This is a genomic window from Sphaerisporangium dianthi, from assembly GCF_042654065.1.
Classification (GTDB): Bacteria; Actinomycetota; Actinomycetes; order Streptosporangiales; family Streptosporangiaceae; genus Sphaerisporangium; species Sphaerisporangium dianthi.
In genome coordinates this window covers 57,672-150,927 of record NZ_JBHSFP010000023.1, presented here as the reverse complement: position 1 = coordinate 150,927, position 93,256 = coordinate 57,672, and the positions used below count along the sequence as shown (strand labels likewise).

Here is a 93,256-nt window from a genome sequence, read left to right as displayed (position 1 = left end):
GTGAGTCGCCGGGTGTGGGTGTGGGGGCGGGGTGCAGGGCTGGGGAGAGAGGTGGTTGGTGGCGGGTGGGGGTGGTGGGGGGTGTCGCGGTGCTGGTGCCGGTGCTGGTGTTGCCTTCGCTGGGATGGGGAGCCTCGGGACGGCTGGGCGCGGTCGAGTACCCGCGGGACTGGCGGCGGGTGCAGGCCATCGTCAACGGCGACCCGCGACCCGGGGCGCTGCTCACGTTGCCGTGGAGCGCGCAGCGGGCGTTCGCGTGGAACGGGGGCCGGGTGATCCTGGATCCGGCGACCAAGAGCTTCGCGCGCCGGGTCGTGTGGAACGACGCGCTCGTCGTGGGTCTCGGAGGCGGGCGGGTTCTGCGGGTCGGCGGGGAGGACCGGCTGGGGCGGCGGATCGGTACGCTGCTCGGGACGCGGACCGGCCCGCTGACGGCCGTGCTGCGGGCCGAGGGGATACGCTACGTGCTCATCGTGAGACAGAGTGAGAACAGGTTCTCGTCTCGGCTGCCGGGAGCCGTCCCCGCGTACGTGGGGCCGGAGATGGTCCTGCTGCGCTTGTGATCGCCCACGTGGGGAGGGGGGTGACCCTGCTGCCTGTGGGACGCGGGCGACCATCGCGGCGTCGGCCATACTGGACGGTAAGTCTGATTATTACGTTTTGACCAATGGCCTGGCCTGTAACCTGTATCACGTTCTACTCTCGGTGGGTCCCCACGCGTCCGCACTTTGGAGGGAGAAGCCCAATGGTGCGAGTACTCGCTGCTCTCGTCGTTGGGGTGGTTCTGGCGATCGGCGCGTCCGTCGGCGTCGTCAACGTTGTCGCCCCAAGCCCTCAGCCGCCCAACAAGCCGCTGTACAACTACGGCAACAGGTGATCCGCCACGGGCGGGGCCCGCGCCGCGATCGGTGAGCCCGCCCGTCCCGTTTCCCCGTACGAACAGCACCGAGGTGCGGCTTCGCCGTGCCTGAAAGCCGTGCCCGAGAGCCATCCCGCCATCTCGCCACCCGTCTCGACACCTCGACACCTCGACGACATCGATGACATCGAGGCCCGCACACCGGCGGCGTGTGCGCGGACGGACGGCACGCGACCCGGCAGACGCACGGCCGAGCGCATGACCGGCGGCGAGCGCACAGCCAGGGAGGCTCGACGCACACGAAGGAGTGTCCCGTGGTCGCACAACAGGTGGGCCGGGCTCCGAACGAACCCGAACGTCACTGTCGTGACATCGCCGGGTCTCGCGGCGCCGCCGAGCCGCCCCGACGCGCCGCCGAGGCACTCCCCGATGTGGCGGACTTCCTCAAGGCGTCTCCGGCCACGGCCGGCGCGTTCGCGTCCGGGACGGAGGCCGTCCACGGTGCGGCCGGGGCCTCCGGCGAGGCGGGCGCGCTCGAGGGGGTGCGCGTCGCGGTGTGCAACTTCCGGGAGCCCGCGCAGTCGGTCGCCGGCGGGGCGGAGGAGTACGCCTGGCAGGTCGGCCGCCACCTTCTCGCCCAGGGCGCCTCGGTGCACTTCCTGACCAGCCGGGAGCCGGGGCAGGCGGGCGGCGAGCGGCGTGACGGCGTCGAGCTGCGGCGCATGGGCAACCGTTACCTGGTCTACCTGCTGGTCCCGCTGTGGATGCTGCTGCGCCGCCGCCGTTTCGACGTGGTCATCGACTGCATGAACGGCATCCCGTTCTTCGCGCCGCTGGTGGTCTCGCGGCGCACGACGGTCGTGTGCCTGGTGCACCACGTGCACGACCGCCAGTTCTACGCCTTCTTTCCGCGCTGGCTCGCCCGCGTCGGCTGCTTCATCGAAGGGCCGGTCGCCCGCCTGCTGTACCGTCGCCGCACGACCGTCACGGTGTCGGAGTCGTCGCGGGCCGAGCTGCGCGACCGGCTCGGCTGGCTCGCGCCCATCGAGGTCATCCCGAACGGCAGCCCCGCCGTGCGTCCCGTCGCGACGACGGTGGACGGACGGGAGGTCGAGGGAGACCCGCTTGTGGCCTACCTCGGGCGGCTGGTCGGCCACAAGCGCGTGGAGCGCGTGGTGGGGCTGGTGACCGAACTGGGCGAGACCTGGCCGGGCCTGCGCGTCCACGTGGTGGGCCGCGGCCCCGAGTACGAGCCGCTGGTCCGCCTGGCCGGCGAGCTCGGAGTCACCGGCCGGGTGAGCCTGCACGGCTTCCTGCCCGAATCGGAGAAGAACGCGGTGCTCGGCGCGGCCCGGCTGAACGTCACGGCGTCGGAGTTCGAGGGATGGGGCCTGACGGTGATCGAGGCGGCGGCGCTCGGCGTGCCGACCGTCGCCTACGACGTCGCGGGCCTGCGCGACTCGGTGCGGGACGGGGAGACGGGGTGGCTGGTCCGCGAGGGCGAGTCGCTGGCCGACGTGGTCGATCGCGCGCTGGTGGAGCTGGCGGACCCGGTGCGCCGCGCGGAGGTCCAGCGGGCCTGCCGGGGGTGGGCGGCGGAGTTCTCGTGGGGGAGGACGGGCGCTAGGATGACCGGACTCATCTCCGCCGAACTGGAGCAAAAGGGGCATGCCAGGCCGCTCGGCTTCCGTCTCGCCGCAGGTGAGAGCCATACTCCCTGACCACCTGCCAAGGTCGGCGTCTTGACGGTCGAAGCCGGGTCCCGAAGTCCGGCGGCCGGCGCGCCTGCCGCTCCCGGTGCCCTTGGGGCGCGGCTGCGCCGGCGGCTCCGCCTGCTGGCGGGCTGCCTGCTGCTCGGAGCCATCGCCTTCAACACCGCGCCCGGCGAGGTGATCGCCGAGACCAAGCTGGACATGGCCGTCAACCCGGTCGGGTTCCTCGAACGGGCGAGCCACCTGTGGGACGGGGCGTTCTTCGGTCACCTGCAGAACCAGGCCTACGGCTACCTGTTCCCGATGGGACCGTTCTACGCGGTGCTCCGCTGGCTGGACATGCCCGCGTGGAACATCCAGCGGCTGTGGATGACCCTCGTGCTGTGCGCGGCGTTCCTCGGCGTCGAACGGCTCGCGGGCGCCCTTCGCGTCGGCTCGCCGGACACCCGCCTGCTGGCGGGCCTCGCGTACGCGCTCGCGCCGCACGCGCTGGCCCTCGTCGGCGTCAACTCCTCGGAGTTCCAGCCGAGCGCGGTGCTGCCGTGGATCCTGCTGCCCCTCGTGCGCGGCGCGGAAGGGAGCATCGGCCCGCGCCGGGCCGCGGCCATGTCGGCCGTCGCGTTCCTGTTCGCCGGCGGCATCAACGCCGTCGCCGAGCTGGCCGTCCTGGTGGCGCCCCTGCTGTACCTGATCACCCGGGAGCGCGGCCCGCGCAAGCGGCGGCTGCTGGCCTGGTGGGCGGTCTGCGTGGCCGCCGTCTCGATGTGGTGGCTGGTCCCGCTGCTCGTCCTCGGCCGCTACATCTTCTCCTTCCTGCCCTTCATCGAGACGGCGAGCGCGACCACCGGCGTGACGTCCCTGCTCAACACGCTGCGCGGCACCTCCAGCTGGATCTCGTTCCTGCCGGTGGACGGCCGGCCGTGGCTGCCCGCCGCCTACGAGCAGGCCACCAGGCCCTGGCTGATCGCGGTCACGGCCGCGGTGGCCGCCGCGGGCCTGGCCGGGCTGGTCCGCCGCTCCACGCCCGAGCGAACGTTCTTGACCCTGTCGGTGCTCGCAGGGCTGGTGATCGTCACGGCGGGGCACGCCGACGCGCTGGCGTTCCCGTGGACCGAGCAGGTCAGAGGCCTGCTGGACGGCCCGCTCGCGCCGTTCCGCAATCTGCACAAGTTCGACGCGCTGCTGCGCCTGCCGCTCGCCCTTGGCCTGGCCGCGCTGCCGGCCTGGCGCGCGCGCCCGGCGCGGCCGCGGCCGTCCGCCGCGGGCGGCGGGCTGGCACGGCTCGCCATCGTGCCGGTGGCCACGGCGGGGCTGGCCGGCCTCGCCGTGCTGCCCGTCGCCACGGCCGGGATCACCCCGGCCGGATCGTTCGCCGACCTGCCGGCCTACTGGCGCGACGCCGCCACCTGGCTGAACCGCAACACCGGCCACGGAATGGTGCTCGCCGTCCCCGGCTCCAAACGCGGCGAGTACGTGTGGGGCCGCCCGCTGGACGAGCCCATGCAGTCGCTGCTGACCGTGCGCTGGGCGACGCACTCCAACGTCCCCTGGGGTTCGGCCGGGCTCGCCCGCCTGCTGCAGGCCGTGGACGAGCGATTCTCCAACGGCGAGGGCTCGGCCGGGCTGACCACCACGCTGCGCCGCATCGGCGTCAAGTACCTGCTCGTGCGCAACGACCTGGCCCGTGACACCATCGGCTCGGCGTGGCCGGCCCGCGTCCACCAGACCATCGAGGACTCCACCGGCCTGGTGCGCGTCGCCCAGTTCGGCCCTCCGGTCGGCGTGATCGCGAACCCCAAGGCCTCCGACTGGTTCGACCAGGCGTACCCGGCTCTTGAGGTCTACGCGGTACCCGACCCCGCGCCGATCGCCGGCATCGTTCCCGCCGACGCCACGGTCAGGATGTCCGGCGCTCCGGAGGGGGTGCTCTCCATGGCGGAGCAGGGCGTGCTGACGGACGACGCGCCGATCCTCGTGGGCGACGAGCCCGGCGCGTCGTCGATCCCCGCGAGGAAGACCGTGGTCACCGACACGCTGCGGCGGCGGCGGACGATCTTCGGTGACGTACGCCGCAGCGCGGGCCCCACCCTTCCGGAGGACGGCCGCTCCGGCACCACCACGGACCTGCTCGACCCGGCCTGGGCGTCGGCCGTCTCCTCGGCCCGCTACCTCGGCATCGAGGACGTCCGCGCGTCGTCCTCGGACGCCGACGTCACCGCGGCGTCGGGGGAACGCGACCCCGGGCGCCTGCCCTACGCCGCGTTCGACGGCGACGCGCGCACCGGCTGGCGGTCGGACGGGTGGAACGGCGCGCTCGGTGAATGGCTGGAGGCGCGGTTCGTCCAACCGGTGCCGATGAAACAGATCACCATCGCGTTCGAGCAGGGACCGATCGGCCCGCCGGTCGCGGAGGTCGAGATCTCCACAGCGGCGGGGACGCGACGGGTGCCCGTGCGGCAGACGGGCGATCCGCAGCAGTTCACCCCGGCGCAGGGTGAGACGACGTGGCTGCGCGTCAAGGTCACGAAGCTGGCCTACCAGCCGAAGAGCGCGTTCGGCGGCCGGGTGGGCATCACCGAGGTCGCCGTCCCCGGCGTGCGGGCGGCCCGCGCCGTCGTCGCCCCCGGACCGCCCGGCGGGACCACCGACGCGGGCACCGTGCTGCTCACCTCGCAGGGGCAGGCGCCGGCGTGCATGCGCGGCCCGTCCGCCTGGACCTGCTCGAAACGGCTGGAGATCCTCGGCGAGGACGGTTACGGCTTCTCCCGGCTGTTCGCCGTGCGCACGGCGGAGACGCGCACGGTGAGCGGCAGGGCCGTCCTCACCGCTCCAGCGGTCGCCGACCAGCTCACCGCCCTGCCCGGCGTCTACCCCCACGTGACGGCGTCCTCGACCGTCACCGACTCTCCGGTCGTGCTCGGGCGGGCCGCGATGGACGGCGACACGCGGACGCTGTGGTACGCCCAGCCGTTCGACCGGCACCCGGCCCTGTCGGTCGATCTCGGCAAGGCGCGCACGTTCTCCGAGATCAGGGTGCTGTTCCCCGACTCCTACGTCGGCAACCCGCCGGTGAAGGTCACGATCCGCGCCGGTACGCGCACCGTCCAGGATTGGGTCGGCGGCAATGGGCGGGTGGCCTTCCCCGAGATGACGGCGCGGCGGCTCAGCATCGAGTTCACCGCGCCCGTCTCGCGGCCCATCGAGGTCGCCGAGGTGTCCATCCCGGGCGTGCGGCCGCTGAGCCGGCTCGACGGGTTCCCGATCCGGCTGCCGTGCGGGTACGGCCCGAACCTGGAGGTGGACGGCACCCGCGTGCCGACCCGCATCGTCGGCGGCACGCTCGACGACGTGCTGAACGGCCGCCCGCTGTTCTACGCCGGATGCGCGCCGGTGCGGCTCATCCCCGGCATGACCTCGGTCGGCGCCGTGCCCGGCGACGCGTTCCGCGTCAGGTCGGCCATGCTGCGCGGAGAGGGCGCCGCGGACGACGGCGCCACCAGGGTCCAGCCGGTGAAGATCGAGAGCTGGGGCGCCGAGGAGCGGCGGCTCGCCGTCTCGACGGCCGGCCGCTCCTACCTGATCGTGAACGAGAACTTCAACGCGGGCTGGCACGCCTACCTCCACGGCGCGCCGCTCACCTCCGCGCGGCTGGACGGCTGGCGGCAGGCGTGGATCCTGTCGCCGGGCGCGGGCACCGTGGTGCTCCGCTACGAGCCGGACGCGGGCTACCGGCTGGCGCTGCTGGCCGGTCTGTGCCTGATCGTGGCCGTGCTCGCCCTGGCCGCCGTGCGGGCCAGGCCGGGACGCCGTCCGCCGGGCGTGGGCGCCGCACGTGTCCGGGCCCGCTGGGTGTGGCCCGCCGCGCCGCTGGTCGGTCTGTGGACCGGCGGTCTCACCGGCGCCGTGCTCGTCTCGGCGCTGGCGGTGCTCGGCCTGTGGCTGCCCCGCGTGCTCGCGGCCGAACACGCCGGCGACAGCCGGGCCAGGCAGGCCGCTCAGACCGCGCTGTCCCCCTGGCTGCCAGCCTGGGCGCTCGCCGTGGCCGGGCTGAGCGCGGCGGCCGGCACCGCCTTCGGTGTGGAGTTCCTGCGCGGGGCGGTGCCCCAGATCTGCTGCCTCATGGTGGTGGCGCGGCTGCTGGCCGCCGTTCCCGCGCGGGACCCCGCGCCGCCCCCGTCCTCCGCCACCCCGTCCTCCCGCGCGGCTTCGACCTCCCTCGCCGAGGTGCCGGGGTGACGCGCGGCCGGGCGCTCACGATGATCGTGTACGTCGTGGCCGCGTTCCTGGCGACGATGGCGGTGCTCCTGCGGTACTACGTCTACGGTGCCGGTCTGCTGCTCCCCCTGGAGCAGCACAGGGTCAGCCACCTGGTCGACACCGCCGCCACCTACCTGGACACCACGACGTTCCAGGTGCGTACCCGGGTGCCGATCATCAAGACGGTCTCGTGGTACGGCGACCCGGCGGCGGACGGCGCGTCCACGGCGGTGTGGGTGGAGTTCTCCTCCTTGGAGACCGGCTACGGGCAGCGGATCGACTACCACGAACGCCGCACCGCGTTCGACCGGCGCAGCGGGCTGGCCGTCGCGTGCTGCGACGCCTACGTCGACGACGACAGCACGGCGCGGCAGACCGGGCTGGCGTTCCGCCTGCCCTACGGCGCCGAGCCGCGCGAGTACCCGATGTTCGACCCGGTGCTCAAGCGCGAGGTGCCTCTGAAGTACGAACGTGTGGAGAACGTCGAAGGGCTGCGCACCTATCGCTACTCCTCCACGGTGGGGCCCGCCAAGGTGGAGGACCTGCCCGGCCAGGTCCCCGGCAAGGTGCTCGGGCTGCCCGGCCGGGAGTTCGTCAGCGTGACGAAGTACGTGCGGATCACCCGCACCCTGTGGGTGGAACCGGAGAGCGGCCTGCCGGTCCGCGTCGAGGAGCGGCGGACGGACACGCTGCGCACCGCCGACCAGGTGGATCGCCTCGTCAGCCTCCAGGCCGACCTGATCACCGATCCGGGCGACGTGGCCGCCCAGGTGGCCGAGGCGGGCGCTTTCCGGTGGCGGGCCATCGTGATCCGCGACGTGGCGCCGATCGTCTTCCTGGCCGTCGCCCTCCTGGTGCTGCCGGTCACCATGCTGGTCGCCGCACGGGTGCGTCGCCGGGCACGGGCCGGCCGGTCAGCGGCGGCGCAGGACCAGCAGCAGGTTCCAGGTCACGATCTCGCGGACACCGGGTAGCCGGACCACGCCGGTGGCCCACTCGGGATGGTAGCGGGGCCGGGCGTCCAGCACCTCGGCGTCCCGGCGCGATCGCGCCCAGCGCAGGGCGCCGGCCACCGAGACGGGATACAGGCTCTCGCCGTACACGTTCTTGGGGCGATGGCCCCGGCGGCGGGTGTAGCGACCGGCGGCACGGTGCCCGCCGAGATAGTGCCACGGGGAGGTCTCGTGGCCGCCCCACGGGGACAGCCAGTTGGTGAACGACAGGTACACCACGCCGCCCGGCCGGGTCACCCGCAGCATCTCGCCGGCCATGCGCCAGGGGTCGGGGACGTGCTCCAGCACGTTGGAGGAGAAGCAGACGTCCACCGAGCCGTCGCGCAGCGGGATGTCCAGGGCGCTGCCGAGGACCGCCCCCTCAGGGACGGCGCCGTCCCGGGCCATCATCTCGCCGGCGTCGCAGTCCACGCACAGCGTCCGCGCGCCGTGCGCCCGCAGCACCTCGGTGAAGTAGCCGGGACCGCCGCCCACGTCGGCCACCAGCGCGCCCGCCAGGGCGGTGTAGGTGGCGAGCTGGGCCGCGGTGTCGCGGGCGAGCATGCCGTAGAAGAAGTCGGGGTCGGTCTGCTCCTTGCGGAAGGCCGCGAGCAGGCGGATCGACCGATCCAGCGTGGCGCGGAACGGCACGTTCGAGGTCTCCACGTCTGTTCCATTCACGGGAGTTGAGGGTGCCCGGGAGCATAACACCGCATCGCGCCCGATTTGTGCGGGTAGCGGGTCACGATCGACGACCCCGGATCAGGCCGCGCGCGGGCTCCTCGACGAAGCGGTGGGTGAGCGTCGCGAGCACGATGGTCAGCGTGCCGATCGCGGCCAGGTTGACGACGAAGTTCCCGGTGAACGGCCGCTGCCCGGTGAGGTCGTACCACAGGTACATCGCGATGAACTGCCAGAGGAACACCCCGTACGACACCCGCCCGAAGAAGCGCATCACCGGGTTGCCGAGCAACCGTCCCACCGGGGCGTCCCCGCGCGCCGGCAGCGCGCACGGCGCGACCAGGCACGCGGCGATCACGCTGTACAGCGCCAGCTCGAAGATGCCGCTCCACACGCTGTCGATGCCGTAGAACCGGGTGCCGGTGACCGGTGAGGCGGCGATCGCGTAGGCGAGCGCGGCGACCAGCCACAGCGAGCCGGGCGAGGCGTTGACGGCGCGGACGAAGCGCGCGGCCGGGCCGTCCTTCTCGTGCCGCGCCCACGCCGAGACCACGGCCAGCGCCATGCCGGGCGTGAAGTACGTCAGGGAGCCCGGCAGCCAGGTGTGCAGGTAGGGCCGGTACTCGGGGTAGTAGCTGAACACCGTCCACAGGTAGGAGACCGAGGTCAGCGCGGCGAGCCCCAGCAGCAGCCGCCTGGCCCGGCGGCCGGGGTCGCCGCCGCCGCGGCGCGCGTACATCGCGAGCAGCGCGGCGAGAAGGGGAAGCACCAGGTAGAACGCGACCTCCACACACAGACTCCACATTTGGGCGAGCCCTTTGGGGCCGAGGCCGAACCACCGCGGGTACACCTCGTAGTTCTGGACGAGGAACAGCATCTGCAGCCACGTCTTGACGTCGTCGAGGTGGTCGCGCGACCAGAGCAGCATCGCGACCACCACGACCAGCCAGTACGCGGGCAGGATGCGCAACGCGCGCTTCGCCAGATACCGCAGGGTGGCCGGCGGCCGGGTCGCGTCGAGCACGGCCCTGGCGTACGGCCGGTACAGCAGCAGGCCGGACAGCGTGAAGAAGATCGGCACGGCGACGTCGCCGCGGGACAGCAGCGCGGAGAGGAAGTTGTCGTGCAGGGCGGCGGCGGACTCGATGGCGACGTGGAAGGTCAGCACCGCGAATGCCGCGATGGCCCGCATTCCGTCGAGCGCGTCGAGGTGCCCCGACGCGGGCGGAACCTGGCCGGCCTGGCCAGGGGAGTGCGGAACCTGGCCGGCCTGGCCAGGGGAGTGCGGAACCTGGCCGGTCCGGCCAAAGGACTCCTGAACGGCGCCGGCCTCGGTCCCGCGCGATCTGGAACCTGTCTCTGTCACTCTCGATGTCCCTCGCGACGTGCGGTCACTCGCCGCACCAACCTATCCCCCATAAAACTTTGTTTCAGAACATACCGCCGCAAATCGCTAGTACCGAGGGAGAGACGCCGCCCCGGCGCGATCCTCCGCCCCGCCCTCTCTCGGAGGCTCAACCTTCGAGATCCGGTTCGCGATGCGACCGTGCTCAAGCGCTTCGGGGCGGGCGCGCCGGGCACGCCGTCGTTCCCGCTGCCCGGCTGGACGCTCGGCCGCCGCAGGGAGGCCCAGGCGGCGGCCGTCCGGATATGGTCCTCGCGGCCACGTGCGGGGATGCTCCGGCTGGGCCCGTGCTCTCTTCGGGCGCTCGCGGCGGACAACTGTCTCGATATCGGCTCAGACTCGCTCATCCTCGCCCCCCGCTCATAGCCGTCACCTTCGGACCGGACCGGTCCGAAGATCCGCCGCGAAGCCTTCACCAGCGAAAACGCCCTGAGCGACACTCAATCAACTTGCATCGTCACAGCACCCATGCGTCAATCGACGCGACGTCAACATCAACCGATCATCACCCGGCGTAGTAGGTGAGACCTTCGCCGACGAGACGCCGGAATGGGTTCACGCGAGTAACTGACCGTACCCAGAACCACAACGACCACGGGCTCCTCGGCGACATGTCCACCTTCCGTCGAAATATATTTCGGGGCTCGCTCAAGGTGTTCGTATTCACTCGATAGAAAGTGGGGGCATCCATTGAACGGGGCTGCTGCACATCCTCATAGGAAACTGGACGCCGTGATTCATCCACCTGTTCGATTCTCGATCGTCGCCTTCCTGTCCAGGAACCAGAAGTCCGAGTTCGGCAAGATCCGCGATGCGGTAGGCATCAGCGCGGCTGTGCTCTCGAAGCACATGACATCCCTGGAGGCCGCCGGATATATCGAGATCCAGAAGGGTTATGTGGGTAAACGGCCGCGCACCTGGCTTTCCATGACAGCGCAAGGACTGGACGCGTTCGAACGGCATACGGCTGCGCTGCTGGCGATCTCGCGAGGCCGATCCTGAGAAACCAGGGCGGCCAAGGCCGTCAACGCTCGCCGGCTGCGCCAAGACTCATTCATGTTCGCTGGGAGTCTCCCGTCCACCCGCCCGCGGTTCCCCAAGGACTGATCGCCGGATCGGACATGGGGAAACCGCAGGCGAACGCCAGGAGGGGGCTTCGGGCGCCGCCCGGCCGGAAATCCGATAACGGCGTGCCCCATGGCACCAAGCCGCCGAATATGGATCCGGCGAGCCCGCGCTCACCCGCGGCCAGCCACATGCTGTGCGCGGCCACCCCCGCCTGATGCATGACCAGTCGATGGGCATGGGCGCCCGCCGTCGCGATGGCAGGAAGATCGCACGTGACCACGGTCACCAGGGCCGCGTCGGCGAACTCGTCCTGCAGCAGCCACTCGCGGGCGGGCGGGAGAGCTGCAAGGAAGGCGATCCGCGTGCCGGCGGGATCCACGTCGTAGAGTCCAGGTCGCGTTCCCTCCACCCTGTAGGCGGCGGCCATGATCCGTACGTACGGAACCGTCGCCGCCGTGTTGAGAGCCGCCCGTGCCGAAGGGGGTGCCTGGAGGATGCCCGCCATCGTCGACTGGTCGATGCCGGCCGGACGGTAGAAGCGAGTGGCTTGGCGCAGGGTCAGCACGGTCATCGGGTCGACGGTGGGCATGCTCGCCGACGGAAGGAGATGTCCTGTGTCCTGTCCGGCAGGTGCGTCCCACATGCGGGCTGAACCGGCCCGGCGTGCGGAATGCGATCGCGTGATGAGATCCTGCACGATCTCCTTCGGCCGGTAACCGGGAGTCCAGCTAGTCATGGGCGACCCCTCCTTGTTCAGGACCGTCACATGTACGGCGGAGCGTGAGCACAGCGGTGACGGGCGTTTGAAGAACATCGATGTCAAGGAGGTCGATCAACCGGCTGTCGTCCCATTCGGCGAGTGTGGCGACCGCCCATCCGAGATGCGCGGCCTTGAATCCCAGCTGCCAGGTGGCGACGCCGGAGTCCAGGTTGATGATTCGATATCCGAAGCTCTGGTACTTGTCCACGAGCTTCAGGCAGTCACCGACCAGAACCAGCACGGCGTCCGCCTGGATCCCGGCTCCCGGAACGGCCTCGGCCAGTTGCTGACCGAGAACCACGTGCCCGCTTCGCAACAGGTGGTCGGCCACCGGGTCGTATACGTGCACCACTGGTTCGAGCCGCATTCGGTTGGCTTCCAGCGGGATCAGATAGGCGGTCTGGGAGCCCATGTTGCCGCCCGTGGGAGCCCAGCGGCGACGGGTGGCCGCTCGCGACGTCGTCGCGGGGATGGTCTCGCGGATGCCGAAGGAGAACTTCAGCAAGGCCTTGAGTTCCGATCCGGCCTCGCCCGCGACAGCGATCGGCTCCCAGTCACGTGGGCGGTCGAAGAACTGGAGCTCGATGTTGGAGGTGCTGTAGTGGCCCTGGTGCGCACTCGCCGGGATGTAGCGGCGAGGTGGCTGCGTGACCTCCTGTTCGAAGGCGACCACGATCAGGTCGTCCTTGTCGATCGGGTCGGTGCCCGGCAGGCAGAAGGCACAGCCGGGAAGCTGGACGAAGGTTTCGACCTCGCATGTCCAGGCGTCGACGTCGACGACGGTGACGGCCGACTCGTCATAGAGCGACTGAACTCCTGTCGCCAGGCGGCACACCTCGTTGCCCAGCAAACCCGCCAGAATGTCTTCCTGCCAGACGGGGATCCTCACAGCCTCGTCTGATCGCGCCAGCGGACGCTGGGCGAGATAACACGACAGGCAACCGGACCAGCCGTCCTCGAAAAGCGGGCTGATCACGACGCCCGAGCCGGTCAGCGAGGCGAGGAACCAGCGTCCGCCGCCTGCTCTGACGGAGGCGTCGAAGACGTGCAACCGGTCCAGTTCCAGCGTGCCGTCGTCGATCACGACGGCGATGGAAGCGGGCGGCAGAGGGGCGGGTCCAAGGGGCACCTCCTCCTCCCGCGTCGTTGTCACGCCGCACTCGCGGAGCGCCCGTACCAGCGTCGAACGCAGGCTGGAGTGGTGACCCGCGACCACGACGGCCTGTCGTGCCAACTTCAGGGCCGCATGTACGCCGGAGGGATTGTCGCGGGTGGAATCCACATTTCGGCTCAGATAGCTGACCACGGCCGGCGACACGGTGGTGTGCTGCAGCGCGCGCAGTTCCTCGGGTGCCGGGCCGGACTCCAGCATGCCGCAGGAGTAGAGCAGCGAGAGAGCCGTCGTGACCACGTCGGCGGAGGGAAGGCCGAGCAGATCGGCCAGTTCCTCAGCGGAGCGCCGGCCGTCCAGGAGGGGAAGCAGGCGCTGTACGAATTGGACGTGCCGGCCGGAGAAGAGCTGAGGCTTGGCGATGCCCTCGACGAGGAGTTCACCCTTGCGAACCTCCGCGATCACGAGCCCGTCCACGATCTTGAGACGATCCGGAAGCGACAATTGCGGGTCGCGCGCGATGGCGGCGGCGATGTGCCGCGAGTCCATGGTGCTTTCGGTGTTCACGTGTCCCTCTTCGATCCGGTGCCCGCGACGGTGAGGTGATCAGCGAGACCGCGCCACGAGCGGTCCTGATGTGAGGTCGATCTCGAACGGGGATGACAACGGGGACATCCATGCACCCCCAGCGTCCGCCCCTGCAGGAACTGCGGCTTTGTCAGGTTCGTGGCACGGTAGGCGCCGTGTGTCCTGGAATCACCGCTGCGAAGCATGGCCAATCCCCACTGCGCGAGCCCGGCGGCCGTCAGCACATGGGTGGGAAGGTGGCCACCGGGTCCAGCGGAATCCCGGGTGTAGAAGGCGTGCAGGTCGGACAGGGCGCTGCCGATCGTCGAATGCTGTATGGATCGGCGTTCGAAGCACTCGGGACACGCCCCGGTCCCAGCGGGCAGGGACAGGGGACCGACCCTGAGCCAGCGTGTCTCGTGCACCACGGGAACGAAGGATGCACCCCACTTCCCGACCAGATCGCCGACTTCCACCACCAGCTTCGAGTCGTGCCGCGAGGTCACGAGGACGTAGGTGTCCGCTCGGGGCAGAAGGCCGGTCACCACGCCATGCCCCTGGGCGAAGAGTGTCGGCTCGTCCTCCACGCCCTGCCGCTGGAGCACCGTGGCCACATCGGCCGCGAACGGGCCGACGGCGATGACATGTGTCAGGTTCATCTCTCTCCGGACTGATCATGCGAAGGGCTGCGGCCACGGATTCAGGTCGGGCTCGGCGTGCACCGGCAGACCCATGCGCCTGGGGGCCTCGTACAGCCTGGCGGTGCCCAGGAATCGGGCACGGTAGGCGAAGCTCAGTGGGACGAGCTCGGGGACGATCACCCGCACCACACGCAACCCCGTGGCCCTGGCCTCGTCGGAGGTGATGTCCACGGCGTAGACGGTGCACCCGGCGTCCTGAAGCTTGCGCACCACCCACGACAGGCGCCCGGCGGCGGAATCCGGAAGGGCGGGGATCATGTCCGAGAGCCGGCGCCGGTGGGAGGAGTCAAGGAGGAAGCCGAACGCGTGCGCGCGCTCCGCCGCCGCCATGTGAATCGCCCCGTCGAACACGTCGATGTAATCGTCCAGCGGCTTCTCCTCGGCCTGCCGGTACTGCATGGCCACCCGCCCGGAGGTCGACTCCCGCATCACCTTGGCGACGGCCCGCCGGGGATCGAGCTCCGTGGCGCACATGACGTAGGTGCGCACCTTCATGGCCCGCGGATCTATGTCCACGCTGTAAACGGTCGGAATGCCCAGGTCGGTCGTTCCGTCGAAGAAGTGGGTCTGCAGACCGGACCTGGAGGAGACTTCCAGCGCCTCGTCCAGAACCGGATCTGAGACGTCGATCTCGATCTTCGGCAGGGCCAGCCGTTGCAGCCACGTCAGCGCGATGCCGTCCCGTTCGACACACTCCAGCACGGCGCCCAGCAGGGCGCTGTCGTAGTCGAAGTGCGCCGCCGTACCGGTCGAGATGGGCAGCCAGAACCGCTCACCACGGCTCACTACGGGAATGTGCAGGTACACCATGACCGCCGGTAGCCATCGAGGTTCCCCGCTGGCGAGGTCGACGCCGCGTACCCAGCGCATCGGCGCGTCCAGGTCGGGGGCCACGAGCGGGCAAGCGGGATCGGCCAGTTCCGACTCCGAACATCGCGGAACCCGGTTCAGGTCCAGGGCCTCGTCACCGAGCGAACGCGCGCTGGCCCAGATGAACTGCTCCGGGTCCCACAGGCAGCTGGAGTAGCGTTCAATCGCCTCGACCGTGGCGGTCAGCCGGGCGTTGTCCTCGGCGAGCCCGCTTCCCGCGCCGTCAAGCGCGGCCCATGCCATGAGCTGGGGCGCACCCGACGTGCCGGGCAGAATCCACCCGGGGTTACCCATGGCCGCGGTGAACACCGGGAAGCGCTGCCGCCCGGTGGTCATCGGGATCCGGGTGACGAGGTTGACCAGGGCGCCTCGGGCGTCAACGAGCGGATCCAGCCGCCGCAGCGCGGCCTCAAGGGTGGACGGCGGTGAGCCGGCCATCGGAGCGGTGCTCATTGGCGTCCTCCTTCGGTGCTCCCCCCAGCAGGGCGGCGAGTACGGCTTCGTCGGCCGGAGTGATCCCCAGCCGGTTGTTGTGCAGGTGCAGCAAATGGAACACCCACTGCCAGGTGGTGAGCGGCACTCCTGCGGCGACGGCCTCGAATGCGGTGGCGCGTATGGCGGCGCCGTACCTTTCGGCGTCGAGCACGAGGTGCGGTGGGAGGGCATCTTCGGCGGCCCCGATCGAGGGCGTCAGACGGGCCGCCGCCGAGGTCGCGGCCCTACGGCCGGTGGATGCGAAAGGTTCGTCCCTGCCCGTCCAGTACCAGAGGTATCTGGACCAGAACTGCTCCTCCGCGCCGGGCAGACAGTGCCGGAGGACGTTCTTCATCGTCAGCGCCGCGAGGGCCTGGCGCCTGGGATGGTCGAGGCCCTCGCTCACCGCTCGCAACGCGATCTCACTGGACAGCATGAAACTGCTTTCGGCCGCACGGACTCCTTCGACGCCTCCGTACCGGCGCAGCTCAGGCTCGTAGAGCCGGACGTCGACGGCCTCCCAGTAATCCATGGGAGGTGTCCCCGGCACGGACGCGACCGGAGCGCCCGGATCGGTCCCGACCTCCCTCAAGAAGCCGGGGAAGCGGCTCGTGACGTCTGTGTAGACGTCGTCCAGAAGCCTGGCCGGCCCCTGAACGCGCAGTCTGATGTGCGGGCCGCCGAGGTCGAAGAACCGAAGGAAGAACCAGCGGCCCCGCTCGGTCTCGATTCGGCCGCGTGTCCCTGCCACGAGATCCTGGACCACCCCGTCCAGCCGCTCGAAGGCGCCGGGATAGATCGCGCAGTAGAGCCAGGAATACATGATCAACACCCCTCCCAGCTCATGTGGGCGACGTACTCGGCGGTACGCGGACGTCCGTCGATCACGGGCGAGTCCTGGCCGGCCCGCGGGAGAGCTTCCTCCATGAGGACGATCTCTCCCGGAGAGAGCGTGTCCAGGAGGCCGGAGACCGAGAGCGGCACGGCGCTGGACAGCCAGAGCGGTTTGCGCGACTTGGCGAACAGGTCGGGGTTCGTCGTTCCCCGGCGTACGAAAAGCTCGTCCGCGAGCCCGTGGACCCGAGCCCAATCGCGGTAGGCCGCGAAGGTCAAGGCTGGGGTGGGCGCTTTCGTCTCGGCCAGCAGTTCGTTCGCATCCACCAGCCAGTGCGCTCGACGGGTGATCACCGAGCCGATGCGTTCGCGAGGCATATGTGCGACCCCGACGCGATGCTCCAGATCAAGCAACAGCGAGGCGGTTCCCGGCGCTTCAGGAGCCGAGCAGTACCACGGGCTGGCAATGGTGGACAGCACGTTGGCGGGCCCGTTCAGGATACGGCGGGGGACGAGGCCGGAGTAGAAGGGGACGACAGGGCCGTGCTCGTCCTGGACGACCAGTGTTCCCGAGAGCTCGTCCAGCCGGATACGCAGCCGGTCCAGCGCCACCGACTCTCCTGCCGGGACCAGCCCTCCGCCCACGTCGAGCGCTGGGGCACGGCCTGTGCAACGCGCCTGGACGGGGTTCCAGTCCGAGGCCACAGTGAGTTCCAGTGGCCGCGACCCCTCCGGCACCAATTGGTCGAGCCATGCCTGGAGCGGTTCTTCGAGGAGCCTGGGGGCCAGCAGCTTGCGGAAACGGGCGGTCACGCCTCCGACGCCGTCCATGAGCTGGTTCAAGACGATCACCTGTTCCCCGTCTTCGAGGGTGGCGAGCTGGAACAGGATCGCGAAGGCGGGCCGGAGCGTTGAGGGGCCCATGCCTATGTCGGCGACGGGCCTCCCGGACAACCTGACATCGATGTTGCGCCGCTGATGAGGCCCCGGTGTGGTCATGTACAGGGAGAGGAACGCCGGCAGTGCGAGAGAATCGTGGACGGGCGCGATGTGTTGTCGCCAGAACTCGAGCGTGCTCTCGTACTGCGGCAGGACCCGCATACAGGCCGAGAGGCGTCGGCCATAGCCGTAGAGGGCGCCCTCGACCCACTTCGGCAACGCGGGAAGGGACTCGTTCCTGACCACGTCTTCCCGCACAGCCACGTCGGGGACCCGTGGCGCCGTGGCCGTGGCGGTGGCCTCGTCGAGCTCGACAGCCTGCCGCCTGATCCGCGAGGCGAGACCGGCGCGCAGCCGGGGCGCGACTCCGGACAGCTGCTGCAAGCCCTGCCGTATGTCACGAAGGGCGTCCGCCACTTCCGGCCCCATCGCATCGGTGACCTCAGGGGACTCGGCGAGCGCCGTCATCGAGTGGTGGGCATCGTAGTCGCCTGGAGCCCAGGCCGACTCCAGGCGGAGCAGTCCCGAGTCGGTCAGCCGGGCAACCCGGGACCAGACCGCTCCCGGATCGTCCCTGCGAACTGCCGCGATCACCTGTGGACCCGACATGTCATGGGACACGGCGTGTGCCTGTCTGCGGTGGACGGTCATGTCCGTCAGCAGATCTTCGCGCCAGAAGAAGCTGTTGGTCCGTGTATGGGCGTACGCGGCTCGCAGCACGCGCGTGCCGTCAAGCCGCACGGCGGGATGGAAACGCAGGTGGCGGCCGGCGGTCTCGTGTGCGGAGAAACGTTGAAGGAGCCGGACGTAGAGAGGCTGGGGCAACGTCGCGACCGCCCGATAGGAACCTCCATCGACGCTGCCTTCGGTGCCCTCGCCGCCGATCGAACCTATGGCCACCGGGCTGAACCAGCCCAGGGGACTGGTCTTGACCGTCGCCCGCACGAGGTAGTTGAAGAGCGTACGCACCAGTTTCCGGCTCATCCTGGCACCAGCGTGGGCCGGATCCCCCCGCAAGACGGCAGCCGTGACCTCAGGCGAGACGAGGGAGAGAGCCTTGACCATCTCTTCCGTGCCGGCCTGCTCGAACAGCCTGACTTCGGCCTCGGCGAGTTCGGCTTCGAAGATCTTCGTGTAGGCCGTCATGGTCGCCTCGGATCGCTCCAGGCACGCCAGCCATCGTGTCAGCGCCTGCCGTACATCCGGGGCGAGCCGGGCGGCTATCCGGTCGCGCGCATCCTCGGCGATCCTCGGGAAGCGGCCGTTGTGCACGTCCCTTCGGAGGCTTACCGCGGCACGGCGCTCTTCCGGAGGCAGCGCGGGCACGAGTTCGTACAGCGCGTCGGCCAACGGGTCGCTGAGCTTCTCCAACTGGAACCTGAGCTTGCGCAGCTCATCGAGCGCGGCCACGGAGCGGCTCGCGTGGAGCCTGTGCGGCCCCGTCGCCGCGTATCCGGAGAAGCGAATGAGGACGAAGGGGGCGATGGCAGGCGATTCTCGGTATGTCATGTCGAGCCCCCCACAGAAGCGACGAGACGAGCGACGAACAAGGCCACGACCCCTAGGTAGGCGAGTGCCAGCAGGCCGTATCCGAGGTACAGCAGGCGAAGCCGGCGACTGGCGGTCTTGTGGTGATGTGAGGAGGGAGTACGGAGAACAAGGGTCAACAGGTACTGGATTGCTCTGCGACGGAACGAGTGATGGCCGGTAGCCGCCTCGATCGCGTGTAACCCGTCACTCGGCAACAACGGGTTGACGTCGTTCGCCAGGGTCATCAGAAGGGTGTACGCGACCGCCGCGGCGAGCGCGCGGAGCGTGGGGTCGTCTGTGGCGAAGGCCAGCGTTCCCGCTATGCCGGCGTTCAGCGCATCGACCACGATCCCTGACGCGGTGATGACGACCAGCGGTGTCCGGCGGTCGAGCCGGTAGGCATGTGACCGATCGACGTAAGGCCTGGGCAGGAGCCAGAACCAGAAAGCGATCCCGGCCTCGGGAACCGTCACACCGTAATACCGGCAGGCCAGCCAGTGACTGGCCTCGTGCACCATCAGGTGGAGCAGCAGAATGGGCGGAATCGCGATCGAGGCGACGCCGAGAGCCCTGACGTCGAGCAGTCGGGTCGCCGCCGCGGCGGCCACACAGGCCGCCGCTATGGCGAGCACACATATGAGGGCTGCTGCGACGATTCCAGCCCGGCTCCGGGGTGTCGCGGGCTTGCCGGAGGCGGTCGGCGGAGAGGAGTCACGCACCAGGACCAGTCGCCGCATGGGAATCTCCGCCAAGCCGCGGACGGCCTTGTCGCGCAACCCTTTCGCCGGGGCTGGGACATCCAGCAGTCCCATCTCACGGATCTCCGAAAGGAATCTCGTGACCGTGCTCGCTGCGGCGGATTCCTCGACCTGGAACACGCGGGACACCTTCCGCGTCAGATAGTGGGGAGTGACGCCTTCCTGTAAATGCGGCACGAACATCCGCGAGCTGCGGCCGAGCTGGAAATAGCGGCCGGTGTCCCTCCTGTAGACCAGCACGCCCGATTTGTTCTGGGCGACAATCTCCACGGACGGCGCGAAGGCGACCGGGAGATCCCAGGCCGGCTGCACGTCATCCGCCGGAACGGACGTGGAATAGAGGCGCGGCATCGGACTGGGACCTCCCCTCTGACTGATTCTCAGACTCAGCCGGTGGCGGACGATCCGGCGGTGGAGACGCTGCTCGCGCTGCTGCACGTGCCGGTGGAGAAGGTGAAGGCGCTGCTCAGGCTGGAGCCGAACGAGCGACCGGCCTCCATCTCGTCACCAGAGAGTTCGCGAGCGAAGAGCTCGAAATCCGCGGCGAAATCGGGTGCGAGGTCGTGATTCTGCATGGCGCTTCCTTTCTATTTGTCGTTCTGTGGGCAAAGTCATCATTGCACGCGTCGATCACGTGAGTGAAGTGTGACGTGAATCACAAATGCGATGCGGGGAAAGCGGTTTCCGAATCGCATCTGATGGCGGCGATGCAATAGGTTTATCGATGAAACCTATTTCATCTGTGCATTGTGGATTTTCGCCGGAGGACGGCTCCCTTGCCTTTGTCGGTCACGAGTGGTCTGCGGTTGACCTTTCGGCCGGGGCGGCCGATCCTCCGTTACCGTTGGCCACGACGGCCGCCTCCAGCCGGATGACGACCTGTGCGCCCAGGTCACGGTCGGCGACGCGGCAAGCGGCGTGCTGCCGTGCCGGGCGACGGCCGGCTGCCCACACCGCTCCGCGGACCGCGGGTCCGGGCGGCGGCGATTCCATCCAGCAGCAGGAGTGAGCGGCCGCCGTGAGCGTTCCGCGCCCGGCGAGGGCCTCGTCGCCGTGGGGGTGCCATGATTCGGCTATGGATTACGGGCGAGTTCATGAAGCGGTGACCAAGGGCTGGAACGAAGAGGTGCTGTCCAGCTTGTCCGGCCTGGTGGAGATACCCGCGGTGTCGGCCGCCTACGACGCCGCCTGGGAGCGGAACGGCCAGCTGCGAGCCGCCGCCGACCACGTGCGCGACTGGATCGCATCGCGAGGCCTGCCGGGCGCCCAGTGTGAGATCGTCCAACTCGACGGCCGGGCCCCGCTGCTTCTCGTGGACGTGCCCGCGACCGCCGGCGCCACGGCGAACGGCACCGTTCTGCTCTACGGTCACCTCGACAAGCAGCCCCCGCTCGGCGACTGGTCGGACGGGCTGGGCCCCTGGCAGCCGGTGGTGCGCGACGGACGGCTCTACGGTCGTGGCTCGGTCGACGACGGGTACTCGGGCTACGCGGCGACGACGGCGTTGACCGCCGTCCAGGCGGCGGGTGGCGAACACGCCCGGGCGATCCTGCTGCTGGAGACAGGTGAGGAGTCCGGCAGCCCCGACCTGCCCGCGTACCTGGAGCACCTGTCCGGCCGCCTCGGTGAGGTGTCCCTGGTGGTCTGCCTGGACGGCGGCGGTGGCGACTACGAGCGGATGTGGCTCACCACGAGCCTGCGCGGCGTGGTGCAGGCGACCGTCACGGTGCGGGTCCTCCAGACACCCGCGCACTCAGGGCTCGCCAGCGGCATCGTGCCGAGCTCCTTCCGCGTCATGCGCAGGTTGCTCGACCGGTTGGAGGATTCCGCGACCGGCGAGGTCACCGTCCCCGAGATGAACGTGCCGATCCCGCAGGAGCGGCGGGCCGACGCCGAGGCGCTCGCCGCGCTGGAGCCGGGAGCCGCCGCGCGCCGGTATCCGCTCGTCGACGGGATGCGAGCGGTCTCGGACGACGACGTCGAACTGATCCTCAACAACACCTGGCGGCCGACGCTGTCGGTGATCGGCGCGGCCGGGCTCCCGGACCCGGCGGTCGCGGGGGCCGTGCTGCGCGACTCGACGTCGCTGCGGCTGAGCTTCAGGACGCCGCCGACGGTCGACGCCGAGGTCGCGCGAGACGCGCTGGTGAAGATCCTGACGACCGACGTGCCGTACGGCGCGCAGGTCGAGGTGGGCGAATTCCTGCTGCTGAACGGCTGGCAGGCCCCGGCCACCGCGCCCTGGCTGGCCGCCACGCTGGAGGAGATCGGCGGCCAGGTGTTCGGCGCGCCGTACCGCAGCTTCGGCATCGGCGGCGGCATCCCGTTCATGGAGATGCTCGGGCGGCGCTATCCGGACGCGCAGTTCGTCGTCACCGGCGCGCTGGGGGCCGACTCGAACATGCACGTGCCCGACGAATGGCTGAACATCGCCTTCGCCGAGCAGATGACCGAGGCCGTCGCCCACATCCTCAACGCCCACGCCCGCAACTGACCACTCCCCGGACCGATCACCACCAGGAGATCGTCGGGACCCACGACAGACATGCCGTCAGCACGCTCCAGGCGCTTGACGTCGTCCCACTCGTGAAAAGTGGTCATCTACCGTCTCCCTTCGATTGGTTGTCCACCTGTTCGATCCATTCGGCGAAACGAGCCTCGGCGAGTGGAATGGCCTTCTCGTACCAGGAAGCCCATCCGCCTGCCTTGTCTCCCGCGACGAAGGCGCCGCACATGACGGCTCTTGAGTCCCTCCGTGAGGGTCGGCGCACGGGACTCGTGCCCGTAGCCGTGTTATGGGCTCCACGGTTGCGCGGTGGGGAGTTCGCACCAGGTTGTGACGTTCGTGCCTCGGTGGGTCACGCCCCACTCTTTGGCGAGGATGTTGATGATCTGAAGGCCTCGCCCGCCCTCGGCGTCCGGCTCGTCTCGCATGTGGGGGGCGCTTGCGGCCGATCCCTCGTCGGTGACCTCGACGCGGACCGCGTTGTCGGAGTTGCCGATGGTCAGGGTGACGGTGCCCCGCTCTCCTGAGAGCGAGTGCGTGATCGAATTCGTCACGAGTTCGCTGACCACGAGAACGACGTCGTCCATGGCCGGATGGCCTTCTCCCAGAAGATCCTGAGCGAACTGCCTCGCTCGCCGCACCGAGGTTCTCGTGCCGACCAGCTTGACCGTCGCCGAGAAGCCACCTGTCGTCATCCCGCCACCCTTCATCGAACGTGACGACATGATTACTCTCGGCATCCATCGCCGCAAAGAAGTTGCAAGAATTGCAGCTCCAGGTTTGTCGCTGGTACGAGCCGTGCGGTGTGGTCCTGTGGGTCACACTGGTCCGCGTATCAGAGGAGGTGGCGGGAAATGGCTCACGTTCGCGGACCAAGCGTTCGTCGACGGAGGCTGGCGGTCGAGCTACGCGCTCTTCGTGAGCGTGCCGGGTTCACTGGAGATCAGGTGGCGGAGGCGCTCGGTTGGTCGGCTTCGAAGGTCAGCCGTGTCGAAACGGCTCATGTCGGCGTGCGAGCTAAAGATCTCCAGGCGCTACTCGACCTCTATAGCGTTCCCGAAAGCAGGCGAGCGGCCCTGCTTACCCTGGCGCGCACTGATAACCAAAGAGGTTGGTGGGATATGTATGACTCGATTCCCACCGAGTACGCCAACTACATCAGCCTTGAAGCGGCAGCGTGTGGTATCCAGCGGTACGACCTGCTCCTCATCCATGGTCTGCTGCAGACCGAAGGCTATGCCCGCGCCATCATCCGCTCGGGTTTGATGTCTCTGGCTCCCGTCCAGGAAGTCGATCGGAGGGTGGAGATCAGGCTCACCCGGCAAGAGGCCTTGCGGCGCCCCGATCCGCTGCATCTGTGGGTCGTCTTGGATGAAGCCGCTTTGAGGCGGGTCGTCGGTGGGACTGAAGTGATGCGAGCCCAGTGCGAGCATCTCGTCGCGGAGGCCGGCCGGCCGAACGTGACGCTGCAGGTCTTGCCGAATGTTCTGGGCGCGCATCCGGGTGCGGTGGGAGCGTTCTCGATCATGGAGTTTCCAGGCAAATACGACCCTGCGGTGGTTTACGTCGAGACCATGGCGAGTAGTCTGTATATCGAGAATGACGCAGATGTGCATCGATACAGCCTGGTATTCGACCAACTGCGCGCTATGGCACTTGGCCCCGATGAATCGCTTGAACTGATCGGTCGCATTGCCGAAGGCTTGGAGACGGAGAAGGCAGGGGATGTGGGATGTCGCAGGCAGTACCACGGTTAGTCATCACACGTGTTTGGCGCAAGAGCAGCTTCAGTGAAGGCGCCAACGGGTGCGTTGAACTGGCGGTTGCGGGCGTGGAATCGCCACCGCGGGACGAGGCGCACGTCGACAGGCTTTATCTGGTGCGCGATTCGAAGGTCTCGGACGGTCCGGTGCTGGCGTGTGCTCCTGGGGAGTGGGCAGCCTTCATCGGTGGCGTCAAGGACGGCGAGTTCCGTCCTCCGGCGTAACCGGTCCTTGGCGGGGCCGCCCGCGAGCATTTCGCCGGGTTGTTCGCCGCCTGAGGCACGTTCACATCCAGCGAAGTGGTGTACGAGTCTCCTTCGTGCTGGCGCGTTGTCAGGCGAGCGGGGGTTGGGGTGGCGGGCCCACCCGTTGCCCATGCCGCTGGTCGCCGTCGCCGCGCCCACCCGAAACCGCCGGGTGTGATCGCGGTATGGGAGGCGCGATGGCTCGCCGTGTGAGTGGGCCGCTTGCGCTGCCGGAAATGGTGGCGGTGGTGTTCTACCTTGCGGCAGTGGGTGTGCTCACCTGGATGACCATGGAGGGGCGCCTGGGGGACTCGGTCTACGGGTGGGTGCTGATGTTGCTGATGGCCTTTCCCCTGTCGATCGTCACCCTGCTTATCGAGGTCCTTCTTGATCCGGTCGTGGAGGCGCAGTCGTACGAGGTGCGACAAATCGTCTATTGCGTGCAGTTGGCGCTGCCAGGCGTGGTGCTGGCCGTCGTTCTCTTCGTCCTGGTCAACAGCGGTTATAGGGCCGCGGGTCGCGGCTTCGCGTGGTTCTGCACGGCATGCGTCCTGGTGTCTGGGTTGGCGATCGTGTTCGACAACTGGGAACCGCGCCGTCCGTACGGCTGGCCGCTGCTGGTCTGCGGCGTCGTGATGGCCGCCGCGCTGCTCGCCGGACGCAGGAGCGCCGCGTCCCGAGGTGTCCGGAACGAGTGAGGCTCCGGTCCGAGTGACGTCATCTCGGCGCGGAGGACTCAGGCCGAGCCGAGCGACCGGCTTGACGGAATCACTGGGACGACTACTATAGGTAGTGCATGTCCCACTCGGGGTAATGAAGTGAAGCCGGGTTAACCTCCGCAGGTGGTGGCCCGGCTTTCGCGTCTCCGGTGTCATGCTGGTTCGCAACCCACATACGTCAAGACCTCGCCGAGCCCTCGGCTCGAGGGATCTTCATCGAGCGCACCTTCGGCGATGCCCGCCGCCGCGCCAAGGTCATCGGCCGATTTCCCGGCGAAACCAGCCGCATCAGCATCGTGTGAGCCGTCCTGGACCGCGCCTCCCGCGGCCGGCGCGGCATGACCATGACCCCAGCCGGGCTCCGCCTCCTCCAAGACCTACGCCGCTCGCTCCTGCAACCGCCCCGCCAACTCCGACCCCGCCCCGCCCCGCCACTCCACCAGCCCGATCAACCGACACCGCCACTGCGTAACTTCACCCTGAAGCCGGAACCCACGCCCGTGGATTTACCCGGTTCGCCCTCAAGGTGGGCCGGTTATGGTGATCCGATGACCGGAACCCCTCGCGAAGCGTTCCTGAAACTCGTGCACGGCGTCTGTGAAGAGCGTTGGGCGGACGTGGTGGACCTGTACGCGGAGCAGACCGATGTCTCCCACCCGTTCCACCCGGTGGGGGCACCGCCGCTGCTATCCCGCGAAGAGCTACGAGCCCACTTCGGCGGCGGGCCACAGCCGTACCAGGGCCCGACCCTGCGGCGTCGGCCGACCCGGATCAACGTCCACGAGACCACCGATCCCGAGGTCATCGTGGCCGAGTTCCAGTACGAAGGCATCGTGGTGGAGACCGGCGAACCCTTCACCATCCCGGCCGTCTTCGTCATGCGCGTCAGGGACGGAAAGATCGTCGAATCCCGCGACTACCTGGACCATCTGCGCTCGGCTGCGGCCCGCGGCATGCTCGCCGAGGTCTTGGACGCCATCCGCGACCACCACGCCAAGGGCCCTGTCACTGCCCCACCAGGTCACAACGGCGCCGAGCCTCGCTGACCTCGTTGATGTGCCGTTCGCCCAGTCGCGCACGGCCGCCGGCGGCTGCATCAGGGGCCGATCGTCACCGCCACCACGTGACCTCACCCTTGAAGCCGGAACCACGCCTGTCGGTTCACACCGGAATCGGGGCGCCACCTGTGGAGGAGAGGCCGGTCTCTGTGGCGGCCGGTCTTCGCCTTCGCGCGCTGGGCACGCTCCGGGTCGGGCCGTGTTCCGGGCTTCGCCCCTATGGCCTTCGGCCGGACCTGGCGAGCCGGCCAGGACGGATCGCTTTCCGAAGGTTCGGCCGGTGGGTCAGCAGCGCTGGCCGTTGGCGTAGTCGATGTCGGGGTAGTAGCCGACGTTCTGGCAGAAGAAGCTCCCGGACGGAATGGTGATGGTCCCGTAGGTGCCGGTGCCCGACCCCGTGCAGTCGCTCGCGAAGATGTAGTAGCCCAACAGGTCGGACAGCAGGAATCGGGTGCCGCTCGTGCAGGTGTAGTTGGCGTCCATGGCCAGAGCGGGCGGTGCGATGACGGCACTCGCCAGGGCGGGCGGTGCGGTGACGGCACTCGCCAGGACGGCCGCGGCGGAGACCATGACCACGCGCTTGACCAGAGCATTCATGAGGCGCTCTTTTCGTGGGGGGTACGGACGCGTGCATCCTTACCCGTGCCGCCTTGGACCGATCTGGTAGGCGGTGTCCAGAAGCGGTCAGCTTCCGAACGTGGCGCGGGTGGCTCGGCTCGGCGAGTCTCAACCCAGTCGGATTCTCAGGTCAGGTCAGGGCGGGGCTCTGCGGGTCCAGCCGGCGGATGTCAGTGTTCGGCGGTGGGGGCGAAGGTGAAGGCGTAGTCGCAGAGGTCGGTCAGGGGGCATGTCTCGCAGTGGGGGCGGCGGGCCTGGCAGATGGTGCGGCCGTGGATGATCAGGGCGATGTGCAGTTCGTGCCGGATCTCGGGGGGCACCTGGGGAGCGAGGAGCCGGTGGGCCTTCTCGGCGGTCGTGCCGGGCGGGATCCAGCCGAGCCTGGTGGCGACGCGGTGGACGTGGGTGTCGACGGGGAACGCGGGACGTCCCATCGAGAAGACGAGCACGCATGCCGCGGTCTTGGGGCCGACACCGGGCAGTGAGGTCAGGTACGACTCCACGGCCTCGTCGTCCAGGTCGTCCAGGCGGGCGAGGTCGATGCGGCCTTCCCGTTCTTCGATGAGGGCCAGGATCCGCTGGATGCGCCGTGCCTTCTGGTCGGCGATGCCGCCGCACCGGATGGCGTCGGCCACCTCGTCCACGGGAGCGTCCGCGGCCTGTTCCCAGTGGGGAAACCGGGACTTCAACGTGGCGAACGCCCGCTCGGAGTTGCGGTCGGAGGTGGCCTGCGACAGCACGGTGGCCACCACTTGATCGACGACGGGCAGCGCCCGGCCCGGGACGAAGGGGCCCTGCCGGGCGCGCAGCCGCCGGAGCACCTCCTCGATGGTCTCGCGATCAGCCTCGGTCATCTCCCGCCTTTCTCACCCGACGTCCATCCATGCCCATCATCGTGCCGCGGAAGCGTTGGACAGGTCCGGTGATGGTCGGACGTCCAGGGATCGCCGGTTCCACCATTCCTGAGACTCCTAGCCGGGCTCATAGTCACCTCACCCGGGCGGATACGTTCCCGGGAAGTCCGGGAAGTCCGGGAAGTCCGGGAAGTCCGGGAAGCCCGCAAGTCCGCTGGCCTGTCCGCCGTCTGCGGCACGCTCACGTGCAGTGAAGTGGTGCACGAGTCTTCTTCGTCCGAGCGCGTTGTCAGGAAAGCGGTTGAGGTGGTGGACCCACCCGTTGCTCATGCCGCCAGGCGCCGTCGCCGCGCCCACCCGATACCCGGGTACTGATCGAGGTGCCGATGGAGGCCGATCGTGCTGTGTCGGCGGCCGTCATGGTGGCGGTGGTGGTGCCGCGACGGCCGTGGTGGCGGCGGTGGTTGTGGTCGCGACGGCGGTGGGGTGTCGCGGCGGTGGTTGTAATCGGGTGGTGGTGGTTGTGGCGGCGGTGACGGAATTTCGGGGTCACCATCGTTGATGATCGCTGGGAATCCGATGGTGCCGGCTGGGTTGTTCTCGCGGACCCTGAGGGCACGGGGTTTCGGGTGGGCGCGGCGACGGCGACCGGCGGCATGAGCAACGGGTGGGACCACCACCCCGCTCTCGCTTCCCCAGTGGCGCGTCAGCGTGAGGGGGCTCGTACACCACGTCGCTGTAGGTGATCTCCGGCGCCTGTGCGAGACGATCTAGGGTTCGCCGGACTGCGCCTGGTCTTCACCGTGGCGCTCGGACCGCCGCGCCGGATCCTGGCGCCGTATGCCCCGCTGAAGCGGATGGGTGAGAGGGACGACGTGCCCCGGCTCTTGTCAGGGGGGCGGCGCGGGGCGTCGCTCTGCCCTGGGTCCACAGTTGGACGCGCGGGGTGCGCGAGGACGGCGGCTGCGCGGACGCTCATAGTCGGATCGTCCAGGCGATCCGCCGATTCCACCATTCCGGTCGCTCCTAGCTGGCCTCATAGTTACCTCACTTGACCGGGCCTGTCCCAGTGAAGTCCAGTCCGCATCTGTATGGAGAACGTGGTGACCGACGAAGTACGCCCTCTGCCCGTGTCGAGCGCGGGCGCGGTGAGCGCCTGGATCCGGAACACGGACGCGGGCGTGCGGCTGACCGTCGCCTGGAACGGCGAGACCGTTCTTGACGGTGTCCCGCTCGGATTCGCGGTCGATGGCATGGAGCTCGGCGCCGGTGCGAAGTCCGGTGTCGGTGCGGAGTCCGACGGTGGTGCTGGGTTCGGTGGTGGTGCTGGGTTCGGTGTCGGTGCGGAGTCCGACGGTGGTGTGGGGCTGGCTGCCGGGGCAGGGAGCGGCGTCGGCGCCGAGTTGGTGAGCGTCTCGGAGCGGACGGTCCGCGACCGGTTTCGGGCACGCTCTGGCAAGGCGGTCGGCGAGCACCACTATGAGCACCGCGAGAGCGTGCACACCTTCCGCGAGGCCGGCGTCGAATGGCAGGTCGTCATGCGGGTCGCGCGCGACGGCGTCGCGATCCGGTACGTGATGCCCACGCTGGACGGGACGGCCCGCGTCACGGGTGACCGCACCTGCGTCAGGCTGCCGGCGGGGTCGAGGAACTGGGTGCTGGACTACCAGACCTGGTATGAGACGCCCCGCTTCGGCGCCGGCACCGCCGAGCTGGCGAGCGGCGGCGCGTACGGGTTCCCGTTCCTCGCCCGGCTCGGCGGGGCCGCGCACCTGTTGATCACCGAGTCGGGGATCGACGGCCGGTTCGCCGGTGCGCACGTCGTGGCGGGCGACCCCGGGACGGACGGCGGCCGGACGTTGCGGTTCACGCTCGCCGACGCGAGCGTCGAGGTCACCCGCGGCCCGGTCACGCCGTGGCGGGTGTTCCTCGTCGGGACGCTGCCGGAGCTGGTGTCCTCGCTGTTCGTGGACGAGCTGGCGCCGGCGGCCTCGCCCGAGCTGGAGGACGCGGAGTGGGTCCGGCCGGGCCGCGCGGCCTGGTCGTGGTGGTCGGACTTCTATTCGGGCGCGCAGCTGGACAAGCAGAAGCACTTCGTGGACGTCGCCGCGGACCTCGGCTGGGAGCACCTGCTCATCGACTGCGGATGGGAGGAGACCTGGGTGCCGGAGATCGTGGCGTACGCGAGCCGCCGCGGCGTCCAGGTGCACCTGTGGACGATCTGGCGCGACCTCAACAGTCCGCAAGATCTCGGGAAGCTGGCCCTGTGGCGGTCGTGGGGCGTCGCCGGGATCAAGGTCGACTTCATGGAGTCGGAGTCCAAGGACCGCTACCGCTGGTACGACACGATCCTCACCGAGACCGCGCGGCTCGGGCTCATGGTGAACTTCCACGGCTCGGTCGTCCCGCGCGGCTGGGGGCGCGCCTTCCCCCAGGTGATCGGGTACGAGGCGATCCGCGGCGCCGAGTACTACGTGTTCTTCGAGAACCAGGCGCTCACCGCCGCGCACAACGTCATCCAGCCGTTCACCCGGAACATCGTCGGCGGGATGGACGCCACGCCGGTCGCGTTCGGCGCGGCGGGCCGCACGACCAGCGACGGCCACGAGCTCGGGCTGTCGGTGGCGTTCGAGTGCGGGATCACCCACTTCGCCGGCCACGTCGACTCCTATGCCGCCCGCCCGCTCGCGGCGCGGTTCCTGGCGGAGCTCGCGCCGGTCTGGGAGGAGACGGTGCTGCCGGCGGGCGATCCCGACAGCCACGCGGTCATCGCCCGCCGCGCCGGTGACCGGTGGTTCGTGGGAGGAATCGCCACCGGGGAGGCCCGTACGATCCGCGTGCCGTTCGACCGGCTCGGGCTCGGGCCGGACGCCCAGGTGTGGATCGTCGGCGACGCCTCACCCGCGACCGGCGAGGTGCCGGCCGCCGGGCTCGCGGAGAGGACCGTGACCGCTGGTGACGGGGTCGATGTCGAGGTCGCTCGCGACGGCGGCTTCGTCGCCATCGTCGCACCGGCGGGCGCCGCACTGTTCCGCGCCGCGCCACGGCCGCTCCTGTCCGCGCCGGCCGTGCACCCGGCCGTCGCCGAGGTGGGGCCGGACGGGACGGCGTCGATCACGACCGACGCCGATGCCCGGCTGCGCCTGCCGGCGGGCTGGACGGCCCGCCGCACCGGCGAGACCGGATGGACCGTCCGCACCGGCGAGACTGGGCGGGCCGTCCGCACCGGCGGGGTCGAGTGGGTCGTCAGTCCCGGCGCCTCGCTTCGTCCCGGACGGCTCGGGGTGGTGACGGTCGAACGCGACGGCGACGGCCGGGTGCCCGTCGTCGCGCACGCGCGCGTCGTGCGCCCGTTGACGCCCGGAGACCACGAGCTCTCGGACCTGCCGATGATCGCGTTCGTCAACGACGACGGTCCCGTCGAGCGCGACCTGTCGAACGGGGCGGGCAACCCCGGCGACGGCCTGCCCATGCGCGTCGCGGGCGAGAGGTTCGAACGCGGCCTCGGCACCGCCCCGTACTCGGAGGCGATCTTCCACCTCGGCGGGCGCGCGGAGACGTTCGCCGGCGCCGTCGGCGTCGACGACGAGTCCACCGGCCGCGCCGCCGTCGCCGTCCTGGGCGACGGACGCGAGCTCTTCACCGCCGTCGTCGAGGGAGGCAAGCCCGTCACGACGTTCAGCCTGGACGTCAGAGGCGTCCGGACCCTGTGCCTGCGCAGCGAGGCGGCGACGCAGGGCGACATAGGTGTGCACGTCGACTGGGTCGGCACGACCCTGCACGTCACACTCCCCAGCCGGTAACACCGTGCCGGTCACGACGACCGGGGCGCAGCACGATCGAAGGAACACCATGAGAAGCAAGTGGACGGCCGCCGCGGCGATGGTCGCGGCGGGGGCACTCCTCACCGCCTGCTCGGGAGGGCAGGGTGGCGGGTCGGCGTCGACGTCGGCGGAGAAGGTCACCCTCACCTACGCGAACTGGAGCGAGGACCAGGCGCCGGCGATGAAGCAGATCGCCGCCGAGTTCGAGAAGGCCAACCCGAACATCACCGTCAAGGTCCAGACGCTGCCGTGGCCGGAGTACTGGTCGACGCTCCAGGTGGGGGCCGCGGGCGGCACGGCGCCGGACGCGTTCTGGATGCTCGCCGACCACTTCCGCGAGTACGCCAAGGGCGGTCAGCTGCTCGACCTGTCCGGCACGGTGAAGTCCGCCGGGATCGACATGGGCGTCTACCCCAAGGCCGTCTCCGACTCCTACACCTACGAGGGCAAGATCTTCGCGCTGCCCAAGGACTTCGACACCAACGGCGTCTGGTACAACAAGGCGCTCTTCGACGCGGCCAAGGTCGCCTACCCGGACGACACCTGGGACTGGCAGGACGTGCAGGACGCGGCCAGGAAGCTGACCGACAAGGCCAAGGGCGTGTGGGGCATCGCGGCGCCGATCGACGCGCAGGGCGGCTTCTACAACACGATGTTGCAGGCCGGCGCGCAGATCGTGAACCCGGAGGGCACCGCCTCGGACTTCGCGAGCGCGCCCGGCGTCGCGGGCCTGAAATTCTGGACCGACCTGCAGGCGGCGGGCTCGTCGCCGACGCTGAAGCAGTTGTCGGACACCGAGGCCGTCTCGATGTTCGAGAGCCAGAAGGTCGCCATGTACCTCTCCGGCGCCTACTGGGCCTTCCGCTTCCACAACAACGCGGACCTGAAGGGCAAGATCGACGTCGCGCCCCTGCCGCAGGGCGTCAAGCGCGCCACGGTCACCAGCGGCATCGGCAACGCCGGGTACGCCGGCAGCAAGCACCCGGAGGAGCTGAAGAAGTTCCTCGCCTTCCTCGGCGGCGCCAGGGCCGCCGAGATCCAGGCGGCGACGGGCACCGTGCTTCCCGCCTACACCGGGACGCAGAAGCCGTGGCTCGACGCGATGCCCGAGTTCCACCTGCAGGTCTTCATCGACGCCATCGACTACAGCGTCCCCCTCCCGGTCGCGGGCAACGCCTCGGAGTGGCAGGGGCTGGCCGCGCAGTACCTGGCTCCCGCGTGGGAGGGCAGGAAGCCGGTCCAGGAGGCGGCCAAGGAGTACCAGGACGCCGTCGACAAGGTGCTCGCGAAGCAATGACGTCCGTGACGACGAAGCCCGTGCGGGCGAGCGAGCCTGTGCGGCGGCCGGCCGGCCGCCGCACAGGCGTCGGCGAGCCCGGCGGCCGGTGGGCGGCCGCGTTCATCGCCCCCGCCCTGATAGGCCTGGCCGCCCTGTACCTCTGGCCGTTCCTGTCCACGCTGATCAAGAGCTTCCAGGACGTGCCCGCGTTCGGGCCGGCCACCTTCGTGGGGCTCGGCAACTACACGGCCCTTCTCGGCGACGAGGAGTTCTGGAAGGCGTTCGGCAACTCCGCCCTCTACACCGCGATCATCCTGCTCGGCATCCCTCTGGCGATCGTGCTGGCCGCGCTGGTCGAGCAGGTCGGCCGGGGCCGCGCGGTCTACCGCGTGCTGTTCTTCCTGCCGGTGGTCACCCTGCCCGTCGCCATCGGCATGGTCTGGCGGTTCATCTACAACGGCGACTTCGGCCTGCTGAACACCGTGCTGTCGTGGTTCGGGGTCACCGGCCAGTTCTGGGTGGCCGACCCCCGGTTCACGATCTACGCGTTCGGCGCGGTCGGCATCTGGATGAGCCTCGGCATCAACATGATCATCTTGGGCGCCGGGCTGCAGGCGATCCCCAAGGACCTCTACGAGGCCGCCGCCCTCGACGGCGCCGGCCGCGTCCGGCAGTTCCGCCACATCACCCTGCCCCTGCTCACGCCGAGCATCTTCTTCGTCACGATCCTCGGCGTCATCGCCGCCCTGCAGATGTTCGACCTGCTCTTCGTCATGCTGCGCGGGGTGAACAACACGGCTCTCGCCGACTCCAAGACGATCGTTTACCTGTTCTACGAGAAGGCGTTCGTCCAGTTCCAGCAGGGCTACGGCGCGGCCGTCGCGGTCGTGCTGCTCATCGTGATCATGATCGTGACAGCCCTGCAGTTCCGCCTGCAGAGATCGTGGGTGTTCTATGGCTGAACCGCCGGCCCGCTCGGAGCGGGCCCTGCGGCGCGGTGGACCGGCCGCCACCACCTGGCCGGTCCACGCGATCCTGATCGTCGCCGCGGTCGTCATGGTGGTGCCGTTCGCCTGGCAGATCGTCACCATGTTCAAGACGACCGCCGAGGCGACCAGGGTGCCGCCGACGGTGCTGCCGGAGGTTTTCGACCTGCGGTCGTTCACGACGTTCTTCTCGACCGTGCCGTTCTGGTCGATGTTCGCGGTCTCGGCCGGGTCGCTGGTCCTGCGGGTGGCCGGTCAGCTCGCGGTCGCCTCGCTCGCCGGGTACGCCTTCGCCCGCATACCGTTCCGGGGACGCGAGGCGCTGTTCGGCCTGTTTATCGTCATGCTGATGGTGCCGAGCCAGCTCTTCCTGATCGGCCAGTACGAGCTCGTTCGCGGCCTGAAGCTGCTGGACACCCTGCCGGCGCTCGCCATCCCCGGGCTGTTCTCGGCCTTCGGCACCTTCCTGATGCGCCAGGCCTTCCGCTCGATGCCCAAGGACTTCGAGGAGGCCGCGCGGCTCGACGGCGCCAACCCCTTCCAGGTGTTCTGGCACGTCATGCTCCCGATGGCCCGGCCGATGCTCGCCGCGCTCGCCGTGCTGACGGGTCTGTACTCGTGGAACGACCTGCTATGGCCGCTCATCGTCTCCCCCTCGGGGGACAACCGGCCGCTGCCGGTCGGCCTCGCCGGGCTGCAAGGACAGTTCGGCACGGACTACCCGACCCTCATGGCGGGGGCGTTCGTATGCTCCATTCCGCTCGTGATCGTCTTTCTGATCCTGCAACGGCAGTTCTTCGCGGGCATCGCGAGCAGCGGACTCAAAGGATGACGGGACCACACGTGAACGAAAGCCGGCACACGCCGATCCATCTGCGCGCGGGCGGCACCAGCATGGTCGTCGCCACCGACGGCGGCAGGCTCCCGCGCATCCTGCACTGGGGTCAGGACCTCGGCCCGCTCACCGGCGAGGTCCTGGCCGACCTGCGGCAGGCCGCGCTGCCCGCCGTCGGCGACAGCCCGGTCACCTATCCCCAGCCTGTACCGGTGCTTCCGCAGCTGGCCGAGGGATGGCTCGGCCGCCCGGGGCTGGCCGGCGACGGCGACGGCCGCCGCTGGGCGCCGAAGTTCCGGGACGCGACGCACCACGTCGACGAGGGCGCGGACGGCGGCCCCCTGTTGCGCGGCACGGCGCACGACCCCGAGTACGGCCTCGCCGCCGAGATCGAGATCCAGGTGCTCGCCGCCAGTGGCCTCGTCCGGCAGCGGGCCCGGATCAGGAACGACGCCGCGGCGCCCTATCGCGTCGACGGCCTCGAACTGGCGCTGCCCGTGCCGCCGGAGGCGACGGAGATCCTCGACCTCACCGGCCGCTGGGCGCTCGAACGGGTGCCGCAGCGCCGCCCGTTCCACGTCGGCGAGTGGGTCAGGGCCTCGCGCGGAGGCAAGCCGGGGCTCGAGCACACCCTGCTGCTGGTCGCCGGCGAGGAAGGGTTCGGGTTCAGGGACGGCCAGGTGTGGGCGACGCATCTGGCCTGGAGCGGCAACCAGGTGCTCGCCGCCGAGCGGACCCCGGCGGGCACCCGGCACCTCGCGGCGGGCGAACTGCTGCTCGCCGGCGAGGTGGTGCTGGGCCAGGGCGACTCGTACCAGAGCCCGTGGCAGTACGGGTCGTGGGGCCTGGGACTGGACGACCTCGCCGCGCGTTTCCACCGGCACCTGCGTTCGCGGGCGCGGCACCCCCGCTCGCCCCGGCCGGTCGTGCTGAACACCTGGGAGGCCGTCTACTTCCAGCACGATCTCGCCACCCTGGCGGCGCTCGCCGAACGCGGAGCGGAGCTGGGCGCCGAGCGGTTCGTGCTGGACGACGGCTGGTTCCTCGGCCGCAGGGACGACACCAAGGCGCTGGGCGACTGGACGGTCGACCCGGACGTGTGGCCGGACGGGCTCGAACCGCTCGCCGCCCGCGTCCGCGAACTGGGCATGGACTTCGGGCTGTGGTTCGAGCCGGAGATGGTCAACCTCGACTCCGGCCTCGCTCGCGAGCACCCGGAGTGGATCTTCGACGCCGGGCACGGCCCCGGACTCCCCTCCCGCTACCAGCATGTCCTCGACCTGGGGCATCCCGGCGCGTACGCCTATGTCCTCGACCGGATGAGCTCCCTGGTGGGGTCGCTCGGCATCGCCTACATCAAGTGGGACCACAACCGGTACCTGCTCGACGCCGGCCACGGCCCCGAGGGGCGGCCGGGGGTGCGCAGGCAGGTCGAACAGGCCTACCGGCTGATGGCCGCGCTCAAGGCCGCCCACCCGGGACTTGAGATCGAGTCGTGCGCCAGCGGCGGCGGGCGCGTCGACCTCGGCGTCCTTGAGTTCGCCGACCGGGTCTGGCCGAGCGACTGCAACGACCCGCACGAGCGGCTGGAGATCCAGCGCTGGACGGGGCTCCTGGTGCCGCCCGAGATGCAGGGCACGCACATCGGAGCGCGGGAGTCGCACACCACCCACCGCGACCATCCGCTCGACTACCGCGCCGAGAAGGCGCTGTGGGGGCACCTGGGCGTCGAGGTCGACCTGCTCGCCGCCGACGGCGAGACCCGCGCGGCCCTCGCCAAGTGGGTCGCCTTCCACAAGGAGCACCGGGCCCTGCTGCACTCCGGGACCGTCGTGAACGCCGACCTCCCCGACGCGGCCCTGCGCCTGCAGGGGGTCGTCGCGGCCGACCGCGGCGAGGCGCTCTACGCGTTCAGCGTCGTCGAGCGGCCCGCGACCTGGCCGCCGGGCCGCGTCAGGCTGCCCGGGCTGGACGACGACCGCCTCTACACCGTCGAGGTGGTGTACCCGGGGGAGCCGCCCGCGTCCGGAGCGGTGCTCCCGCCGTGGCAGCGCAGTGGCGTGACCATGCCGGGGCGGGTGCTGCGGCTCGTCGGAGTCGAAGCGCCCTCGCTGGACGTGGACCGGTCGGTGCTGCTGCGCGTTACCGGCGCCGCCTCATGAGGCGCGGCTCATCCCTTGGCGCGGTCGCGGTACTCGGTCGGGCTGGCCTCGTGCATCCGCTTGAAGTGACGGGAGAAGTAGAAGGGGTCGTGGTAGCCGACCTCGCGCGCGATGCTCGCGACCGTCGCGTCGGTCGTGTCGAGCAGGTGACGCGCCTGCGCCATCCGCAGCGCCGTCTGGTGCGCGAGCACCCCGCCCCCGGTCGCGCGGCGGAACAGCGCGCTCAGATGCGACGGTGAGACGCCGACCAGCGCGGCGAGGTCGGCGACCCTGATGGTGCTGTCGAGCCGCTCGGCGAGGTAGGCCATCGCCCGCTGCAGGGGGTCGCCGGGCGCGGGCATGGCGCGGTCGAGCACGATCTGCGTGAGGAGCTTCCACGCCGTGCCCGCGGCCCCCGTCAGGCTCGCCGGCGAGTGGTCGCGTTCGAGGATCATGATGACCTCGTCGAGCAGCGCGACCGCCCGGTCGAGCCGGCGGATGGGGATCACCGGCCTGGAGGCGGTCGCGCCGATGCCCTCGACCAGCTCGGGCACGTCGGTGCCGCGCATATGGCACCACCAGATCGTCCAGGGGACGTCCTTGGACGCGCCGTAGGAGTGCGGGGCGCCGCGGGGGATCACCACGGCGGTGCTCGGCCCGACGCGGTGCTGGGCGCCATCGACCTCCGCCCACCCGACGCCTGCCGCGCACAGGATGAGGATGGTCTCCGCGGTGCCGTTCGGCCGGTTCACCAGGTGGTCGGCCGCGTCGGGGTAGTAGCCGCAGTCGGTCACCATGAGGCGTCTGGTCACCGCGCGCGCCTGGGCGTCCGCGGCGACGCGGCGCGGGACGACGGTCAGCCGCTGGTTGCGGAACCCTTCCTGGATCGGCATCGCCCCAGTATGACATCGACCATCGGATCGTCCAGGTACTGGCGAACATCCGCCATTCCCCTCAGGCCGCCCGCGCCGGTTGACTGATGACGACGGAAATGCCCGGCCAATCGGGGAGGCCGTCCGGCCGGACGGGCTCATCACACCTTGGAGACACAGATCATGGGACGGGGATTGCTGTCCGGGAGGGTCGCCGTGGTGACCGGCACGGCGTCCGGCATCGGCGCCGCGGTGGTCGACCGCTTCCTTCAGGAGGACGCGCGGGTGATCGCGGTCGACGTCGCCCACCAGGGCGCGGGACGGCCCGGAGTGCTCGCGGTCACCGGCGACGTCGCCGACGCCGCCACCTGGCGGCGGGTCGCCGACACGGCGCGAACCGAGTTCGGGCGGCTGGACGTGCTCCACAGCAACGCCGCCGTGGTGGTGCGGGCCCCCGCCCACGAACTGGCCGAGAGCGACTGGGACCGGCAGATCGCGGTCAACCTCAAGGCGGCGTACCTGGCGGTCGGCGCCTGCGTCGCGCTCCTGCGCGAAGGCGGCGGCGCGGTGGTGCTGAGCTCGTCCGTGCACGCCCTCGTCGGTCTGCCCGCGCATCCCGCGTACGCGGCGGCCAAGGGGGGCCTGGTGTCGCTCGGCCGCCAGCTGGCCGTGGAGTACGGCCCCGAGGTGCGGGTCAACACCGTGCTTCCCGGCCCGATCCTCACCCCCGCCTGGGAGGGCATCGGCGAGGAGGACCGCCGCCGCAGCGTGGCCGGCACGGCCGCCGCCCGGTTCGGCCGGCCCGACGAGGTGGCCGCCGCGGTGACCTTCCTCGCCTGCGAGGAGAGCTCGTACGTGACCGGGGCGTGCCTGGTCGTCGACGGCGGCTGGACCGCCGTCAAGGACTCCGCCTGACGACCGGAACAGGGCCGCCTGACGACCGGAACCGGGCCGGCGACCGCGAAGACGCCGGCGGCCGCCGGATCGACCCCGAAGACGCCGGTGGCCGCCGGATCGGCCGCGAAAACGCCGGTGGCCGCCGGATCGGCCGCGAAAAGGGGAAGCGCCGCCCTCCTGGGAGGGCGGCGCTTCCTGTAACCCGGGTGAGGGGGGCTGCTACCCGGTTACCAGGGTGAGGCCGTAGACCGAGAGGATCTCGTTGACCGGCTGGAAGAAGGTGGTGCCGCCGGAGCTGCAGTTGCCGGAGCCGCCCGAGGTCACGCCCTGGGCCTGGCTGCCGGAGATGTAGGAGCCGCCGGAGTCGCCGGGCTCGGCGCAGACGTTGGTGCGGGTGACCTCGGAGACCGTGCCCTGCGAGTAGGTGACGCTGGTGTTGCGCTGCAGGACGGTGCCGCAGTGCCAGCCGGTGGTGGAGCCGGACCGGCAGATGGACGAGCCGACGCCGGCCACGCTGGAGCCGCTGACGGTCACGTTGGCGCCGCCGCTGCCCTTGACCCACGGCCTGGGCGTCCAGTTGCTGTTGACCGCGACCCACGAGTAGTCGCTGCCGGGGAAGACCGAGCCCTGGAAGGTGCCCTGCGCGACGCGGTTGTAGCCGGTGGTGCTGTTGCCCGCCCGGCCGCAGTGCCCGGCGCTGACGAACCCGTTCGTGCTGCCCCTGCGGACGGAGAAGCCGATGGAGCAGCGGGCCGAGCTGTTGATGTAGTAGGCGTCGCCGCCGCGGATGTCGTAGAAGGTCTGCGGCCGCTCGCTGGACTGCTCGACGCGGACGAGGGAGGCGTCGGCGCCGCTGGCGGCGACGAAGGCCTGCGCCTCCGCCGGCTGCGACGACTGGACGACGACGCTGTTGGTGCGGACGTCGACGAACCACACCGGCGTCGACGCGGGCGCCTGCGCGGACGCCTTGTCCAGCGCGGCCTTCGCGGCTTCGAGGGAGGCGAGACTGTGCGCGACCACCTTGGCCTGGACGCCGGAACCCTGGATGCCGGTCAGGGCGGCCGCGTCGGTGCCGGCGACGGTGAGCGTCGCGGAGGTCGGGCCGCTGAGCCAGGAACCGGCGTAGCTCCCGCCGAGCTTGGAGGTGGCCGACGACTCGACGCCCATGAAGCGGGCCTCGTTGAGCAGGCGCGACTCGGCCTGCTCGGTGGAGATGCCGAGGTCGCGGCTCATCGCGTCGATCATGGCGGGCGCGGGCGGGGGAGCGGCGGGCGCGGCGGCCGATGCGCGGTCGGCGACGGCCGGGGCGGCCATGAGGGTGAGGACACTGACTGCTAGAGCGCATCCGGCGGTGACCGTGCGTCTGCGGAGCATTGGCTCTCCTCCGTTTTGGGGGGGTGCCGTCACCGTAACTGGGCTCACGCACGACGCGGAGCTATCGTTTGGCACCTATCGCCGCGTTATGGAACCGCGGACCGCGTCACGGGATGGTGCCGAACCCGGGGTTGGCGACGAGCCAGTCGGCGTAGCGGCCGTTGCGCCGGACGGCCTCGGCGTGGGCGTCCCTCGCGTGGTCGGTGACCAGGGGCGCGGTGCGGGCGGCCAGGGAGTCGGGGTGCCATCCGAGCAGGTGCCTCCAGCGCAGCGGGGTCCCGGCGACGGGCATCATGACCAGCCCCGCGGTCAGCTCGAACGTCGCCTGGCACAGTGCGACGGCCTTTCCCGCCTTGACCAGGTGCAGGCAGGTGGCGACATCCGTCTCGTACACGTTTCGCGGGACGAATCCGGCTCGCGCGCACGCTCCGGCGAAGCAGTCGGAGAAGCATCCGTCCCCCGGCGTGAGCGCCCAGCCCTCGCCGGCGAGCCCGGACAGCTCCAGTTCCTTCTCCGCGGCCAGCGGGTGGTCCTCGCGCAGGAGCACGAACACCGGGTCGGTGCCCACGACGGCCCAGGTCATGGCCTCGGCGGCCGGTGGCGCCGACTCTCCGCAGGTGCCGATGAGCGCGAAGTCCAGCCGTCCGGCGCTGACCAGCGTGGTCAGCTCCCGCGCCGACCATGACGTGCGGGTGCTGATGGGCGTGGACGGGTGGGCGACGGTGAGGCGTTCGACCAGACCGCCGAGGATCGGCCCGTGGGTCGCGCCGATGCGGAAGCCGGCGATGCCCGTGTAGGTGTTGGCGAAGCGGACCGCCTCTTCCTGGAGTTCCCGCACGGCGGGCAGCAGGACGCGTGCCCGCGTCAGGACGAGTTCGCCGAGGGGAGTGGGGCGGGCGCCGTTGCGGTCGCGCTCGAAGAGAGCACCTCCGAGCGTCCGCTCGATCCGTTTGAGCTGCGCGGTGAGCGACGGCTGGGCCAGGCCGAGCTGGGTCGCCGCCTTGGTGACGCTCCCTGCCTCGGCGACCGCGCGCACGATCTTGAGGTGACGGAGCTCCAGATCCATACCGGGAACGTACGGCCGTAATGTTATGCCCGCAATGCAGATATGTCACCAAATCTGACTGTAATTTGTAGGATCATGCCTGATGTGCGACTGACCTGCAGAAACGTGGCGATTCGCCGCGCAAAAAAAGTGAGCCGTCCTCGCAAGGGTCTGTCAAGAAGTGTGCACGGCCTGGTGCGCCGGCACCCTGACGGGAGGGGGTCCGCGTGGGCGGCGGCCCGTCGCCCACCGGTCCGGTACAGGTAGAACACGTTTCTATCAAGTTGGCGGGCGAGCGAGTGACGGACGCCATACGCAGCACTACGATCGCGGACAACACACGCGCTATTGGACAAAGGGTCCGAGTATCCGGCGTTGTCGGTTTACCCCGGAGGATTTTGATGCGACGCATCACTGGAGTCGTTCTCATCGCGCTCGGGGCGTTCCTCATCACGCTGGCGCCGCTCATCCGCTTCTACGCGGCGGGCAAGCTGGTCGCGGCGCCGGCCGACTACTACGGGGTGTCGGAGCTGCGCGCCGACAACGCGCGGTACTTCAGCATCGCCAAGGTGAAGGTGCTCACCGCCTCCCTCGACATCACGGTGACCACGCGCGGCGACGTGGGCGAGGCCAAGGGCGACCGCGTCGTCTGGGACGAGTTCACCGCCGTCAACGACGTCACCCACGCGCAGCCGAACATCCAGCTGGACCAGCGCCGCAGCGCCTTCAACAAGTACACCGGCGAGGGCGTCAACTGCTGCGGCGTGAACGTGGACAAGGAGCCGGTCCAGATGACCGGCCAGATCTACCTCTTCCCGTTCGGCACCGAGAAGAGGACCTACAAGGTCTTCAACTCCTCCGCCAGGCAGTCCTTCGACGCCAGGTTCGTCGGCGAGGACATGGTCAACGGCCTGCCGGTCTACAAGTTCGAGCAGACGGTCCCGCCGACCAAGATCGCCACGCTGACGGCGCCCGCCTCGGCGATCGGCATGGACCAGAAGGGCGACGTCCAGGTCGACCGCTTCTACGACGGCGTCGTGACCTTCTGGGTCGAGCCCGTAAGCGGGACCCCGGTGAAGCAGGAGCAGCAGCGGCACGAGGTACTCAAGACCCAGGACGGCGTGGAGCGCTCGGTGGCCCTGGTCGCCACCGCGAAGATGACCTCCCCCACCGTCGACAGGCTGGTCCAGAGCGCCGTGGACGGCAAGAACCAGATCACGTTGCTCAAGACCACGGTGCCCCTGGTGATGCTGGTCGTGGGCCTGCTGATCGCGATCGCCGGAGTCGTCGTGCTGCTGTCCGCCCCTTCCCGGCGCCGCCACGCGCAGGCATAGTCCTTCCGGGTGGCCGCCTCGCCGGGTGGAACGTGTTCTCGGAAGCGTCGCCACGACATGATCACCTCTGGATGCGGCGGCGCGCGCATCCGATCAGGAGTACTCGCTAGAACGCGTTGCAGTTTCCGGTGCGCCGGTCGTACATTCGAGCCATGCGGACACGTGTCACCGACATGTTCGGGATCGAGTTGCCGATCTTCGCCTTCAGCCACTGCAGGGACGTCGTCGCCGCGGTCAGCCGCGCCGGCGGCATGGGTGTGCTCGGGGCCCTCTACTTCACCCCGGAAGAGCTCGAGATGGAGCTCAAATGGATCGACGACCACGTCGACGGCAAGCCGTACGGCGTGGACGTGGTCATGCCCGCCACGTACGCCGGAGCCGACCTCGGCGTGGACTCCCCGGAGGACCTGGTCGCCCGGCTCCAGGGGATGATCCCCGACGGCCACCGGGCGTTCGTCGAGAACCTGCTGGCCCGGCACGGGGTCCCCCAGCTCTCCGCCGGCGCCGACGCGGGCCGGGTGCTGCTCGGCTGGACCGACGCCACCGCGCGCCCCCAGGTCGAGACCGCGCTCAAGCACCCGATCGCGCTGCTGGCCAACGCGCTCGGGCCGCCGCCCAAGGACGTCGTGGACCTGGCCCACGCCAAGGGCGTCAAGGTCGCGGCCCTGGCCTCCACCCCGCGCCACGCGATCAAGCAGGTCGAGGTCGGCGTGGACGTGGTCGTCGCCCAGGGCACCGAGGCGGGCGGGCACACCGGCGAGATCTCCACGATGGTGCTGATCCCGCAGGTCGTGGACGCCGTGGACGTCCCCGTCCTGGCCGCGGGCGGCATCGGGTCGGGCCGCCAGATGGCCGCGGGCATCGCGCTCGGCGCCGAAGGAGTCTGGACGGGTTCGCTGTGGCTGACCGTCGAGGAGGCCGACACCCCCGAACTGGCCCGGCAGAAGATCCTCGCGGCCACCTCGCGCGACACCGTCCGCTCCCGGTCCTGGACGGGCAAGCCCGCGCGGCTGCTCAAGAACGAATGGACCGACGCCTGGGAGTCGGCCGAGTCCCCCGGCACGCTGCCGATGCCGCTGCAGTTCATGCTGATCTCGGGGGCGCTGCGCCGCATCGGCCAATCCGACGCCGCCGAGCTGGCCACGTTTCCCGCCGGTCAGATCATCGGCGCCATGAACCAGGTCAAGTCCGCCAAGGACGTGGTGTTCGACCTGGTCGAGGAGTACGTCGAGGCCGTCGAGCGCCTGGAGCGCCTCACGGGCGACTGACCGGCCGCGCGGCGCCCGCTCCCCGCCCCTGCGCGCGCCTCCCGCGTGTCTCCATAGCCCCGTGGCCGCTCCCCGCTCCGGGTCCATGGCCCTGTGGCCGCTCCCGCTGTGGTCTATCCCCGTCCCGGCGCCGCGTCCCCCTCGCCCTCCTCACCCGCCCCCCGGCTTCCGGGGCGGGTGAGGGACGTGCGGTTTACTGGGGGCCAAGGGGAGCGGACGAGAGGGAACGCGGATGCCGGAAGCGACGGACGCGCCTGTGATCATGGGCAACGTGCCGGGGTCGTACGCGCTGAGCGTGTTCCGCGAGCGGCACCCCGTCCTGGTGCGGCAGGTCAGGGACGCGCTGCCCTACTCCCTCGACCGGCTGCGGGCGCTGGACCGGCTGCTCGACGAGGTCGTCCGCGACGTCATGGAGCCGCTCGACGGCTCGGCCCACGACCACGCCGCGTGGGCGAGGTGGGGGCAGGGCAGGTTCGGCGGGCGCTGGGTCGACGTGCCGTTCCTGTGGGGCGAGAGCTACTTCTACCGCAAGCTACTGGAGGCCACCGGCTACTTCGGGGACGGCCCATGGCGCGGCGTCGACCCGTTCGGCCCGGTCAAGCAGGCCGAGTTGCGCAGCGCGGCGGTCGACGACGAGCTGACCGCGCTCGACCACGCCGCCACGCTGCCCGAGCACGAGCAGGCGGCGGGGGTGCTGCTGGGATCGCTGTGGGGCAACCGCGCCGACCTGTCGCACGCGATCACCGCGTCCGGCGGCCGCGACCGCGTCACCGACCTCGTCGTGGACGACAGCGCGCTGCTGTGGTCGCTGCTGCGTGACCGGCCGCCGGGCAAGGTCTGCCTCGTCGCCGACAACGCCGGCCGCGAGCTGCTGCCCGATCTGGTGCTGATCGACCACCTGCTCGACCGGGGGCTCGCCGCCGAGGTCGTCCTGCACGTCAAGCCGTACCCGTACTTCGTCTCGGACGCCACGCCGGCCGACGTGGCGGAGTCGCTGCGGCGGCTGGCCGCCGCGCCGGGGCAGGCGGGAAAGGTGGGCGGGCGGCTCTGGCGGGCGATGGGCGCGGGACGCCTCGCGCTGCGCGCCCACCCCTTCTCCTGCGCGCCGCTGCCCTACAGCGACATGCCGGACGACCTGCGCGGCGACTTCGCCTCCGCCTCCCTGACCATCACCAAGGGCGACCTGAACTACCGCAGGCTGGCCGGAGACCGGTTCTGGCCGCCGGCCACCCCCTTCGCGGAGGTCACCGCCTACTTCCCGGGCCCGGTGGTCGCCCTGCGCACGCTGAAGTCCGACGTGCTCGTGGGCGTCGGCGAGCGCGAGCTCGCCGCCCTGGACGCCACCGGGTCCCCATGGCGCACCACGGGCACCCACGCGATGATCCAGGGCCGCGCCTGACGCCCGCCGGCGGTCCGCTCCGTCACGCCTGGGCGAGGACCGCCCAGGTCGCGCAGGAGGCTCGCCTCGCCCGTCCGCCCCGTCATGCCTGCGCGAGGATTCCCGCCAGAGGCAGGCGCTGGACGAGCGTCGCCGGGAGCGCCGAGGCGAGCACGGCGAGCAGGACGGCCAGGACGCAGGCCCCGAGGGCTCCGGCGACCACCGCCCAGGGCAGGCGTCCGGCGAGCGCGGCCGTGGCCGCGAGCCCGGCGGCCGCCCCCGCGGCGCCGCCGGACAGGCCGATGAAGACGCCCTCCGAGATGACGAGCCTGGCGAGCGAGCGCCCCCTCCAGCCGGTCGCCCGCAGCGCGGCCAGTTCCGCGTCCCGCTCGCGCACGCCGAGGTAGAGCACGTCGGCGACGGCCAGCGTGCCGAGCGCGAACATCACCATGATCGCGGCGTAGTCGGCGGGGCGGGCCTGGAGCACGATCGCGTCCCCGAGGAGCGAGCCGACGACCCGGCCGCGGAAGCCGTACGTCACCCCGAGAAGCACGGTCAGCGCGAACACGCACACCATGAGCGTCGTGGCCCCGAGCAGCGTGCGGCCGGGGACCCGGGTGAGGCCGGCCAGGGCCATCCCGGTGACCCCGCGAGCCGTGCGGGCCCGCCGGCCGGCCCGCACCGCCGGGAGCACGGCCTCGACCGGCGGGACGGTGGAGGCGCGCCAGGCGGGGACGAGCCCCGCCGCCAGGGCCAGCGCCAGCGCGGCGGGCACGGTGAGCAGGACGCGCTGCGCCGACACCTGGAGCCCGAACCACGACGACACAGGGACGGCGAGCGCGGCCGACAGCAGGCCGCCCAGCAGGCCCACACAGGCGGTCTCGGTCAGCACGGCTCCGAAGAGCTTGCGCCGCGACCAGCCGAGGCAGGCGAGCACGCCCAGCTCCGTGCGGCTGGTCCGCACCGCCGCCGAGGCGGCGTTCACCAGGAACAGCCCGCACACGGCGAGGATGAGCACGAACAGGGCGAGCGACTTGCGGTCGGACTCCTGGAGGATCCGGTAGGCCACCCCCTTGTCGACCCAGCCCTCCTTGACGGTCAGCGCGGGCCGGCCGTACGAACCGGCGGGCAGGTCCACGGTGACCGGCGTCGGCGAGGATCCCATCGTGATGTCGACGTCGAGCCCGGTGGCGGCCACGATGTCGCGGGCCACCTGGCTGATGCGCTCCCTGCTCACCGGGTCGGGGCCGGTCACTCCCTCGACCCGGACTCTCACCACGCTGAGCGGCGCCTTCGCGAGCTGCCCGCCCTTGGTGACGCCCGCGATCTTCCGCAGGCTCGCCAGGTCGGTCAGCAGCAGCGGCGGCGGCTGCAGGTAGCCCGCGAGGTTGTCGGAGGGCAGCAGGCTCCGCCCCTTCAGCAGGGCGTCGGTCCGGCTGTCGCCGGGGACGACCGACGGAGGGTTGTAGGTCTCCATCGGCAGCGAGGAAAGGGGGGAGAAGCCCGCGAGCTTCTCGGGGTCGAACCGGCCCACGACCCGCATGGCGCCGTCGCTCACCGGGTCACCGCCCATGACGCGCAGGTCCAGCCGCCGGAACTGGGCGTCGGCCGATCCGATGGGGGCCGTTCCCACACCGGCCAGCTCGGGGACGAACGCCGCGAGGAAGGGGTCCTGCCACACCTGGCGGTCGTTGGTCACCCGCACCGGGACCAGCCTGCCGTCGGCGCCCTTGCCGTACTGGACGGGGCCGGCCGTCCAGTAGCGGGTCATGGTGATGTACTGCTCCACGGACTTGTTGCTGACCGGGTGCTGCCAGGTGTCGAGCATGTCGGTGAAGAACCGGTCGGCTCCCACGGTGAGCTTCTTGACGACCGTGCCGTCCTGCCGCGTGACCTGGTTCCGCAGGGTCCTGGCCGGCAGGCCGGACGCCACCTTCTCCGCCGCCTTGGCGGGCAACCTGCTGATGACGAGTTCGTCCTGCTGGTCGGCGTAGGGACGGCCGGCCGCGATCAGGGGGATCTCTCCACGGGGAGTGTCCTCCGTCCGGCCGAGGTAGTGGCCGTCCATCATCGCCTTGTCCAGGCCCGCCAGCTCCGCCTCCGCCTTCGGGTCGATCGCCGCGAGCAGCAGCGGGAACTCCTGCGAGAACAGGACCGTCGCCTCGCCGGGCCTGCCTCGCCCCACCGGATCGGGCAGTCCGTCGCCCCGCCCGTTCGCCGTGGACCAGGCGCTCGTGGTGGGCTCGCCGTCGAAGGGGAACGGGCCTGAGCGCGGTGAGAGCCTCTGCCAGTACAGGGAGCTCCCCACGGCCACGTCCTTGCCCGGCGCCACCTGTTCGCTGGCGTGCGCCAGCGCCGCGCCGCCCTCCCGCGTGTAGGCCAGCGGCCGCCGGGTGACGTAGGCGTAATGAGGGGCGTAGGGGATGCGGGTGAGCCCGCGGTCGGCCACCCGGGTGCGGTCGACGCGCAGCAGGGTGCGATCTCCTTCGCCCAGCACATCGGTGACGGGGACGTCGACGAACCCCGTCCCGGTCATGTAGCCGATCATGCCAATGGGCGCGGCGACCTCGATGCCGTCCAGTCCTCTGATGCGCTCCAGCTGGGCCTGCGTGATGCCGCCGTGGATGCCCGACAGGTAGTTGGCCCTGACCAGGTTCGACGAGCGCTCCAGTTCCGTGGCCGACCCTTTCGGGCGGACCAGGATGTCGTACTGGGCGCGGTAGTTCTTCTTGATCGTGCCGACGATCTGCAGCCGCTGGATCTCGGCCGTGCCGGTGAGGACCGTGAAGCCGGTGGCGGCGACGAGGATGCCGATCAGGAGCACCAGAGCACGCCCGGCGCGGTGCCGCAGCCGGGAGGCGGCGAGCCGGATCACCCGAGCCGTCCGATGCGGTCGAGCACGTCATCGGACGGCGCCACGCGCTCGTCGCTCACGATGCGGCCGTCCTGAAGCCGGATCAGCCGGTCGCACGAGGCGGCCACCTCGGGGTTGTGGGTGGCGATGATCATCGTCATGCCGTACCGGCGGCGCAGGGCCGCCAGCAGGTCCATGATCTCCTCGCCGGTGGTGCTGTCGAGGTTGCCGGTCGGCTCGTCGGCGAGCAGCAGGGGAGGGTGGCCGATGAGCGCGCGGGCGATGGCCACCCGCTGCTGCTCGCCGCCGGACAGCTCGCCGGGCAGCGCGCGTTCCCGGCCCTCCAGCCCGGCCGCTTCGAGCAACTCGCGCGCCCGCGCCTTCCTGTCGAAGTCCACGCGGTAGGGAAGGACGGGCGCGAGCACGTTGTCCAGCACGCTGAACGCGGAGAGCAGGTGGAAGCGCTGGAACACGAAGCCCACGCGCCGCCGGTGGGTGTCCAGCCGCCTGCGGGGGAGCGGCCGGTCGTCGACCGTCACCTCGCCCGCGTCGGGCAGGTCCATGCCTCCGACGAGGTGGAGCAGGGTCGACTTGCCCGCTCCCGACTGGCCCATGAGCGCGACCGCGCTGCCGGGCTCGAACTCCACGCTGACGTCGTCGAGTGCTCTGGCCGACCCATAGATGCGACTGACGCCCCGTAACGCGACTCCTGCTTCCATGGGTCTATACATTGTCACAATGTAGGGCGACTTATCGATAGATTGCGACAATCTAAGGGAGGTTGGGAAGATGCCGCTGAGCCACGCCGTACTCGCTCTGCTGGCCGAGGGGCCGAGCCACGGGTACGAGCTCAAGGGCCGCTTCGAGGCGGCGATCGGCCCTCAGTGGGGCGGCCTCAACATCGGCCACCTCTACCAGATCCTCGACCGCCTGGTCAGGGACGGGCACGTGACCCGCAGCCACGTGGCGCAGAACGACCGGCCGGACAAGACGCTCTACGAGCTGACCGGCGGCGGCGCCGAGGAGCTGAGGTCCTGGGTCGCCGCGCCGCACGTGCGCACGTCCGGCTTCCGCGACGAGACGTTCCTCAAGCTGCTCGCCGCGACCCGGCTCGGCGCCGGGGCATTGAGGGAGTACACCTCGGCCCAGCGGCAGGCCTGCCTGTCCGACCTGGCCGGGCTCACCCGCCTGCGCCGTGACAACGCCGCGGACCCGCTCGTCGCCCTGCTCGTGGACGCGGCCATCGCGCACACCAAGGCCGACCTTCAGGTGATCGACAGCGCCGAGCAGCGTCTGGCGTCCCTCGCCGGCCAGGCCCGTCCCGTGACGGCGGCCGAGGGTGCCCCTGCGGCGGACGGCGAAGCGCCGGGCACCGCCGCCGGCCCGTGACCGGCGGACGCCGTCCCGGTCACCGGCCCGGCGCGCTCACACGGCCGGAGGCTCATTCGCCGCGGTAGGCGGCGGGGCGCTTCTCGCGGAAGGCGCGTGAGCCCTCCTTGGCGTCCTGCGAGCCGATCACCGGCCAGCCGATGGCGTCGGACACCTTGAGCGCCTCCGCCTCGGGCATGCCGAGCGTGTCGCGGTAGGCGCGCAGGATCGCCTGGACGGCGAGCGGCCCGCAGGACGCCACCGCGTCGGCGATCTCGCGGGCGGACGCCAGCGCCTCGCCGTCCGGCACGACCCGGTTGACCAGGCCCATGGACAGCGCCTCCCGCGCGGTGACGGCCCGGCCGGTGAGCAGGATGTCCATGGCGAACGCGTAGGGGATCTGCCGCGGCAGCCGGATGGCGCTGCCGCCCATGGGGAACAGCGCGCGCCGGGCCTCGAACAGGCCGAGCGTGGCGGACTCGCCGACGACCCGCAGGTCGGTGCCGACGAGGAGTTCGGTGCCGCCCGCGACGGCGTACCCCTCGACCGCGCAGACGATGGGCTTGGTGGGCAGGGCGTCGCTGTCGCGCAGCAGGCCCTTCCAGTGGAAGTCGGGGATCTCCTGCGCGCGCCGCGCCACCCGGGGGTCGGCGGACGGCGATCCCATGGCCTTCAGGTCCGCCCCGGCGCAGAAGGTGCCGTTCGCGCCGGTCAGGATGCCCGCCCGCACCTCGGGCTCGCCGGAGATGTAGGCCCACGCGTCGGCGAGTCCGACCAGCATGTCGGTGGACAGGGCGTTCCTGGCCTCAGGGCGGTCCATGGTGACGATGACGACGTGGCCGTCCCGCTCGACCCGGCAGTGCGGGGTGCTGATGGGCAGGAGCTCCATGGACGACACCTTCCTGGCTCACGGTCGTATCAAGCGCTTGTTCAGCAAGGGCGGCCGGGGTTAGTCTGCCGCTGCGAACTAGAACAGATTCTTGTTGGTAAACCTGCCGTAACGCCAGGGTTGTCGGGAAACCGAGAACGTGCTTCACTTCGGCGCATCCGGGAAGGTACGGCGCAACCGGACAAGGGAGTTCCGATGGGCTCGCTCGGATTCTGGAGGCTCGCGCAGGCCGATCCCGGCTGGATCGCCGCCGTGGACCCCGACGGCACCGAACACCCCGCCGGCGAGCTGCTCGCCCGGGCGAACCGGCTGGTCCACGCCCTGCGCGCGCTCGGGATGAAGGCCGGCGACGGCCTCTGCGGCCTGGTGCCCAACGGCGTCGACGGTCTCACCCTCTACCTCGCCGCGCTGCAGGCCGGCTGGTACTACACGCCGATCAACTGGCACCTCACCGGGCCTGAGATCGCCTACATCGTCGCCGACAGCGAGGCCAAGGCCTTCTTCGTCCACGAGCGGTACGCCCAAGAGGGGTCCCGGGGCGCCGAGGTCATCGACCCCGGCCGCCGCTTCTCCTTCGGCGTGATCGACGGGTTCCGCACGGCCGCCGACCTCACCGCCGGGCACCCCGACACCTCGCCGCCGGACCGCACGGCCGGCGCGGCCATGCACTACACCTCGGGCACGACCGGCAGGCCGAAGGGCGTCCGCCGGCCGCTCAGCGGGCTCGACCCCGACGACGCGGCCGAACTGATGACGTTCCTGCTCTCGCTGTTCGGCATGACGCCGGGCAGACCCAACACGCACCTGGTGACCTCGCCCAACTACCACACCGCGGTCACGCAGTTCGGCGGCACGGCCCTGCACATGGGGCACACACTCGTCTACATGGACAGGTGGGACGCCGAAGAGATGCTGCGGCTGTGCGAGAAGCACCGCGTCACCAACTCGCACATGGTGCCCACGCACTTCAAGCGGCTGCTCTCCCTTCCCGAGGAGATCAAGCACAAGTACGACCTGTCCTCGCTGAAGTGGATGATCCACGCGGCCGCGCCCTGCCCGGTCCCGGTCAAGTGGGCCATGCTCGAATGGTGGGGCGACTGCGTCTACGAGTACTACGCCGCCACCGAGGGCGGCGGCACCATCGCCACGCCCGAGGCCTGGAAGAAGCATCCGGGCACGGTCGGCTCGGCGTGGCCGATCAGCGAGCTGCTCATCGTGGACGACGAACTCCGGCCCGTCCCGACCGGCACACCGGGGACCATCTACATGAAGATGGCCGGGGTCCGCTTCGAGTACAAGGGCGACCCGCAGAAGACCGAGGCCAACCGGCTGAAGGACCACTTCACCGTCGGCGACATCGGCTACCTCGACGAAGAGGGCTACCTGTACCTCTGCGACCGCAAGGCCGACCTGATCATCTCGGCGGGCACCAACATCTACCCCGCCGAGATCGAGAACGAGATGGTCGTCCACCCCAAGGTCGCCGACGTCGCCGTCTTCGGCATCCCGGACGACGAGTGGGGCGAGCAGATCAAGGCCGTCGTCGAGCCGGCCGCGGGCGTCACGCCGGGCCCCGGGCTGGCCGAGGAGATCCTCCGCTCGCTGGAGGGCCGGCTGGCCAAGATGAAGTGGCCGCGCACCATCGACTTCATCGCCGAGATGCCGCGCGAGCCGAACGGCAAGCTCCTCAAACGCAAGCTCCGCGACCCGTACTGGGAGGGCCACGACCGTGCCATCTGAAGGGCCCCTGCCGGCGCCGCCCCAGACCGCGGGGTCCGGCACCGTGCACCCCGGGGGCCTGCCACCCCGTCAGAGCCCGGGCACGCCGCCAGGCCAGAGCCCTCCGGCCACGCCGCCCGGGCCGCTGGTCGCCGAGCACGTGCTGGAGTTCCCCGGCGGGTACACCCGCACGACCGGCCCGGTGATCGGCCGCTTCCTCACCGAGCTGCGCGACGGGCGCATCGTCGGGGTCCGCGCCGCCGACGGCCGCGTCCTGGTGCCGCCCCTGGAGTACGACCCGGTGACCGGCGACGCGGTGACCGGCGAGTACGTCCAGGTGGGTCCGGCGGGGACCGTGCGGACCTGGGCCTGGGTGGGCACTCCGCGCAAGGGGCACCCGCTCGACCGCCCGTTCGCCTGGGCACTGATCAAGCTGGACGGCGCGGACACGAGCCTCGTGCACGCCGTCGACGCGGGCACGGTCAAGACGTTGCGGCCAGGCCTGCGCGTGCGGCCCCGGTTCAGGACCGAAGGCGAGCGCACCGGCCACATCACCGACATCGCCTGCTTCGTGCCCGAGGTCACCACGATGACCGCGCCCGTGCGCACCGAGTACCGCGTGCGGCCCGGCCGCTCGCTGACCCGCTTCCTGGAAGGCGTCCGCGACGGGGTCTTCATCGCCGGGCGGTGCGCGAGCTGCGACAAGGTCTACGTGCCCTACCGCACGACCTGCCCCGCCTGCGGCTCGACCATCGAGGAGGAGGTGGAGCTGCCCGGCACCGGCACCGTCACCACCTTCGCCATCAACAACCTGCCCGACCCCCGCGCCCCGCAGGTGCCGTTCGTGTCGGCCTACATCCTGCTCGACGGCGCCGACGTCCCCATGATCGTGCTGATGGGCGACGTCCCCGCGCACGAGGTGCGGCAGGGCATGCGGGTCAAGGCGGTCTGGGTGCCCCCTGAGGAACGCACCCTGTCGATGAGCAACATCAGGTGGTTCGCCCCCTCGGGCGAGCCGGACGTGCGGCTGTGAGGGGAGGTCCGCGTGCGTGAGGTGGCGGTCATCGCGTTCGCTCAGACGAAGCACACCGGTCACGATGAAGGACTGACCGAGCCCGAGCTGATCTCCCCGATCATCCAGGAGGTCAAGCGGGCCTCCGGCCTGACCCGGTTCGGCTTCACCTGCTCGGGCAGCTGCGACTACCTGGCAGGGGCGCCGTTCTCCTTCGTCTCCGCCCTGGACGCCATCGGCGCCTGGCCGCCGATCTCCGAGAGCCACGTCGAGATGGACGCCGCCTGGGCCCTGTACGAGGCGTGGGTGCGGCTGCAGCACGGCGACGTCGACTCCGCGCTGGTCTACGGCTACGGCAAGACCTCCCAGGGCGACCTGCGCGAGATCATGACGCTCCAGCTCGACCCGTACTACCTGGCGCCGCTAGGCCTGGACCAGGTCTCCTTCGCGGCCCTTCAGGCGAGCGCCGCGGGCGCCAAGGGGAACGAGCTGCGCGAGATCGTCCGGCGCTGCCGCGCCGACGGCCGGGCCAACCCGTACGCGCTCGACCTGCCCGACCCCGGCGACGCGCTGGGCGAGGAGGAAGAGGGGGTGTACCCGCTGAGCCCGGTGGACGTCGCCCCCGTCACCGACGGCGCGGCGGCCGTCGTCCTCGCCGCCGGCGACCTGGCCAGGGAACTGGCGGAACGTCCCGCGTGGATCACCGGCATCGCCCACCGCATCGAGCCGCACTACCTGGGCATGCGCGACCTCGCCAGGTCCGCCTCGGCCGCCGACGCCGCGCGCGCGGCCGGCGTCGGCAAGGGGCCGGTCGACGTGGCCGAGCTGCACACCCAGTTCAGCCACGAGGAACCCATCCTGCGGGAGGCGCTCGGACTGCCGCCGGACACGGTGGTCAACCCCTCCGGCGGCCCGCTCGCCGCCAACCCCGTCATGGCCACCGGGCTCATCCGCATCGGCGAGGCCGCCCGGCGCGTCATGGGCGGCACCGCGCGCCGCGCCGTCGCCCACGCCACGTCCGGGCCGTGCCTCCAGCAGAACCTCGTCACCGTCCTGGAGGCCTGACCATGGGAAACCGCTGCGCCGTCATCGGGGTCGGGCAGACCAAGTACCAGACCAAGCGCCGCGACGTCTCCATCGCCGGCCTGGTCCGCGAGGCCGCGCTGCGCGCCCTGGAGGACGCCGGGCTGACGTTCAAGGACATCGACGCCGTCGTCATCGGCAAGGCCCCCGACCTGTTCGAGGGCGTCATGATGCCCGAGGCGTACCTCGCCGACGCGCTCGGCGCCGCGGGCAAGCCGGTGACCCGCGTCCACACCGCGGGAAGCGTCGGTGGCTCCACCGCGCTGGTCGGGGCCTCGCTCGTCCAGGGCGGCGTCCACGACCGCGTGCTCGTCGTCGCCTTCGAGAAACAGTCGGAGTCCAACGCCACCTGGGCGCTGTCCACCCACCTGCCGTTCACCGCGTCCCTGGTCGTCGGCGCCGGAGGCTACTTCGCGCCGCACATCCGCGAGTACATGCGCCGCTCAGGCGCCCCTGACCACATCGGCGTGCTCGTCGCCGTCAAGGACCGGCTGAACGCGCTGAAGAACCCGTACGCGCACCTGAGGATCCCCGGCATCGACCGCACGATGGTCGAGTCGACGCCGATGCTGTGGGAGCCGATCCGCTACCTGGAGACCTGCCCCTCCTCCGACGGGGCCTGCGCCATGGTGCTCGCCGCCGAGGACAAGGTGACCGGCACCCCGGCATGGATCCACGGCGGCGCCATGCGCTCGGAGCCGATCTTCCGGGCCGGCCGCGACACCGTGAACCCCCAGGGTGGCAAGGACTGCGCGGCCGATGTCTACCGCCAGGCCGGCATCACCGACCCGCGGCGCGAGATCGACGTCGCCGAGGTGTACGTCCCGTTCTCCTGGTACGAGCCGATGTGGCTGGAGAACCTCGGCTTCGCCGGTGAGGGAGAGGGCTGGAAGATCACCGAGTCCGGGGCCACGGCCCTTGACGGCGACATCCCCTGGAACGCCTCCGGAGGGGTGCTGAGCTCCAACCCCATCGGCGCGTCCGGGCTCATCCGCTTCGCGGAGGCCGCTCTGCAGGTCAGGGGCCAGGCGGGGGAGCACCAGGTCGAGGGCGCTCGGCGCGCGCTCGGCCACGCCTACGGGGGTGGCGCGCAGTTCTTCGCCATGTGGATCGTCGGAAGCGACAGACCGTGATGCGCCGTCCGCGTGCCGGGGGATGAAGTGTGAGCCCGCTTCGGGCCACTATGGAACACATCGGGGGACAAGCAGTGAGGGCAGCCGGCGACCAGTTGTGAGGAGTCCCCGATGGAGTTCAACCACGCCGACCTGTTCGAGGGATTGGCCGACGCGATCGGGGACCGCGTGGCGGTCGTCTGCGGCGACGCCCGCCTGACCTACGCCGAACTAGAGGCCCACGCCAACCGCCTCGCCCACTTCCTGCTGGAACGCGGCGTGGAACCGGGACGGCACGTCGGCATCCAGATGTACAACGGCATCGAGTACATCGCCGGGCTGCTCGCCACGTTGAAGGTCAGGGCGGTGCCGGTCAACGTCAACTACAGGTACGTCGAGTCCGAACTGCGGTACCTGTTCACCGACTCCGACATCGTGGCCCTGCTGTACGACGTCGAGTTCGACGACCGCGTCGCCGCGGTCGCGCCCGAGTGCCCGAGGCTGGAGACGCTGGTGGCCGTCGGAGGTCCGTCCCGCGTCGAGGGCGCCGTGCCGTACGACCAGGCCCTCGCCGGCCGGCCGCACGGGCGCGAAGGCTTCCCGGCCCGGTCGGGCGACGACCTGTACATCATCTACACCGGCGGGACGACCGGCATGCCCAAGGGCGTCATGTGGCGCACCAGGGACCTGTTCATGGCCTTCGGCGGCGGCAACCCCTACGGCGAGCCGCACAAGGAGCCGCGCCAGGTCATCGACACCGCCGTGAGCTCCAACCCGATCATCATGATGCCCGCCGCGCCGCTGATGCACGGAGCCGCGCAGATGGCCACCTTCATCACCTGGTGGCTGGGCGCGACCGTCGTGTACACGCGCAGGTTCGACGCGGCGGAGGTGCTGCGCACCGTCGAGCGTGAGAAGGTCCTCACCGTCAACATCACCGGCGACGCCATGGCCCGTCCCCTCGCCGAAGAGATCGCCGCCGGTGACTATGACCTGTCGTCGCTGATGGTGATCAGCTCGACCGGCGCCATCCTGACCGGCACCGTGCGCGACCGCTTACAGGAACTGCTGCCGAATGTGATCATCATGGACAGCTTCGGCTCCACCGAGTCCGGCTACACCGCCTCGGCGGTCGCGGGCTCCTCACCGGAGTCCGGCCTGAAGTACAAGCCCAACGCCACCGCCACCCTCGCCGTGCTCAACGAGGACCTCGAACCGGTCAAGCCCGGCTCGGGCGAGATGGGCACGGTCGCCAAGTCCGGCGACATCGCCTTCGGGTACTACAACGACCCCGTCAAGACCGCCCGGACGTTCGTCACCGACGCCGCCGGCACCCGCTGGCTCCTCACCGGCGACCTGGCCCGCATCGAGGAGGACGGCACCATCCTGGTCTTCGGACGCGGCTCGCAGTGCATCAACACCGGGGGCGAGAAGGTGTTCCCCGAGGAGGTCGAGGCCGTGCTCAAGGGCCACCCCGCCGTCTTCGACGCCGTCGTGACCGGCGTCCCGGACGAACGGTGGGGCAGCCGCGTGGCCGCCGTCGTCGAACCCCGCGACGGGGCCCGGCTCACCGCCGAGGAACTCGACGCCCACTGCCGCGAGAAGCTGTCCGGCTACAAGGTGCCCCGCACGTACGCCTTCGTCGACCACATGGTCCGCACCCCGGCCGGCAAGGCCGACTACCGCTGGGCCAAACAGATCGTCACAGAAAACCCCTGACTTCCACGCCAAGCCCGCGCCAGGCCCCCGCGTTGCGCCGAGGGCGCCCCAAAATGGGCCGAAGTTCCCCGCGCTCGAAGCATGAACGGGCCGTCGATTCCCGCGTGCGCTCCGGCGGAGAACGGCAAGACCGTGCACGGCTCCCGGCGGGCCGGGGAGGTCGTCACCGGCCGATGTCCCGGTTCGGCGTGCCCGGGCATGAGCCGGGGGACAGGAGGGGTGCCGGGCGGTTCGTCGCCATCGGGCTCGGAGAACTGTCGGTGTGACGGTGCATGGTGGTCGGACGATGCCGAATCGGGGGTTCCCGTTCGGCTGAACACTGAGACCAGCCAGAAGAGGGACCGGCGCGCGACCTGCTGCGACGCGGCCGTTCGCCGGCCTTTCGCGGGCAGTCTCGCCTTCATCGACGTTTGGGGGAGCCTTCGATGTCCGAACTGAGGACCTGGGTCACCGATCTCGGGCTGGTCGAGTCGCCGCGCTGGCACGACGGCCGCCTGTACTTCTCCGACTGGACGGCGCACGAGGTGATCGCCCTCGGGGCCGATGGCGCACACGAGGTCGTCGCTCGCGTCGACTCGCTTCCCCTGTGCTCGGCCTTCGGACCCGACGGGCGGCTGGTGATCGTCGACGCCGCGCGAGGGCTGCTGCTGCGCCTGGAAGCCGACGGCTCGCTGGTGACCCATGCCGACCTGACCGGTCTCGCGCGCGGCTGGAACGACATCGTCATCGACGGTCGCGGCAACATCTACGTCGACCGCGTCGGCTTCGACATGCTCGCCGGTGAGGCGTTCGCCCTCGGGAGCGTCGTGCACGTCGCCCCCGACGGATCGGCGCGCCAGGTGGCCGACGGCATCGCGTTCCCCAACGGGATGGCCGTGACGCAGGACAACTCGACGCTGATCGTCGCCGACTCCTACGGCAACAAGCTCATGGGGTACGACATCGAGGCCGACGGCGGCCTGTCCAACGGGCGGGTGTGGGCCGATCTCGGCGACGGCGCCCCCGACGGCATCTGCGTCGACGCCGAGGACGCCGTCTGGTACGCGGACGTGCCCAACCGGCGTTGCGTGCGCGTGCGAGAGGGAGGAGAGATCGTGCAGACCATCGGGCTCGACCGGGGCGCCTTCGCCTGCGAGCTCGGCGGGGATGACCGCTCGACGCTGTTCATCACGGCGGCCGAGTGGCGCGGCATGCCCGAGATGGTCCCCCCTGGCACCGGCCGCGTGCTGTCGGCCCAGGTCGCGGTGCCTGGCGCGGGCTGGCCGTAAGACATGCCCGAGGGTCCAGACCCGAGTGCCGTAAGGCCGACTAACGCTGGGCCGAACAGATCGCCATCGAGCGACCGTGACCGAGACCCGACGGGACCACGGCCTCAGGCGTCGGTGTCCCTGGGATGCCGTGGCGAGGCCCAGAGAAGATAGACGATCCGCCGGGGCTCGTCGACGAGGTAACGCACCCGGCCACCCGCGGTGACCTCGTACTCCCACTGCGGGTATTCACGACCGCCTAGCGTCCCGGTGGCGAGACGGCCACGCAGCCGGTGTTGCCGGTCTGGATCCTCTTGTGACAACGGATTCGCGCGCAGAGCCTCGAAGCGCCGCCGAGTGTTGCCTGCGGCCTCGGCGCACAGGTCGATCCACCCTTTGGCCGCCTCACTGGTAGCGAACCGCATATGCCATTCGTCACCGATCGGCGGTGGGGCGACGGCATCACCGCGCTTGGGGCTCATGGTGCGGCCACTTCGCCGTGGTCCTCAGCCGGCAATGGACGGGTGAGCTCCGCGGTCAGCGCTGGATCGGCCAGGATGCGGGCGGTCGCGCGCCATTCGACGATGACCCGGTGCAACGTGGCGTGGACGTCCAGCTCGACCGCGTCCCGCGTGGCGTCCACGAGCTCCTGGACGAACTCACGCCTCTCGTCAACGGAAAGGTGCCGCACCCAGGGGAAGACCGCGGGCAGGGAGTGCAGGACCGCATGGACGCCCTCGTCGCTGGCCAGCAATGCGGTGATCATGCGGGCCGCGACGTCCGCCGTCTCCTCGCGCTCGCGGTCGTGCCGGGCGGTGGAGATGAACAGGTCTTCTCCGTCGCGGCGCTTGACGTGCACACGATGGAACCGGTCGATGGTCTCGGCGACCCGTTTGGAGTGCTTCGACAGATCAGAGAACGGGACAATGGGCATGGCCATGCTGCACCTTACTTCGGAACACGTTCCGAAGTGAAGCGCGGGAGTGGGCGGGCGGCTTCTCGTGGAGATCAATGTTCACGAATAAGTGATCATTGGGACATATGGGTGATACGAGCTGATCTGAGGGTGGGGAGGCTTCCTCCCCCCTGGAGTGCCAGTGACACCCGTACCTCCCACCGACGCCGAACTCGACACCATGATCATCGCCCGGCTGGCCTCGCTGGGCATCGACCTCTCCCAGCTCCCGCCCGGCACCGCGCCCGACCCCGGAACCGGCTCGCCGGGCCGGGACTCCGTCCTCGCCTCGCTCCGGTCGTTCATGCGCGGCTCGGTCGCCAGGATCGCCGCCTTCCAGCTTCCCCCGCCGCCGGGGACGGTCCCCGCCGATCCCGCGACCGCCGCCGCGCTGTCGCAGCAGCGCGCGCCGATGCTCTATCCGTCGATCAGCGTGGAGTGGCGTCGATGAGCGAGATCAAGCACACGGCCGCCGCCCGGCCGGCGCTGGTCGACGAGAGCGGCGACCAGCCTCTGGACCGGCTGGTGGACAGGCGGGCCTTCCTGGTCAGGACCGCGGCCGTGGGCACGGTAGCCGCGGGCGTGGTGGCGAGCCTGCCGGCCGTCCCGGCGCTGGCCGGCGGCCACGGACGCGGCCGGCCCTCTCTGGACGTGGCCGGCGCCTATGTGAAGCCCCGCCCGCGGGCCATGGCGGACCCGACCGAGCTGACCTTGGCCGAGGCGGCGTGGATGATCCGCAACCGCAAGATCAGCTCGCTGGAGCTGGTCGAGGCGTACCTGGCGCGCATCGACGCCTTCGAGGCCACCTACCTCGCCTTCAACACCGTGCTCGCCGACGCCGCCCGTGAGGCCGCCAAGGGCGTCGCCCGGCAGAGACACCGCGGCCCGCTGCACGGCATACCGCTCGCGATCAAGGACAACTACTACACCAAGGGCGTGCTCACCACGGCGAGCTCCTACCTGTTCAAGGAATTCGTGGCGCCGTTCGACGCCACCGCCGTCGCGGGGCTCAAGGACGCCGGTGCGATCGTCCTGGGCAAGACCCAGATGGGTCCGCTGGCCACCACGCGCGCCACGACCCCGGCCGGTGAGATCACCACGGTGAACGCCTGGACGCCGTCCGACCCGGGCGTCGACCCCGGCGGCTCCTCGACCGGCACCGCGACCTCGGTGGCGGGGCGGCTGGCGACGTCCGGCACGGGCACCCAGACGGGCGGTTCCATCACCGCGCCGTCGAACGCGCAGAACCTCACCGGCCTCAAGCCGACCATGGGCCGGGTCTCCCTCTACGGCATCATCCCGCTCAGCTACTCGCGCGACCATCCCGGCCCGCTCGCGCGTGACGCCAAGGACGCCGCGATCATGCTGACGGCGATGGCGGGCGAGGACCCGAACGACCCGCGCACACAGGGCCTGCCGAAAGTGCCCGACCTCATCGACGCGGCCACCCCGGTGTACAGCGGCAACCGGGTAAGGATGCGGTGGAACACCCGCATAGGGGTGCTCCCCGGATACGCCGACGGCACGTCCGAGACGGCCGCGGCGCGCAAGGGCTTCCTTGACGCCATGGCGGCGATCCGCGGGGTCACGCTCGTCGAGGTGCCGTTCCCGGCCGACTGGGACCTGCTGACCGGCGGCGACTTCAACAACGTCCGCCTGCCCGAGCGCAGCGAGCCGTTCATGCCGTACCTGCGGACCGACCTGCGCGGCTTCGGGGTCTCGCTGACGAGCTGGCTGCAGGGCGCGCTGATGGGGGCGAACGAGTTCGTCACCGGGCAGCGGGCCAAGCTGCTGCTGCTGGAGCGCGTGCTGGACCAGGTGTTCGAGCACTGTGACGTGGTGGTGCAGACGTCGCCCACGCCGTTCGACGGCATCGGCCTGCCGGAGATCGGCTTCCCGATCGGGTTCACCGCGACGGGCCGGCCCATCGGCACCATTCTCGGCGGCTCGCCGTACGCGGAGGACCGGCTGCTGTCCGTCGTCGCCGCCTACCAGGCCGTCTCTGACTGGCACTGGCGCCGCCCGCCGGACCCGGCGCCCGCCCTGCTGCGCACGCCGGCGGGCGCCCGCGGCCGCATCTCCGCGGAGGAGGCCGCCGAGCAGACGCAGTGAGGAACGCGGCCGGCGCCGCCGAGGCGCCGGCCGGGCTCAGGCCCTGCGGGGGCCGTCGCTCGCGAAGGCCGCCAGGGCGCCGAGGCCGAGGTAGACCAGGCCGCCCGCGACGTCCAGGCGGCGGGCGGCGGCGGGGGAACGGCGCAGCCGGCCGGCCAGAGCGGCCGACAGCAGCGCGTAGCCGCCGTCGCTGACCATGCCCAAGGCGATCCAGATCAGCCCGAGCAGGACGATCTGCGGCGCCACCGGGCCGCGGGCGGGGTCGGCGAACTGGGGCAGGAAGGCCAGGAAGAACAGCGCCGTCTTGGGGTTCAGCACGTTCACCACGAAGCCCTCGCCGAACAGGCGCGAACGCGAGACCGGCTCGATCTCGCCGGCCAGGGCCCCTCCCGCGCGGGTGAGGAGCTTGCGCAGGCCGAGATAGACCAGGTACGCGGCGCCGGCGTACTTCACCGCGGTGAACGCGGCGGCCGAGGCGGCGAGCAGCGCGCTCACGCCGAGCGCGGCGGCCACCACGTGGACCACCGAGCCCGCGTGGATGCCCGCGACCGACACCAGCCCGGCCGCCCTTCCCTGCGCCACGCTCCGCGTGACGATGTAGACGACGGCCGGTCCGGGGACCAGCAGCAGGGCGAGCGTCGCGGCGGTGAAGACGGCGAGCGTGGTCGGGGGTGGCATGTCGCCGATGCTAGGAATCATCGGGCGCCGGGGTCCACCGATTTTGGGCGCACCAGGCGACCACCGGCCCGGGACCGCCGGCTCGGGACCGCCGGCTCGGGACCGCCGGCTCGGGACCGCCGGCTCGGGACCGCCGGCTCGGGACCGCCGGCCGCGTGCCGAGAGGCACGGGTCAGGGTGCTGGAGGCGGGCGGCGGTCCGGTCGCGGGCGGCGGTCAGAGCGCCGGGGACGGGGCCGCGTCGGCGAGGGCCGTCAGGAGGGCCGTCGTCGCCGGCGGCTCGGGCGGCTCGCCGTAGGTCGCGGCGTAGACGTGCCTGGTCGAGCCGGGGATCGGGCTCGTGCGCACGTCCGGGTGGCGGTGGGCCGAGAGCGCGAGGCCGGGGAGGACGGTCACTCCCAGGCCGGCCGCGACCATCGCCTGCACGGCCACGTAGTCGTCGGTGGTGAAGGCGATGGCGGGCTCGAAGCCGGCCGCGGCGCACAGGTCGAGCAGGTGGCCGCGGCACCGGTCGCATCCGCTGATCCACTTCGTCCCGGCGTGCGCCGCCGGGGAGCCGGCCGCGGGCGCCGCGGCCGGTGTGACCAGGAAGCCGGGATCGTCGAACAACGGCGACAGCCGGACGCCGTCCTCCTCCAGCGCCGGCGGCCGGACGCCGTCATACTCGGCCGGTTCCCCCGCACGCCGGCCCGGCGTGCCCGCGCGGCCCGCGATGCCCACGCGGCTCGCCGTGTCCATGCCGACCGCCGTGTCCATGTGGCCCGGAGTGTCCATGTGGCCCGGAGTGTCCATGTGGCCCGGAGTGCCCGCGTGGGCGGGGGGCGGCGCGGCGGTGGCGTAGCGGAAGGTGACGGCGACGTCGACCTGCCCCGCGCGGAGCATGGCGAGCGCCTGCGGCGGCTCGGCCTCGATGAGGCGCAGGTCGAGCCCGGGATGCTCACGGGACAGCCGCACGGCCGCGGCGGGGACGAATGTGCCGAGCGCCGAGGGGAACGCGGCCAGGCGCACCCGTCCCGCGCGCAGGCCGACGTGCGCGGCCAGCTCCGCCGAGGCGGAGTCGAGCCGTCCGATGATCTCGGCGGCGCGGTCGGCGAGAACTCTGCCCGCCTCGGTCAGCCTGATGCCCCGGCCCGCCCGCTGGACCAGCCGCGCCCCCGTCTCGGCCTCCAGCCGGGCCAGGTGATGGCTGACGGAGGGCTGGGAGTAGTGCAGTTCGCGGGCGGCGGCGGTCACCGAGCCGTGCCGGGCGACGGCGTCCAGGACACGTAAGCGCAGTACATCCAGCATCCATCAACCCTATCTATGGAAGGCGGATCATATTGGCATTGGACCTATGAAAGCGGGAGGGCAAGGCTGTGACCATGTCGACCGATCTCCCGGCGACGCCGCCGTCGTTCACCGACGTCCTGCGCGCGGCGCGCCTCATCGCCCCGTACCTGCCGCAGACCCCGATGTGGTCCTATCCGGTGCTCGACGCGCACCTGGGCGCCGAGACCTTCGTCAAGCACGAGAACGCCCAGCCGACGGGCGCGTTCAAGGTGCGCGGGGGCCTCAACCTGCTCGCGGGCTTCACGGCCGGTCGCGAGAAGGCGGGGGTGCTCACCTACTCCACCGGCAACCACGCCCAGTCGATCGCGTACGCCGCGCGGATCTTCGGCGTCCCCTGCACGGTGGTCATGCCGGAGAACCCGAACCCGGCCAAGGTCGCGATGGTCGAAGCGCTCGGCGCCGCGGTCGAGATCAAGGGCGCCACCTTGGTCGAGACCGCGGAATACGTGAATGCGATCGCCGATGACCGCGGCGACCGGCTGGTCAGCCCCGCCGACGAGCCGGACCTCATCGCCGGCGTCGCGACACTCTACCTGGAGATGTTCACCCGGCAACCGGACCTGGACGCCGTCTTCGTCCCGGTGGGCTCGGGCACCGGCGCGGCGGCCGCGTGCCTGGTCGCCAGGGCCGTCGCCCCGCGCTGCCGCGTGATCGGCGTGCAGTCCGCGCAGGCGCCCGCCGCCCACGACTCGTGGCGCTCAGGGGAGCCGGTCAGGCGGCCGATCGAGACGGTCGCGGACGGCCTGGCCACCGGCTCCGCCTTCGCCCTGCCGCAGGGCATGATGCGCGGCCTCGACGACTTCCTGCTGGTCGACGACGAGGACATCCGCGCCGCCCAGCGCCTGCTGCTGACGAAGGCCCACACGCTCGCCGAACTGGCCGGTGCCGCCGCGCTGGCCGGGCTCATCGCCGTCAGGGGCGAGTTCACCGGCCGGAAGGTCGCCGTCGTCTGCACCGGCGCCAACGCGCGCCCGGCCGAGCTCCAGCGGATGCTCGCGTAGCCGCGGTGCCGGTGAGCGTCCGCACCCGACCAGGGGCGCCGCCGGTGGGCGTCCGCGCCGTGACCGGGCCGCCGGGGGCCTCCGCTATCGCGCGGGGTCGGGGCCGCACGTCCACGACTGGTCGAGCACGTCGAAGACGTCGCCGTACAGGGACGGGTCCCAGCCGTCCCTGACGTACAGCCGTGAGACCACGTCGGAGGGGGCGCCCAGCAGATCGTCCGACGCCTGGTCGCCCACCAGGCGGGTGGCGGCCTCCATGTCGTTCACGCGGATGCGGTAACTGGCCTCCAGGACCACCACGGGGGCGGCGCCGTCCGCCGCTCCGGCGGCCTGCTCGGCCTCCTCATCGTCGGAGTCCGGCTCGTTCTCAAGGTCGCTGAACGGGTTGCCCCACCCGGCCTGGTCGGCGCACAGGGCGGCGTAGGCGATGGCGGAGGCGCGCAGGCGGTTGACCGCCCCGACCACGCGCGGGTAGTCGTCGGGGGACTCGCTGAGGACCCGGGCGTGCTCCTCGATGGCCGAGCCCAGATCGCGGGCGCCGGCCAGCAGGTCGCCGTGCCCGGTCGCCTGGTTGTCGGTCTGGGACTCATTCACGATCGTTACTCCTGGAACGGGAAGTGCCTGGTGTGCATGATCTCACCTCGGTTGTTGAGGTAGTCCACGTGGAAGTGGTCGCCTGATTTGCACGGGCCGCGGAACACCGCTCTGCTGCCTCCGTCGGCGGCCGCCCTCCTCGCCTGCGACTCCGCGTCCCCTCTGCTCCCCACCTTGCGGACACCGGAGTTCGTCTTGTTGGGGGAGTTCTGCCGCCGGCGGGCGGACATCTGGAGGATGGTGGGTTTGCCGGGTCCGTCCGTCTTGGGCGGCCGGAAACGGGATGCACCGCCGGGGATGTGCCGGGGTCCGCCGGCCATGGCGAGCGGGGGGCCGCCCCAGGGGCCGCGGGCGCCGCGGAGGATGCGTTCCAGGGGTTCGGTGACCCGGCGGGCGAGGCCGGGGGCGAGCACGCGGGCGCCGCCCTCGCCGGCTTCGCGCAGGATCTTGCCCATCGCGTACCGCGTGGCGAGCACGGTGGCCGTCGCGGATCCGAGGGCGAGCGGGCCGCCGGCGAGCATGCTGGTCGCGAGCTTCACCGTGGCGGCGGCCGCCTGCGAGATCACCGCGATCTTCGTGCCGGTGACGACGGTGGCCGTGCCGTCGAGCAGGACGGGCGCGTAGCCGCTCGCCTTGGTCGCCATGCCCAGATGCCCGGTGCCGCCGGTCTTCTCCCAGTGGCCGGCCAGGGCGGTCGCGGAGGCCCCCTTGTAGTCGGCCCCCGCCGTCCGGATCGCCCGGTCGGCGCCCTCGGAGGTGGCCGCCGACCGGGCGGTGAGGTGGCGCCAGGACTGCGCCTCGGCGCGGATCTTGCTCTCGCTGATGTTGGGCCAGGGGACTCCGGCCATGTTCAGGATGCCGGCGGCCCATGGGGGCAGCATCACGTCCATGAGGCGCCCGCGTCCCCGTCCAGCGTGACCATGCCGCTCACCAGGTCGTCCTCGACGTAGGAAACCCGTCCGCTCGCGGTCGTGAGCCCGTCTCCGGTGGCGGTGATCACGTTTCCCATGTGCGTGTAGGTGGCGAGGGCGGTGTTCTTGCACTCGATGTAGGCGGAGATGAGCGGGCTCAGCAGGCCGTCGTCACCCCATGACCGAGGGTCGTTCTCCAGCAGTGCCCGTACCGCCGACGCCTGCTCTTCCCCGTGGACCCTGAGGTGCGAGGCGGACACTTCCAGAGCCCCGTGGGCCATGTCGAATCCCCGTTCCATGGTCGCAGGCTAGCCATGATCGGGCACGATTGCGCCACATTCACCCGCTAATGCCGACATTTCACGCATGTCGTGGATCAGGGGTACCGGCCGCGATGCCCGCCGCCGGTAGCATCCTGACGAGACGTCGCCGTCCGACGCTCCGGCGTCCGGTAAAGGAGCATCTCGTGTCATCACCGACTCCGTGGACAGATGACCTGGAGCATCTGGAGCGGATCATCCGCCAGACCGAGGAGGTCATGCGCGGGCTGCGGCAGGCGCAGGCCGCGATCGGGCAGGTGACCGGGGAGGCGGAGGGCGCCGGCGGCCTGGTGCGGGTGGTGTCCGACGGCAGGGGGCGGCTCACGGACGTGCGGTTCGACCCGCGCGTCATGCGCCTGGACCCGGGCGAGCTCGGCAGAGAGGCGCTGCGGGCCATCCGGGACGCCCAGGAGTCCGCGGTGCGCGCCTCCGAGGAGATCATCGAGCACGCCAGAGAACGCGCCGCCGGGTTCCCCGAGCCGCTCGACGAGCGGTTCGTGCGGCGCAGGGTCGAACAGGCCGCCCGTGAGATCGAGTGACGCGCGAGGCGCGGGCAAGGAGTGGTCGATGGGCAGGCTGGACGCGAACCCCGCCAACTGGCGGGACGGCGACCTGGAGCAGGACGCCGAGCGCGCCGCGCGCATCCTCGCGTGGGTCGAGGAGGGGCAGCACGAGCTGGAGACGATCGTCGGGGAGGGCGAGGCCGCGGACGGCCAGATCAAGGTCGTCACAGGCTCGGACGGGCTGGTGCGGGACGTCATGATCACCCGGCGCGCCATGCGCCTGGACAGCGGGTCGCTGGCCGAGGAACTGCTGGCGGCCGTCCACCGCGCGCAGGACGACGCCGAGAGCAAGGGCAGGGAACTCCTCAACGAGGCGCTGGGAGAGGTGCTCCCGGCCGGCGAGTTCGACTCCGGGGCGATCGAGGAACAGTACGCCCGCCTCCTCGAGTACTTCGACCGCCCCTGACCCGCGGTACCGTCCGGCCGCCCTGCCGAAGGACCGCTCGACCGGCTCCGGCCGGCGGGCCCGTCCGTCTCTGACCCGCCAGGTCCGGCCGGCCGCCCCTGACCGCCAGGTCCGGCCGTCCGCGCCGTCAGGGACGGGTGAGGAAGCGGCGGATCACCTCGGCGACGCGCTCGGGACGGCCGCGCTGGGCCGCGTTGCCCGAGGCGCTGTGCCCGAGACCGGCCAGCTCGGCGCGCTCGGCGTCCGGCAGCACGCGCGCGAGGGCGTCGACGGCCACCCGCATGTACGCCGGGCTCGTGCCGCCGACGAGCAGCAGGATCTCGGCGCGCATGGCCTTCACGGCCTCGAGGTCGCCGCTCTGCTCGATGACCAGCCGCACGTCATGGCGGAGGGTCGGAGCCAGCGCCCGGAACGGCACGTCGTCGGGCCCGGCGTTCTTGTCCTCGCGGGCCATGGCCATGGCGGTGAGCGCCTCCAGCAGCCGGCGGGGGACGTAGTCGAAGACCCGGGGCCCCATCTGCGTGCCCTTCATGCCGGTGACCAGCGCCGCCGCCACATCGCCCTCGGCCAACTCCCTCTCGTGCCGTCCCAGCCAGGCGGTGGACGGCGAGCCGTTCACCGACAGCGGCGGGTCGAAGATGACGGCCCTGCGCACGGTCGGCACGGTGAGCGCCGTCCGCAGCGCGATGATGCCGCCGGCGCTGACGCCGAACAGGTCGCGGGCGCCGGTCTCGGCCAGCAGGGCGCCGATGTCCTCCACTTCGGTGCGCAGGCAGTGCCCCTCGCGGTGCGGGCCGCTCAGGCCCCGCCCGCGCCGGTCGGGCAGGTAGCAGGTGAAGTCGGGGGCCAGCGCCTCGGCCAGCTCGATGTGGCTGATGGAGGACTCCATCGCGCCGTGGATCAGAACCAGGCCGGGACCGCGGCCGAGCCGCCGGTAGCCGATGGTGGTGCCGTCCGCGGAGGTCACGGAGCCGGTCGTCACTGTCATTGTCTCTCCCATGGTCGGCTCCGGAACCGGCCGTTCCGGTCCCGGGCTGTTCGGTCGGGCATGCGTCCGAACCGGCCCATGCGGGGGAGCCCAGCTATCCTTGCGGTCGCCACCTTGTGGCCGGGTTCCGTCGACGGGTCTCGGTTCGAGGTCGAGCCCGGCGGGGTGTTCCCGCACCCCGCCGGGCGTCATGGTCGTCGGGTCACGCGTCGTCGATGCCGGTCGAGCCGCCCCTTTCCGCGAGGTCCGCCAGCTCGGGCGGCATCAGCCCCGTCTCGTGGAAGGCCCGCCACCCGGCCTGGCCGGGGAACGAGCCGGCGGCCAGTTCCGCGAGCAGCGACCGCACCCAGGTCGCCTCTGCCTGCCGGACGGACACCTCGTACTCGTCCTCGATGAGGAAGAGACGGGGGACGTCGCGGCCCTCGCGCGCCAGGGAGTCCCGCTGGGCGGCGATCTCCGCCTCCATCAGGTCCAGACGGTGTCGCAGCAGATCGGCGACCTCTTCCGGCGGCAGGCCTCCCATGACCGAAAGGCCGGCGCGGAAGCTCGACCACTCAGGCTCGGGGGTGGAGATCAGCTCACGGGCCCAGTCGCGCATTTCCTCGCGGCCGGCGTCGGTGATGCGGTAGATCGTGCGCTCGGGCCGGCCGCCTTGCCGGGTGCTCTCGGCGGCCTCCACGAAGCCGTGCCGCTCGAGGTTGCGCACCACCGTGTAGAGCGAGCCCCACTTGACGCGCATGTCGTGGTCTTTGCCGCGCGCGCGCAGGATCGAGGCCATCTCGTAGGGGTGCATCGGCCGCTGGACGACGGCGCTGAGAACGGCGAGGGCCAGCAGGTTGCCGACCTTGCGTCGCTTCGCCATCACTTCACCTCGCTCAGGATTATTCGTAAGCGAATATACGTCGGCGAGTAAGAACCGACAAGACCGCCCGTCGCGCCGATGTCAGGCGATCCGCGTCGCCGCGTAGTGCCGGGTCCGCGGTCCGGCGTCGCGTACGCCGGTCGTAAGCTCGCGGCATGAGCGGCTTCGAGATAGGCACCGACGGTCCCCAGGTGATCGTCGTCGGAGTCGACGGCTCCGATACCTCCCTCCGGGCGGTCGCCTACGCCTGGGGGCTCGCCCGCCGCCAGGGCTCCGCGCTCGTCTTCGTGTTCGCCGCCTCGCCGGGCGCGATCACCTCGTTCATCCCCGACGCCTCGGCGTCGGCCCTCCTGGCGCAGGAGGAGGTGGGCAACGAGCTCCGCGAGCGCATAGCCAAGGTCGCCGAGTCGATGCACCCCCGGGTCCCGCACACCTTCCGCATCGAGCGCGGCGACGCCGCGTCCGCCCTGATCCACGTCGCCGACCAGGTCAAGGCGGACGCGGTGGTCGTCGGCGCCTCCGTCCAGGCCGGTCACCGCCTGATGGGCTCGGTGGCGATCCGTCTGGTCCGCGCGGGCCGCCGGCCGGTCACCGTCGTCCCCTGACCGTCGTCCCCTGACCGTCGTTCCCCGACCGGCGCGCCCGCCCGCGATGCGGCCGTGCCGCTCGCCGGGCTGAACGTTTCATCCCGTTCACACATGTGAAACGAATCCCTCAATGGAGAACCGGCGAGCGCCCAGCTAGGAGCCCGTGGAGGGGCCCTGCCGCGAAGAATCGGTTTCCCGGGGTTCACCAGCCGGGTTGACAGGCGTGAGGGCGATTTTTACCGTCAAGTCGTTCGCTCACATGTATGCCATACACATATGTGAACACCGATGGATGGCAGACCCGCATGAACCCCGAGGAGTGACCATGGGCGTGATCGTGAGAAGGAAGCGGGCCGGCGTGGTGCTCGCCCTGATGACGGCGTCGGGCGCGGCCCTGGCGGGCGGCATCGTGAACGCGGCCTCCGCGCAGACGCCGGGCCTCGCGCGTCAGGCCGTGATGGCGGCCCCGACGGACCTGGTGGGCTGGGCCACCCAGGGGGGCGGCACGACCGGCGGCGGCAACGTCCCCGCCACCAACGTCTCCAGCGCGTCGGCGCTCACCACCGCGCTCTCGTCCTCCAGCGCCGCGGTGATCCGCGTCTCCGGGACGATCTCCTGCTCGGGCATGCTCAAGGTCACGTCCAACAAGACCGTCCTCGGCAACGCCGGAGCCACGCTGGCCGGATGCGGGCTCAACGTGACCAAGGCGTCCAACGTGATCATCCGGAACCTGACGTTCCGTGACTGGGACGACGACGGCATCAACGTGCAGTACTCGACGCGGGTGTGGCTGGACCACAACACCCTCAGCAACGGCCACGACGGCGCCATCGACATCAAGCGCTCCAGCGACTACGTCACGGTCTCGTGGAACCGCGTCTTCAACCATGACAAGACCATGCTGCTCGGCCACAGCGACGGCAACGCCGCCGAGGACGTCGGCCACCTGCGGGTGACCTACCACCACAACTTCTTCGACGGCACCAACCAGCGCCACCCGCGCGTGCGCTTCGGCAACCCGGTGCACGTCTACAACAACTTCTACCGCAGCGTCGGATCCGGCGGCGGCTACGGCGTGGCCTCCACCGAAGGGGCCGGCGTCCTGGTCGAGGGCAACTACTTCGAGAACACCGCCGACCCGTTCCACCGCGGCGAGGCGTCCTCCGACCCGGGCAACCTCGTGGCGCGCAACAACCACTTCGTGAACTCGGGTGCGGGAGACGCCGGAGGCAGCGTGGCCTCGATCCCCTACTCCTACACGCTCGACACCCCGTCGAACGTCAAGTCGATCGTCACCGCGAGCGCCGGCGCGGGCAAGATCAGCGTCTGACGCCGTCCGCGAGAACCGGACCCAACGGTCCAGCGAACCGAGGAGAGAAATGTGAGCCTCATCATGAGGACAAGGAGGACGGGCAGGACCCTCGTCCTGACGGCCGCGACGGGCGTCGCGCTCGTGGCCGGCATCACCGGTGCCGGGACGGCCGCGGAGGCCGCGCCGACCTCCGGCTCCTACACCCTGGTCAACGCCGGGAGCGGGCTCTGCCTCGACGCCCCCGGCAGCTCCGACGGCACCCAGCTCGTCCAGTCGTCCTGCAACGGCGGCGGCAACCAGGTCTGGACGCTCACCTCGTCCGGCGGCGGCGTCACGCTCAGGGCGGGCAGCACAGGCAAGTGCGCGGGCGTCAAGGACGCGAGCACCTCCGCGGGCAAGGCCGTGCAGCTGGAGTCGTGTTCCGGCGCCTCCTCGCAGACCTGGCAGCTCACCGAGTCCGGGTCCGACTACCGGGTGGTCAACGCCAACGGCGGCAAGTGCCTGAACGTCAAGGACAGCTCGACGAGCTCCGGAGCGCTGGTCCAGCAGAACTCCTGCGACTCGGTGACCAGCAAGCAGTGGAGGCTGACGCCGGCCGGGTCGACCCCGAGCCCCACCGCCAGCCCCACCGCCACGCCCACCCGGACCCCGACCCCTACCCCGACGCCGACCGGTGGCGGCGGCACCATCCCGGCCTTCCCCACGCCCACCGGTTCGGTGAAGGTCAACGCCACGATCCAGGTGTCGGGCACCTTCGACGGCGGGATGAAGCGCTACTACGGCATCGGTGACGGCGGCCAGAGCGAGAGCCAGGACCCGATGTTCGAGCTGGCGCCCGGCGCGACGATCAAGAACGTCATCATCGGCGCGCCCGCGGGCGACGGCGTCCACTGCAACGGCAACTGCACGATCCAGAACGTGTGGTGGGAGGACGTGGGCGAGGACGCCGCGACCTTCCTCGGCGGCTCGGACTACTACGTCACCGGCGGCGGCGCGAAGTCGGGCGCCGACAAGGTGTTCCAGCACAACGGGCCGGGCACCGTCCACATCAGCGGCTTCTTCGTCGGAAGCTCAGGCAAGCTGTACCGGGCGTGCGGCAACTGCTCCAGCTCCTACCAGCGCCACGTGGTGATGAACAACATCGTCGCGCAGAGCACCAAGGTGCTCGCCGGGATCAACACCAACTGGGGCGACACCGCGCGGTTCAGCAACATCACCGTGTACGGAAGCAGCAGCGGCATCAGCATCTGCGACAAGTACAAGGGTGTGCCGAAGGGCAGCGAGCCGACGAAGATCGGCAGCGGCGCCGACGGCGTCAACTGCATCTACTCGTCCTCCGACATCACCTACAAGTAGAGACGCCCGCGCCCTGGCGGCCCCCGCCCGAGCCCCCAGGGGAAGCCCCCGTGCCCGCAGGCACGGGGGCCTTCCGCGTCCTTCGGGCGTCGCCGCCCGCGGTGTCAGCAGTCGCCGTAGTCGGCCAGGAACAGGGCCTCGGCGGTCGCGGCGCGGCGCAGCTCCTCGATGACGAGGCGCTCGTTCGGCGCGTGGATCGCGGCGCCGTCGTCCTCGGCCCCGAACAGCAGGATCTCGGCCGCGGGGAACTGCTTGACCAGCGTGGAGACCAGCGGGATGGAGCCGCCCGAGCCGATGTCGCGCGGCGCCCGGCCGAACGCGCGCTGCATGGCCCGGTTCAGCGCGGACCTGGCGCGGCCGCCGGTGTCGGCCTGGAAGCCCGAGCCGAGGACCACGTCGGTCACCGACAGCGTCACGCCCCACGGCGCGGCGTGGCCCAGGTGCTCCACCACGTCGTTCATGGCGGTCTTCGGGTCGCCGGACGGGGGGACGCGGACGGTGACGCGGGCCCGCGCCACCGGCTGGACCGCGTTGATCGCGCCCTGCACCGTCGGCACGTCCAGCCCGGTGACGGTGATCGCGTACGAGGCCCAGAGGCGGTCGGCGAGCGGGCCGGTGCCCATGAGCGACACCCCGTCCAGCACGCCGGCGGTGGCGCGGAACTCCTCCTCCGAGGGGCCCGAGCCGAGGAAGACCCCGCGAGGCAGGCCGGGCACCCGGATGTCGCCGTTGTCGTCGTGCAGCGAGGCGAGAATGCGGATCAGCGCGGTCAGCGCGTCGGGGGCCGCGCCGCCGAAGGAGCCGCTGTGCACCGACCCGGCCAGGGTGCGCACCTCGACGGTGAAGGCGGCGAGCCCGCGCAGCGACGTCGTCACGCTGGAGTCGCCCACGCTCGGGTTGCCGGTGTCGGCCACGACGATGGCGTCCGCGCGCACCAGTTCGGGGTTGCGCTGGACGAACTCCTCCAGGCGCTCGCCGGCGTACTCCTCCTGGCCCTCGATGAGGACCTTGACGCCCACGGGGAACCGTCCCTGGAACGAGCGCAGAGCCAGGACGTGCGCGATCACGCCGGACTTGTCGTCGGCGACGCCCCGGCCGAACAGCGCCCCGTCGGCGAACGTCGGCTCGAACGCGGGCGTGCGCCACAGCGCGGGGTCTCCGGCGGGTTGCACGTCGTAGTGGGCGTACAGCAGGACGGTGGGGGCGCCGGGCGGGGCCGGCGCCTCGCCGTAGACGGCGGGGAAGCTGCCCTCGATGGGAATCTGGCGGACGTGGGGCAGCCCCGTGCTTCGCAGCAGCTCCTCGGTCATCGCGGCCGCCGCGTACACCGGCTCCTCGGGGTGACCGGGGAAGGCGACCGACGGGATGGCGGCGAGCCGCGTCAGCTCCTCCACCGCCCTCGGCATCTCGGCTGCCACGGCGTTCTCGATCTGATCAGGAGTCACGGCAATCTGTTCCCCGTATCGGCTGCGTTCTGATTCGACACATTGCATCACAGCCACAGAGCGCACCGTGCCCTCTTGATCCGCGCCGGCGCCGCGCGCGCGAGATCGCGCGGGACGCCGGCGGCGGAGGGCCGCCTCCCCGGACGCGCGCCGGCGCCGCCCATTCCGCGCCACCGCCCGGCGGACCCGGATTCCGCGTGCCCGCCAGGGCTTCTCGCGCGACACGCCCTCGCGGATTTCGTTGTTGTTACATAGCGAAATGACGAATTCCGAAGTTCTTGCATAGTGTCACCACGCAACCAGTTGTAATCATCCGTGTGGAACATGCACACTGAGGGCAGTCGAGATCACGAGGAAGATAGCCATGACGCGACCTGAGACCGACACGGCCGCCGTCCTGAAGGCAGCGCAGGACAATCTGTGGCTGCACTTCACCCGGCACAGTTCCCACGACGTCGCGAAGGTGCCGACGATCGTGCGGGGCGACGGTGCCTACATCTACGACATCGACGGAAAGCGCTACCTCGACGGGCTTTCCGGCCTGTTCGTCGTGCAGATGGGCCACGGACGCGCCGAGCTGGCCGAGGCCGCGGCCAAGCAGGCGCAAGATCTCGCCTTCTTCCCTCTGTGGTCGTTCGCCCACCCCAAGGCCGCCGAGCTGGCCCAGCGCCTCGCCGAGCTCACCCCCGGCGACCTCAACCGGGTGTTCTTCACCACAGGCGGCGGCGAGGCCGTCGAGTCGGCCTGGAAGCTCGCCAAGCAGTACTTCAAGCTCGTCGGCAAGCCGCTCAAGCACAAGGTCGTCAGCCGGGCCATCGCCTACCACGGCACGCCCCAGGGCGCCCTGTCGATCACCGGCATCCCGGCGTTCAAGCAGTTCTTCGAGCCGCTGGTGCCCGGGTCGGTGCGCGTGGCGAACACCAACCACTACCGCGCCGACGAGATCACCGGCGTGCCCGGCATGACGCCCGAGCAGTTCGGCCGCTGGGCCGCCGACCAGGTCGGCAAGGCCATCGAGATGGAAGGCCCCGACACGGTCGCCGCCGTCTTCGTCGAGCCCGTGCAGAACGCCGGCGGCTGCTTCCCGCCGCCCCCCGGGTACTTCCAGCGCCTGCGCGAGATCTGCGACCAGTACGACGTGCTCCTGGTGTCCGACGAGGTCATCTGCGCCTTCGGCCGGCTCGGCACGATGTTCGGCGGGCAGAAGTTCGACTACGTCCCCGACATCATCACCTGCGCCAAGGGGCTGACCAGCGGATACTCGCCGATCGGCGCGATGATCGCCTCCGAGCGCCTGTTCGAGCCGTTCAAGTCGGGCACCGCCATGTTCGCCCACGGCTACACCTTCGGCGGTCACCCCGTCTCGTCGGCGGTCGCCCTGGCCAACCTCGACCTGTTCGAGCGCGAGGACATCCTCGGTCACGTCCAGCGCAACGAGCCGGTCTTCCGCGCCACCCTCGAGCGGCTGCGCGACCTGCCGATCGTCGGCGACGTCCGCGGCTCGGGCTACTTCTACGGCATCGAGCTGGTCAAGGACAAGGACACCAAGCAGACCTTCAGCGAGGCGGAGTCCGAGCGGCTGCTGCGCGGCTTCCTGTCCAACGCCCTGTACGACGCCGGACTGTACTGCCGCGCGGACGACCGCGGCGACCCGGTCGTCCAACTCGCACCCCCGCTCATCTGCGGTCCGAAGGAGTTCGACGAGATCGAGTCGATCCTGCGCTCCGTGCTCACCGAAGCCTGGAACCGCCTCTAAGGGGCAGTTTCCGGACGTACCGCTCGTGCGGCACGCGAACGCCCGTGCCGCACCGCGTCAGCCTTGCCCTTCCAGAAAGGATTCCGTCATGAAGATCGGCGTGCCAGCCGAGGTCAAGAACCACGAGTACCGGGTCGCCGCCACCCCGGCGGGCGTGCACGAGCTCGTCCGCCGCGGCCATGACGTGTACGTGCAGCGCGACGCGGGCCTGGGCTCGCACATCCCCGACGAGGAGTACCTGTTCGCCGGGGCCAAGATCCTCGACACAGCGGACGAGGTGTGGGGCGAGAGCGAGATGATCCTCAAGGTCAAGGAGCCCATCGCCGAGGAGTACCACCGGATGCGCGAAGGGCAGGTCCTGTTCACCTACCTGCACCTCGCCGCGTCCCGCCCGTGCACCGAGGCGCTGCTGGACCGCAAGGTCACCGCGGTCGCCTACGAGACCGTCCAGGTCGGCGCCACCCTGCCGCTGCTGGCTCCCATGTCCGAGGTCGCGGGCCGGCTCGCGCCCCAGGTCGGCGCGTACAACCTGATGCGCTTCAACGGCGGCCGCGGCGTGCTGCCCGGGGGAGTCCCCGGCGTCGCCCCCGCCAAGGTCGTCGTCATCGGCGGCGGCGTCTCGGGCCTCAACGCCGCGCAGATCGCGGTCGGCATGGGCGCTGACGTCACCATCCTCGACGTCAACGTCGACAGGCTCCGCCACATCGACGCCATCTACCAGGGCCGCCTGAAGACCATCGTCTCCACCCGGTACGCCCTCGAGCAGGCCGTGGTCGAGGCCGACCTGGTCATCGGCGCGGTCCTGATCCCCGGAGCCAAGGCCCCGACCCTGGTCTCCAACGAGCTGGTCTCGCGCATGAAGCCGGGGTCGGTGCTCGTCGACATCGCCATCGACCAGGGCGGCTGCTTCGAGGACTCCCGGCCGACCACCCACGCCGAGCCGACGTACAAGGTGCACGAGTCGGTGTTCTACTGCGTCGCCAACATGCCGGGGTCGGTGGCCAACACCTCGACCTACGCGCTGACGAACGCGACGCTGCCGTACGCGGTCAAGCTGGCCGACCTCGGCTGGCGGGAGGCCCTGCGCGCCGACCCGGCGCTCGCCCTCGGCCTCAACACCCACGCGGGCCGTCTCACCTACGCCCACGTCGCCGAGGCCCACGGCCTGCCCTGCGACCCGGTGAGCGCCCACCTCAACTGACGCGCCGCCGGCGCCTCCGCCATCGGCCGGCCGGGGGCGGAAGGGGCCGGTTCGCGGTGCCCGCGCCATGGGCCAGACGAGGCCGAGGCGTCCGTGGAGCCCGCGCCACGCGCCGGGCGAGGCCGGCCAGGTGAGATCGGCTAGGTGAGGCCGAGGCGTTTGCGGAGCCCGCGGGAGGTGGCCAGGACGTGCTCGATCTCGGCGGGCGTCGGCCAGGGGGCGGTGCCGGGCCTCAGCAACGTCATCCGCACTGAGCTGAGGTGCTCCACCGCCCCGGCGTGCAGGCCGCTGCGCTCGGTCAGCCAGGCGACCACGTCGACGGGCTCGCGGAGCCGCCGGGTGAGCAGGTCCCAGGTGCCGAGGATCTCGGTGAGGTCGGGCAGGCGCAGGACGGTGCCGCCGCGCCTGCCGGCCGCGGCGACGGCCAGCTCGGCACGGGCCACGAGCTCGGGCTCCACGGGGCGGTCCCAAACGGGAGTCGTCTGTTCGGCGGCCCGCGGGTCGGGGGCGGGGTCAGGGGCGGCCGATCTCTCCCACGGACCGGAGGGCCGGCCGTCGATGGCCGAGCGCAGGGTGTCGAGTTCCGCGGCCGCGCCCTGGTGGCCGTTCGCCGCGGACTGGCGGAGCCAGTGCTCCCCGCCCCGCAGGTCGTTGTGCTCGGCGATGAGCAGCAGGCCGAAGTTGTAGGCCGCCTCCGGGTCGCCGCTGGCGGCCGCGCGGCCGAACCAGTGGCTCGCGGCGCGCGGGTCCTCCAGCTCGACGCACACGAAGCCCGCCATGCGCTGGTCCTCCACCCGGCCGAGGTGCGCCGCGCGCTCGAACCAGGCCCGCGCCGTGCGAAGGTCACGCCGGGCCAGCGCCAGCCTGCCGAGCTGTGAGGCGGCTCCCGGATGGTCGACCTTGGCCGCCAGGCGGTAGAGGGCCTCGGCGCCCTCAGGGTCGCGGTCGGCGTGGAGCAGCCGCCCGAGGTAGTAGGCGGCGTCGGCGTGACCGCCCCGCGCCGCGTACTCCCACCATCCGCGTGCCTGTGCCTCATCGCCGGAGGCGTAGTTCAGGAACGCGAGGTCGTGGGCCGAGGCGAGGTCGCCCGCCGAGGCGGCGCGGTGGTGCCAGTCGCGGGCCGCGACGCCGTCGCCGACGTCCTCGCAGAGCAGGGCGAGCCTGCGTGCCGCCGGGCGCGAGCCCGCCTCGGCGGCGGTCTCGAACCACAGGCGCGCGCCCCGGACGTCGCCGCGCTGCTCCAGCAGCAGGGTCGCCAGGTTGACGGCCGCTTCGGCGTCCCCCGCTCCGGCGGCGACCTCGTACCAGGTGATCGCCTCGTCGAGGCTGCCGTGCTTCTCGTGCCAGATGCCGAGGTTGTAGGCGCTGTCGACGTTCCCGGCCCCGGCTGCCCGCTCCCACCAGTGGCGCGCCGCCGACCGGTCGCCCCGCTGGGCGTACAGGCGGCCGAGCCGGTGCGCGGCCAGGGCGTCGCCCGCCTGGGCGGCGCTCAGCAGCTGGCCCTCGGTGGGCTCGGGCAGCGGCGGCTCGGGCGCGCGGGGCATCGGCACGACGGACCACGCGACGGCCGCCTCCGGTTCACCATGCCACCACGTCATGGGGGAAAGAGTCGCACGTGATCCAAAGAGATGGAACATAATCGACGGCTTCTTGCCGTCCGGCGGAACGCGTTTGACCTGCCTAATGTCCTTGGCCATCGCGTGCGGGGACGGTGCGTGAACCGAGAGCGGCAGGTTTGTTTATGTTGATAAATGCGACATACATCCCCATCCCGCACACGTAACGGAGCCTTCCGGGGCTTTGCGGCGGGAGCCGGAGGGTGCGTTCACCGCTCACGGGAAGGGTGAGGTCGCGGTCCTGGATGGTGACCGATCGCGTGCACCCCTGGTTCCCGCTGGTGCGGAAGACGATGTCCGTCGGCCGGCCGGCCTCGATGGAGGTGACGCCGGGGCGGTAGCCGTGATCGGTCGACCAGATCGTCAGCACCTGCGTGCCGTCCGCCCGCAGCACGGCGGAGCCGACCCCGGGAACGCCCGGCACGGCACCGGAGGCCGCAGGCGCGGCACGGTCGCCGGACGCGGCCTGACCGCCGGACGCGGCCTGACCGCCGGAGGCCGTCTGGCCGCCGGCCGCCTCCTGCGCGCCCGCGACCTGCCCGGCCGGGTCGCCCGCGGCGGGCGGCCAGCCGCCGAGGCGCAGGCCCGCGACGACGGTCACCGCGCCCGCCACCAGCGCGGCCGCCGCGGCGACGGCCGCGAGCCTCCTGGCGGCCACCCGGCGGACCAGGAGGCCGAGCAGGGCGAAACCCGGCGCGGTGCCCGTGACGAACCCGGCCATGACGGCCACGCCGCCGAGCCACGACCCGCTGGAGACGGCGGCGGCTTCTGTGCTGAGCGTGACCCCGCACGGGATGAGAACGGTGGCGCCCCCGAGCAACCCGGGCCGCGCCAGCGCGGACCACCTGACAGACCGCTCACCAATGACGGGACCCGGCACCGGAGCGTCTCGGTCGGCCTGGGGGGTGGAGCAGGCCGTGGATCGGGTGGGGTGGGTGGTGGAGCAGGCGGAGCGGGGGGCGGGGCTCAGGGCGACGCGGGCGGCGTAGGCGATGACCCCGGCGCCCGCGCCGACCAGGAGCACCGCGCGGGCGGCCGGCGGGAGCCGCACGGCGTCGCCCAGCAGGCCGAGCAGCGCGCCCGCCGCCGCGTGAGAGAACAGGCGTCCCCCGATGAACGCCGCGACGGTGCCACGGCCGCCCGGGCCACGGGCGAGGCCGATGAGGAGCCCTCCCTGGACGGCCGTGCAGGACGCGGTGCCGGCCACCAGGCCCGCCGCGAGCCCCCCGGCGAAGAGGGCGGCCGGCGTCACGTTCTGCGGGCCGGGTGAGCGCGGGCCGGGGAAGCCCCGGCCGGCCGTGGCGGTGCGTTCGGCTTCACGCGATCATCCTCCGTAAGGGGTCCCTTGCGGAAGGTAGCCGACGCCTGTGGTGACTGCCAGTGACAGTTCGCTAACCGTCCGGACGCGCGTCCGCCGCCCGGCCGCCGGATCTCAGGCCGCGCCGCCCTTCAGCACCGACATGCGCTCGAAGTACTCCTCGTCGCTCAGCTCGCCCTTGGCGTACCGTTCGGCCAGGATCTTCTCGGCCGTGGCGGTGGGGGAGCCCGCGGCGCGGGCGGCCCACGGGGGAGTCCCGCCCGCGAACGGCCCGAAGCCCCGCTTGCGGGCCTTGAAGACCAGCACGACGAGGGTCACCCAGAAGAGTCCCCAGAAGAGCGGGATGACCGGCCACCATGGTCCCGGCCCCCAGTGTGCGTAAGGCATCTGCCTCTCCTCACTTCGTTCGGATGCCTCCACGTTCCTCCGTGCCGGCGCGCCGGGCATCGGCCTCCGGGCGCGTCCCGCGCTACCGCGCCCGCAGTCCGACGCCCCGCCCTCCCTACCCCCGGCGTCGTACGGCCGAGCCTCAAGCCCACGGGCGTCGCATGGCCCGGCCTCGTCCAACGGCGTCGGACGGCCAGGCAACATACCCGCGGACGTCGTACGGGTGTCGTACGGCCCGGGCGCCGTGCCCAATGGCTTCGTACGGGCGCGTGTCCATAGACGTCGTACGGCCGGGTCTCGTGCCCACGGGGGGCGCACGGGGCGTACGGGGCGTGGGCGTCGTGCCCGCGGGCGTCATGCCAGCGTCCCGCGCCCCGTGCGGCTGGGGCCTTCTCCGGCGGCCTCGGTACGGCCGGTCAGGTCCGCTCCGCGGTCTCCAGGGGGTTGGCGGCGACGCGCGCGGCCATGCCGCCGCGCACGAACCGCGCGGCGACGCTGTCCGGCTTGCGCTCCGCCTGGGCCTGGAAGCACGCCACGAACTCTTCGGCCAGGTCCAGGCGGGGCAGCCGCCGCAGCACCTCCGCGCGCAGGCCGGCGGGCCAGGCCTCCGGCCGCCGCCCGGAGATGTCCAGGGCCGTCGCGAGCTCCAGCAGGTGCCCCTCTGGGTCCTGCTCGACGTCGACCTCGGCCCACATGTGGCGCACGATCACCTCAAGGGCCCGCGTGCGCCGCTCGGCGGGCCAGCCGGCCGCCGCGCCGAACACCCAGGCGACGTGGCCGCCCGCCTCCTCGAACGGCACCGTGTGGCTGTCGAACTCCTTGACCAGCCCGATGTCGTGCAGCATCGACGAGACGTAGAGCAGCTCGGCGTCGAACGCGATGTCGTTCAGCGTGGCGTAGGAGGCCGCCCACAGGTAAGAGCGCACACTGTGGTTCAGCAGGGCGGGCGAGCAGTAGGCGGTCGCCACCTCCAGCGCCGCGCGGGAGGCGGACGTGCCGGGGACCACGATGTCGTCATGTCTCATGAGGACAAGCCTGCCCGCACCCGCGAAGCGCCGCTGAACCGCCCCGCCGGACGACCGGCGCCGCCAGACGCCGGCCCGCTCCGGTCATACCCGGTGGTCGGACCGGGGCTGGTCACACCCGGATTGGTCAGATCCGGGGGCAGGCCGCAGAAGGTCAGGCTTGGGCTGGTTGTACCCGGGTGGCGGACCTGGCTGGGGCAGACCGGGGGGCTAGACCCAGCCGGGTCTGACGAGGCCGGATTCGTAGGCGATGACGACGAGCTGGGCGCGGTCGCGGGCAGCGAGCTTCATCATGGCCCGGCTCACGTGGGTCTTCGCCGTGGCCGGGGCCATGAACAGCTTGGCGGCGATCTCGTCGTTGGTCATCCCGGCGCCGACCAGCGTGAGGACCTCGCGCTCGCGCTCGGTCAGCTGGTCGAGGCCGGCCGTGGTCCTCGGCTCCTTGGCGCGGGAGGCGTACTCGGCGATCAGGCGCCGCGTGACGCTCGGCGACAGCAGGGCCTCGCCCGCCGCGACGACGCGGACCGCCTGGATCAGCTCGGCCGGCTCGGTGTCCTTGACGAGGAAGCCGCTCGCCCCGCCGCGCAGCGCCTCGAAGACGTACTCGTCCAGCTCGAAGGTCGTCAGGATGATGACCTTCACGGCCGCGGGCATCTTGCGCGTCGCGGTGAGCCCGTCCATGCCGGGCATGCGGATGTCCATCAGCGCCACGTCGGGCGCGTGCCGCTCCGCGAGCCGGATGGCCTCCGCTCCGTCGGAGGCCTCGGCCACCACGGTCATGCCGTCCTGGGCGTCGAGCAGGGCGCGGAACCCGGCGCGGACGAGGGCCTGGTCGTCGGCCAGCAGGATTTTGATCATTCGGGGTCCTCGGAGGAGTCGGCGCCCGCCACGGGCGGGATGGGAAGCAGGGCCTCGACCTGGAAGCCAGGTTCGGCCGGCCCCGCCGTCAGGGTGCCGCCGAGCGCGGTGGCGCGCTCGCGCATGCCGGGGATGCCGTTGCCGCCCCCTTCGCCGGACAGCGCGCCCGGCACGGTGGCGCCGCTGTCGGCGACGCGGACGGTGAGCCGGTCGGGGCCGTAGGCGAGCGTGACCGTCGCCCGCGCGCCGGGGGCGTGCTTGGTCACGTTGGTGAGCGACTCCTGGACGATGCGGTAGGCGGCGCGCTCGACGCCGGGCGGCAGCGGGCGGGGCGTGCCGGAGACGCGTTTGACGACGTGGGGACCGCTGCGCTCGATCAGCTCGTCGAGCTGGGACAGGTCGGCGGTGGGGGAGCGCGGCGCGTCGTCGCGGAGCACCCCGAGCAGCGACCGCATCTCGGTCAGCACGTCCTTGCTGGCCTGCTTGATGGTCGTCAGCGCCGTGCGCGCCTGTTCCGGATGTTCGTCGATCAGGTGCAGCGCCGTGGACGCCTGGACGTGGATCAGCGAGATGCTGTGCCCGAGCACGTCGTGCAGCTCCTGCGCCATGGACAGGCGTTCCTCGCTCGCCTGCCGCCTGGCCTCTTCGCGCCCCACCCGCTCGCGCTCCGCGCGCTGCTCGCGGCGGGCGCGGACGACTTCGGCGGCGGTGAGCACCACCAGGAGGGCCGCTCCGATGGCCGCGTGGTGGACCCATCCCGACGGCAGGGGGAGCAGCCAGGTGGCGTAGCCGACGAAGCCGAGCCAGAGCAGGCCCGCGGCGGTGTAGGCGGCGCGGCGGTGCCCGGTCAGCACGGCGTTGAAGAGGGCGATGACCGGGCTGATGAACACCGGGCCGTAGGAGTAGCCCTTGTAGACGTACAGGGCGGTGACGACGACGGCCGACCACAGCGTGAGGACCGGGTGGGCGCGGCGGATGACGAGCGCCAGCGGCCCCGCCGCGAGCAGCGCGAAGCCCAAGGGGTCGAGGGGAATGCGGCTTTGGATCTCGGCCGGGTGGATTTGGGGTCTCTGTGCGCCAAGGGTGCCCCAGACCTGTGCCATGCCGACCAGCAGAGGCAGCATGGGGTCGACCCAGTGAGGAGGTTTCGCGCGCACGCAAGAACGGTACGTCAGTGCGCTGACCAGCGCATCGTCCCAGAGTGGCAGGGCCGTCTACGTTTCCCGGTGTACGGGCCCGCGACGGCGCGCACGACTCCGCGCTACACTTCGGTCGCTCACGGTGAACAGGTGCCCGGGTGGCGCGGGGCGGCCCTGGAAAACGCGGGGACGCCCTCCGGCGGGCGCCGCGATGCGCCGCCCGCGCGTTTGATCACTGTTGACCCAGGTTGTGATGCTGTGAGTCAATGCTGGTGCGATCTAGGAATGAGGTCCGCCATGAGCCTTCGCCGCATGACCGTTCCCTTCGTCGGGGTCGCCGCCTCGCTCGCGCTCCTCGCCCCGCCCGGCAGCGCCGCGTCGTCGCCCGCCCTGGCGGGGCCCCCGCACGGGCAGCCGGCCGCCAAGGTCCCGGTGGCCGAGGGGTACGGCGGGGCCGTCTCGACCGTCGACCTGGACGCGAGCAAGGCCGCCCTCGGTGTGCTGAAGCGCGGAGGCAACGCGATGGACGCCGCGGTCGCCGGCGCGGCCACTCTGGGCGTCACCGAGCCGTACTCGGCCGGCCTCGCGGGCGGCGGGTTCCTCGTCTACTACGACGCCCGGCGCGAGAAGGTCGTGACGATCGACGGGCGCGAGAAGGCCCCGCAGGCGATGACCGAGACCTCGTTCCAGGAGAACGGCGCCCCGATCCCGTTCGCCGACGCGGTGACCAGCGGCCTGTCGGCGGGCGTTCCCGGCAGCGTGGCCCAATGGGAGCTCGCGCTGCGGCGCTACGGCACCATCTCGCTCAAGCAGGCGCTCCAGCCGGCCGCCGACGTCGCGGCGAAGGGCTTCACGGTCGACCAGACGTTCTACGACCAGACGGCGCAGAACGCCGCCCGCTTCGCCGACTTCACCTCCACCGCCGCCCTGTATCTGCCGAAGGGCGCCCCGCCTCCCGTGGGGTCGGTCTTCCGCAACCCCGACCTGGCCGCGACGTACCGCGAGCTCGGACGGCGCGGCGGCGGCTGGCTGTACGGCGGGCGGCTCGGCGAGGAGGTCGTCGCCACGGTCAAGAGGCCGCCGGTCAGGCCCGGCGCCGCCCGGGTCGTGCGGCCGGGGCTGATGGAGCTGTCCGACCTGCGCGCCTACCGCGCGCTGGAGCGCCCGCCGACCAAGGTGGGCTACGGCTCGCTGGACGTCTACGGCATGGCGCCGCCGTCCTCCGGCGGCTCGACGGTCGGCGAGGCGCTGAAGATCCTCCAGGCGCTGCCCAAGGTCGGCCTGCACGAGTACCTCGAGGCGTCCCGGCTGGCCTTCGCCGACCGCAACAAGTTCGTGGGCGACCCGGGCTACGTCGAGGTGCCGCTCAAGGAACTGCTGTCGGACGGTTTCGCCAAGGAGCGCGCCTGCCTGATCGGCGACGTCGCGATGCCGAACCCGGCCGCTCCCGGATCGCCCGACGGTTCCTACGGCGGCTGCCGGCCCGCGGGCGCCGGTGACGCCGGCCAGGCGGGCAAGGGCGGCGAGGGACAGGCGGAGAAGCCCGAGGGACCCGAGACGACCCACCTGGTCGTGGCCGACCGCTGGGGCAACGTGGCCGCGTACAACATCACGATCGAGCAGACCGGCGGCAACGGCATCGTCGTCCCCGGCCGCGGGTTCCTGCTGAACAACGAGCTGACCGACTTCAGCTTCGGCCCGGCGCCCGGCGACCCGAACCTGCCGGCCCCCGGCAAGCGGCCCCGGTCGTCGATGGCGCCCACGATCGTGCTCAAGAACGGCAGGCCGCTTCTCGCGGTCGGCTCGCCGGGCGGCGCGACCATCATCACGACGGTGCTGCAGATCCTCGTGAACCGGTACGAGTTCGGCATGTCGCTGCCCGACGCGGTCGCGGCGCCGCGGGCGAGCCAGCGCAACGCCGCCGCGACGCAGGCCGAGCAGGCGTTCATCGACCGCTATGGCGCCGAGCTGGGCCTGCGGGGCCACACCTTCACGCTCGTCCCCGGCCCGCCGGTCGGCGAGATCGGCGCGGCCACCGGCCTGGAGTTCCTGGGCAGGGGCAAGATCCAGGCGGTCGCCGAGCCGTCCCGGCGGGGTGGAGGCAGCGCCCTGGTGGTGACGCCTTCCCATCCCTGACCGCCCTCCGGCGGCCGGACGGCTAAGGGAGGTCGGGTCAGGGGATCAGCTCGAAGGCTTCGGGCTTCACGGCGCGGGTGCGTGCCCAGAACTCGAACGTGAAGCCCGGCCACAGGGTTCGGTTCCTGCCCTCGCCGTCGAGATACCAGCTCGTGCAGCCGCCCTTGGACCAGACCAGGCGGTCCAGCCGCCGCTGGAGCCCGTCGTTGTACGCCCGCTCGGCCGAGGGCCGCACGTCCAGCGCCCTCGCCCGGGCCGCCGAGAGCAGGCGCAGGCAGGAGATGATGTAGCGCACCTGCGCCTCGATCATGAAGACGACCGAGTTGTGCCCGAGCCCGGTGTTCGGCCCGAGCAGGAAGAACAGATTGGGGAAGCCGGCCGTGACGGTGCCCAGATAGGCCTGGATGCCCCCGCTCCACGCCTCCTGGAGTTCCAGGCCGTTCCTGCCGGTGATCCGCTGCCCGCCGAGCGACTCGGCGACGTCGAAGCCGGTGCCGTAGATCAGCACGTCCACGGGGTGCTCGCGCCCGGTGGCGTCGACGATCGAACGCTCGCGGATCTCGGAGATGCGGTCGGTGACCAGCTCGACGTTGTCGCGGCGGAGCGCCGGATAGTAGTCGCTGGCGAGCAGGATGCGCTTGCAGCCGATCGTGTAGCCGGGCGTCAGCTTGGCGCGCAGCTCCGGTTCGGGCACCTGGGCGGCGAGGTGGCGCAGGGCGACGGCCCGGTGGGCCTTCATCAGGCGCGGGTCGACGGCGAACCCGAGGGCGCGGGTCTCCAGCAGCCAGTAGACGCCGTCGCGCAGCGCGCGGCCCGCGGGCGGGAACGCCCGCAGGGTCCTTCTCGTGCGCTCCGACAGCGGCACGTCGGGCTTGGGCTGGATCCACGGGGCCGTCCGCTGGAAGACGTGCAGCTTGCGCACCACGGGGGCGATCCGCGGGACGAACTGGACGGCGGAGGCTCCGGTGCCGACGACCGCGACCCGCTTGCCGGTCAGGTCGAGCGCGTGGTCCCAGCGGGCGGAGTGGAAGGCCGGCCCGGTGAACGACTCGCGCCCCGGGATGTCCGGCAGCGAGGGGACGTGCAGCCCGCCGAGCCCCGCGACGACCGCGTTCGTCGTGAACGTCTCGCCGTCCTCGGTGCTCACCCGCCAGCGGTGCTCGCCGTCCAGGTAGGAAAGCGCGCTGACCTTCTTGCCGAGGCGCAGGTGCGGCATGAGCCCGTACTTCTCGGCGCAGGCGCGCATGTAGTCCCAGATCTCCCGCTGGGGGGCGAACAGCCGGGTCCAGCCGGGGTTGAGCTCGAAGGAGAAGGAGTACATGGGGGAGGGGACGTCGCAGGCGCAGCCGGGATAGGTGTTGTCCCGCCAGGTGCCGCCGAGCTCCGCGTCCTTCTCCAGGATGACGAAGTCGTGGTACCCGGCCTCCTTGAGCTTGATCGCCATGCAGAGGCCGGCGAAGCCGGAGCCGATGATGGTGATGCCCGGACCCGCGGCCGCCATGTCATCTCCCCCGCACGCTGTTGGACGCGATCAGCATGAGATCGTGAGCGAGTCTCGGGGGTCTGCCCTCTTCGCCGGCGATCCGCTCCACGATAGGCCCGTCGCGAACCGTCTCCGAGCGCGGGCATGGCAACGGCGCCGACGGCGGGTCGCCGACGGCGCGAGGCACCTGTTCCGGGAACTACCTGACGAGCAGGAAGACCACCACGGCGACGACGATCACGGCGGCGACCACCGCGACGATGGGGATCAGGCGGGACCGCTGCGGCGCGGCGGCCTCGGGCTCCTGGCGCTGGGCGAAGGCTTTGAACTGCTGAGTGTTGCCAGCAGGATCAATCTGAGGTTCCGACATGGGAGGAACTTTAGCCACCCCCGGCGACACTTGACGTCCTTTATGCCAGTTCGACCTCGCCCTGATCGGCCCTGAAACGCCTCATCCTGGTCCCACCTCCCCGCGCGGGGGTGCGGACCGGCGGACGGGACCGCGGGCCCGGGCGGATAGCGTTGGGACATGTTGCGGACGCTGTTGTCGCCCCGCCTTGTGGGCCTGCACCTGGTCACCATCGCGGTGCTGATCTCGTTCGCCTTTCTCGGACGCTGGCAGCTCGGGGTGTTCGAGGAGTCCGGGCGGGCCCACGTCCTCTCCGACCCGGCGCCCGTCGAACTGACCACGCTGGTGCCCGCCGGCGAACGCATGCCCCCCGAGTCCGCCAGCCGCCGGGTGGCCGCGCGGGGCACCTACGACGCCTCCCGCCAGCTCCTGGTGGCCGAGCGCGCGCCGACCGTCGAGTCGGGCGGCGGCGCGGCGACGGGCGGGGACGACGGCTACTGGCTGCTCACGCCGCTCACGCTCTCCGACGGGACGGTGACGCCGGTCGTCCGCGGCTGGGTGCCGTCCGCCGCCGACCCCGCGACGGCCGTCCCCGGCGGGACGGTGACCGTGACGGGGCGCGTCCAGCCGTCCGAGCCGACCGACTTCGCCAGACGGCGGACGGCCCCGCTGCCCGCCGGGCAGGTGGCCACGGTCTCGACGTCCGAGCTGGTCAACGTCTGGCGGGGCGTGCGGCTCCGTGACGGCTTCCTGGTGGCGACGTCGCAGGCGGGGACGCCGTCGCCGGCCGGCCAGGCCGCGCGGCAGGTCGCCGTGCCGCCGCCCACCGAGCGCGGCGGCTTCACCTGGCGCAACCTCGCATACGCCGCGCAATGGTGGATCTTCGCCGGGTTCGCGGTCTTCATGTGGTTCCACTTCGTGCGCGACACGCTGCGCGGCGGCCGCCCCGCCGATGAGGAGGGACCGGGCGAGGACGCGGTCGAAGGGGCGAGGGCCTGAGCGGGCACGTCCCCGCGGGAGTGACCACGGCCCCACCGGGATATCGTGTGGTGACCGCTCAGCTAGCGAGGTAATGATCGTCGTGGAATCCGCGCTCAAACCCTTCAGGGTGATGGCCTACATCGTCGGCTGCATGCTGCTCGCCCTGGTGGTGGCCATGGTCGTGAAGTACGGCTTCGACAACGCCACGCCCGTCGCCGTCGTCGGCCCTGTGCACGGCTTCGTCTACGCGGTGTACCTGCTGACCGCCCTCAACCTCGGGCTCAAGGCCCGCTGGTCGTGGCCGTACACGCTGGGCGTGCTGCTCGCGGGCACCATCCCGTTCCTGTCGTTCGTGATCGAGCGCAAGGTGACCCATCGCGTCCAGCGGCAGATCGCGGTCGCCCCGGCGTGATCTCGCCGTCGCGTGACAGGACGGGCGCCCGCCCCGTCACGAGGCGGTGGTCAGCGACCGATCTGGCGCCTGCGGATGCGGCGCAGCCGGGTGCGCTGTGACTCGTCCAGCATGAAGTAGACCACGACCGGGCCGGCCAGCACGGCGATCACCAGGATCCAGGCCACCAGCGACGGCAGCAGGAAAAGGGCGAGGAGCGAGGCGATCGCCGCGCCCACGTAGTACTTCGACAGTGGCGACATTGCCGGGCCTTTCTGTTCGCCGGGCGGGGGAGGTCCCCACCGCCCATTCTGCGTCCCCACCTCAACGAACGGCCGCCCATGCGGAGTTCCGTGTCAATCGGCGAGGGCCTTGAGCGTGGCCTCGCCGCAGGGGTCGGCGTCGGTGCTGACGGGGACGAGGGCGACCTCGTCCACGCCCGCCTCCTCGTAGGCGTCGAGACGGTCCATGATCTCCACCGAGTCGCCGATCAGGGCGACGGCCTCCAGCATGTCGTCGGGGATGGCGGCCAGCAGGTCGCGCGGGTCGGGCCGGGTGCGGGCGTAGGCGGCCACCTCCTCGAAGCCGGCCTGGGCGAACATCTCGCGGTAGCCGGGCGCGTAGAGGTAGGGCACCATGGCCCGCCGGATCTGCTCGATGGCGGCCTGGCCGGGGTCGACGGCGGCCACCACCCAGGCGACCACCTTGGTCGTGCAGGTGAGCAGGCGCAGGTCGGTGATGAGCCGGGCGGCGGAGGAGGGGGTGAGCAGGTTGAGCACCATGCGGTCGGCCAGCGCCGCGGCGCGTACCGCGTCCGGTCCGAATGCCGCGACGCTGATCGGCGAACGCGGCGCGCCCAGCCGCAGCCGGTACCCCTGGCTGGCGACGTGCGCGCCGGAGAAGTCGGACCTCTCGCCGTCCAGCAACGGCCGGAGCGCCTGGACGGACTCGTGGAGCGCCGCAGCGGAGCCGGCTCTGGACCGGCCGTGCCACTCTTCCACGACGACGGGTGTGGAGGTGCCGAGCGCGACGCCGACCGGTCTGCCGGTGAGGTCCGCGACGGAGGCGGCGCCCATCGCGATCATCATGGGGTCACGCACGTTGACCGCCAGGGGACCGATGGTGAGCGCGGCGCGGCGCGTGCGCGCGCCGATCGCCGTGGCCAGGGCGAAGGCGTCGTACGTCGCCATCTCACCCACCCATATCTCCGGATAGCCGTGCTCGTCCGCGATCTGCGCGGTGAGCACCGCCTCGCCGGCCGGGCGATCTTGCCATAGCCCGACGGAGACGCTGAGCCTCATCTGCAATGCTCCTGCCATAGCCCGGGGGAGCCGTGGTACCCCGCACGGCGCGCCCCCGCCGCCGTCTTTGCGAGACGTTCAGTCAACTCCATCGAGGACCTATCCCACCACTGTCGTGCCGGAGGTTTCATCAGTCGGTTATGAGGTCGATTCATCGGAGCTGTCCGGCTCCGAAACGGTGGCGAGGAACCGCGAAAGAACGGCTTGTGAGACCGGCCGGGCAGGCGCCCTCCCGGGACGCGTCCGGCCACCGTCCGGCCTGCCTCGTCCGTGACCGTCGCGGTCGCGATCGGCTTCACCGCCATTCCTGGAAGCTACGATGAAAAAAGTCAGCTCGCAATCTCGCCCGGCTGGTCGGTGCACCAGGCATGGCTTCGAATGTGACTTAGAGTTGACGCGGTGAACATCAAGGAGTTATCGGTCGCGGCCGGCCTTCAAGCCGCCGAGGCCGAGCAGAAAGTCGCTCAATTCCCCGCTTCTCTGGTGGATGTCACCCAAAAGGGATATCTTCCCGGAAATCCGGCATCATGGCCCACGGCCGTCCATGAGCCGGCCGACGGCGGGGACACCGATCTCAGCGCGTTGGGGCGTGCCCTGGGCATGCTCGGGGACCGCTGGGTGCTGCTCATCATCCAGCGCGCCTTTCTTCTGCATGTGCGCACCTTCGCGGGCTGGCGCGACGAGCTCGGCATCTCCGAGTCCGTGCTCGCCACCCGCCTGAAGGAACTGGTCAGCCACGGCATCCTCGCCCCCGAGGCCTACCGCGACGGCCGCACCCGCTACGAGTACCGTCTGACCGGCTCGGGGCTTCGGCTGTGGTCCTTCCTGCTCGCCATCCACAGCTGGGAGCGCGACTGGGCCGACCGGCCCGGCCTGCTCGCCCCGCTCCACGACGCCTGCGGCCAGGATGCCCGGCCCTACCTCGCGTGCGGCGCCTGCCTGCGTCCGGTGAGCGCCCGGGACACCGCCACCGAACGCGGCCCGCGGGCGTCCTTCGCCCGCATCGGACTGCCGCGCCACCATCGCCGCACTCTGCCGCGGAGCGACCGTTCGGACTACGCCGGCTACTGTCCGCATTCGATGGAGATCCTCGGCGACCGCTGGAGCACGGCGGTGCTCGCCGCGTCGCTGCTCGGCGTCAAGCGGTTCGTCGACTTCCAGAGCGAGTTGGGCATCGCGCCGTCGGTGCTGGCCGACCGGCTCAAGCGGTTCGTCGACGTCGGCGTGCTCAAGGCCGGCTCCGGCCGCCTCTACCGGCTCACCGACAAAGGGCTCGCCTTCTTCGAGGTCTTCGCCTTCCTGTCCGACTGGGCCCAGCGCGAGCTGCCGGTGCCCGAGGACGCCCGCATGACGATCACGCACAAGCCGTGCGGCAACGTCCTGCTGCCGGTGCTGGTCTGCAGTGCCTGCGAGGAGGTGCTGGAGCGCCGGGGCATCCACTTCGACCTGTCCGAGTACGTGCCGCCCGCCCGGCGCTCGCAGCCCCGACATGATCGGCCGCCGTCCGGGCGTCCGGCCCCGGCGTCCGTCGCGGGCGCGTAGCTGAAAGATTCACCCCGCTCACAGGCTCGTGCGAGGTCGGTGAACGGGCGAGGGCGGTGTCGTTGACAGGTGGTCGCTCGCGGGCGACGATCGGCGATCGAGCGCGGCAGAGCGATCCCGGTCCGGCTGGTGGGAGCGCTCCCACTTGTAAGCGACCTGCAGAAAGCGAGCTGTGCCATGAATGCTCCCTTGCCCGGCCTCCCGGCCTCGTCGCCACCGTCGTCATGGACCGCCGTCCGCAGGTTCGGAAGGCGGGAACTTCTCGCCGCCGTGGCCGCGGTGGTCGCGATCGCCGCCATGCTGCTGCCGGTCCGTGCCGCCTCGGCCGCGGACCCTGTGTGCAGAGTGAACTACACGGTGAACCAGTGGCCGGGAGGGTTCACCACCTCGGTCAAGGTCACCAACCTCGGTTCGGCGGTCACGAGCTGGCAGCTCCGCTGGGTGTTCGGCGGTGACCAGCGGGTCACCAACGCCTGGAGCGCGACGGTCACCCAGTCGGGCGCCGCCGTGACCGCCACCAACGCCAATTACAACGGCAACCTGGCGACCGGGGCGTCGGCCGACTTCGGCTTCCAGGGCACCTGGTCGTCGTCCAACCCGGTCCCGTCCGCCTTCACCTTCAACGGGGTCGACTGCAACGGCACCGGCCCCTCGCCGACCCCGACCCCGACCCCCACGCCTACTCCCACCCCCACGCCGACCCCGACTCCCACGCCTACTCCCACCCCCACGCCGACCCCGACTCCCACGCCCACGCCGACCCCGACGCCTCCTCCGGGCTGCAACGGAGCCGTGGTGTGCTCCGGCTTCGAGGACCAGGCGTCCTCCTCGCCGAGCGGTGACTGGCAGGTCATCACACCCAACTGCTCGGGCACCGGCACGGCCACCATCGACTCCTCCACCGTCCACAGCGGTGGCAAGTCGCTGCGGGTCAACGGCGGAGGGAACTACTGCAACCACATCTTCGTGGGCACCACCAAGAACGTCTCCACGGCCGGTCCCGTGGTGTACGCGCGGATGTGGGTCAGGCACACCACGGCCCTTCCGCCCAACCACGTCACCATGATCACCATGGCCGACTCGGCCAACGGCAGCAAGGATCTGCGCATCGGCGGTCAGAACAGCGCGCTGCAGTGGAACCGCGAGTCCGACGACGCGACGCTGCCCGAGCAGAGCCCGACCGGCGTCTCACTGAGCAGGCCGCTGCCCACCGGCCGCTGGGTCTGCCTGCGGTACCAGATCGACACCACCAAGCAGGCGATGAGCACCTACCTGGACGACCAGGAGGTCCCCGGCCTGCATCTGGACCAGACGCCCACCCGTGACGTCGACTCCCAGTGGCTCAGCCGCACGACCGCCCCGCGCCCGGCGACGCTGCGCCTGGGCTGGGAGAGCTACGGCAGCGACTCCGACACCATCTGGTACGACGACGTCGCCTTCGGCTCCTCGCCGATCGCCTGCTGACCCGCTGACCCGCTACCCCGGTGGACCGGCGAACGCCGGTCCACCGGCCGCCCTGTCAGCCGCCCGCGTGCTCCGGCTCGCGAGACGCGGAGCTCGCGGAGCTCGCGGAACTCGCCGTGCTCACGGTGCTCGTGAGCCACTTCTCGTTGGCGTCGCTCAGCCGGCGCCACAACTCGTCCTTGCGCTCGGCGGAGACCTCCTCCAAGGTCAGGCCGAAGACGTCGGCCAGCGCCTCGAAGTAGTCGCGCCGGCCCGACAGGGCCGACGTGCCCTCCTCCGAGCCGATGCGGATCAGGCTCAGGCCGCGAAGGCAGTCGATGCCCGCGACGTCGCGCCGCTGCACCGACATGACCTTGCGGAAGCTCGACTGCGGCGAGGTCGAGAGTTCGTGGTGTTCGACGGCGAACGCCGACATCTCCGCGGCCTCCGCGCGGAAGTCCATGCCGAAGAAGCTGCCGCGCGGGTCGTGGTCGAACCGCCAGCCTCCCGGCTCGGCCTCCGAGGGACGCAGGCGGTACTCGAACGGCCCCTGCCGGTGGACGCCCTCGACCAGCGGGAGCGGGTCGTGGAGGGCGTCGCCGAGGCCGACGTCGACGAACCACACGCCGTCCGGGCACCGCTCCGCGGGCAACCCGGACACGGTGAGCGCCAGATGGTTGCCCGTGGCTCCCGCGGGACCGTCCGCCGAGCCCTGCACCCCGCCCACATGCCGGCTCACCTGGTATCCCAGCTTTGCGAGCAGCAGTGAGAACGCTCCGTTCAGGTGGAAGCAGTAACCGCCTCTGCCGCTCAGGATGCGCCCGGCCGACTCGAGCGGCTCGACCGACGTCGGGTGCTCCAGCCAGATGTGGAAGTACTCGTAGGGCACGCGCTCGACGTGCGCTCTGTGCAGGCGCACCAGCGACTCGACGCTCGGCGGACCGCCGAGACCGTCCAGCCCGATGCGGCGCAGATATGCGGAGACGTCCAGAGATCTCGTCACGGGCCTAGCTAATCAGGCTGCATCAGATCTGCACATATGAGGCCGGATTGTCTGCACGAGTCGGTTCTAGGCTTCCCAGCGTGACAGACCAGCGACGCATCCTCGTGGTCGAGGATGACAGCACCATCGCTCTGGCCGTGCGAAACAGGCTGATGGCCGAAGGCTTCGACGTCCGCGTCGCGGGCGACGGCGAGGAGGCGCTCGCGGCGTACGCGAAGGCCGAGCCGGACCTGGTGGTGCTCGACCGCCTGCTGCCCGGACTCGACGGCCTGGAGGTGTGCCGGCGGATGCAGGCCGCGCGGCCGGTGCCGGTGCTGATGCTGACCGCGCTGGGCGAGGAGACCGACCTGCTCGTCGGGCTCGGCGTCGGCGCGGACGACTACCTCACCAAG

The 93,256-nt window shown here is 71.1% G+C and carries 81 protein-coding genes and 2 pseudogenes (1 of these 83 running past the window's edge); 43 read left to right on the top strand and 40 right to left on the bottom strand.

Features of this window, described 5'->3' with window-relative positions:
• The 4 genes and pseudogenes from ACFO60_RS27865 to pgfA (ACFO60_RS27850) all read left to right on the top strand — a co-directional run.
• Positions 1–563: pseudogene (locus tag ACFO60_RS27865) on the top strand (hypothetical protein); the annotation flags it as partial.
• 667 nt (positions 564–1,230) lie between these two features.
• Positions 1,231–2,580, top strand: a complete 1,350-nt coding sequence (locus tag ACFO60_RS27860) for a glycosyltransferase family 4 protein (RefSeq protein WP_380845551.1) — start codon at positions 1,231–1,233, stop codon at positions 2,578–2,580.
• A 21-nt stretch (positions 2,581–2,601) separates the two neighbouring features.
• The gene (locus ACFO60_RS27855) at positions 2,602–6,807 is read left to right on the top strand and encodes an alpha-(1->3)-arabinofuranosyltransferase domain-containing protein (protein WP_380845536.1); all 4,206 of its coding nucleotides are present in this window, start codon (positions 2,602–2,604) and stop codon (positions 6,805–6,807) included.
• On the top strand, positions 6,804–7,802 hold the full coding sequence (gene pgfA, locus ACFO60_RS27850; RefSeq protein ID WP_380845533.1) for a cell envelope lipid trafficking protein PgfA: 999 nt from the start codon (positions 6,804–6,806) through the stop codon (positions 7,800–7,802). Before ACFO60_RS27855 ends, pgfA (ACFO60_RS27850) begins: the two co-directional genes overlap by 4 nt.
• Here pgfA (ACFO60_RS27850) and ACFO60_RS27845 read toward each other — a convergent pair.
• The gene (locus ACFO60_RS27845; RefSeq protein ID WP_380845530.1) at positions 7,743–8,486 is read right to left on the bottom strand and encodes a class I SAM-dependent methyltransferase; all 744 of its coding nucleotides are present in this window, start codon (positions 8,484–8,486) and stop codon (positions 7,743–7,745) included. The two genes, pgfA (ACFO60_RS27850) and ACFO60_RS27845, sit on opposite strands and share 60 nt — an antisense overlap.
• A gap of 76 nt (positions 8,487–8,562) precedes the next feature.
• Positions 8,563–9,867: an acyltransferase family protein gene (locus tag ACFO60_RS27840; RefSeq protein WP_380845527.1), complete on the bottom strand. Its 1,305-nt coding sequence runs from the start codon at positions 9,865–9,867 to the stop codon at positions 8,563–8,565.
• Between the two features lie 771 nt (positions 9,868–10,638).
• On the opposite strand from ACFO60_RS27840, the gene ACFO60_RS27835 reads away from it, so the two are divergent.
• Positions 10,639–10,908 carry a winged helix-turn-helix domain-containing protein gene (locus tag ACFO60_RS27835; protein ID WP_380845524.1) on the top strand — a complete coding sequence of 90 codons (270 nt, stop codon included), beginning with the start codon at positions 10,639–10,641 and terminating at the stop codon, positions 10,906–10,908.
• 52 nt (positions 10,909–10,960) lie between these two features.
• Here the strand turns inward: ACFO60_RS27835 and ACFO60_RS27830 are convergent, their stop codons facing one another.
• From ACFO60_RS27830 to ACFO60_RS27795, 8 genes are all read right to left on the bottom strand, one after another.
• Positions 10,961–11,563 carry a hypothetical protein gene (locus ACFO60_RS27830; protein ID WP_380845521.1) on the bottom strand — a complete coding sequence of 201 codons (603 nt, stop codon included), beginning with the start codon at positions 11,561–11,563 and terminating at the stop codon, positions 10,961–10,963.
• Between the two features lie 139 nt (positions 11,564–11,702).
• Entirely contained in the window at positions 11,703–13,412 is a 1,710-nt protein-coding gene (locus tag ACFO60_RS27825) for a nitroreductase family protein (RefSeq protein ID WP_380845518.1), read from the bottom strand.
• Entirely contained in the window at positions 13,409–14,071 is a 663-nt protein-coding gene (locus ACFO60_RS27820) for a hypothetical protein (protein WP_380845515.1), read from the bottom strand. The genes ACFO60_RS27825 and ACFO60_RS27820 overlap by 4 nt, the downstream gene beginning before the upstream one ends.
• 15 nt (positions 14,072–14,086) lie before the next feature.
• Positions 14,087–15,436: a YcaO-like family protein gene (locus ACFO60_RS27815; RefSeq protein WP_380845512.1), complete on the bottom strand. Its 1,350-nt coding sequence runs from the start codon at positions 15,434–15,436 to the stop codon at positions 14,087–14,089.
• A complete protein-coding gene (locus ACFO60_RS27810) occupies positions 15,393–16,280 on the bottom strand; it encodes a thiopeptide-type bacteriocin biosynthesis protein (RefSeq protein WP_380845509.1) in 888 nt (295 codons plus the stop codon). Before ACFO60_RS27810 ends, ACFO60_RS27815 begins: the two co-directional genes overlap by 44 nt.
• Positions 16,281–16,282: 2 nt before the next feature.
• Positions 16,283–18,739 (bottom strand): lantibiotic dehydratase, encoded by a 2,457-nt coding sequence (locus ACFO60_RS27805; protein WP_380845506.1) that lies wholly within the window; start codon positions 18,737–18,739, stop codon positions 16,283–16,285.
• Entirely contained in the window at positions 18,736–19,869 is a 1,134-nt protein-coding gene (locus ACFO60_RS27800; protein ID WP_380845503.1) for a hypothetical protein, read from the bottom strand. The genes ACFO60_RS27805 and ACFO60_RS27800 overlap by 4 nt, the downstream gene beginning before the upstream one ends.
• A gap of 35 nt (positions 19,870–19,904) precedes the next feature.
• On the bottom strand, positions 19,905–20,093 hold the full coding sequence (locus ACFO60_RS27795; protein WP_380845500.1) for a hypothetical protein: 189 nt from the start codon (positions 20,091–20,093) through the stop codon (positions 19,905–19,907).
• A gap of 500 nt (positions 20,094–20,593) precedes the next feature.
• Between ACFO60_RS27795 and ACFO60_RS27790 the strand changes: the two genes are divergently transcribed.
• Positions 20,594–22,012: a M20/M25/M40 family metallo-hydrolase gene (locus ACFO60_RS27790; RefSeq protein WP_380845497.1), complete on the top strand. Its 1,419-nt coding sequence runs from the start codon at positions 20,594–20,596 to the stop codon at positions 22,010–22,012.
• Between the two features lie 299 nt (positions 22,013–22,311).
• On the opposite strand, the gene ACFO60_RS27785 is transcribed toward ACFO60_RS27790, so the two are convergent.
• Positions 22,312–22,719, bottom strand: a complete 408-nt coding sequence (locus ACFO60_RS27785; protein ID WP_380845494.1) for an ATP-binding protein — start codon at positions 22,717–22,719, stop codon at positions 22,312–22,314.
• Between the two features lie 159 nt (positions 22,720–22,878).
• Here ACFO60_RS27785 and ACFO60_RS27780 point away from each other — a divergent pair, with 159 nt between their 5' ends.
• The 5 genes and pseudogenes from ACFO60_RS27780 to ACFO60_RS27765 all read left to right on the top strand — a co-directional run bounded on the left by ACFO60_RS27780 (position 22,879) and on the right by ACFO60_RS27765 (position 25,797).
• Positions 22,879–23,781 carry a helix-turn-helix domain-containing protein gene (locus tag ACFO60_RS27780; protein WP_380845491.1) on the top strand — a complete coding sequence of 301 codons (903 nt, stop codon included), beginning with the start codon at positions 22,879–22,881 and terminating at the stop codon, positions 23,779–23,781.
• Positions 23,757–24,011 carry a DUF397 domain-containing protein gene (locus ACFO60_RS27775; RefSeq protein WP_380845488.1) on the top strand — a complete coding sequence of 85 codons (255 nt, stop codon included), beginning with the start codon at positions 23,757–23,759 and terminating at the stop codon, positions 24,009–24,011. Before ACFO60_RS27780 ends, ACFO60_RS27775 begins: the two co-directional genes overlap by 25 nt.
• Before the next feature lie 218 nt (positions 24,012–24,229).
• Positions 24,230–24,730: a hypothetical protein gene (locus ACFO60_RS27770; protein WP_380845485.1), complete on the top strand. Its 501-nt coding sequence runs from the start codon at positions 24,230–24,232 to the stop codon at positions 24,728–24,730.
• 233 nt (positions 24,731–24,963) lie between these two features.
• A pseudogene (locus ACFO60_RS40855) lies at positions 24,964–25,188 on the top strand (IS256 family transposase); the annotation flags it as partial.
• 111 nt (positions 25,189–25,299) lie between these two features.
• Positions 25,300–25,797, top strand: a complete 498-nt coding sequence (locus ACFO60_RS27765; protein ID WP_380845482.1) for a nuclear transport factor 2 family protein — start codon at positions 25,300–25,302, stop codon at positions 25,795–25,797.
• 297 nt (positions 25,798–26,094) lie between these two features.
• Here ACFO60_RS27765 and ACFO60_RS27760 read toward each other — a convergent pair whose 3' ends face one another.
• Both ACFO60_RS27760 and ACFO60_RS27755 read right to left on the bottom strand, forming a co-directional pair.
• Complete coding sequence (locus ACFO60_RS27760; protein ID WP_380845479.1) at positions 26,095–26,406, bottom strand: hypothetical protein; 312 nt, start codon at positions 26,404–26,406, stop codon at positions 26,095–26,097.
• Positions 26,407–26,597: 191 nt separating this feature from the next.
• A complete protein-coding gene (locus tag ACFO60_RS27755) occupies positions 26,598–27,281 on the bottom strand; it encodes an endonuclease III domain-containing protein (protein ID WP_380845476.1) in 684 nt (227 codons plus the stop codon).
• A gap of 1,103 nt (positions 27,282–28,384) precedes the next feature.
• Between ACFO60_RS27755 and ACFO60_RS27750 the strand changes: the two genes are divergently transcribed.
• From ACFO60_RS27750 to ACFO60_RS27730, 5 genes are read left to right on the top strand one after another with little or no spacing between them, the layout of a single operon-like run.
• Positions 28,385–31,084, top strand: a complete 2,700-nt coding sequence (locus ACFO60_RS27750; protein WP_380845473.1) for an NPCBM/NEW2 domain-containing protein — start codon at positions 28,385–28,387, stop codon at positions 31,082–31,084.
• A 49-nt stretch (positions 31,085–31,133) separates the two neighbouring features.
• Entirely contained in the window at positions 31,134–32,402 is a 1,269-nt protein-coding gene (locus ACFO60_RS27745) for an ABC transporter substrate-binding protein (RefSeq protein WP_380845470.1), read from the top strand.
• Positions 32,403–32,407: 5 nt separating this feature from the next.
• A complete protein-coding gene (locus ACFO60_RS27740) occupies positions 32,408–33,346 on the top strand; it encodes a carbohydrate ABC transporter permease (protein WP_380845467.1) in 939 nt (312 codons plus the stop codon).
• Positions 33,339–34,202, top strand: coding sequence for a carbohydrate ABC transporter permease (locus ACFO60_RS27735; protein ID WP_380845464.1), 864 nt, complete (start codon positions 33,339–33,341; stop codon positions 34,200–34,202). Before ACFO60_RS27740 ends, ACFO60_RS27735 begins: the two co-directional genes overlap by 8 nt.
• Positions 34,203–34,213: 11 nt before the next feature.
• A complete protein-coding gene (locus ACFO60_RS27730) occupies positions 34,214–36,367 on the top strand; it encodes an alpha-galactosidase (protein ID WP_380845461.1) in 2,154 nt (717 codons plus the stop codon).
• An 8-nt stretch (positions 36,368–36,375) separates the two neighbouring features.
• Here the strand turns inward: ACFO60_RS27730 and ACFO60_RS27725 are convergent, their stop codons facing one another.
• Positions 36,376–37,239, bottom strand: a complete 864-nt coding sequence (locus ACFO60_RS27725) for a helix-turn-helix domain-containing protein (protein ID WP_380845458.1) — start codon at positions 37,237–37,239, stop codon at positions 36,376–36,378.
• Between the two features lie 162 nt (positions 37,240–37,401).
• Between ACFO60_RS27725 and ACFO60_RS27720 the strand changes: the two genes are divergently transcribed.
• Positions 37,402–38,133 carry an SDR family NAD(P)-dependent oxidoreductase gene (locus tag ACFO60_RS27720; protein ID WP_380845455.1) on the top strand — a complete coding sequence of 244 codons (732 nt, stop codon included), beginning with the start codon at positions 37,402–37,404 and terminating at the stop codon, positions 38,131–38,133.
• Between the two features lie 201 nt (positions 38,134–38,334).
• On the opposite strand, the gene ACFO60_RS27715 is transcribed toward ACFO60_RS27720, so the two are convergent.
• Positions 38,335–39,489, bottom strand: coding sequence for a S1 family peptidase (locus ACFO60_RS27715; protein WP_380845452.1), 1,155 nt, complete (start codon positions 39,487–39,489; stop codon positions 38,335–38,337).
• A 106-nt stretch (positions 39,490–39,595) separates the two neighbouring features.
• A complete protein-coding gene (locus ACFO60_RS27710; protein ID WP_380845449.1) occupies positions 39,596–40,555 on the bottom strand; it encodes a LysR family transcriptional regulator in 960 nt (319 codons plus the stop codon).
• A 380-nt stretch (positions 40,556–40,935) separates the two neighbouring features.
• Here ACFO60_RS27710 and pgfA (ACFO60_RS27705) point away from each other — a divergent pair, with 380 nt between their 5' ends.
• The 3 genes from pgfA (ACFO60_RS27705) to ACFO60_RS27695 all read left to right on the top strand — a co-directional run bounded on the left by pgfA (ACFO60_RS27705) (position 40,936) and on the right by ACFO60_RS27695 (position 44,535).
• Complete coding sequence (pgfA, locus tag ACFO60_RS27705; protein ID WP_380845446.1) at positions 40,936–41,868, top strand: cell envelope lipid trafficking protein PgfA; 933 nt, start codon at positions 40,936–40,938, stop codon at positions 41,866–41,868.
• Between the two features lie 152 nt (positions 41,869–42,020).
• Positions 42,021–43,136 carry an NAD(P)H-dependent flavin oxidoreductase gene (locus ACFO60_RS27700; RefSeq protein WP_380845443.1) on the top strand — a complete coding sequence of 372 codons (1,116 nt, stop codon included), beginning with the start codon at positions 42,021–42,023 and terminating at the stop codon, positions 43,134–43,136.
• A 232-nt stretch (positions 43,137–43,368) separates the two neighbouring features.
• A complete protein-coding gene (locus tag ACFO60_RS27695) occupies positions 43,369–44,535 on the top strand; it encodes a damage-control phosphatase ARMT1 family protein (RefSeq protein WP_380845440.1) in 1,167 nt (388 codons plus the stop codon).
• A gap of 82 nt (positions 44,536–44,617) precedes the next feature.
• Here ACFO60_RS27695 and ACFO60_RS27690 read toward each other — a convergent pair whose 3' ends face one another.
• Positions 44,618–47,389: an ABC transporter permease gene (locus tag ACFO60_RS27690; protein ID WP_380845437.1), complete on the bottom strand. Its 2,772-nt coding sequence runs from the start codon at positions 47,387–47,389 to the stop codon at positions 44,618–44,620.
• Entirely contained in the window at positions 47,386–48,087 is a 702-nt protein-coding gene (locus ACFO60_RS27685) for an ABC transporter ATP-binding protein (RefSeq protein WP_380845434.1), read from the bottom strand. The genes ACFO60_RS27690 and ACFO60_RS27685 overlap by 4 nt, the downstream gene beginning before the upstream one ends.
• Before the next feature lie 70 nt (positions 48,088–48,157).
• On the opposite strand from ACFO60_RS27685, the gene ACFO60_RS27680 reads away from it, so the two are divergent.
• Positions 48,158–48,757: a PadR family transcriptional regulator gene (locus ACFO60_RS27680; protein ID WP_380845431.1), complete on the top strand. Its 600-nt coding sequence runs from the start codon at positions 48,158–48,160 to the stop codon at positions 48,755–48,757.
• Between the two features lie 52 nt (positions 48,758–48,809).
• Here the strand turns inward: ACFO60_RS27680 and ACFO60_RS27675 are convergent, their stop codons facing one another.
• Positions 48,810–49,625, bottom strand: coding sequence for a crotonase/enoyl-CoA hydratase family protein (locus ACFO60_RS27675; protein ID WP_380845428.1), 816 nt, complete (start codon positions 49,623–49,625; stop codon positions 48,810–48,812).
• Between the two features lie 195 nt (positions 49,626–49,820).
• Between ACFO60_RS27675 and ACFO60_RS27670 the strand changes: the two genes are divergently transcribed.
• The 6 genes from ACFO60_RS27670 (at position 49,821) to ACFO60_RS27645 (ending at position 57,538) form a co-directional block, all read left to right on the top strand.
• On the top strand, positions 49,821–51,365 hold the full coding sequence (locus ACFO60_RS27670) for an acyl-CoA synthetase (RefSeq protein ID WP_380845425.1): 1,545 nt from the start codon (positions 49,821–49,823) through the stop codon (positions 51,363–51,365).
• A gap of 124 nt (positions 51,366–51,489) precedes the next feature.
• Positions 51,490–52,377 (top strand): Zn-ribbon domain-containing OB-fold protein, encoded by an 888-nt coding sequence (locus ACFO60_RS27665; protein WP_380845548.1) that lies wholly within the window; start codon positions 51,490–51,492, stop codon positions 52,375–52,377.
• Between the two features lie 12 nt (positions 52,378–52,389).
• Positions 52,390–53,421 carry a lipid-transfer protein gene (locus ACFO60_RS27660; protein ID WP_380845422.1) on the top strand — a complete coding sequence of 344 codons (1,032 nt, stop codon included), beginning with the start codon at positions 52,390–52,392 and terminating at the stop codon, positions 53,419–53,421.
• A gap of 2 nt (positions 53,422–53,423) precedes the next feature.
• Positions 53,424–54,572, top strand: a complete 1,149-nt coding sequence (locus ACFO60_RS27655; RefSeq protein ID WP_380845419.1) for a thiolase domain-containing protein — start codon at positions 53,424–53,426, stop codon at positions 54,570–54,572.
• Positions 54,573–54,683: 111 nt separating this feature from the next.
• Entirely contained in the window at positions 54,684–56,270 is a 1,587-nt protein-coding gene (locus ACFO60_RS27650; RefSeq protein ID WP_380845416.1) for an acyl-CoA synthetase, read from the top strand.
• A 425-nt stretch (positions 56,271–56,695) separates the two neighbouring features.
• Positions 56,696–57,538: an SMP-30/gluconolactonase/LRE family protein gene (locus ACFO60_RS27645; RefSeq protein WP_380845413.1), complete on the top strand. Its 843-nt coding sequence runs from the start codon at positions 56,696–56,698 to the stop codon at positions 57,536–57,538.
• Positions 57,539–57,642: 104 nt separating this feature from the next.
• On the opposite strand, the gene ACFO60_RS27640 is transcribed toward ACFO60_RS27645, so the two are convergent.
• Both ACFO60_RS27640 and ACFO60_RS27635 read right to left on the bottom strand, forming a co-directional pair.
• Positions 57,643–57,999: a hypothetical protein gene (locus ACFO60_RS27640; protein ID WP_380845410.1), complete on the bottom strand. Its 357-nt coding sequence runs from the start codon at positions 57,997–57,999 to the stop codon at positions 57,643–57,645.
• Positions 57,996–58,457: a hypothetical protein gene (locus tag ACFO60_RS27635; protein ID WP_380845407.1), complete on the bottom strand. Its 462-nt coding sequence runs from the start codon at positions 58,455–58,457 to the stop codon at positions 57,996–57,998. The genes ACFO60_RS27640 and ACFO60_RS27635 overlap by 4 nt, the downstream gene beginning before the upstream one ends.
• Positions 58,458–58,614: 157 nt before the next feature.
• Between ACFO60_RS27635 and ACFO60_RS27630 the strand changes: the two genes are divergently transcribed.
• Positions 58,615–58,923: a hypothetical protein gene (locus tag ACFO60_RS27630; protein ID WP_380845404.1), complete on the top strand. Its 309-nt coding sequence runs from the start codon at positions 58,615–58,617 to the stop codon at positions 58,921–58,923.
• Positions 58,920–60,584 (top strand): amidase, encoded by a 1,665-nt coding sequence (locus ACFO60_RS27625; RefSeq protein ID WP_380845401.1) that lies wholly within the window; start codon positions 58,920–58,922, stop codon positions 60,582–60,584. The genes ACFO60_RS27630 and ACFO60_RS27625 overlap by 4 nt, the downstream gene beginning before the upstream one ends.
• A gap of 36 nt (positions 60,585–60,620) precedes the next feature.
• On the opposite strand, the gene ACFO60_RS27620 is transcribed toward ACFO60_RS27625, so the two are convergent.
• Positions 60,621–61,262 carry a LysE family translocator gene (locus ACFO60_RS27620; RefSeq protein WP_380845398.1) on the bottom strand — a complete coding sequence of 214 codons (642 nt, stop codon included), beginning with the start codon at positions 61,260–61,262 and terminating at the stop codon, positions 60,621–60,623.
• A gap of 215 nt (positions 61,263–61,477) precedes the next feature.
• The gene (locus ACFO60_RS27615) at positions 61,478–62,548 is read right to left on the bottom strand and encodes a LysR family transcriptional regulator (protein ID WP_380845395.1); all 1,071 of its coding nucleotides are present in this window, start codon (positions 62,546–62,548) and stop codon (positions 61,478–61,480) included.
• Positions 62,549–62,622: 74 nt separating this feature from the next.
• Here ACFO60_RS27615 and ACFO60_RS27610 point away from each other — a divergent pair, with 74 nt between their 5' ends.
• Positions 62,623–63,591, top strand: a complete 969-nt coding sequence (locus ACFO60_RS27610) for a threonine ammonia-lyase (RefSeq protein ID WP_380845392.1) — start codon at positions 62,623–62,625, stop codon at positions 63,589–63,591.
• Positions 63,592–63,675: 84 nt separating this feature from the next.
• Here ACFO60_RS27610 and ACFO60_RS27605 read toward each other — a convergent pair whose 3' ends face one another.
• From ACFO60_RS27605 to ACFO60_RS27595, 3 genes are read right to left on the bottom strand one after another with little or no spacing between them, the layout of a single operon-like run.
• Positions 63,676–64,185: a hypothetical protein gene (locus ACFO60_RS27605; protein WP_380845389.1), complete on the bottom strand. Its 510-nt coding sequence runs from the start codon at positions 64,183–64,185 to the stop codon at positions 63,676–63,678.
• Between the two features lie 5 nt (positions 64,186–64,190).
• The gene (locus tag ACFO60_RS27600; protein WP_380845386.1) at positions 64,191–65,075 is read right to left on the bottom strand and encodes a WXG100-like domain-containing protein; all 885 of its coding nucleotides are present in this window, start codon (positions 65,073–65,075) and stop codon (positions 64,191–64,193) included.
• Entirely contained in the window at positions 65,066–65,395 is a 330-nt protein-coding gene (locus tag ACFO60_RS27595; protein ID WP_380845383.1) for a hypothetical protein, read from the bottom strand. The genes ACFO60_RS27600 and ACFO60_RS27595 overlap by 10 nt, the downstream gene beginning before the upstream one ends.
• Positions 65,396–65,562: 167 nt before the next feature.
• Between ACFO60_RS27595 and ACFO60_RS27590 the strand changes: the two genes are divergently transcribed.
• Complete coding sequence (locus ACFO60_RS27590; protein ID WP_380845380.1) at positions 65,563–65,955, top strand: YbaB/EbfC family nucleoid-associated protein; 393 nt, start codon at positions 65,563–65,565, stop codon at positions 65,953–65,955.
• 28 nt (positions 65,956–65,983) lie between these two features.
• The gene (locus ACFO60_RS27585) at positions 65,984–66,385 is read left to right on the top strand and encodes a YbaB/EbfC family nucleoid-associated protein (RefSeq protein ID WP_380845377.1); all 402 of its coding nucleotides are present in this window, start codon (positions 65,984–65,986) and stop codon (positions 66,383–66,385) included.
• 127 nt (positions 66,386–66,512) lie between these two features.
• On the opposite strand, the gene ACFO60_RS27580 is transcribed toward ACFO60_RS27585, so the two are convergent.
• Positions 66,513–67,373 carry an alpha/beta fold hydrolase gene (locus ACFO60_RS27580; protein ID WP_380845374.1) on the bottom strand — a complete coding sequence of 287 codons (861 nt, stop codon included), beginning with the start codon at positions 67,371–67,373 and terminating at the stop codon, positions 66,513–66,515.
• Positions 67,374–67,575: 202 nt separating this feature from the next.
• Entirely contained in the window at positions 67,576–68,235 is a 660-nt protein-coding gene (locus ACFO60_RS27575) for a helix-turn-helix transcriptional regulator (RefSeq protein WP_380845371.1), read from the bottom strand.
• Between the two features lie 155 nt (positions 68,236–68,390).
• On the opposite strand from ACFO60_RS27575, the gene ACFO60_RS27570 reads away from it, so the two are divergent.
• The 3 genes from ACFO60_RS27570 (at position 68,391) to ACFO60_RS27560 (ending at position 71,490) form a co-directional block, all read left to right on the top strand.
• On the top strand, positions 68,391–68,840 hold the full coding sequence (locus ACFO60_RS27570) for a universal stress protein (RefSeq protein WP_380845368.1): 450 nt from the start codon (positions 68,391–68,393) through the stop codon (positions 68,838–68,840).
• 307 nt (positions 68,841–69,147) lie between these two features.
• Positions 69,148–70,152 (top strand): pectate lyase family protein, encoded by a 1,005-nt coding sequence (locus ACFO60_RS27565; protein ID WP_380845365.1) that lies wholly within the window; start codon positions 69,148–69,150, stop codon positions 70,150–70,152.
• A 51-nt stretch (positions 70,153–70,203) separates the two neighbouring features.
• Complete coding sequence (locus ACFO60_RS27560) at positions 70,204–71,490, top strand: pectate lyase (RefSeq protein WP_380845362.1); 1,287 nt, start codon at positions 70,204–70,206, stop codon at positions 71,488–71,490.
• 104 nt (positions 71,491–71,594) lie between these two features.
• On the opposite strand, the gene ACFO60_RS27555 is transcribed toward ACFO60_RS27560, so the two are convergent.
• The gene (locus tag ACFO60_RS27555; protein ID WP_380845359.1) at positions 71,595–72,935 is read right to left on the bottom strand and encodes a M20/M25/M40 family metallo-hydrolase; all 1,341 of its coding nucleotides are present in this window, start codon (positions 72,933–72,935) and stop codon (positions 71,595–71,597) included.
• 364 nt (positions 72,936–73,299) lie between these two features.
• Here ACFO60_RS27555 and ACFO60_RS27550 point away from each other — a divergent pair, with 364 nt between their 5' ends.
• Positions 73,300–74,691 (top strand): aspartate aminotransferase family protein, encoded by a 1,392-nt coding sequence (locus tag ACFO60_RS27550; RefSeq protein WP_380845356.1) that lies wholly within the window; start codon positions 73,300–73,302, stop codon positions 74,689–74,691.
• Between the two features lie 88 nt (positions 74,692–74,779).
• The gene (ald, locus tag ACFO60_RS27545; protein WP_380845353.1) at positions 74,780–75,892 is read left to right on the top strand and encodes an alanine dehydrogenase; all 1,113 of its coding nucleotides are present in this window, start codon (positions 74,780–74,782) and stop codon (positions 75,890–75,892) included.
• A gap of 140 nt (positions 75,893–76,032) precedes the next feature.
• Here ald and ACFO60_RS27540 read toward each other — a convergent pair whose 3' ends face one another.
• The 6 genes from ACFO60_RS27540 to ACFO60_RS27515 all read right to left on the bottom strand — a co-directional run bounded on the left by ACFO60_RS27540 (position 76,033) and on the right by ACFO60_RS27515 (position 82,253).
• A complete protein-coding gene (locus tag ACFO60_RS27540; protein WP_380845350.1) occupies positions 76,033–77,490 on the bottom strand; it encodes a sel1 repeat family protein in 1,458 nt (485 codons plus the stop codon).
• A gap of 82 nt (positions 77,491–77,572) precedes the next feature.
• On the bottom strand, positions 77,573–78,760 hold the full coding sequence (locus tag ACFO60_RS27535) for an urease accessory protein UreH domain-containing protein (RefSeq protein ID WP_380845347.1): 1,188 nt from the start codon (positions 78,758–78,760) through the stop codon (positions 77,573–77,575).
• A 180-nt stretch (positions 78,761–78,940) separates the two neighbouring features.
• Positions 78,941–79,213 carry an SHOCT domain-containing protein gene (locus tag ACFO60_RS27530; protein ID WP_380845344.1) on the bottom strand — a complete coding sequence of 91 codons (273 nt, stop codon included), beginning with the start codon at positions 79,211–79,213 and terminating at the stop codon, positions 78,941–78,943.
• A gap of 416 nt (positions 79,214–79,629) precedes the next feature.
• Entirely contained in the window at positions 79,630–80,238 is a 609-nt protein-coding gene (locus ACFO60_RS27525) for an HD domain-containing protein (RefSeq protein ID WP_380845341.1), read from the bottom strand.
• A gap of 210 nt (positions 80,239–80,448) precedes the next feature.
• Positions 80,449–81,096 (bottom strand): response regulator, encoded by a 648-nt coding sequence (locus ACFO60_RS27520; protein ID WP_380845338.1) that lies wholly within the window; start codon positions 81,094–81,096, stop codon positions 80,449–80,451.
• The gene (locus tag ACFO60_RS27515) at positions 81,093–82,253 is read right to left on the bottom strand and encodes a sensor histidine kinase (protein WP_380845335.1); all 1,161 of its coding nucleotides are present in this window, start codon (positions 82,251–82,253) and stop codon (positions 81,093–81,095) included. The genes ACFO60_RS27520 and ACFO60_RS27515 overlap by 4 nt, the downstream gene beginning before the upstream one ends.
• A gap of 294 nt (positions 82,254–82,547) precedes the next feature.
• Here ACFO60_RS27515 and ACFO60_RS27510 point away from each other — a divergent pair, with 294 nt between their 5' ends.
• Complete coding sequence (locus tag ACFO60_RS27510) at positions 82,548–84,371, top strand: gamma-glutamyltransferase family protein (protein WP_380845332.1); 1,824 nt, start codon at positions 82,548–82,550, stop codon at positions 84,369–84,371.
• A gap of 37 nt (positions 84,372–84,408) precedes the next feature.
• Here ACFO60_RS27510 and ACFO60_RS27505 read toward each other — a convergent pair whose 3' ends face one another.
• Complete coding sequence (locus ACFO60_RS27505; protein WP_380845329.1) at positions 84,409–85,872, bottom strand: flavin-containing monooxygenase; 1,464 nt, start codon at positions 85,870–85,872, stop codon at positions 84,409–84,411.
• Positions 85,873–86,053: 181 nt separating this feature from the next.
• Entirely contained in the window at positions 86,054–86,224 is a 171-nt protein-coding gene (locus ACFO60_RS27500) for a hypothetical protein (protein WP_380845326.1), read from the bottom strand.
• A gap of 159 nt (positions 86,225–86,383) precedes the next feature.
• Here ACFO60_RS27500 and ACFO60_RS27495 point away from each other — a divergent pair, with 159 nt between their 5' ends.
• Together ACFO60_RS27495 and ACFO60_RS27490 are read left to right on the top strand one after the other, a co-directional pair.
• Positions 86,384–87,202 carry an SURF1 family protein gene (locus ACFO60_RS27495; protein ID WP_380845323.1) on the top strand — a complete coding sequence of 273 codons (819 nt, stop codon included), beginning with the start codon at positions 86,384–86,386 and terminating at the stop codon, positions 87,200–87,202.
• A gap of 73 nt (positions 87,203–87,275) precedes the next feature.
• Positions 87,276–87,596 (top strand): DUF3817 domain-containing protein, encoded by a 321-nt coding sequence (locus ACFO60_RS27490; protein ID WP_380845321.1) that lies wholly within the window; start codon positions 87,276–87,278, stop codon positions 87,594–87,596.
• A 50-nt stretch (positions 87,597–87,646) separates the two neighbouring features.
• On the opposite strand, the gene ACFO60_RS27485 is transcribed toward ACFO60_RS27490, so the two are convergent.
• Together ACFO60_RS27485 and ACFO60_RS27480 are read right to left on the bottom strand one after the other, a co-directional pair.
• Entirely contained in the window at positions 87,647–87,838 is a 192-nt protein-coding gene (locus ACFO60_RS27485; protein ID WP_380845318.1) for a hypothetical protein, read from the bottom strand.
• 93 nt (positions 87,839–87,931) lie between these two features.
• Positions 87,932–88,876: an LLM class F420-dependent oxidoreductase gene (locus ACFO60_RS27480; RefSeq protein WP_380845315.1), complete on the bottom strand. Its 945-nt coding sequence runs from the start codon at positions 88,874–88,876 to the stop codon at positions 87,932–87,934.
• Between the two features lie 582 nt (positions 88,877–89,458).
• Between ACFO60_RS27480 and ACFO60_RS27475 the strand changes: the two genes are divergently transcribed.
• Complete coding sequence (locus ACFO60_RS27475) at positions 89,459–90,418, top strand: winged helix-turn-helix transcriptional regulator (RefSeq protein WP_380845312.1); 960 nt, start codon at positions 89,459–89,461, stop codon at positions 90,416–90,418.
• A 177-nt stretch (positions 90,419–90,595) separates the two neighbouring features.
• Positions 90,596–91,882 (top strand): cellulose-binding domain-containing protein, encoded by a 1,287-nt coding sequence (locus ACFO60_RS27470; protein WP_380845309.1) that lies wholly within the window; start codon positions 90,596–90,598, stop codon positions 91,880–91,882.
• Positions 91,883–91,937: 55 nt separating this feature from the next.
• On the opposite strand, the gene ACFO60_RS27465 is transcribed toward ACFO60_RS27470, so the two are convergent.
• On the bottom strand, positions 91,938–92,864 hold the full coding sequence (locus ACFO60_RS27465; protein WP_380845306.1) for an arylamine N-acetyltransferase family protein: 927 nt from the start codon (positions 92,862–92,864) through the stop codon (positions 91,938–91,940).
• An 80-nt stretch (positions 92,865–92,944) separates the two neighbouring features.
• On the opposite strand from ACFO60_RS27465, the gene ACFO60_RS27460 reads away from it, so the two are divergent.
• On the top strand, positions 92,945–93,256 hold the start of the coding sequence (locus tag ACFO60_RS27460; RefSeq protein WP_380845303.1) for a response regulator transcription factor. The gene runs 372 nt beyond the window's last position; the window shows 312 of its 684 coding nt (coding positions 1–312); its start codon is at positions 92,945–92,947; its stop codon lies beyond the right edge, outside the window.

Coding starts and splice junctions, on each gene's coding strand:
- ACFO60_RS27595 (WP_380845383.1), bottom strand. CDS start 65,395: ATGGAACGGGGATTCGACATGGCCCACGGGGCTCTGGAAGTGTCCGCC.
- ACFO60_RS27760 (WP_380845479.1), bottom strand. CDS start 26,406: ATGAATGCTCTGGTCAAGCGCGTGGTCATGGTCTCCGCCGCGGCCGTC.
- ACFO60_RS27485 (WP_380845318.1), bottom strand. CDS start 87,838: ATGTCGCCACTGTCGAAGTACTACGTGGGCGCGGCGATCGCCTCGCTC.
- ACFO60_RS27505 (WP_380845329.1), bottom strand. CDS start 85,872: ATGGCGGCCGCGGGTCCGGGCATCACCATCATCGGCTCCGGCTTCGCC.
- ald (WP_380845353.1), top strand. CDS start 74,780: ATGAAGATCGGCGTGCCAGCCGAGGTCAAGAACCACGAGTACCGGGTC.
- ACFO60_RS27815 (WP_380845512.1), bottom strand. CDS start 15,436: ATGAGCACCGCTCCGATGGCCGGCTCACCGCCGTCCACCCTTGAGGCC.
- ACFO60_RS27685 (WP_380845434.1), bottom strand. CDS start 48,087: ATGGAAGCAGGAGTCGCGTTACGGGGCGTCAGTCGCATCTATGGGTCG.
- ACFO60_RS27715 (WP_380845452.1), bottom strand. CDS start 39,489: ATGCTCCGCAGACGCACGGTCACCGCCGGATGCGCTCTAGCAGTCAGT.
- ACFO60_RS27520 (WP_380845338.1), bottom strand. CDS start 81,096: ATGATCAAAATCCTGCTGGCCGACGACCAGGCCCTCGTCCGCGCCGGG.
- ACFO60_RS27775 (WP_380845488.1), top strand. CDS start 23,757: ATGTCGCAGGCAGTACCACGGTTAGTCATCACACGTGTTTGGCGCAAG.
- ACFO60_RS27720 (WP_380845455.1), top strand. CDS start 37,402: ATGGGACGGGGATTGCTGTCCGGGAGGGTCGCCGTGGTGACCGGCACG.
- ACFO60_RS27640 (WP_380845410.1), bottom strand. CDS start 57,999: ATGAGCCCCAAGCGCGGTGATGCCGTCGCCCCACCGCCGATCGGTGAC.
- ACFO60_RS27600 (WP_380845386.1), bottom strand. CDS start 65,075: ATGGACGTGATGCTGCCCCCATGGGCCGCCGGCATCCTGAACATGGCC.
- ACFO60_RS27725 (WP_380845458.1), bottom strand. CDS start 37,239: ATGCCGATCCAGGAAGGGTTCCGCAACCAGCGGCTGACCGTCGTCCCG.
- ACFO60_RS27570 (WP_380845368.1), top strand. CDS start 68,391: ATGAGCGGCTTCGAGATAGGCACCGACGGTCCCCAGGTGATCGTCGTC.
- ACFO60_RS27490 (WP_380845321.1), top strand. CDS start 87,276: ATGATCGTCGTGGAATCCGCGCTCAAACCCTTCAGGGTGATGGCCTAC.
- ACFO60_RS27745 (WP_380845470.1), top strand. CDS start 31,134: ATGAGAAGCAAGTGGACGGCCGCCGCGGCGATGGTCGCGGCGGGGGCA.
- ACFO60_RS27480 (WP_380845315.1), bottom strand. CDS start 88,876: ATGAGGCTCAGCGTCTCCGTCGGGCTATGGCAAGATCGCCCGGCCGGC.
- ACFO60_RS27780 (WP_380845491.1), top strand. CDS start 22,879: ATGGCTCACGTTCGCGGACCAAGCGTTCGTCGACGGAGGCTGGCGGTC.
- ACFO60_RS27790 (WP_380845497.1), top strand. CDS start 20,594: ATGGATTACGGGCGAGTTCATGAAGCGGTGACCAAGGGCTGGAACGAA.
- ACFO60_RS27635 (WP_380845407.1), bottom strand. CDS start 58,457: ATGGCCATGCCCATTGTCCCGTTCTCTGATCTGTCGAAGCACTCCAAA.
- ACFO60_RS27540 (WP_380845350.1), bottom strand. CDS start 77,490: ATGACGTGGTGGCATGGTGAACCGGAGGCGGCCGTCGCGTGGTCCGTC.
- ACFO60_RS27650 (WP_380845416.1), top strand. CDS start 54,684: ATGGAGTTCAACCACGCCGACCTGTTCGAGGGATTGGCCGACGCGATC.
- ACFO60_RS27655 (WP_380845419.1), top strand. CDS start 53,424: ATGGGAAACCGCTGCGCCGTCATCGGGGTCGGGCAGACCAAGTACCAG.
- ACFO60_RS27625 (WP_380845401.1), top strand. CDS start 58,920: ATGAGCGAGATCAAGCACACGGCCGCCGCCCGGCCGGCGCTGGTCGAC.
- ACFO60_RS27610 (WP_380845392.1), top strand. CDS start 62,623: ATGTCGACCGATCTCCCGGCGACGCCGCCGTCGTTCACCGACGTCCTG.
- ACFO60_RS27820 (WP_380845515.1), bottom strand. CDS start 14,071: ATGAACCTGACACATGTCATCGCCGTCGGCCCGTTCGCGGCCGATGTG.
- ACFO60_RS27495 (WP_380845323.1), top strand. CDS start 86,384: ATGTTGCGGACGCTGTTGTCGCCCCGCCTTGTGGGCCTGCACCTGGTC.
- ACFO60_RS27810 (WP_380845509.1), bottom strand. CDS start 16,280: ATGTATTCCTGGCTCTACTGCGCGATCTATCCCGGCGCCTTCGAGCGG.
- ACFO60_RS27680 (WP_380845431.1), top strand. CDS start 48,158: ATGCCGCTGAGCCACGCCGTACTCGCTCTGCTGGCCGAGGGGCCGAGC.
- ACFO60_RS27805 (WP_380845506.1), bottom strand. CDS start 18,739: ATGACATACCGAGAATCGCCTGCCATCGCCCCCTTCGTCCTCATTCGC.
- ACFO60_RS27800 (WP_380845503.1), bottom strand. CDS start 19,869: ATGCCGCGCCTCTATTCCACGTCCGTTCCGGCGGATGACGTGCAGCCG.
- ACFO60_RS27585 (WP_380845377.1), top strand. CDS start 65,984: ATGGGCAGGCTGGACGCGAACCCCGCCAACTGGCGGGACGGCGACCTG.
- ACFO60_RS27580 (WP_380845374.1), bottom strand. CDS start 67,373: ATGACAGTGACGACCGGCTCCGTGACCTCCGCGGACGGCACCACCATC.
- ACFO60_RS27735 (WP_380845464.1), top strand. CDS start 33,339: ATGGCTGAACCGCCGGCCCGCTCGGAGCGGGCCCTGCGGCGCGGTGGA.
- ACFO60_RS27575 (WP_380845371.1), bottom strand. CDS start 68,235: ATGGCGAAGCGACGCAAGGTCGGCAACCTGCTGGCCCTCGCCGTTCTC.
- ACFO60_RS27500 (WP_380845326.1), bottom strand. CDS start 86,224: ATGTCGGAACCTCAGATTGATCCTGCTGGCAACACTCAGCAGTTCAAA.
- ACFO60_RS27695 (WP_380845440.1), top strand. CDS start 43,369: ATGCCGGAAGCGACGGACGCGCCTGTGATCATGGGCAACGTGCCGGGG.
- ACFO60_RS27525 (WP_380845341.1), bottom strand. CDS start 80,238: ATGAGACATGACGACATCGTGGTCCCCGGCACGTCCGCCTCCCGCGCG.
- ACFO60_RS27830 (WP_380845521.1), bottom strand. CDS start 11,563: ATGCCCACCGTCGACCCGATGACCGTGCTGACCCTGCGCCAAGCCACT.
- ACFO60_RS27615 (WP_380845395.1), bottom strand. CDS start 62,548: ATGCTGGATGTACTGCGCTTACGTGTCCTGGACGCCGTCGCCCGGCAC.
- ACFO60_RS27620 (WP_380845398.1), bottom strand. CDS start 61,262: ATGCCACCCCCGACCACGCTCGCCGTCTTCACCGCCGCGACGCTCGCC.
- ACFO60_RS27710 (WP_380845449.1), bottom strand. CDS start 40,555: ATGGATCTGGAGCTCCGTCACCTCAAGATCGTGCGCGCGGTCGCCGAG.
- ACFO60_RS27670 (WP_380845425.1), top strand. CDS start 49,821: ATGGGCTCGCTCGGATTCTGGAGGCTCGCGCAGGCCGATCCCGGCTGG.
- ACFO60_RS27785 (WP_380845494.1), bottom strand. CDS start 22,719: ATGACGACAGGTGGCTTCTCGGCGACGGTCAAGCTGGTCGGCACGAGA.
- pgfA (WP_380845446.1), top strand. CDS start 40,936: ATGCGACGCATCACTGGAGTCGTTCTCATCGCGCTCGGGGCGTTCCTC.
- ACFO60_RS27645 (WP_380845413.1), top strand. CDS start 56,696: ATGTCCGAACTGAGGACCTGGGTCACCGATCTCGGGCTGGTCGAGTCG.
- ACFO60_RS27530 (WP_380845344.1), bottom strand. CDS start 79,213: ATGCCTTACGCACACTGGGGGCCGGGACCATGGTGGCCGGTCATCCCG.
- ACFO60_RS27770 (WP_380845485.1), top strand. CDS start 24,230: ATGGCTCGCCGTGTGAGTGGGCCGCTTGCGCTGCCGGAAATGGTGGCG.
- ACFO60_RS27510 (WP_380845332.1), top strand. CDS start 82,548: ATGACCGTTCCCTTCGTCGGGGTCGCCGCCTCGCTCGCGCTCCTCGCC.
- ACFO60_RS27755 (WP_380845476.1), bottom strand. CDS start 27,281: ATGACCGAGGCTGATCGCGAGACCATCGAGGAGGTGCTCCGGCGGCTG.
- ACFO60_RS27675 (WP_380845428.1), bottom strand. CDS start 49,625: ATGGAGCTCCTGCCCATCAGCACCCCGCACTGCCGGGTCGAGCGGGAC.
- ACFO60_RS27550 (WP_380845356.1), top strand. CDS start 73,300: ATGACGCGACCTGAGACCGACACGGCCGCCGTCCTGAAGGCAGCGCAG.
- ACFO60_RS27565 (WP_380845365.1), top strand. CDS start 69,148: ATGGGCGTGATCGTGAGAAGGAAGCGGGCCGGCGTGGTGCTCGCCCTG.
- ACFO60_RS27795 (WP_380845500.1), bottom strand. CDS start 20,093: ATGCAGAATCACGACCTCGCACCCGATTTCGCCGCGGATTTCGAGCTC.
- ACFO60_RS27470 (WP_380845309.1), top strand. CDS start 90,596: ATGAATGCTCCCTTGCCCGGCCTCCCGGCCTCGTCGCCACCGTCGTCA.
- ACFO60_RS27700 (WP_380845443.1), top strand. CDS start 42,021: ATGCGGACACGTGTCACCGACATGTTCGGGATCGAGTTGCCGATCTTC.
- ACFO60_RS27765 (WP_380845482.1), top strand. CDS start 25,300: ATGACCGGAACCCCTCGCGAAGCGTTCCTGAAACTCGTGCACGGCGTC.